Here is a 115,343-nt window from a genome sequence, read left to right on the forward strand (position 1 = left end):
CTGCGCGGCCATCCCGGAAACCCTGATCGAATCCGAACTGTTCGGCCACGAAAAAGGTGCCTTTACCGGTGCCAGCGCCGGGCGTGCCGGTCTGGTGGAAGCCGCCGACGGCGGCACCCTGTTCCTCGATGAAATCGGTGAGTTGCCTCTGGAGGCTCAGGCGCGTCTGCTGCGTGTATTGCAGGAAGGCGAGATTCGCCGGGTCGGCTCGGTGCAATCACAGAAAGTCGATGTGCGCCTGATCGCCGCTACCCACCGCGACCTGAAAACCCTGTCGAAGATCGGCCAGTTCCGTGAAGACCTGTATTACCGTCTGCATGTGATCGCCCTGAAACTCCCCGCACTACGCGAGCGTGGGGCCGACGTGATCGAAATCGCCCGTGCCTTCCTGATCCGCCAGAGCAGCCGCCAGGGTCGCCTCGACCTGAGCTTTGCCAGCGACGCCGAACAGGCCATCCGCCATTACCCTTGGCCGGGTAACGTGCGTGAGCTGGAGAACGCCATCGAGCGCGCGGTGATTCTCTGCGAAGGCAACAGCATCTCGGCCGAGCTGCTGGGCATCGATATCGAGCTGGATGACCTTGAGGACGACTTTACCGGTCTGCCTGCCCAGAGCAACGGCCTGGGGCATGAGCCGAGCGAACCGACCGAAGATCTGTCCCTGGAAGACTACTTTCAGCACTTCGTTCTGGAACACCAGGACCACATGACCGAGACCGAACTGGCCCGCAAACTCGGTATCAGCCGTAAGTGCTTATGGGAACGTCGCCAACGCCTGGGTATTCCACGGCGCAAATCTTCGGGGGCAACCGCAGGCTAGAGCCCTGCGTGTGGGTGACAGATGTGTGCGCCAGAGGTTCCCCAGTCTGTTACCCATCCAACACTTAGTAACAAAAGCCGGGTCTTATGGTAACGAGAACCCGGCTTTTTTATGCCTACCCGCCACCCCATAAACACCCCAAACCATTGTTTTTAAAGGAATTAAAAAAACTGGCACGGGTTCTGCTTTATTGCTGGCACAACAACAATAACAAGCATGACCCTGAATAATAAAAATAAGACACATCGACTCCAGCACAACAAAAACAATAACGCGGAGGCGCAGCTAACTGATTCTTTTGGAACGGAATTGCCTTTGGGGTTCGCCCCAAAACCAGGCTGAGAATAATAAAACTGCCCTAAGGCAGCGCCGGAACTGGTTGGGTCACTGTGTGATCATGGCAGCGTCAGCATCCAAAGCAATCCGTTTGCTCTTAATTCCCGACCTGGGAAGGTTTCCAAAGGTCCTTGACTGGATGGAACGGGCAAATCAACAAAAACAACAAGCCCGCCATAATAATAAAAATAGAGCACGCACCAATTTGGGGGGGAGCTTCGGCTCCCCCAGTAGCTTCCAACTCCCCGCCTGTAACCCTCTCTTGCCTTTTCCTGCAGTAACTCCCGAAATTCCCGACTCAATGCTAGAATCCGCGCCATTCCTGCGGCCGGCATATACTCTGGCCAGTCATTTAGTCAAACAGTGCCTCCCATGCTGAAAAAGCTGTTCAAGTCCTTCCGTACCCCCATTCGTCGTGGCAAACACTCGCACAGCACGCCTGAAGTGCTGAGCCGCAGTCAGCACCCGATCGAGCGCGGTGAAATCAGCCGTTACGCCATCAGCGTGGTCGAACGCCTGCAACAGGCCGGCTACCAGGCCTACCTGGTCGGTGGCTGCGTGCGCGACCTGCTGCTGGATATCGAGCCCAAGGACTTTGACGTCGCGACCAGCGCCACACCCGAGCAGGTGCGCGCCGAGTTCCGTAACGCGCGAGTAATCGGTCGCCGCTTCAAGTTGGTTCATGTGCATTTCGGCCGTGAAATCATCGAAACGGCAACCTTCCGCGCCAACCACCCCGAAGGCGATGAAGAAGAAAACAGCAACCTGTCATCGCGCAACGAAAGCGGACGCATTTTGCGCGACAACGTTTACGGCACCCTCGAAGACGATGCCCAGCGTCGCGATTTCACCATCAATGCGCTGTACTACGACCCCGTCACTGAACGCATTCTCGATTACGCCAATGGCGTGCACGACATTCGCAACCACCTGATCCGTCTGATCGGTGACCCAACCCAGCGCTACCAGGAAGACCCGGTGCGTATGCTGCGGGCCGTGCGCTTCGCCGCCAAGCTGGACTTCGACATCGAGAAACACAGCGCCGCGCCGATCTACAAACTGGCCCCGCTACTCGGCGGAATCCCCGCCGCGCGCCTGTTCGATGAAGTGCTCAAGCTGTTCCTCGCCGGTTACGCGGTGTACACCTACGAACTGCTGGTCGACTACGGTTTGTTCGGCCAGCTGTTCCCGGCCAGTGCCGAAGCGTTGAAGCACAACCCGGACTACACCGATTTACTGATCCGCAATGCCCTGGACAACACCGACCTGCGTATCCATCAGGGCAAGACCGTCACCCCGGCTTTCCTCCTGGCGGCGCTGCTCTGGCCTGCGCTGCCGGCCCGCGTGATCAAGCTACAGGAGCGCGGCATGCCGCCGATCCCGGCCATGCAGGAAGCCGCTCACGAGCTGATCAGCGAACAGTGCCAGCGCATCGCCGTACCTAAGCGCTTTACCATGCCTATCCGTGAAATCTGGGACATGCAAGAGCGCCTGCCACGTCGCAGCGGCAAGCGTGCCGACATGCTCTTGGAAAACCCACGCTTCCGCGCCGGTTACGACTTCCTCCTGCTGCGTGAAAGCGCCGGTGAAGAAACTGGCGGGCTGGGTGACTGGTGGACCCGTTATCAGGACGTTAGTGATAGCGAGCGCCGCAACATGATTCGCGACCTCAGCAGCAAGGACGATGGCCCAGGCGCACCACGCAAGCGCAAACGCAGTAACAGCAAGCGCAAGCGTGGCCCCGCCAGTGATGCTGGCAGCCCTGCTGCAGGTGAGTGATGACGCGCGCTTACATCGGCCTGGGCAGCAATCTGGCGACCCCGCTCCAGCAACTGCGCAGCGCCCTGGCCGCCCTGGCCGCCCTGCCGCAAACGCATCTGATTGCGCAATCTGCCTTCTATGCCAGTGATCCGCTGGGCCCGGCGGATCAGCCGCGCTATGTAAATGCCGTTGCCGCACTGGACACCACACTCAGCCCACTGGCCCTGCTTGATGCGCTGCAGGCTATCGAACTGGAACAGGGCCGTACGCGCAAGGCTGAACGCTGGGGGCCGCGCACGCTCGATCTGGATATCCTGTTGTTCGGTGATCTACAACTCGATGAGCCGCGCCTGATCGTGCCGCATTACCACATGCACGCCCGCGCCTTTGTTCTCTATCCACTGGCCGAGATTGCCCCTGACCTGCAGCTGCCGGATGGTCGCGCGCTGAGCGAGCTGCTGGACGCCTGCCCTTATACGGGCCTGGAACGCCTCAGCGCAGCCGCGCAGACCTGAAACCGATCAACCGCGACTGCCGAGTCATGCCTGCGCCGTTGCACTAACCTCGAAGTCAGGCAGGCACATTGGCGGTAACGCCAGTAACAGGCCGGTAACACCCGCAATTGACTTCGAGCCCCCCCATCAGGACTATAGGCGTCCCGTTGCCCCGCACCGGTGCAATTCGAGGCCAATGCAGGCCAACTTGAAGCAGCACAACTGCTGACTGAACGCCTGAGTGAGGACAGTTTTCATGCCTGATGTAACCCTGACCACCCTGCAAAGCCTCAAGCAGAGCGGCGAGAAAATCGCCATGCTGACCTGCTATGACGCCACGTTCGCCCAAACGGCCTGCCAGGCCGGTGTCGATGTGCTGCTGGTGGGCGATTCCCTCGGCATGGTCTTGCAAGGCCATGACAGCACGCTGCCCGTTACTGTCGCCGACATGGCGTACCACACCGCCAGCGTCAAACGTGGCAACCAGGGCGCGCTGATTCTCGCCGACCTGCCCTTTATGGCCTACGCCACTCTTGAGCAAGCCCTGAACAACAGCGCCGCGCTGATGCAGGCCGGCGCGCACATGGTCAAGCTGGAAGGTGCCGCCTGGCTGGCTGAGCCGATTCACCAATTGGCCGAACGTGGTGTACCGGTCTGCGCCCACCTGGGCTTGACCCCACAGGCAGTGAATATCCTTGGTGGTTATAAAGTGCAGGGCCGCCAGGAAGCCCAGGCCCGGCAGATGCGCGCCGACGCCATGGCCCTGGAACAGGCCGGCGCCGCCATGCTGCTGCTGGAATGCGTGCCCAGCGAACTGGCTGCAGAAATCAGCCAGGCAGTGAAAATCCCGGTGATCGGCATCGGTGCTGGCGTGGCCACCGACGGCCAGGTGCTGGTACTGCACGACATGCTCGGCCTGTCGCTGAGCGGCCGTACGCCGAAGTTCGTGAAGAATTTCATGGCCGGCCAGAGCAGCATCCAGAACGCCATCAGCGCTTATGTCAAAGCGGTCAAAGACCAGAGCTTCCCAGCAGCCGAACACGGATTTTCTGCATGAACACAGTTAAAAGCGTGCGCGAGTTGCGCGCCGCTGTCGCCCAGGCGCGCGCCGAAGGCAAACAGATCGCCTTCGTGCCGACCATGGGCAACTTGCACGCAGGCCACGCTGCACTGGTGGAAAAAGCCGCCCAGCGCGCCGACTTCGTGGTCGCCAGTATCTTCGTCAATCCGTTGCAGTTCGGCCCCAGCGAAGACCTCGACAAATACCCGCGCACCCTGCTCGCGGACCAGGAGAAGCTGGTCGAAGCCGGCTGCCACCTGCTGTTCACCCCGGATGTAGAAGAAATGTACCCCAGCGGTATGGACGGCCAGACCCGCGTCAGCGTGCCCGGTGTGTCCGAAGGCCTGTGCGGCGCCAGTCGTCCTGGGCACTTCGAAGGGGTCGCCACGGTGGTGAGCAAGCTGTTCAACATGGTGCAGCCGGACCTGGCGATTTTTGGCCAGAAGGATTTCCAGCAACTGGCAGTGATCCGCACCCTGGTGCGTGACCTGAATATGCCGATCCAGATTATCGGTGAACCCACCGTACGCGCCGACGACGGCCTGGCACTGTCTTCGCGCAACGGTTACCTGACGGCCGAGCAACGTGCTGCCGCGCCCGTGCTGTACCGCACCCTGCGCGAGATGGCCGCCGCCATCCAGGCAGGCGAACGTGACTACGCCAAGCTGATTCATGCCGCCCAGACACAGCACAGCGCCGTCGGCTTTCGCCCTGACTACCTGGAAGTGCGTGAAGCCAACGGCTTGCGCCCGGCTACAGCCGATGATCAGCACCTGGTGATTCTGCTGGCCGCTTTTATCGGCAGCACCCGGCTGATCGACAACCTGGCATTTGAGCTCGATACTTCCGCCTGAGAACAGGCATTGACTGACCGCTGCACACACCGCCTTGGCAACCTGAGCGGTTTGCAGGGGTCTACTTAAGCAGGCTTGCCAACCGCACCTGCCAGCTACACTCCAGGCCCGGATCACTCCGGGCCTTTTTACATGATTGATTAGCCGCACCCAGGAAAGGAACACGCACCAATGGCTTACTACCAGCAGCCGCATGATGTCACCAACCTGCCCGCCTGGCAGGCACTGCGCGAACATCGCCAGCAGATGAACGACTTCAGCCTGCGCGAGGCCTTCGCCAGTGATCCGCAGCGCTTCTCGCGGTTCTCCCTGAGCGGCTGCGGGCTGCTGCTGGATTACTCGAAAAACCTGGTCAACGACACGACTCTGCAACTTCTGGTGCAACTGGCCGAGCAAAGCCAACTGGGCGAATCCATCCAGGCGCTGTTCAAGGGCGAGCAGGTCAACGCCTCGGAAGGCCGCGCGGCCCTGCACACAGCCTTGCGCAGCCCGATTGGTCGCAGTCTGAAACTCGATGGCGTAGACCTGATTCCCCAGGTGCACCGCGTGCTCAACCAGATGACCGAGTTGGTCAGCCGCATCCACAGCGGCCTGTGGCGCGGCTACAGCGACAAACCGATCACCGAAGTGGTGAACATCGGCATCGGCGGCTCGTTCCTCGGCCCGCAGCTGGTATCCGAGGCGCTGCGCCCCTTTACCCAGCGCGGCGTGCGTTGCCATTACCTGGCCAATATTGACGGCAGTGAATTCCGCGAGTTGACCGCCCGCCTGAATCCGCAGACCACCCTTTTTATCGTCTCGTCGAAATCCTTCGGCACCCTGGAAACCCTGAAGAACGCCCTCGCTGCCCGCGACTGGTACCTGGCCCTGGGCGGCCCGGAAGCCGAACTGCACAAGCACTTTATTGCGGTCACCAGCAACCAGAAAGCCGCCATCGCGTTCGGTATCAAGGCAGAAAACATCTTCCCGATGTGGGACTGGGTCGGCGGGCGTTACTCGCTGTGGTCGGCCATCGGCCTGCCGATCGCCCTGGCCATCGGTATTTCCAACTTTAAGGAACTGCTGGCTGGCGCCTACGCCATGGACCAGCACTTCACCCAGGCGCCGCTGGCGGAAAACATGCCCGTACTGATGGCCCTACTGGGCATCTGGTATGGCAATTTCTGGGGCGCGAAAAGCCAGGCGATTCTGCCCTACGACCACTACCTGCGTAACTTCACCAAGCATTTGCAGCAGCTGGATATGGAATCCAACGGCAAGAGCGTGCGCCAGGACGGCAGCCCCGTGGACTTCAGCACCGGGCCGGTGATCTGGGGCGGCGTGGGCTGTAACGGCCAACACGCGTATCACCAGTTGCTGCACCAGGGCACCGAGCTGATCCCGGCGGACTTTATTGTCCCGGTCAACAGCTTCAGCCCGCTAGCCGACCATCACCAATGGCTGTTCGCCAACTGCCTGTCGCAGAGCCAGGCCTTGATGCACGGCAAGACTCGCGAGGAAGCCGAAGCCGAGTTGCGCGCCAAGGGTCTCGACGAGAGCGAAGTGCAACGCCTGGCACCGCACAAGGTGATCCCCGGTAACCGCCCGAGCAATATCCTCGCGCTGAACCGGGTCGACCCGTTCAACCTCGGCGCGCTGGTGGCGCTGTATGAGCACAAGGTGTTCGTACAGAGCGCCATCTGGGGCATCAACGCCTTCGACCAATGGGGCGTCGAGCTGGGCAAGGAGCTCGGCCAGGGCGTCTACCAGCGCCTCACCGGTCAGCTCGACGAGCCTGCCAGCGATGCCTCGACCCAGGGACTGATCCAGCACTTCCGCGAGCGCCATCGCGGCTAAGCAACACGGCCAAGCGCAGGGCCAGCACTTGAACCAAGCATCCGCTTGGTTCACCCTACGAGCATCGCGGAACACAACAACAAGGACCCGCCATGTTCGAAATCACTCGCCACCCTGTGCCCGATGCTGTGCGCCAGCGCGCCCACCTGGATAACGACGACTACCTGCGTCTGTACCAGCAATCGATCGAGCAACCGGAAACCTTCTGGGCCGAGCAGGCCAAGGCCTTTCTTGACTGGAGCAAACCCTGGACCAGCGTGCAGCAGGGCGACCTGCTCAGCGGTTCAGGCTCGTGGTTCAAGGGCGGGCAACTGAACGTCAGCTACAACTGCATCGACCGTCACCTGGAAAAACGCGGCGAGCAAATTGCACTGATCTGGGAAGGCGACAACCCCAGCGAATCGGCGCACATCACCTACAAGAAGCTGCACCATAACGTCAGCCGCCTGGCCAACGTGCTGAAAAGCCGTGGGGTAAAAAAGGGCGATCGGGTGTGCATCTACATGCCGATGATCCCCGAGGCCACCTACGCCATGCTCGCCTGCACGCGCATCGGCGCGGTGCATTCGGTGGTGTTTGGCGGTTTCTCCCCGGACGCATTGCGTGACCGCATCCTGGATGCCGATTGCCGCACGGTGATCACCGCCGATGAAGGCGTGCGTGGCGGCAAGTACGTGGCGCTCAAGGCCAACGTCGACAAGGCGCTGCAGAGCTGCCCGGCCGTCAGCACAGTGGTGGTGATCGAGCGTACTCAGGGCGAGATCAGCTGGGTCGACGGCCGCGACATCTGGTACCACGAAGCGCTGCGTGAAGCCTCAGGCGACTGCCCACCAGAGCCGATGGATGCCGAAGATCCGCTGTTTATCCTCTACACATCGGGATCGACCGGTAAGCCAAAAGGCGTGCTGCACAGCACCGGTGGCTACTTGCTGATGGCGGCGATGACCCACAAGTACGTATTCGACTACCACGAAGGCGATATCTACTGGTGCACCGCCGACGTCGGCTGGGTCACCGGGCACAGCTATATCGTCTACGGCCCACTGGCCAACGGCGCGACCAGCCTGATCTTCGAAGGCGTACCCAATTATCCCACCGCCTCGCGCTTCTGGCAGGTGATCGACAAACATCAGGTGAACATCTTCTACACCGCGCCCACCGCCCTGCGTGCGCTGATGCGTGAGGGCACTGGCCCGGTCGAATGCACCGAGCGCACCAGCCTGCGCCTGCTCGGCAGCGTCGGCGAGCCGATCAACCCGGAAGCCTGGGAGTGGTATTACAACGTGGTCGGCGAACGCCGCTGCCCGATCGTCGATACTTGGTGGCAGACCGAAACCGGCGCGATCCTGATCACCCCGCTGCCCGGTGCCACCGACCTCAAACCCGGCTCGGCAACCCGGCCGTTTTTCGGCGTGCAGCCGGTGCTGCTGGATGAACAGGGTAAGGAAATCGATGGCCCCGGCTCAGGCGTGCTGGCGATCAAGGACAGCTGGCCGAGTCAGATCCGCAGCGTCTACGGCGACCACCAGCGGATGATCGACACCTATCTGAAGCCCTACCCCGGTTACTACTTCAGCGGCGACGGCGCGCGCCGCGACGAGGACGGTTACTACTGGATCACTGGGCGGGTGGACGATGTGATCAACGTCTCCGGCCACCGCATTGGCACCGCCGAGGTGGAAAGCGCCCTGGTGCTGCACGACGCAGTGGCCGAAGCCGCCGTGGTCGGTTACCCGCACGACCTCAAGGGCCAGGGTATCTACGCCTTCGTCACACCGATGAACGGCGTGGAAATCAACGACGCGCTAAAGAAGGAACTGCTGGCCCTGGTCGGCAAGGAAATCGGCAGTTTCGCCAAGCCCGAACTGATCCAGTGGGCCCCCGGCCTGCCGAAGACCCGTTCGGGCAAGATCATGCGACGTATCCTGCGCAAGATCGCCTGCAACGAGTTGGAAAACATGGGCGACACCTCGACCCTGGCCGACCCGACTGTGGTCGACGGCTTGATCGAACAGCGCCTGAACCGATAACCGCGCCAGGGTATAGGGTGGATCAAGGTGCGTAGCTGACGCTCTGCTCATCCACCAAAAGCCCCGCAATGGAGCGCCACTCGGTGGATCGCTAAAGCGCGATCCACCCTATACCTGCATACGAACAGCCTATTCCATGGAATTTCTGCGCCGCCGTATCGAAAGCCAAGTCCTTAGCCTGAGCGGTATCGCCCTCGGCCAGATCGACTTCGAAAACCCCAAGGGCGACCCTGGCCTGTTCGGCCCGGACTCGGTGAGCTGGCAGGTACATGGCGACTTCACCAGCATGCTGATCGGCGGCATCAGCGCCCTGCTCCTACAAGCCCTGCATCCACTGGCATTGGCCGGCGTGTGGGATCACTCGAACTTTCGTGACGACCTGCTCGGCCGCTTGCGGCGCACCGGGCAGTTTATTTCCGGCACCACCTACGGCGCGCGCGCCGATGCCGACTGGCTGATCGACAAGGTCAAGACCATTCACCTCAAGGTCGTTGGTACCGCCCCGGACGGCCGCGCCTATGCCGCCAGTGACCCAGCACTGCTGACCTGGGTGCATGTGGCCGAGGTGCACAGCTTCCTCCAGGCTCACCTGCGTTACCGCAACCCACAGCTGAGCGAGACGGCCCAGGATCGCTACTACGCGGAAATTGCGCTGATCGCCGAACGTCTGGGCGCGACTCAGGTGCCGCGCTCACGCGCCGAGGTCGCCGCCTACCTGGCAACTGTGCGCCCCGAGTTGCGCTGCGACGAACGCTCGCTGGAGATCCTGCGCATCCTGCTCAACGCGCCGGCACCTAGCACCCTCGCCGCGCCGGCGGCCAAGCTGCTAATGCAGGCCGGCATAGACCTGCTGCCAGCGTGGGCCCAACAGATGCTCGGTCAGCAGATCAGCCCGGCACGCAGCCGGATGATCCACAGCGGCGTACACAGCCTGGCTCCCGTGCTGCGCTGGGCGGTACGCGGCGGCGCTATCCACCGTGCGTGCAAACGTTTGCAGTTGCCCCCGCGCGGCTGACCGGCCAGTTCGCGTGCTGGCCGTGAACAAAGCCGCTGTGCCAACATAGCGACCTTTCGCGGCCCGCCGCGCCTGTCATTTGTGAGGATCGCGTTATGCAAGACGTCGTCATCGTTGCCGCCACCCGCACCGCCATCGGCAGCTTCCAGGGTTCGCTGGCGAATATCCCAGCCCCCGAGCTGGGCGCCGCGGTCATCCGCCGCCTGCTGGAACAAACTGGTCTGGACGGCGCGCAGGTCGATGAAGTGATTCTTGGCCAGGTACTCACCGCAGGCTCCGGGCAGAACCCGGCGCGTCAGGCCGTTATCCTCGCCGGCCTGCCGCATGCCGTGCCGGCACTGACCCTGAACAAGGTCTGCGGTTCGGGCCTGAAAGCCCTGCACCTGGGCGCTCAGGCGATCCGCTGCGGAGACGCCGACGTGATCATCGCCGGCGGTATGGAAAATATGAGTCTGGCCCCTTACGTGATGCCCGGCGCGCGCACCGGCCTGCGCATGGGTCACGGCAAGGTCATCGACACCATGATCAGCGATGGCCTGTGGGATGCCTTCAACGACTACCACATGGGTATCACCGCCGAAAACCTGGTCGACAAGTACGAAATCAGCCGCGAAGCACAGGACGCCTTCGCCGCCGCCTCGCAGCAGAAAGCCGTGGCCGCCATCGAAGCCGGACGCTTTGTCGATGAAATCACCCCGATCCTGATTCCGCAGCGCAAAGGCGACCCAGTGGCCTTCGCCACTGATGAGCAGCCGCGCGCCGGGACTACGGCCGAAAGCCTGGGCAAACTCAAGCCAGCCTTCAAGAAGGACGGCAGCGTCACCGCCGGCAACGCCTCAAGCCTGAATGACGGTGCAGCGGCCGTGCTGCTGATGAGCGCAGACAAAGCCAGGGCCCTCGGTTTGCCGGTACTGGCAAAGATCGCCAGCTACGCCAACGCCGGCGTCGACCCGGCAATCATGGGTATCGGCCCGGTCTCGGCGACCAAACGCTGCCTGGAGAAAGCTGGCTGGCAACTGGCCGACCTCGACCTGATCGAAGCCAACGAAGCCTTCGCCGCCCAGGCCCTTTCGGTGGGCAAAGAGCTGAACTGGGATGCCAGCAAGGTCAACGTCAACGGCGGCGCCATCGCCCTTGGCCATCCGATTGGCGGCTCCGGCTGCCGCGTGCTGGTCACCCTGCTGCACGAGATGATCAAGCGCGACGCCAAGAAAGGCCTCGCCACCCTGTGCATCGGTGGCGGCCAGGGCGTGGCACTGGCGATCGAACGCAACTAAGCCTTAGGGTGGATCACGCTTCATCACTCCACCGCTAGAGTGGAGGTAAACAGAACATCCACCCGACACACTGCATCAAAACAACGCCGGCAAACGCCGGCGTTTTTCTTGGTAAACTGCGCGCCCTCCTTACTCAGAGTCGCCGTGCATGCCCGCTCTCGATCAGGCGCTGCGCGCCGCACTGCATAATCGTCAGAACCTGCTGGCCGAACTGCATCAGCAAGGTACGGACTGCTATCGCCTGTTCCATGGCAGCCAGGAAGGTGCTGGAGGTCTGACCATCGACCGTTACGGCCCACAACTGCTGGTGCAGAGTTTTCACCAGAACCTGAGCCGCGATGAACTGCTGCATCTGGCCGAACAGTGCCAGGCCGGCCTCGGCACCCCGTTGCTGCTGGTGTACAACGACCGCTCCCAGGGCAATTCGCGCATTGATCGCAGCGACCCGGTCTATCAGGCCGAACCGGCTGCACTGGAAGACCTGATTGGCCACGAATGGGGCCTCAACTACCGCGTGCGCGGCCGCCATGCAGGGCAGGACCCGCTGCTGTTCCTCGACCTGCGCAACGCCCGTGGCTGGGTCAAAGCGCACAGCGCCGGTAAATCCGTACTCAACATGTTCGCCTACACCTGCGGCGTTGGCTTGAGCGCAGCGGCCGGTGGGGCCCGCGAAGTCGTAAACCTGGATTTTGCCGAAGGTAATCTGGCGGTCGGCCGCGAGAATGGTGTACTCAACCCTGAGTTACCGGCCATGCAATTTGTCCAGTCGGACTACTTCCCGGCGATTCGCCAATTGGCCGGCCTGCCGATCAATACCCGGCGCGGACAGAAACTGCCGCACTACCCGCGCCTGGAACAACGCCAGTTCGATCTGGTGCTGCTTGACCCGCCCGCCTGGGCCAAGAGCGCTTTCGGCACCGTCGACCTGCTGCGCGATTACCAGAGCTTGCTCAAGCCGGCGATTCTCGCCACCGCCGAAGACGGCGTGCTGATCTGCTGCAACAACCTGGCAAAAGTCGCCCTCAGCGATTGGCGCGAACAGGTGCTGCGCTGTGCGGAAAAACTTGGCCGCCCGGTGCGTGACTGGCAAGTGCTACAGCCCGCCAGCGACTTCCCCTCGCAAGATGGCCAACCGCCGCTGAAAACCCTGATCCTGCAGTTCTAAGCCACCCGCAGCGTTAAGAAAATCCCCACGCAGAGCCTCTGCGGAACTGCGCACGCGTGCCATACTCCAAGGCACTTCTCGTCGGGACAGATGACGTTCATATGCTTAAAGGAATAAAGCGCGCTGCCAGCGCCATTGCCATTGCCGTTGCTCTCTACAGCCTGCTCGGCTTTCTGATTCTGCCCGGTATCGGCCTGCGTATCGCCAATCAGCAACTGGCGCAGTACGCCGCGGTACCGGCGTCCCTACAACGCCTGCAACTCAACCCGTTCAGCCTCGAAGTCAGCCTCTGGGGCCTGCAGATTGGCGAAGCCGAGCAGCAGCAGATCGCTTTTGAACGGCTGTATGCCAACCTGCAACTCGACAGCCTGTGGAGCGGCGTGCTGCATCTGGACGACATCGAGCTGGACAAGCCACACAGCGAAATTCTCTTCAGCCAGGATGGTCAGCTCAACCTGACGCAGTTGTTCAAGCTGCCCGCCAGCCCGCAACCGGCTGTCGAAGAGCCGGCTGGAGAACCCTTTCCGCTGCGGATTGCGCGGATCAAGCTGAGCGGCGGCAACGTGCACTTTCAAGACCAGCGCCCCAGCGAGCCCATAGAGTTTCTCTACGACGACCTCAACCTCGAACTGTTCAACCTCAGCACCCTGCCCGACGACAATGCCGACATGAGCCTGGTAGCCACCGGCCCTACCGGCGGGAGGATCGACTGGACCGGGCGTATCAGCCTGGTGCCGATCAGTTCCAGTGGCAGCCTGAAAGTCACCGACGGCAAGCTGAAAGCCTTCTGGCCCTATGTGCGTGATGCCGTGCCGCTGGTTCTGGAAGATGGCAGCATCAACCTCAGCAGCGATTACAGCCTGAACCTGTCCAAAGGCACCGAATTGCTGCTGAGCAACACCCAGCTCAACCTCAACAGCTTTGCCATCAAGAGCCCGGCAGACCAGCCCCTGCTACGCCTGGCCAGCCTGGATATCAGCGAAACCAGCATCGACCTGGCCAAACAGCAGGTCATCGTCGGCAAGATTCGCAGCCAGCAACTGGAAACCTGGGCCGCCCGCGAAGCCGACGGCCAGCTCGACTGGCAAAAGCTACTGGCCAGCCAGCCCGCCAAGCCAGCTCCAGCTCCAGCTCCAGCTCCAGCTCCAGCTCCAAACGAGGGTGATGCGGGGGCCACTGCAACGGCAGAACCCGAGCCGGTAGCCTCCGAGGCGACAACTGCAGAACAAGCCGTGGCTCCACAAACAGCCAGCGCAGAGCAGCCAGAAGAGCCGAGCAAGCCCTGGCAGGTGATTCTTCGCGACGTGCAACTACGCGATTACCAGGTGCATTTGGCAGACCGCGCCGCCGGACCTGAGGTAAAAATCGACCTGGCACCGCTCAACCTTGACCTGAGCGACTTTGACAGCCTGGGCACTTCGCCCTTCACCCTCAAACTCGATACAGGGGTAAACAAGACCGGGCAGATCAAGGCTACGGGGCAAGTGCAACTGAGCCCCACTACCGCCAAACTGCAAGTCGCCACCCGTGATATCGATCTGCGCCTGGCACAGACCTACCTGAGCCCCTTCGTGCGCCTGGAGCTACGCAGCGGAAGGCTTGGCAGCGACCTGGCGGTTGACCTGAAAAGTGTCGAGCCGCTGGTATTCAGCATTGACGGGCAGGCCCAGATCAATCAGTTGCACACCCTCGACACGCTCAAGGATCGCGACTTCCTCAAGTGGCAGCAGGTGTTGGTGGAAGGCCTCGACTATCAACACGGCAAAGGCTTGGTGATCAACCAGGTCAAGCTACAGCAGCCCTATGTGCGCTTTATCATCAACGAAGATTTGACCACCAACATCAACGACCTGCTGGTACCCCAACCCGCCGGCAACAAACCGGCCAATACCGCGGCTGAAAAGCCACTACCGATCCGCATTGGCGGAATCAGCATCAAGGACGGCTCGGCCAACTTCGCCGACTTCAGCCTGCGCCCCAACTTCGCCACAGCCATCGGTCAACTCAACGGCCAGATCGGCAGCCTGGATAACCAGAGCCCGAAAGCGGCCAGCGTCGACATCCAAGGCAAGGTCGATAAATACGCACCGGTCAGCATCAAGGGCAAACTCACCCCGTTTGATCCGCTGAACAGCCTGGATATCGCCACCAGCTTCAAAAATGTCGAGCTGACCACGCTCACGCCCTACTCCGGCAAGTTCGCCGGTTTCCGTATCCGCAAGGGCCGGCTCAACCTCGACCTGCATTACCAGATCGAGAAAGGCAACCTCAATGCAGAGAACAAGTTGCTGCTGGAAGACCTGCAGTTGGGCGAGAAAGTCGACAGCAAGGATGCCATGGACTTGCCGATCCGCCTGGCCGTGGCCCTGCTCAAAGATACCCAAGGCAATATCGAGATCCAGCTACCGGTACAGGGCAACCTCAACAGCCCGGAATTCAGCGTGATGCCGATTGTCTGGCAAACCCTGCGCAATCTGGTACTGCGTGCGGCGCAGGCGCCGTTCAAGTTTATCGGCGGGCTGGTCAGTGGCGGCAGTGATGTCGACCTCAGCACCGTACGCTTCAGCGCAGGTGGCAGCGCGCTTGACGATAATGCACAAAAGACCCTCGACACCCTGGCCAGCGCCCTGAAAGAGCGTCCCACACTGCGCCTTGAAATCGAGGGCATGAGCGCCCAGAGCAGCGATGGCCCGCCATTGGCGGCCGAACGACTGGAGCGTGAATACCAGAGCACCTGGTACAAGATGCTGCAGCGCCGTGGTGACAAGGTACCCGCTGACCCGAGCGAACTGGTGGTGGATGAGGACGATAAAGCCGTGTTGCTTGAAGGCATCTACCGCGCGCGCCTGAAACAGCAGCCGCCGGCAGAGTGGGCCAACCTGGCCGATGAAGAACGCCACGCGAAGATGCGCGAAGGCGTGCTGCAATCCTGGTCGCAAAGCGGCCTGCTGCAACGTCAGCTGGCTCAGGCGCGTGCCGCCGAGATCAAGAACTATCTGGTTGAACGAGGCGGCCTGACGGCAGAACGTATCTACCTGCTGGATGTCAATATGGCACAAGCCGACGCCGATGGCCGCGTCGCCACCACCCTGCACCTGGGTAGCGAATAAGGTAGACGAAGTTGATGCGTACGCGCTCCGTAATCCCGTTGCTCGCCTTGAGCGCAGCAAGCACATTGACGCAGGCTGAAACGCTGCGCTGCGGCAGCCAGTTGGTCAGCCTCGATGACCGCCGTTTCGAGGTGCTGCAAAAGTGCGGCGAGCCGGCTTTTCGCGATTTGGTGGGCTACTCCCTCGGCCCCAATGAACGGCGCGAATACCAGATCGAGGAATGGGTCTACGGCCCGGATAACGGCATGCTCAGCATCCTTACCTTCGAGGGCACGCGCCTGCGCGCCATCGAACGCCGTCGTAGTCGCTAATACTTGCCACGGAAAGCCCACTGATGAAAAAACTGCTTTGTAGCCTTCTGATATTGTTTCCGCTGGGGGCGCACGCCTCATCCACCCTGCGCTGCGACAGCGGCCTGATAAGCCTGGAGGACTCGACCAGCGTAGTCACCAGTAAATGTGGTGAGCCCATCAGCCGAGAGTTTGTTGGCTACCGTGAAGTGCTTGATGCCTATGGTTTTCGTAACGAAGTGGCAGTCGAAGAATGGGCCTACGGCCCGCGCAACGGCATGTACCAGTTTTTGCGCTTCGAGGGTAATCGCCTGGTCAAGATAGAAAGCAAGCGCGGCAGATAATCCCAATACCCACTAAAAAGCCCCGCTGATAAGCCAGCGGGGCTTTTTTACGCCTGATTACAGCTTATTGCTGAAATCACGCAGCTCATCCTGAGCCTTTTCCTTGGTCCAGCCGTAACGCTCCTGCAGCTTGCCTGCCAGGTATTCGCTATGGCCTTCGGCAACATCCAGGTCATCGTCGGTCAGGTTGCCCCAACGCTCCTTGATGCGGCCATTGATCTGCTTCCACTTGCCTTTGATGATATCGGCATTCATTTCACTGTCCTCGTCGTTGAGTGGCGACCAGACGCTGTTACAGCGTCTGGCACACATCCATGGATTACTGAGCAGTTTCCAGGGCTTCGGCGGCTACGGCCTTCACACCTTTGATCTTTCCGGCTTTGGCGATCGCCAGGTCACGCTCAGCCGAGCTGGCCACAATACCGGACAGTGCCACGACCCCCTGATTGGTCTCGACCTTGATGTCGAGGCCGCTCAGGTTGCTATCGGCCAGAAAGGTCGATTTCACCTTGCTGGTGATCCAGGTATCGGAAACCGCATCTTCGGCCTTATCCATCGTTTCACTGGCAGCCAGCATCAGTGGTTGAGCGCTAGGAACACCTGCGGCCAGAACCGGTCCGGCGAGCAGTACACTCAAGGCGGTGGCGGTCATGGCGGTTACAGCAAAATGCTTGATTGGTGTTTTCATGGGTAAAGCCTCCTGCGTTTACTGAACAATCTGCAAGCCACTACGAGCTGCAGCCTCCCCAGTACTATCGCAAGCGTTGTGCCAACCCGAAAAAAGTAAATTTATCTATAAATATCAATCAGTTATAAATAAATTAAATTAACGTAATTCGTGCAATCTGCATGTTCACCCCGACCACGCAAGGCATATTGCACGACGCCTGTGGCCGCTACAGCAGCATGGTCGCCCGGGGCTTTTTGCAGGCAAAAAAAGAGGGCCCCTGAGGGCCCTCTTTATGCAGCGCAAAGCAACTCAGCGATTAAACGCCCGATGCCTTGGCAGCAGCGACGTCCTTGATGGACAGCTTGATGCGGCCACGGTTGTCCACGTCCAGTACCAGCACTTCCACTTCCTGACCTTCTTTCAGCACGTCGGTGACCTTCTCTACGCGCGCATCGCTCAGCATGGAGATGTGCACCAGACCGTCTTTGCCCGGCAGGATGTTGACGAAGGCACCGAAGTCGACGATGCGCTCGACCTTGCCGACGTAGATCTTGCCGATTTCGGCTTCCGCGGTGATGCCCAGAACGCGCTGACGCGCGGCCTCGGCAGCTTCCTTGGTTTCGCCGAAGATCTTGATCGAACCGTCGTCTTCGATATCGATCGAGGCCTTGGTTTCTTCGCAGATGGCACGGATGGTCGCGCCACCTTTGCCGATCACGTCGCGAATCTTGTCCTGGTCGATCTTCATCGCGATCATGGTCGGGGCATTGGCCGACAGCTCGCTACGCGACTGGGCAATGACCTGGTTCATCTGGCCGAGGATGTTCAGGCGCGCTTCCAGGGCCTGGCCCAGGGCGATTTCCATGATTTCTTCGGTGATGCCCTGGATCTTGATGTCCATCTGCAGTGCGGTCACGCCATTGGCGGTACCGGCAACCTTGAAGTCCATGTCGCCCAGGTGGTCTTCGTCACCGAGGATGTCGGTCAGAACGGCGAACTTCTCACCCTCTTTAACCAAACCCATGGCGATACCCGCCACCGGTGCCTTCATCGGCACACCAGCGTCCATCAGGGCCAGGGAAGCGCCGCAAACGGAAGCCATCGAGGACGAACCGTTGGACTCGGTGATTTCCGAGACAACACGAATGGTGTACGGGAACACGTCGGCGGCCGGCAGCATGGCCTGAACCGAACGACGAGCCAGACGACCGTGGCCGATTTCGCGGCGGCCGGTAGCGCCCATGCGACCACACTCGCCCACCGAGTACGGCGGGAAGTTGTAGTGCAGCATGAAGGGGTCTTTCTTCTCGCCTTCGAGGGTGTCGAGCAGCTGTGCGTCACGGGCGGTGCCGAGGGTGGCAACCACCAGGGCCTGGGTTTCGCCACGGGTGAACAGGGCCGAACCGTGGGTCTTGTCGAGCACGCCGACTTCGATGTTCAGGCCACGTACGGTACGGGTGTCACGGCCATCGATACGCGGTTTGCCGTTAACGATGTTCTCGCGCACGGTGCGGTATTCGATTTCGCCGAAGGCGTCTTTGACTTCACCAGCGGTCGGCTGGCCTTCTTCGCCGGAGAACTTGGCAACGACTTGATCGCGCAGCTCGCCCAGACGGCCATAACGCTCGTGCTTGACGGTGATGGTGTAGGCCTTGGAGATCTCGTCGCCGAATTCGCCACGGATGGCGCTCAGCAGGGCGGTGTTCTCAGGCTTGGCTTTCCAGTCCCAGGTCGGCTTGGCAGCTTCGGCCGCCAGCTCGCTAACAGCCTGGATAACGGCCTGGAATTCGTCGTGGGCGAACAGCACAGCGCCCAGCATCTGGTCTTCGGTCAGTTCTTTGGCTTCCGATTCAACCATCAGCACCGCGTCTTTGGTACCAGCCACGACCATGTCCAGGCTGGAAGCCTTGAGCTGCTCGTAGGTCGGGTTCAGCAGGTAGCCGGTTTCCGGGTGGAAGGCGACGCGCGCAGCACCGATCGGGCCGTTGAACGGGATGCCGGAGATGGCCAAGGCAGCCGAGGTACCGATCATCGCAGCGATGTCCGGATCAGTCTTCTTGCTGGTGGAAACCACGGTGCAGATAACCTGCACTTCGTTCTGGAAACCTTCCGGGAACAGCGGACGGATCGGACGGTCGATCAGGCGCGAGGTCAGGGTTTCTTTTTCGCTTGGGCGCGCTTCACGCTTGAAGAAACCACCGGGGATCTTGCCCGCGGCGTAGGTTTTTTCCTGGTAGTGCACGGACAGCGGGAAAAAGCCTTTGCTTGGGTCGGCAGTTTTTGCGCCGGTGACAGCCACCAGCACGGTGACGTCATCGTCAACGGTGACCAGTACTGCGCCGGAGGCTTGACGGGCGATGCGGCCCGTTTCGAGGGTAACGGTCGATTGACCGAACTGGAACTTCTTGATTACCGGGTTCACGGTGTTTTCCTTCTCTTTGTTGCCCTTGGGGAAAGCATTTCTTGCAGCCGTTGCTCAGCATGTGAACAGACGGGTCTTACAGAATGAGTGGGCGGTTACGGGAATCGGACCCGCTATCGTCCAAAACAGCCAAAGCAGAAAAGCAAAAGCTGGAAGCAGGGTAAACCCCACTTCCAGCTTCGGCAGTCAGCTACGCGTAAGCATTGCTTAGCGACGCAGACCCAGGCGACCGATCAGGGCGCTGTAACGACTAACGTCCTTACCCTTCAGGTAATCCAGCAGTTTACGACGCTGGTTAACCATGCGGATCAGGCCACGACGCGAGTGGTGGTCTTTACCGTTGGCCTTGAAGTGGCCTTGCAGCTTGTTGATGTTGGCGGACAGCAGTGCAACTTGCACTTCCGGGCTACCGGTGTCGCCAGCAGCTTGCTGGTAGTCAGTTACGATTTGGGCTTTTTCTTCAGCGCTGAGTGCCATGGGGCAATCCTCTCAGTTAGGCAACTGCCGAAACAGTCGCAATAGGCCGGGAATCGCTTCCCGTGTTTTTAAAGTGAGGTATGACCGCGCCTATTAACAGCCACCCTCGATACACGCAGACCAGAGCCGAAACCCCTTGCCTGCGCTACGGTCTTGCTGACCGAATCCAGCACTGCAGGCCCGAGGCCCGCAGCAGCAACCCAGGCTAGGCCTTGGTTGAAATCAATCGACGCGGCGCAATACGCCCGTCTTCGCTCACTTCACCGATACCGATAAAGCGACCGTTGTGATCCTGCACCCGAACCATGCCAAACTTCGGCGCTTCCGGGGCGCGTACCGGCTGACCTTGCAGCCAGTAGAACGAACTGTGCTCGGAGAACTGCAGCAACGGCCAATGTTGCAAACCGCTGTCGACCGGTTGCAGGAACTGATCAACCGCTTCGTTGCCACCTTCAGCGTGCACCCGCTCAAGCTCTTCAAGCGTTACGGTACGGCTAAGATCGAAGGGGCCCGCTTTGGTTCTGCGCAGCTCGGCAACGTGTGCACCGCAACCCAACAGGTAACCAATGTCCTCGACCAGGGTGCGAATATAAGTGCCTTTGCTGCAATCAACTGCCAGGCGCGCTTGCTCTGCCTCGCAGTCCAGTAATTCCAGGCGCGCAATAGTAACAGAACGCGGCTCGCGCTCCACTACTTCGCCAGCACGGGCCAGCTTGTAAAGGGGTTGGCCATCACGCTTGAGCGCCGAGTACATCGGCGGTATCTGACTGATTTCACCACGAAATTGCGGCAGCAGCGCTTCGATATCGGCGCGACCAACGGTCACCGCACGACGCTCCAGCACTTCACCTTCGGCATCCGCGGTGGTGGTGGTGACGCCCAATTGCATCAGGGTTTCATAGCCCTTGTCGGCATCCAGCAGGTACTGGGAGAACTTGGTCGCCTCACCGAAGCACAGCGGCAATACGCCGGTGGCCAGCGGATCAAGGCTACCGGTGTGCCCGGCTTTCTCGGCATTCAGCAACCAGCGCACTTTCTGCAACGCGGCGTTGGAACTAAAGCCCTTGGGCTTATCCAGCAGAATGATGCCATCGACGGCACGACGAATACGTTTCACCTGAGCCACGTGCTTACTCCTTGGCCTCGGTGGGTGCATCGTCATGCTGACGGTCTTCGCTGACCGCACGCTCGATCAGTGCCGACAGCTGCGCACCCCGGATGACGCTCTCGTCATAATGGAAACGCAGGTTCGGCACGCTGCGCAGCTTCATCGCCCGGCCCAACTGCATGCGCAGAAAGCCACTGGCATCGTTGAGCACCTTGATGCTCTGCGCCACGCTGTCCACGCCTTCTTGCGGCTCACCACCCATGACGGTGACATACACCTTGGCATGGCTGGAGTCGCGGCTGACTTCCACCGCCGTGACGGTCACCAGACCACCCAGGCGCGGGTCTTTGACTTCCATACGGATCAACTGCGCGAGCTCGCGCTGTATCTGGTCGCCGATGCGCTGGGCCCGGCTAAATTCTTTGGCCATTTCTACTACCTTCACTCGTCACGCTGCCACAAAAAGCAGCGGACCTAAAAGCGGCAAACGCCCGGCCGCGCAAAAGCGGGGCCGGGCGCTGCGTGTTGCGACTCGTACTTACAGGCTGCGAGCCACTTGGACTTTCTCGAACACCTCGATCTTGTCGCCGACCTTGACGTCGTTGTAGCTCTTCACGCCGATACCGCACTCCATGCCGTTACGCACTTCGGCAGCATCGTCCTTGAAGCGACGCAGGGATTCCAGCTCGCCCTCGAAGATCACCACATCGTCACGCAGGACGCGGATCGGACGGTTACGGTAAACCGTACCTTCGACCACCATACAACCGGCAATCGCACCGAACTTCGGCGAACGGAACACGTCACGCACTTCGGCGATACCCAGAATATTCTCGCGAACATCGCTGCCGAGCATACCGGTCAGGGCTTTCTTGACGTCTTCGATGATGTCGTAGATCACGTTGTAGTAACGCATATCCAGACCTTCCTGCTCGACGATCTTGCGCGCGCCAGCATCGGCACGCACGTTGAAGCCGAACAGTACAGCGTTAGAGGCCAGCGCCAGGTTGGCATCGGACTCGGTGATACCACCAACGCCGCCACCGACCACACGCACTTGCACTTCATCGTTACCCAAGCCGCTGAGCGAGCCTTGCAGCGCTTCCAGCGAACCACGGACGTCGGATTTGAGGACGATATTGAGCGTCTTCTTCTCTTCCTGGCCCATGTTCTCGAAGATGTTTTCCAGCTTGCCGGCGTGGGCACGGGCCAGTTTCACTTCGCGGAACTTGCCTTGGCGGAACAGAGCGACTTCACGGGCCTTCTTCTCGTCAGCCAGTACGCTCATGTCGTCGCCGGCATCCGGGGTGCCGTCCAGGCCGAGAATTTCGACCGGGATTGACGGACCCGCTTCTTTGATCGGCTTGCCGTTCTCGTCGAGCATGGCGCGGATACGACCGTAGTTGGAACCGATCAGCACCATGTCGCCTTGACGCAGAGTACCGTCCTGAACCAGTACGGTCGCCACCGGGCCACGGCCCTTGTCGAGGCGCGACTCAACCACCACACCACGCCCCGGAGCCGACGGCGTAGCTTTCAGTTCGAGGATCTCTGCTTGCAGCAGTACGGCTTCGAGCAGCTCGTCGACGCCGGTACCGACTTTCGCCGAAACCGGTACGAACGGCGTATCACCGCCCCACTCTTCCGAGGTCACGCCGTGCACCGACAGCTCGCTACGAATGCGGTCAAGGTCAGCGCCCGGCTTATCGATTTTATTCACCGCAACGACCAGTGGAACGCCAGCTGCCTGGGCATGCTGTACGGCTTCAATGGTCTGCGGCATTACGCCGTCGTCCGCTGCAACCACCAGAATCACGATGTCGGTAGCCTTGGCACCACGGGCACGCATAGCGGTAAACGCGGCGTGGCCCGGGGTGTCGAGGAAGGTCACCATGCCACGCTCGGTTTCTACGTGGTAGGCACCGATGTGCTGGGTGATACCGCCGGCTTCGCCAGCGGCCACCTTGGCGCGACGGATATAGTCGAGCAGCGAGGTTTTACCGTGGTCAACGTGACCCATTACGGTCACAACCGGCGCACGGGCAAAGGTCTCGCCTTCGAACTTCAGCGACTCCGCCAGGGAATCTTCCAGAGCCGTGTCGCTGACCAGAGTAACTTTGTGACCCAGCTCTTCAGCAACCAGTTGGGCAGTTTCCTGATCCAGCACCTGGTTGATGGTCGCAGGGGTCCCCAGCTTGAACATGAACTTGATGATTTCCGCGGCCTTGACCGACATCTGCTGAGCGAGATCGCCCACAGTGATGGTTTCGCCGATCTTCACATCACGCACGATTGGCCCAGTTGGGCTCTGGAAACCGTGCTGGTTACGTTTCTTCAGTTTGGCCTTGCCACGACCACCGCGACGGAAGCCATCGCTTTCCTCGTCAATGGTGCGCGGAGCAACGCGCGGTGCCGGTGCCTTCTCTTTAACCGTCGGACGATGCTGAGTAGTCTTGCGCTCACCACCACGACGATCGGCATCATCATTGCGTGCCTTGTCTGGACGACGTGGCTCGTCTTTCTTGCGTTCTTCGACAACCGGCGCAGCAACCACTGGCAGCTCGACATCCACAACTGGAGCGGCTTCAACAGGCGCTTCAACAGCAGCAGGCGCGGCAGCCGGACGCTGAGCTTCTTCAGCAGTGCGTTGCTTGGCTTCTTCTTCGGCCTTCAGACGCGCCGCTTCGGCAGCCGCACGCTGCTCAGCCAGCTCACGCTGCTTCTCGGCTTCGATCTCTTCAGCGCTGCGCTTGACGAAGGTCTTCTTCTTGCGCACTTCAACACTGATGGTCTTGCTGCCGGCAACCCGCAGGGTGCTGGTGGTCTTGCGCTGCAAGGTAATCTTGCGAGGCTCTTCGACCTTGTCGCCGTGACTGCTCTTGAGATGGGCCAACAGGGCCTGCTTCTCACTGTCGGTCACCGCCTGTTCAGCACTGCTGTGTGGCAAACCCGCCTCACGCATTTGCTGCAACAGTCGTTCAACCGGCGTATTGACCACTTGGGCCAGTTCTTTAACCGTGACTTGCGTCATGCATTCCTCTCCTCAGGCCGCTACTGCTTACTCGAACCAATGGGCTCGAGCGGCCATGATCAACTTGCCGGCTCGCTCAGCGTCGATACCGTCGATGTCGAGCAGGTCATCAATCGACTGCTCGGCCAGGTCTTCGCGGTTAATAACGCCGCGCACTGCCAGTTCATGCGCAAGCGCCTTATCCATACCCTCAAGCGAGAGCAGGTCTTCGGCTGGGTGGGCATCTGCCAGCTTTTCCTCGTTGGCGATGGCTTTGGTCAGCAGGCGATCTTTGGCGCGAGCGCGGAGCTCGTTGACGATATCCTCGTCGAAGCCATCGATGCTGAGCATCTCTTCCATCGGTACGTAGGCAATTTCTTCAAGGCTGGTGAAGCCCTCTTCGACCAACACCTGAGCCAGCTCCTCGTCGACTTCCAGCTCGTCAATAAAGCGCTGCAGGATGTCGCCTGTTTCCGCCTGCTGTTTGGCCTGAATGTCCGCCTCGGTCATGACGTTGAGGGTCCAGCCAGTCAGCTGACTGGCCAGGCGCACGTTCTGACCGCCACGGCCAATGGCCTGAGCAAGGTTGTCTGCGCCAACGGCGATGTCCATAGCATGGGCATCTTCGTCAACAATGATGGCGGCCACTTCGGCCGGGGACATGGCGTTGATCACGAACTGCGCGGGATTGTCGTCCCACAGCACGATGTCGACACGCTCACCGGCCAACTCACCGGATACCGCCTGCACACGCGAACCGCGCATGCCGATACAGGCACCTTGCGGATCAATACGCTTGTCTTTGGAGCGCACGGCCAGCTTGGCGCGCGAACCTGGATCACGGGACGCGCCCATGACCTCGATCAGTTCTTCAGCGATTTCCGGCACTTCGATACGGAACAACTCGATCAGCATTTCCGGCGCAGTACGCGACAGAATCAGCTGCGGGCCACGGTTCTCGGTACGGATTTCCTTGAGCAGCGCGCGCAGACGCACACCAACGCGGAAGGTTTCGCGGGAGATGATGTCTTCGCGAGCCAGCATCGCTTCGGCATTATTGCCCAGGTCGACGATCACGCTGTCGCGAGTGACTTTCTTCACGGTGCCGGAGATGATTTCACCCAGACGCTCGCGATAGGCCTCGACCACCTGAGCACGCTCAGCTTCGCGAACCTTCTGCACAATCACTTGTTTGGCGGTTTGTGCAGCAATGCGGCCGAATTCGATGGATTCGATCTTCTCTTCCAGCACATCGCCGACTTTGGCGTTGGCTTCAACCGCACGCGGCATGTCAGTGGTGACCTGGTGTGCAGGGTCATCAAAGTCACTTTCTTCCACCACCGTCCAGCAGCGGAATGTTTCATAGCTGCCTGTCTGGCGATTGATCACCACACGCAGCTCGACTTCGTCCTCAAAACGCTTTTTGGTAGCAGTGGCCAAAGCCAGCTCCAGCGCTTCAAAAATTACGCCCGCCGGTACGCCCTTTTCATTGGACACCGACTCAACAACCAGCAGTACTTCTTTGCTCATCGTACGCCTCGCCTTTCGCAATCCATTGGATCCGCGCTATCCGCGCCACTTGCGCGGGACCCGCGTCTCAATCAAATCTGGGGATAATATTGGCCTTGTCGATCATTTCGATCGGCAACAGGAACTCGTGGTCATCCACCTGCACTACCACATCCTGCTCTTCCACACCGCGCAGAAGGCCCTGGAAGTTGCGCCGCCCCTCAAAAGGCGAACGCAGCTTGATCTTGACCTGCTCACCGACATGGCTGGCGAACTGTTCAAGGGTGAACAGTGGCCGATCCATACCTGGCGATGACACCTCAAGGGTGTACTCGGCGCTGATCGGATCCTCGACATCGAGCACACCGCTGATCTGCCGACTGACAATTTCACAGTCTTCGATCACCACGCCGTCAGGCTGCTTATCAATATAAATTCGCAGCAGAGAATGCCGCCCTTGTGACAGGAACTCGACACCCCAACATTGGTAGCCAAGAGCCTCGACTACCGGGGCCACCAAGGCCTGCAACTGTTCTAGCTTGCTCGACACCTGAACCCCTCGCGCATGCTGTAAAAATAAAAAATGGGCGAATAGCCCATCATCAAACCGCCCTCTAAAGGCCGGCAAAGCTGTCGCCCAGCTAGCAAAAAGCCCCTTAAAAGGGGCTCCTCTGCAACTCAATGCGGGGGCCGGTTTAACCCAGCCAGCAACGGACTCACATCCGAGGAGCGACTTTACTGCTCAATCCCACATCAAAGCTGGGGCCGGATTATACGACTTAACCCAATCAAGGGTCAATCGAAGCTCCAGCAACAAAAAGGCCCGCATCCAGCGGGCCTTTCTGAAAATTGGTACCGAGGAGGGGACTCGAACCCCTACAGCCTATGGCCACTACCACCTCAAGGTAGCGTGTCTACCAATTCCACCACCTCGGCAAAATGGTTTGTTGCGTAATACGTAATACGTGCTGCTATTTACTGCTGCTCAGGAGCCTGAGGTACGTCTGCCGCTTCATTAGCCGGCTTAGCTGCATCCAGAACAGGTACATCTTCAACAGCTGGCTTAGCCTGTTGTACTTCCAAGACTGCTGGATCAGGCAAACCAACCTGAGCCATACCATCAGCTTTGTCTTTAGCAAAGAACGCTAAGCCCAAGCTAGTCATGAAAAAAGCGGTGGCGAGTATAGCAGTAACTCGACTCAAAAAGGTAGAGGAACCTTGACTACCAAATACAGTAGCGGAAGCACCCGAACCGAAAGACGCACCCGCGTCAGCGCCCTTACCTTGCTGCAGCAAAACCAGCGCAACAACACCAATGGCACCCAGCAGATGAAGAACAACGATAACTGTTTCCAGCATTTTCTCAGCTTCCTGCGGCACGACAGATCGCACCGAACTCATCCGCATTCAGAGAGGCTCCACCTACAAGCCCCCCATCGATATCCGGCATACCGAACAACTCGGCAGCACTGGCGGCCTTGACGCTGCCACCATAAAGAATTCTTACCTTGCCAGCCAGCTCAGCACTTTTCGCCGCCAACTGCGCCCGAATCGCCGCATGAACTTCCTGAGCTTGCTCAGGTGATGCAGTCAATCCAGTGCCTATTGCCCAAACCGGCTCATAAGCAATAACTGCGTCGGCAAATACATCAACACCCAAACTGTCAGTCACTGCAGCCAACTGCGCAGAGACCACATCAAGGGTCTGACCCGCCTTACGCTCAGCCAGGGTTTCCCCCACACAAAGCACCGGCAATAAACCCGCAGACTGCACCGCAGCAAACTTGCGCGTTACAACCTCATTGCTCTCAGCCAGCAACGACCTGCGCTCAGAGTGACCAATCAGCACCAACGAGCAACGCGCATCCGCCAATTGGCTTGCCGCCACCTCACCCGTCAAAGCACCCTGCTGCGCTTCAGTCGCGCAATCCTGCGCACCGACTGCAACAACCTTACCTGCCAGACCATCAACAACCTGGGCTATATGCAGGCAAGAAGGAAAAACCACAACATCCACACCAGCAGGCAAGACCTGCTGGTTGAGACCGTTGATCAGCTCTGCGACGCTGGCGCGGGTACCGTGCATTTTCCAGTTACCAGCAACCATTGGGCGACGCATGCTTTACCTCGTCGGTCAAAGAGGGCGCAGATGTTACCCAACAGCTTACCGACTGGCAAGCCGAATCAAGCACATACATCCGCAACAACTTTAGCCAATTCATCGGCATAGCCGCGAACCAGGCTTTCATCGTCACCTTCAACCATGACACGCACCAAGGGCTCGGTACCCGACTTGCGCAACAAAACACGACCACGCCCCGCCATCTGCTCGGTCACCCGAGCACTGGCCTCCTGCACAGCAGGATGCTCCAGCGGATCGACGCCCCCAGCAAAACGCACGTTAACCAACACCTGCGGGCATTTCTGCATCCCCAGCCGCGCCTCTCCCAGCGTCTGCCCACGACGCTTGAGCGCCATCAGCACCTGCAACGCCGCAATGATCGCATCGCCGGTAGTAGTGTGCTGCAAGCACAACAAGTGCCCCGAGTTCTCACCACCCAATTGCCAATTACGCGCCAACAGCTCAGCGATCACATAGCGGTCACCGACCTTGGCCCGAGCAAACGGAATACCCAGATCAGCCAAGGCCAGCTCGAGCCCCAGATTACTCATCAGCGTGCCAACCACACCGCCTTGCAGCTTGCCGCGCTCCAGCAGATCGCGAGCAATGATGAACAGCAGCTCATCGCCATCCACCAGTGCACCGGAGTGATCAACCATCAACACGCGATCCGCATCGCCATCGAAGGCGATACCCAGATCCGCCTGCTGTGCCAGCACCTCAGCCTGCAGTGCCTCGATGTGCGTAGAGCCACAGTTGTCATTAATGTTCAGGCCGTTTGGCTGTGCTGAGAGCACAGTGACCTGCGCACCCAACTCACGGAAAACACTTGGCGCAACCTTGTAGGCGGCACCATGCGCACAATCCACCACAACCTTCAGCCCTGCAAAGCTGGTGCTGCTTGGCACGCTACTTTTGCAGAATTCTATATAGCGCCCAGCGGCATCATTGATCCGCGACACCTTACCCAACTGCTCGGACTCCACCACACTCATCGGCGTATCAAGCAATTCTTCGATCATCAACTCGATCTCGTCCGGCAGCTTGGTGCCCTGCCCCGAGAAGAACTTGATGCCATTGTCATGGTGTGGATTGTGCGAAGCACTGATAACGATACCGGCCTCGGCATGAAAGGTCCGGGTCAGGTAAGCAATGGCCGGGGTTGGCATCGGCCCCAATAGCATCACATCGGCACCCGCAGCAGACAGACCGGCCTCCAGAGCAGACTCGAACATATAGCCGGAAATGCGCGTGTCCTTGCCAATCAGGATGCGGCACTTGCCCTGTTTGCGGAACGCCATGCCGGCCGCCCAGCCGAGTTTGAGCATGAAATCCGGTGTGATAGGGAAATCGCCCACTCGCCCACGGATGCCGTCGGTACCAAAATATTTTCTCGCCATCCCGCCAATCCCTCTAACTTATTCTGCCGCTTCAACTGCGGCGATCATGCGCACAACATCAACCGTTTCCGCCACATCATGCACGCGCAGGATGTGCGCACCTTTGCTGAGAGCCAGAGCAGCCAACGCCAAGCTGCCATACAAGCGCTCACCAACCTCCTGACCCAGCACCTTGCCAATCATGCTCTTACGCGAAACGCCGACCAACAGAGGCCGACCGAGCGCATGCAGGACATCCATATGTTTGAACAGCGACAGATTGTGCTCCAGGGTTTTCGCAAAGCCAAAACCCGGATCAAGCAGGATCCGCTCAACCGGGATCCCGACCGCCGCGCAGGCACTCATCCGTTCAGCAAGAAAATCACACACCTCAACCAGCACATCGGCATATTGTGGGCTGTCCTGCATAGTGGTCGGTTCGCCACGCATATGCATCAAGCACACGGGCAAACCGCTGTCGAGTGCTGCATCGAGAGCACCATCGCGCTGCAATGAGCGCACATCATTGATCAAGCCAGCTCCCAGCCGCGCAGTTTCCCGCATGACAGCCGGCGTCGAGGTATCCACCGAGATAATCACATCCAGTTCGGCAGCAATGGCCTCAACAATCGGCGCAACCCGCTCCAATTCCTCAACCGGAGAAACTGCGCGCGCGCCCGGGCGGGTAGACTCGCCACCGACATCAATCAGCGTCGCACCAGCCCGCAACATCGCTTCAGAATGACGCAAGGCTGCGTCGCGCTGACCGTAGCGCCCACCATCGGAGAAGGAGTCTGGGGTTACGTTGAGGATGCCCATCACTTGCGGACGGCTTAAATCAAGAAACCGGCTGCCACAGGGCAGCCGGTCAAAGGTAGGCACAACGGACATGGAGAACCTTAATGCTCAGCGGCAGGGCCACCAATGGGCTTTTCCGCAGACTCGGCGATTTCAATAGGGGCAGTCGGCGTGCCGTTATTGTCATCACCACCCTGCCAGCCTTTGGGCTCACGTGGCGCCAGGCCATTCATGATGTCGTCGATCTGCTCAGCATCGATGGTCTCGTACTTCATCAGCGCTTCAGCCATGGCATCAAGCTTGTCGCGATTTTCCACCAGCAATTTTTTCGCAGTGGCGTAGCACTCATCAATGATGCGACGAACTTCCTCATCGATCAGCTTGGCAGTCTCACCGGAAACGTTGCTGGCCTGGCTGCCCATGCTGCGACCGAGGAAAACTTCACCCTCTTCTTCGGCATACATCAGCGGGCCGAGCTTTTCCGACAAGCCCCACTTGGTGACCATGTTCTTGGCCAATTGGGTGGCGCGCATGATGTCGTTGGAGGCACCGGTAGTGACGCCATCGAAGCCCAGGGTCATTTCTTCAGCGATACGACCACCGAACAGCGAGCAGATCTGGCTAGTTAGCGCACGTTTGCTCAGGCTGTAGCGATCTTCCTCCGGCAGGAACATGGTCACACCCAGCGCACGACCGCGCGGGATGATGGAAACCTTGTAGACCGGGTCATGCTCAGGCACCAGGCGACCGACGATGGCGTGACCCGCCTCGTGGAATGCGGTATTGAGCTTCTCCTTATCGGACATGACCATGGTCTTGCGCTCGGCACCCATCATGATCTTGTCTTTGGCCAGCTCGAACTCTTTCATCTCGACCAGGCGTTTGCCGGCACGAGCAGCGAACAACGAAGCCTCGTTGACCAGGTTGGCCAGGTCAGCACCGGAGAAACCAGGTGTACCACGGGCAATTACTGCCGGCGCAACGTCTTCGCCCATAGGCACCTTGCGCATATGGACCTTGAGAATCTGCTCACGACCACGGATATCCGGCAAGCCAACGACCACCTGACGATCAAAGCGACCTGGGCGCAGCAACGCCGGGTCGAGTACGTCAGGACGGTTGGTGGCGGCGATGACGATGATGCCGTCATTCATCTCGAAACCGTCCATCTCTACCAGCAACTGGTTGAGGGTCTGCTCGCGCTCGTCGTGACCGCCGCCCATGCCGGCACCACGATGACGACCGACGGCGTCGATTTCGTCGATAAAGATGATGCAAGGAGCGTGTTTCTTCGCCTGCTCGAACATGTCGCGCACGCGGGATGCACCGACACCGACAAACATTTCAACGAAGTCAGAACCGGAAATAGTGAAGAACGGCACCTTGGCTTCGCCGGCAACCGCCTTGGCCAGCAAGGTTTTACCGGTACCCGGCGAGCCGACCATCAGCACGCCACGCGGAATGCGGCCACCCAGACGTTGGAACTTGCCCGGATCACGCAGGAATTCGACCAGCTCGCTGACTTCTTCCTTGGCCTCGTCGCAACCGGCGACGTCAGCAAAGGTAGTCTTGACCTGATCCTCAGACAGCAAACGCGCCTTGGACTTGCCGAAGCTCATCGGCCCGCCCTTACCGCCAGCGCCGCCCTGCATCTGGCGCATGAAGAACATGAACACCGCGATGATCACCAGAATCGGGAAGCTGGCCACCAGCAGTTGAGTCCAGATGCTCTGCTGCTCAGGCTGTTTGCCAACGATCTCGACGTTGTTGTCCATCAGATCCTTGATCAGGCCGTTGTCCTGAATCGCTGGACGCACAGTCTCGAACGACGAGCCATCGATACGCGTACCGCTGATGGTGAAACCATCCACGGTCACGCGCTTGACGCTGCCGCCCTGGACCTGCTGAATAAATTCCGAGTAGTTGAGTTTGTTCGACTCACTCGGGCTGGAGAAATTGTTCATCACCGTCACCAAGACGGCGGCGATGATCAGCCACAGGACCAGATTCTTTGCCATGTCGTTCAATTAACTACCCTCTGAAGCAGGCCCCGTGCCGAAGCGCACTTCGCATGACGACCAGTTATGTACCGATCTAACTTACTACACAACGCCCACCCCTGGCAGACGCCGTCTGTAACCCTTTATTTGTTCTAGGACCGCAAAGCCCCGGAACAATTCGCCGCCTTAGCAGCAGCCATCAGGCGCCGCGGAAACCACGCGCCAGCAGGTATTGCTCGCGCGAACGATCGCGCGAAGAGAGCGGCTTGCGCATCTGCACCTTGTCGAACATCTGGCGCACCTGTTTGTGGTACTGATCGAAGCCTTCGCCCTGGAAGATCTTGATCAGAAAATCACCACCCGGCCGCAAGACTCGCGCCGACAGATCCAGAGCCAGCTCACACAGGTACATGGCGCGCGGCTGATCCGACTCCCGTACACCACTCATATTGGGGGCCATATCGGAAATCACAAGGTCTACCTGATTATCCCCGATGGCATCGAGGATCTGCGCGAACACCGCATCATCAGTAAAGTCGCCCTGAATGAAGGTGACATCCGGGATGCTGTCCATCTCCAGAATATCTGACGCGATCAACCGCCCTTTGTCACCGATCACCCGACTGGTGACCTGCGACCAACCGCCAGGCGCTGCGCCCAGATCGACTACAGTGATGCCAGGTCTTAGGATGCGGTCCTTTTCCTGGATTTCCAGCAGCTTGTAGCTGGCGCGCGAACGATAGCCGTCCTTCTGCGCCATTTTCACGTAGGGGTCGTTGAAATGCTCTTTCAGCCAACCTTGACTGGTCTTGGAACGGGCCACGCAATACCTCGAACTGTGCAACGCATGAATATCTGGGCGGCCCCGAAGGCGCTCGGGTAAACTAGTCGCCGTTTTTACCAGATTAAATGCAGGAATCAGATTATGCCGCTCACTCAAGAGCAGAAGAAACAATTCAAATCTATCGGCCACCACCTGAAGCCTGTATTGATCGTGGCGGACAACGGTTTGACCGAAGGTGTGCTGGCTGAACTGGAGCGCGCACTGAGCGATCATGAACTGATTAAAGTGCAATTACGCATCATCGAGCGCGAAGATCGCCTGGCCGCCATCAGCGAGCTGTGCAAAGCCGGCAATGCCGAGACCGTTCAGGTGATCGGCAAGATGGCACTGATCTACCGCAAGAACCCCAAGGTGAACAAGAACCTGTCCAACGTGCACCGCCACCAAGGCTGATGCACCTGCATGGCAAGGCGCGCAGCGTCTTGTCATGCCCCTTTCCGGCTAGAGCCTGCGTCGCAACCGATCTGGCACCGGCTGTAGCACCAGCAGCAAACCGCAGAACGCCATCACCAGATAGCTGAACATCAACCACAGTTCAGCCTCTGGCAACAGTTGGCGCACCGCAAAATAGCTACCTGCCATCGCAGCCACAACCAGCAGCAGTTGGCCGCGCATATCCCGCCACAAGCTACTCAACCGTTCGGCACGCAGCAGAACCAGCACCTGCACCGCCACGCAAATGGCACTCAGACCCACCAGCAAAGGGCGCAGGGTGTTACCGATTTCCTCGACCAACAAAGACGCCAGGCCCATCTTGCTGATCGCGGGTAGCAGCAAAAAGTGCAGCAACCACAGGCCGCCGACCCAGAGTACCTGGAGCAGCAGCCAGCTGATTGCGCCGGCATCGCGCGCGCCGGGCTTAGAGATGGCGAACCTCGACAATCTCATACTCAAGCGCGCCGCTGGGGGTCTGCACGACAACCACATCACCTTCGCTCTTGCCGATCAGGGCACGGGCAATGGGTGAACCGACAGAAATCTTGCGCTGTTTGATGTCCGCTTCGTCTTCACCGACGATCTGGTAAACCACGCTTTCATCGGTCTCGCAGTTGGCGATTTCCACGGTAGTGCCGAAAATCACTTTGCCGGTGTGCTCAATGGTGGTGACGTCGATGATCACCGCATTCTGCAGACGACCTTCGATATCACGGATACGCGCCTCGACCATGCCCTGCTGCTCGCGCGCGGCGTGGTATTCGGCGTTTTCCTTTAGGTCACCCAGCTCGCGCGCGGTGCCGATGTCCTGACTGAGCTTGGGACGCACCACCTTGGTCAGGTGCGCCAGCTCTTCTTCCAGGGCGCGCGCGCCCTGGACGGTCATGGGGTATTTGGTCATGCCTTGATTCCTGCATGCAGATCCTGCAGCCGGCGCACGGTCTTCTCGGGACCGAATTTCAGCGCCTCGCAGATCGCCTGCCCCGCCGCGATGGTGGTGGTGCAGTAGATCTTGTGCTGCAGAGCGTTACGACGGATGGAGTAGGAGTCAGCGATGGACTGACGACCTTCGGTGGTGTTGATGATCAGGGTGACTTCGTCATTCTTGATCATGTCGACCACATGCGGACGGCCCTCGGTCACCTTGTTGACGCGACGCACAGGCAAGCCAGCCGCTTCGATCAGCTTGGCAGTGCCGGCGGTGGCGACCACTTCGAAGCCCAGACCGATCAGGTCACGGGCCACGTCCGCCACCAGCGGCTTGTCGTCGTCACGCACACTGATAAAAGCGCAGCCAGAGTTCGGCAGAATCTCGCTGGCACCCAGCTGAGCCTTGGCGAAGGCTTCACCGAAGGTATCGCCAACACCCATCACTTCACCGGTGGACTTCATCTCTGGGCCGAGGATCGGGTCAACGCCTGGGAACTTGGCAAACGGGAACACTGCTTCCTTGACACTGAAGTACGGCGGAATGATTTCCTGAGTGTAGCCGGCATCGGCCAGCGACTTGCCAGCCATGACGCGGGCAGCCACCTTGGCCAGCGAGACGCCGACGCACTTGGAGACGAACGGCACGGTACGCGAGGCGCGCGGGTTCACTTCGATGACGAAGATGTCCTCACCTTGCACGGCCATCTGCACGTTCATCAGACCGACCACACCGAGCTCCAGGGCCATTTTCTTGACCTGGTCACGGATCTCGTCCTGGATGTGCATCGGCAGCGAGTACGGCGGCAGCGAGCACGCCGAGTCACCGGAGTGCACGCCGGCCTGTTCGATGTGCTGCATGATCGCACCGATCACCACGCTTTCGCCGTCACACACCGCATCCACGTCCACTTCAATGGCGCAGTTGAGGAAGTGGTCGAGCAGCACCGGGCTGTCGTTGGACACTTTCACCGCTTCGCGCATGTAACGCTTGAGTTCGTCTTCTTGATAGACGATCTCCATGGCACGGCCGCCCAGAACATAGGATGGGCGCACCACCAGCGGATAACCGATGGTCTTGGAGTGTGCCAGTGCTTCGTCTTCGCTGCGCGCAGTGGCGTTGGCCGGCTGACGCAGACCGAGACGCTGGACCATCTGCTGGAAGCGCTCGCGGTCTTCGGCGCGGTCAATGGCGTCTGGCGAAGTACCAATGATCGGCACACCGGCTTCTTCCAGGGCGCGGCAGATTTTCAATGGAGTCTGGCCACCGTACTGGACGATCACACCTTTCGGCTGCTCGACGCGGACGATTTCCAGCACGTCTTCCAGGGTCACTGGCTCGAAGTACAGGCGATCAGAGGTGTCGTAGTCGGTGGAGACGGTTTCCGGGTTGCAGTTGACCATGATGGTCTCATAGCCGTCTTCACGCATGGCCAGCGCGGCGTGTACGCAGCAGTAGTCAAACTCGATGCCTTGACCGATACGGTTGGGGCCACCGCCGAGGATCATGATCTTGTCGCGGGTCGACGGATTGGCCTCGCACTCTTCCTCGTAGGTCGAATACATATAGGCGGTGTCGGTAGCGAACTCGGCAGCGCAGGTATCGACGCGCTTGTACACCGGTAGCACTTTCAACTTGTGACGGTGGCTGCGCAGGTTCTTCTCGGTCACACCCAGCAGCTTGGCCAGACGGGCATCGGAGAAGCCTTTGCGCTTGAGCTTGTACATGGCATCGCGGTCGATGCTGGACAGGCCGAGGGTCTTGACCCGCTCCTCGTCCTTGATCAGGTCTTCGATCTGTACCAGGAACCATTCGTCGATATTGGTCAGCTGGAAGACCTCCTCGACGGTTTTACCGGCGCGGAAGGCATCCGCCACATACCAGATACGGTCGGCACTAGGCACGGTCAGTTCGCGGCGCAGGGTGCTTTCCGCTTCCGGATCGTTCAGATCGAGCTTCGGATCGAAGCCGGCCACACCAACTTCCAGACCGCGTAGGGCTTTCTGCAGGGACTCCTGGAAGGTACGGCCGATGGCCATGACTTCACCCACAGACTTCATCTGGGTGGTCAGGCGGGCGTCGGCTTTCGGGAATTTCTCGAAGGCGAAACGCGGGATCTTGGTCACGACGTAGTCGATGGCCGGCTCGAACGAAGCCGGAGTGCGACCGCCGGTGATGTCGTTGCTCAGCTCGTCGAGGGTGTAACCGACAGCCAGCTTGGCGGCGATCTTGGCGATCGGGAAGCCGGTAGCCTTAGAAGCCAGCGCCGAGGAACGCGACACGCGCGGGTTCATCTCGATAACGACCATGCGGCCAGTGTTCGGGCAAATACCGAACTGCACGTTGGAGCCGCCGGTTTCCACGCCGATCTCGCGCAGCACCGCCAGGGAGGCGTTACGCAGGATCTGGTATTCCTTGTCGGTCAGGGTCTGAGCCGGCGCCACGGTGATCGAGTCACCGGTGTGCACGCCCATCGGGTCAAAGTTCTCGATGGCGCAGACGATGATGCAGTTGTCCTTCTTATCGCGGACCACCTCCATCTCGTATTCCTTCCAGCCGATCAGCGATTCGTCGATCAGCAGCTCGCTGGTCGGCGACAGATCCAGGCCGCGGGCGCAGATTTCTTCGAACTCTTCACGGTTGTAGGCGATGCCGCCGCCGGTGCCGCCCATGGTGAAGGACGGACGGATAATGCAGGGGAAGCCCACTTTTTCCAGTACGCCGTAAGCTTCTTCCATGTTGTGGGCGATGCCGGAAACCGGGCAGGCCAGACCGATGTCTTTCATCGCCTTGTCGAAACGCGAGCGGTCTTCGGCCTTGTCGATGGTGTCGGCGTTGGCACCGATCATCTCGACGCCGAATTTCTCCAGGATGCCGTGCTTTTCCAGGTCCAGGGCGCAGTTCAGCGCAGTCTGGCCGCCCATGGTCGGCAGCAGCGCGTCCGGGCGCTCCTTCTCGATGATCTTGGCCACAGTGGACCACTTGATCGGCTCGATGTAAGTGGCGTCCGCCATGGCCGGGTCGGTCATGATGGTGGCGGGGTTGGAGTTGACCAGGATGACGCGGTAACCCTCTTCTTTCAGCGCTTTACACGCCTGGGCACCGGAATAGTCGAACTCGCAGGCCTGGCCGATAACGATCGGGCCAGCGCCGAGGATCAGGATACTTTTAATGTCTGTACGTTTTGGCATGGTTCTTACTCGAATCCTTGGGTCAGTCGGCGTGGCTTAGCGGCGCTTGGCCATGGCTTCGATGAAGCGGTCGAACAGCGGAGCCACGTCGTGCGGGCCCGGGCTCGCCTCGGGGTGACCCTGGAAGCTGAAGGCGTCCTTGTCGGTGCGCTCGATACCCTGCAGGGTGCCGTCGAACAGCGACTTGTGGGTGGCACGCAGGTTGGCCGGCAGGCTCGGCTCGTCCACGGCGAAACCGTGGTTCTGGCTGGTGATCATCACCACACCGGTCTTCAGGTCCTGTACCGGGTGGTTGGCACCGTGGTGACCAGTGCCCATTTTCACGGTTTTGGCGCCGGAGGCCAGGGCCAGCAGTTGATGACCGAGGCAGATACCGAATACCGGAATCTCGGTCTGCAGCACGTCCTTGATTGCCTGGATGGCGTAATCGCAAGGCTCGGGGTCGCCAGGGCCGTTGGAAAGGAACACGCCGTCCGGGTTCAACGCCAGTACTTCGGCAGCCGGAGTCTGCGCCGGCACCACAGTCAGGCGACAACCGCGTTCGACCAGCATGCGCAGGATGTTGACCTTGACGCCGTAGTCATAGGCGACTACGTGGTACTTGAGCTCGCTGGCCGGGATTTCTGGATGGCTGTCGTCTTTCAGGTTCCATACGCTGGAGCGCCACTCGTAGCGCTCGGTGCAGCTGACCACCTTGGCCAGATCCATGCCCTTCAGGCCAGGGAAGCTGCGCGCCAGTTCCAGGGCTTTTTCCTCGGTGGCGTCATCGCCCACCAGGATGCAGCCGTTCTGCGAGCCCTTTTCACGCAGGATGCGGGTCAGACGGCGGGTATCAATCCCGGCGATGGCCACGGTGCCGTTTTCTTTCAGGTACTCATCCAGCGGCTGTTTGTTGCGCCAGTTGCTGGAGATCAGTGGCAGGTCACGGATGATCAGGCCGGCGGCCCACACGCGATTGGACTCGGCATCTTCCGGCGTGGTGCCGGTGTTGCCGATATGCGGGTAGGTCAGGGTAACGATCTGCTGGGCATAGGAAGGATCGGTAAGGATTTCCTGATAGCCGGTCATGGCGGTGTTAAAAACCACCTCTCCAATAGTCTGGCCATCGGCACCGATGGCCTCGCCGCGAAAAATACTGCCATCAGCAAGAGCCAAAATGGCAGGTTTAAGGGCTGGCTTACTCAAGAAAACCTCCGAAAATCAAAACGTGAAGCAAACGCAGATTGTAAAAAAGCGGGATGACGTATCGACCGTCATCCCGCTTCTTTATCTGATTCATTCTGCGCAACTTTAGTGGACACACTAAAGCAGAAAGCTTACAGGAAAGTCCTTTTTCGGTCCACCGCCAGTTGCAGGCAAGACGCAGTTAACTGCGTCCCTGCGACAGCATGCCTCAGTTCAGACCGAGAACATCCTGCATGTCGTACAGCCCCGGCTGGCGACTCTGCAGCCACAGCGCCGCACGCACAGCGCCTTTAGCGAAGGTCATACGGCTCGACGCCTTGTGGGTGATTTCCACGCGCTCACCATCGGCGGCGAACAGCACGGTGTGGTCGCCCACCACATCACCGGCACGCACCGTGGCGAAGCCGATGGTTTCACGCTCACGCGCACCGGTCTGACCTTCCCGACCATAGACCGCGACTTTCTGCAGATCGCGGCCCAGGGCATTAGCCACTACCTCACCCATACGCAGGGCAGTGCCGGACGGTGCATCGACCTTGTGCCGATGGTGGGCTTCGATGATTTCGATATCCACGTCATCACCCAGCACCCGTGCTGCGGTATCGAGCAACTTCAGGCACAGGTTGACGCCAACACTGAAGTTGGCAGCAAACACGATCGGAATTTGCTTACCGACCTCAGCCAACAACTGCTTTTCTTCCGGGGAAAAACCGGTGGTGCCGATCACCATGGATTTACCGGCCTGACGGCAGATTTCCAGGTTCTTCAGGGTGACCGATGGGTGAGTGAAATCGATCAGCACATCGAACTGATCGAGCACCGCGTTCAAATCACCCGCCAGATTGACGCCAATCTTGCCCTGCGCCACCAGCTCACCGACATCTGCACCAACCAGACTGCTATCGGCACGGTCAATCGCCGCACTCAGGCGTGCGCCATCGACCAGCTGCACAGCCTCAATCAGGGTTTTGCCCATGCGCCCGGCGGCGCCCATCACAGCAATACGTTGCATAACCATCCGCTCCAAGCTGTCGCCACAGACTGCAGCCGCCGTTTAGCGAGCGCGCAGCCTGTCAGCGGGATTTACAGGTCGCCAAAGAAGCGCTTAACGCCCTCGAACCAGCCATTGGCTTTCGGCGAGTGCGAGCTGTCGCCTTCCAGGGTCTTGCGGAACTCATCAAGCAGTTCGCGCTGACGACGATCCAGGTTGACCGGGGTCTCCACTGCCACCTTGCACATCAAATCGCCGGCACCACCACCACGCACCGGCGCCACGCCCTTGCCGCGCAGGCGGAACATCTTGCCGGTCTGCGTGCCTTCCGGGATTTTCAGCTTGACCCGGCCGTCGAGGGTCGGCACTTCCAGCTCGCCGCCCAGCGCCGCATCGGCAAAGCTGATCGGCACTTCGCAATACAAGTGCTTGCCGTCACGCTGGAAAATCGCGTGCTCGCGCACATTCACCACCACGTACAGGTCGCCTGACGGGCCACCCATGGCACCCGCCTCACCTTCGCCGGACAGACGAATGCGATCACCGGTATCGACGCCCGCTGGCACCTTAACCGACAGGGTCTTGTGCTCTTCCACTCGGCCATGACCGTGGCAGGAACCGCACGGGTCAGTGATCATCTTGCCGCTGCCGTGGCAACGCGGACAGGTCTGCTGCACCGAGAAGAAGCCCTGCTGCATGCGCACCTGGCCAATGCCACCACAGGTGGTACAGGTCACTGGCGTAGTACCCTTCTTCGCCCCCGACCCATCGCACGGTTTGCAGTTGACCAGGGTCGGTACGCGAATGGTCACCGTAGTGCCACGCACTGCTTCTTCCAGGTCCAGCTCCAAGGTGTAACGCAGGTCACTGCCACGCTGCGCACCGCCGCGCTGACCACCACGACCGCCGCCACCACCAAAGAAGTCGCTGAACACATCGCCAAAAATATCGGAGAAGTTCGCCCCACCGAAACCCGCGCCACCGCCACCGCCGCCCATCTGCGGATCGACACCGGCATGGCCGTACTGGTCATAGGCCGAGCGTTTGGCAGCATCGGAGAGCACTTCGTAAGCCTCGTTGGCTTCCTTGAACTTCTCTTCCGAGGCTTTATCGTCGGGATTGCGGTCCGGGTGGTACTTCATGGCCAGGCGGCGGTAAGCCTTTTTCAGCTCCGCTTCGCTGGCACCGCGCTCGACACCGAGCACCTCGTAATAGTCACGTTTAGCCATAAGTCTTCAACACCTTCAAATCGTCTACTCCAGACACGCCAACGCGGGAGCAAGCTCCCGCGCGGCGGATCATGCCGAGTGTGACGTGCGCCACGCCCGGCCAGAGCGGCATAAGCTTGCGCTTACTTGTTGTCTTTGACCTCTTCGAACTCAGCGTCGACCACGTCGTCCGCTGCGTCCTTGGCTTGTTCACCACCGGCCGACTGGGCACCCGGCTGTGGCTGCTCGGCATACATTTTTTGCGCCAGCGGTGCAGTCACTTCGGACAGCGCCGTCATCTTGGCTTCGATCTCGGCCTTGTCGTCGCCCTTGATCGCCACTTCCAGTGCGCTCAGTGCGGTTTCGATAGCCGCTTTCTCGTCAGCCGTAGCCTTGTCGCCCGCTTCGGTGATCATCTTGCGGGTGGCATGCACCAGTTGATCGCCCTGGTTACGCGCACCGGCCAGTTCCTCGAACTTGCGGTCTTCCTCAGCATTGGCCTCGGCGTCACGCACCATTTGCTGGATCTCTTCCTCGGACAGACCGGAGTTGGCCTTGATCACGATGGACTGCGACTTACCAGTGGCCTTGTCTTTCGCGCTGACGTGCAGGATACCGTTGGCGTCGATGTCGAAGGTCACTTCGATCTGCGGCACACCGCGCGGCGCTGGCGGAATCTCGGCCAGGTCGAATTTGCCCAGCGACTTGTTACCGCTGGCCTGCTTACGCTCACCTTGCAGCACGTGAATGGTCACCGCGCCCTGGTTGTCGTCAGCAGTGGAGAACACCTGCGACTTTTTGGTCGGGATGGTGGTGTTCTTTTCGATCAGCGCAGTCATCACGCCGCCCATGGTTTCGATACCCAGAGTCAGCGGGCTGACGTCCAGCAGCAGTACGTCCTTGACGTCACCAGCCAGTACCGCGCCCTGAATGGCTGCACCCATGGCTACGGCTTCGTCGGGGTTGACGTCCTTGCGGGCTTCTTTGCCGAAGAAGTCAGCCACGGTTTTCTGCACCAGCGGCATACGGGTCTGACCACCGACCAGAATCACGTCGTTGATCGAACCCACGTCGATGCCGGCATCTTTCAGTGCGATGCGGCAAGGCTCGATGGTGCGCTGCACCAGGTCCTCAACCAGGGCTTCCAGCTTGGCGCGGGAAATCTTCACATTGAGGTGCTTCGGCCCGCTCGCGTCTGCAGTGATGTACGGTAGGTTGACGTCGGTCGACTGACTGGAAGACAGCTCGATCTTGGCCTTCTCAGCAGCTTCTTTCAGGCGCTGCATGGCCAGCGGGTCACCCTTGAGGTTCATGCCGCTTTCTTTCTTGAACTCGTCAACGAGGTAGTCGATCAGACGAATGTCAAAGTCTTCACCGCCAAGGAAAGTGTCACCGTTGGTGGCCAACACCTCGAATTGGTGCTCGCCATCGACTTCAGCGATTTCGATCACCGACACGTCGAAGGTACCGCCACCCAGGTCATAGACGATCACGGTGTGGTCGCCCTTGGCCTTGTCCATACCGTAGGCCAGCGCGGCGGCGGTCGGTTCGTTGATGATGCGCTTGACGTCCAGACCGGCAATACGACCGGCATCCTTGGTGGCCTGGCGCTGGCTGTCGTTGAAGTAAGCCGGAACAGTGATCACAGCCTCAGTAACCGCCTCACCGAGGTAGTCTTCGGCGGTCTTCTTCATCTTCTTCAGCACTTCGGCGCTGATTTGCGGCGGTGCCATTTTCTGGCCGTTAACCTCAACCCAGGCGTCACCGTTGTCCGCCTTGGCGATCTTGTACGGCACCATCTGGATGTCTTTCTGCACGACATCCTCTTCAAAACGACGACCGATCAGACGCTTTACCGCGTACAGGGTGTTGTGCGGGTTGGTCACTGCCTGGCGCTTGGCCGACTGACCGACCAGGATTTCGCCATCATTGGCGTAAGCGATGATCGACGGCGTGGTGCGTGCGCCTTCGGCGTTCTCGATAACCTTGACGGTGCCGTTTTCCAGAATAGAGACGCAGGAGTTGGTGGTCCCCAGGTCGATACCAATAATTTTGCCCATATTCACTCTCCCGAAACTTTGATAATTCCGTCGCTGTAACTGATCAGCGGCGGTAGCACTAAAACGCTTGACTGTTTAATGGGGGCTGCTTGACGAATTTCAAGCCTGCTCATCAATCGATGGCGGCGCTTCGGCCGGCGCCTTGCTGACCACCACCATGGCGGGGCGCAGCAGGCGACCGTTAAGCAGATAGCCCTTCTGGAACACCTTGAGCACGCTGTTGGGCTCAACATGGGTGCTTTCCTGCAACGCCATGGCCTGGTGATGCTCAGGGTTGAACGGCGCACCGTGCGGATCAATCGCCTCCAGCTGGAAACGCTTGAGGGTGTCGTGGAACAGCTTGAGCGTCAGTTCCATGCCTTCACGCACCGCCTTGATCGCCTCATCGTCCGGATTCGACAGCTCAAGACCACGTTCCAGGCTGTCCACCACCGGCAGCAGGTCGTTGGCAAATTTTTCCAGGGCGAACTTGTGCGCCTTCTCGACATCCTGCTCGGCGCGGCGGCGCACGTTCTGCAGATCGGCAGCCATGCGCAGCGACTGATCCTGCGCAGTGGCCAGTTGCTCTTCCAGCGCTTGCACGCGGGCAACCAGGTCATCGCCCGCAGCCGCGTCGGCAGCTTTTTGTACGTCGGGGTTCTGCGTATCCAGGGTCTGTTCGTCAGCCATGCGTCTCTCCTCTTGAAATTCGACGCGAGCCTCAACTCACGTGTCTGACCGCTATATGGGGCCAAAAAATGTGGTTTCAAGGACCGCGGATGGATTGTCAGCCCACAAAAAAACACTGTATAAATAACCAGACATGAACTTGGGAGGCCCTCACCATGCTGGTGCACCTGTCCGTACACAACTACGCCATCGTTGAACACCTTGATCTAGAGCTGGACACCGGCATGAGCGTGATCAGCGGCGAGACCGGTGCAGGCAAATCGATCATGCTCGACGCCCTCGGCCTGACCCTGGGTGATCGCGCTGACAGTGGCGTGGTACGACCCGGCGCGGACAAGGCCGACATCCTCGCCAGCTTTGACCTGGCCGATATCCCCGAAGCCCGGGCCTGGCTGGCCGAACGCGATCTGGACAATGACGGCCCCTGCATCCTGCGCCGAGTGATCACCGCCGAAGGCCGCTCGCGCGGCTATATCAATGGCGCCCCCTGCCCACAAGGTGACCTCAAAGCCCTGGGCGAACTGCTGATCGACATCCACAGCCAGCATGAACACCAGTCGCTGCTCAAGGCCGACACCCACCGCCGTCTGCTCGACGAGTACGCTGGCAGCCAGGAGCTGGCGCGCCAGGTGCAACTCGCCGCGCAGCGCTGGAAGCAGACGCGCAACGAACTGGAGCGCGTTTCCAATATCGGCGACGAACAGCGTGCCCGTCACCAACTACTCAGCTATCAGTTGGAAGAACTCGACAACTTGGCCCTGGGCGAAGACGAACTTGAGCAGCTAGAACAAGAACACAAGAACCTGACCAACGCCGAAAGCCTACTCAGCGCCTGCCGCCTGGTGATCGAACAATGCAGCGAGAATGATGCGGGCAACGTGCTGTCCGCCCTGACCAGCAGCCTGAATCGCCTCGGCGCATTCAAGGGCCAGCCAGGCGCCCTGAGCGAAGCCAGCAACCTGCTGGCCAGCGCACAAATCCAGATCGAAGAAGCGGTTGGTGAGCTCAATCGTTTCCTCGACCACTTCGAGGCTGACCCGGAACGCCTGCAACAGATGGAAGAACGCCTGGACGCGATCTACACCCTGGCGCGCAAACACCGCATTCAACCCAGCGAACTGAGCGCGATGCAGCAGCAGCTGTTCGAAGAACTGGAGAGCCTGAATGCCGATGACCAGGCCGCCGAACGCCTGAGCGAAGAATTGGCCGCTTTTGAACGACACTACCAGGAAAAAGCCGCCGAACTGAGCGCGTTGCGCCATAGCGCTGCCAGCCAGCTGGCCAGCGCAGTCGAACAAGAAATGCAGACCCTCGGCATGCCCGGCGGACGCTTCACCATCAAGCTGACGACCAACACCAGCAGTGAGCCGCAGCCTAATGGTCTTGAGCAGCTGGAATTTCTGGTCAGCGCCAACCCCGGCCAACCGCTGAAAGCCCTGGCCAAAGTAGCCTCAGGCGGTGAACTGTCACGCATCAGCCTGGCGATTCAGGTGATCACCGCACAAACCTCGCGGGTGCCCACACTGGTTTTCGACGAAGTCGATGTGGGTATCGGCGGCCCCACCGCTGAAGTGGTCGGGCAACTGCTGCGCCGCCTCGGTGAACGCGGTCAGGTGCTGACGGTTACCCACTTGCCGCAGGTTGCCGCACAAGGCCATCAGCACCTATTCGTGCACAAGGTACGTGACAGCGATGCCACCCGTACCGCGGTCAGCAAGCTAACTCCCGCCGAACGCGTCGAGGAAATCGCACGCATGCTCGGCGGCGTTGATCTCACCGAAGAGTCCCTGGCCCACGCGCGACAAATGGTCAGCAGCGCCCAAGCCTGATCAATCCGCCACAATGCAAAAAGGCGACCCGAGGGTCGCCTTTTTCATAGCAGTCGCAATCAGCTTTTCTTGCGTACGTACAGCACCAGATTGTGATCGACCAGCTCAAAACCGTGCTCTTTGACGATTTCTTTCTGACGTCTCTCGATCTCGGGATCAAAGAACTCGATCACCTCACCCGAGTCGACGCATACCATATGGTCGTGGTGCCCGCTGTCAGCCAGTTCAAATACTGCGTGACCGCCATCGAAGTTGTGGCGCACCACCAGACCCGCGGCTTCGAACTGAGTCAGTACACGGTAAACAGTGGCCAGGCCAACATCGTCGCCCGCCTCCATCAGGGATTTGTAAACGTCTTCTGCACTCATATGGCGCTGACCGGCCGAGTCGAGCATTTGCAGAATCTTGACCCGTGGCAGGGTCACTTTCAGGCCAGCCTTGCGTAGTTCGCTATTTTCAACCATGGTCTGCTTTCTCGCGGAAGCGGCTTCGCAGCTTCCCTTATTGCGGGTATGATCCGGGTTTATGTTGCCCAGCCAAGATAGTGGAAGTCACCCTCCGATGCAAAAAACCAAGCTCCTGCTGACCAGCCTCACCCTCACGGGGCTACTCGCACTCGCCGGTTGTTCATTCCCCGGGGTTTATAAAATCGACATTCAACAGGGCAATGTCGTGACGCAGGACATGATAGACCAGTTGCGCCCAGGAATGACCCGCAAACAAGTGCGGTTTATCATGGGTAACCCACTGCTGACTGACACCTTCCACGCCAATCGTTGGGACTATCTCTACAGCATCCAGCCCGGCGGCGGTCAACGTCTGCAAGAGCGCGTCAGCGTCAACTTCAACGCCGACGACCAACTGGTAGGCCTATCCGGTGACTTTATGCCGGGCGTCAGCCGTGATCAGGCGATTCTCGGTGAAGACAGCGGCGTCACCACTCCACAGACGACCCAACAGCCAAAAGCCGAAGAGAAGCCAGCACCTGGCTCACTGCTTGAGCAGATTCAACGCGAAGTGGACGATGTAAAAGTGGTTCCAGTGCCTGTACCAGAACCCCTGGAAAGCACACCGCAGTAATATTCGCTCATATAAAAAGCCCGGACGTGTCCGGGCTTTTTCGTTTCAGGGTGACCTGTTCAGCACTCAGTTTCCGCCGCCCTCAGCTCTGGCTTGTGCCGCTTTGGCTGCGCGCTGTTTGCGCACCTCTTTTGGATCAGCGATCAGCGGTCGGTAGATTTCCACCCGCTCACCGTCTTCCAGCATCCGCTCATCCGGCTTGCTGACGACTTTGCCAAAGATGCCAAGCGGGCTGTTCTGCACATCCACATCCAGTTCGGGGAAATGCGCTTGCATACCGGACTGCAAGGCGGCCTGACGCACCGTGGTACCGTGCGGCAGGCTCAGGCGCAGCAGTTTCTGCTTGTCAGCCAGGGCATAAACCACTTCAACCACAATGTTCGGCTTATCCATAGAGTTGCTTGGCCCGTTGGCAGAAGGCATCCACCAGCGTATTGGTGGCCTGATTGAACAAAGGCCCCAGCGTCGCCCGCACCAGCGGCCCGGCGTAGTCGAACGTCAGATCCAGACTGATCTTGCAGGCCTTGTCACCCAGCGCCTTGAACTCCCACTGGCCATATAGCTGGGTAAACGGCCCTTCGACCAGGTTCAGCTTGATCAACTCCCCTGGCACTAGGGTATTGGCTGTGACGAAGCGCTGACTCAAACCGCCCTTGGCCACCGCCAGGCTGGCGCGCATATGGGTTGCGCTGACATCCAGCACTTCACTGGCCGAACACCAGGGGAGGAACTGCGGGTAGCTGGCCACGTCATTGACCAGATCAAACAACGCCTGGGCCGGATAAGGCAGCAGCGCCGAACGCTGAATATGGGTACTCATAACGCAATCACTTCACTTAACCGTCTGCAGGCCATTGGCACTGCCATGGAAACCGCCACCCGAAAGGCACGGCCATACGAATCAGCCACTGACCAGGCACTTGATACGCTGCGTCATCAGCGCGGCAATTATACCCAGCAATGCAACGCAGAACCGTTTTCGCTGTAACAGCGGCCGTGTTGCCGTATCGCACACATAGCGCCCGCGTCAGTGACTCCCTATAATGCGCGCCCTATGGCTAAACAAAAGAAACATCCGCAAGGCACCATCGCGCAAAACAAGAAGGCGATGCACGACTACTTCGTCGAATCCAGGTTCGAGGCCGGCTTGGTTCTGTCCGGCTGGGAAGTGAAAAGTCTGCGCGCCGGCAAGGCTCAGCTGGTCGACAGCTACGTGCTGCTCAAGGACGGCGAAGCCTGGCTGATGGGTTGCCACATCACGCCCCTGAAAACCGCCAGCACCCACGTGATTGCGGACCCAACCCGCACCCGTAAGCTGCTGCTGAACAAGCGCGAGCTGGATAAGCTGTTCGGCTCCGTACAGCAGAAAGGCTACACCTGCGTGGCCACGTCGCTGTACTGGAAGGCACACCTGATCAAGTGCGAAATCGCCCTGGCCAAGGGCAAGAAGGATTTCGACAAGCGCCATACCGAGAAAGAGCGCGACGCCGACCGCGAAGTGCAGCGCGCCATGCGCAGCAAAGGCAAAGACGAGTAAGCCCACCGATTAAACGAAAAGCCCCGCAAACGCGGGGCTTTTTCGTGGCAGGCAGCAGGCCTAGCGCAACTCGCTGAAAGCCAGTTTCACTCCAAGCCCTACCAGCACTGCGCCCATCAGGCGATCAAACCAGTGGCCCAGCCTTGCAAAACCGGCACGCACCCGCTGATGGCTAAACAGCTGGGCGACCATGCAGAACCACAGCGCCGTCGCTACCGCGAGGTAGATGCCATAGCCTGCTTGCACCGGCAACGGCGTATGCGGATTGATCACCACAGTAAACAGCGACAGGAAGAACAGCGTGGCTTTGGGGTTCAGGCCGTTGGTTACAAACCCCGCGACAAACGCCGCACGCGGTGAGCGCCCCGCTACCTCCAGACTCAACGCTGCCTCACTGGGCGCCGCCGGCTTGGCACGCAATGCACGAATGCCGATATACAGCAGATAGCCTGCCGCCAGCCATTTCAGCGCATTGAACAGCACAATCGACTGCGACACGATCAGGCCAATCCCCAGCAGTGAATACGCCACATGGATAAAGATGCCGCAGCCCACGCCGATCGCACTGAAAACCCCGGCCCGCCGACCATGGGTCACGCTCTCGCGCACCACAATCGCGAAGTCCGGGCCTGGGCTGGCCACCGCCAACAAGTGAATCAGGGCCACAGCTAAAAACTCGGTCCAGTACATAAGGCGGCTCCGCGACGTCGAAATGATTCTGCTAGGCTCGCCACCTTACTCCCCGCCAAAACCCGCAGGATAGATACAGCTGATGAGTAACAGTCACCACGCGGTCTTTCTCGACCACCGCTCGCTCGACCTGGGCGACCTTGATTTATCCAGCCTCAGCGCCTGTTTTAGCGACTTGCAGCTGTACCCGCACAGCAATGCAAGCCAAACCATCGAACGCCTGCAGGGCGCACAGGTGGCGATCAGCAACAAGGTGCCGCTGGAGGCCAAGGTGTTCGCTGCCTGCCCAGAACTAAAGCTGGTGCTGGTGGCGGCCACCGGCACCAACCCGATTGATCTGGCGGCTGCCCGCGCCCATGGCGTCAGTGTGTGCAATTGCCAGGGTTATGGCACGCCCTCGGTGGCGCAACACACGCTGATGCTGCTATTGGCCCTGGCCACCCGCCTACCCGATTACCAACGGGACGTGCGCGCCGGCCATTGGCAACAGGCGCAGCAGTTCTGTCTGCTCGATCATCCAATCATCGAGCTGCACGGTAAAACCCTCGGCCTGCTCGGCCACGGCGAACTGGGTGGCGCGGTCGCAAAACTAGCCGAGGCCTTTGGCATGCGGGTATTGCTCGGTCAACTACCCGGCCGCCCTGCACGTGCCGACCGCCTGCCACTGGATGAACTGCTGCCTCAGGTCGATGCACTGACCCTGCATTGCCCGCTGAACAACGACACCCTGAATATGATCGACGCCCGCGAACTCAACCTGATGAAGCCCACGGCCTTTCTGATCAACACCGCGCGCGGCGGCCTGATCAACGAACAGGCCCTGGCTGACGCACTGCGTGCAGGCCACCTGGGCGGTGCGGCAACCGATGTACTGACCCAGGAGCCGCCGAAAGACGGCAACGTCCTGCTCGCGAACGACATTCCACGCCTGATCATTACCCCGCACAGCGCCTGGGGCAGCCGTGAGGCGCGGCAACGCATCGTCGGCCAACTGAGTGAAAATGCTCTGGCCTTCTTCAACGGCACGCCCATGCGCGTTGTCGGCTAAGCTACGCGACTTTTTTCAAGGAGCGCTTATGGACCCGCGAAGTGAAGTACTGCTGCGTCAGGCCGAACTGTTCAACGGCCCGCTGCTGCTTGCCGGTTTACCGGCCGATGACCTGCTCAGCCACTTCCCTGACGCCCACGGCTGGAGTTGGCACGCCGGCGAGCATGCGCTGCTCGCCGCACGCTTCACACAGCGCTGCCACCTTGGTACCCAGCCTGCAGAGCGCGAGTTCCACAGCGCTGTACTGTTCCTGCCGAAATCCCGCGAACTGACGGAGTACCTGCTCAATGCCCTGGCTGCGCGCCTGAATGGCCGCGAACTGTTTCTAGTCGGCGAAAAACGTGCGGGTATTGAACGCGCGGCCAAACAGCTGGCAGCATTCGGCCAGGCGCGTAAGCTCGACAGCGCACGCCACTGCCAACTTTGGCAGGTACGCGTTGAGCACGCCCCCGCCGCGCCGAATCTGCACAGCCTGGCCCAACGCTATGAGCTGCAACTGGCCGACGGCCCACTCAGCGTGCTCAGCCTGCCCGGCGTATTCAGCCACGGCCGTCTGGATGTCGGCAGCGCCCTGCTCCTCGAACACCTCGATGGCTTACCCAGCGGGCATATTCTGGATTTCGGTTGCGGCGCGGGTGTACTCGGTGCGGCGCTGAAACGCCGCTACCCGGATAGCCAGATCACCCTGTTGGATGTCGATGCCTTCGCCGTCGAGAGCAGCCGTCTGACCCTGGCCGCTAACGGCCTTGAGGCCGAGGTCATCAGTGGCGACGGTATCGACGCAGCGCCCACTGGACTGAGCGCCATCCTCAGCAACCCGCCGTTTCACCAGGGCGTGCACACCCATTACCAGGCCACCGAGCACCTGCTGCGCCAAGCGGCCCGGCACTTGGCCAAGCAAGGTGAGTTACGCCTGGTTGCCAACAGTTTTCTTAAATACCCACCGCTGATCGAACAGCACCTGGGTACCTGCCACACGCTGATCGACGCCAAGGGCTTTCGCATCTACCGCGCCAACAAAAGCTAAACGGCGCTTGCCCTATTGCCGATGCGCGGGCAGAATGCGCGCGTCCTAGGGGAGTAGTCTCCCGCGAGCGCCAGCTCGCCCGGCACGCGTCAACACACTTGCTCCGCAGAGCATGGCGCGTGCGACCCAAGGCCCATTCTGATGAGGCCTGCGGTTTGACAAGACCTATGACACGCACACCTTACCCGGGGCGGGGAGGCTGTACGTGTCATAGCGATCATGTTGACCCGCCCCTGTAGGAAGCCTGATGCTCGAATCCCTGTTTGTCCCAACCTTTATCGTTGCCCTCGCCGAAATTGGCGACAAGACCCAACTGCTGGCCTTGCTGCTGGCTGCGCGCTTTCGCAAACCCTGGCCAATCATCTGGGGCATCGTCGTCGCGACCCTGGCCAACCACTTTGCCGCCGGTGCGATCGGTAACTGGGTTGCCAGCTTCTTCTCCCCTGCCACCTTGAGCTGGATCCTCGCCGCCAGCTTTGTCGCCGTGGCCCTGTGGACCCTGATTCCCGACAAACTGGATGACGACGAAAGCTCCAGCTTCAAGCGCTATGGCCCATTCCTGACCACGCTGATTGCCTTCTTCCTGGCGGAAATGGGCGACAAAACCCAGGTGGCCACGGTGATGCTCGCCGCGCAGTACCCGCACTTCATTTTGGTGGTCATCGGCACCACGCTGGGCATGCTGATCGCCAACGTACCCGTGGTACTGGCGGGTAACTTTGCTGCCGAACGCTTGCCACTGACCCTGATTCGCCGCCTGGCTGCCTGCGCCTTTGCAGCATTGGCGCTGTACGCGGGGTATCAGGCGCTGAAATTCAGCGGCTTTATTTGACATCGATTTGACGCCAGGTCACTGGCGTTTCGGCCAATACTCCGGCTTCCAGACGGCTGTAAAGTGCGCAACATCCTGCCCACTCAGCCGTCAGGGAGACATGCATGTCACTGGATGATCGGAAAAAACTGGTTCGCCACCATATCGAACTGTCGTGGAACAAGGGCCGCACTGCGCTCGCCGAGCACATGCACAGCCCGGACTTTCTCTACAAAAGCTCATTTATCGGCCGACCACTGTCCAGCGCTGCCTTTGCCCAGATGGTGCAGGACATCCGCCATGCTATGCCTGACCTGCAAGTGGTGGTCGAGGAGTGCATCGCCGAGGGCGATAAAGTGGTGACCTGGAGCACCCTGATCGGCACCATCCAGAAACCCGCCTTGGGCTATCCGCCGAGTGACAAAGTGCTGAGCATTTCCGCAATGGCGTTCTGGACGCTAACACCGAGCAACGAGATCAAGGAAATCTGCACCATGTTCGACATGGAGAGTTTCCGCGCGCAACTCGGCCTGGCCACCCAACCCTTTGCCGCCAAGGCATTGCCCTAGCGCGCAAATGGCACACAAGAAAAAGCCCCCAGACGGGGGCTTTTTGCTGAGTGCGCCTTAACGCGCCTGCTCATACAGCGGCATGACCTTGGGAATCGCCGCCTGCAACGCCGCGATCCGGCTGCTGGAGGATGGGTGCGTGCTCATGAACTCCGGCGGCGCGCCTTCACTGGCGGCGGCCATCTTCTGCCACAGGCTGACGGCGGCATTGGGGTTGTAACCACCGCGGGCGGCCAGTTCCAGACCAATCAGATCGGCCTCGTTTTCATTGCCACGGCTGTTCGGCAGGGTCATGCCGTACTGCACCGCCGCATCCGCCAGAGCCATGGTATCGGCACCCAGACCGAGCAAGGCACCAGCGCCCTGTTTGGTCAGTTCGATACCGTAAGCCTTGGACATCGCCTCACGGCCGTGCTCGCGCAGCGCGTGAGCCATTTCGTGGCCCATGATCGCGGCGATCTCGTCATCGGTCAGTTTCAGCTTTTCGATGATCCCGCTGTAGAAAATGATCTTGCCGCCTGGACCACAGTTGGCGTTCAGCTCGGGGCTCTTGATCAGGTTGACCTCCCACTGCCACTGCGCCGAATCCGGGCGGAACAACGGAGCCTGCTTGATCAGACGGTCGGCAATGGTGCGCAGGCGCTTGGCATTATTACTGGTCTTATCCAGCGCGCCCTGACCCGATGCTTCGCTCAGCGTCTGCTGATAGGACTGCGCATACATCTGGTTGACCTCTTGGGTCGACAGCATGCTGAACATGTACTGCTTGCGCTCGACGCCCACGGCACCGCCACTGGTGGTATTCACAGCCTGGCATCCTGCCAGCAGCAAGGCCGCGACCAACGCGGGTAATGGCAACAACTGTTTCATGCTGAATCTCCTGGTGAACAAGGCTCGTATGCTAGGCCGCCCCTCCCGGCCGGGCAACCACCGAACTTGCAGAATGAGCAGAGGCCATCTTTTATCAGCACAAGGTGATTAAGGATTTCAGCCAAACCTGCCGATAGCCTGGGATAGGCACATACCTCTTGCCGGAGTACCCATGAAGCTCAAGTCCATCCAGTTTTCCGTTGCCGCACTGGCCGGCGCGAGCGTCCTCGCCGTGGTCGTCGCGCTGGTGCTGTACGCCCTGTTTGCCAGCAACCGAAGCCAGGTACTGGTGCAGGAACGCACCCAGGGCTTGCTTGAACAAGTAATTGAACAACGCCTGACGGCCCTGGCCCAAGCGCAGGTATTGGAGATCCAGCGCGAGTTGGAGTCCCCCCTGCAGATCACCGCCGACCTGGCACGGGTCAATGCCTTGCTGGGCATGCAGGACAGCAATGGCAGCCCCCTGCTGTCCGCCAGCCGGGAAGAGCTGGCCAATCTGGTACACGAAACCACCGCGCAGAACCCCAAACTGCTGGGCAGTTACATCGGCTGGGAGCCAAATGCCTTCGACGGCAACGACGATGTCTACGCCGGTCCCAAGGACAATGGCTACGACGGTACCGGACGCTTCATTCCCTGGTGGTTCCGCAATGCCGACGGTAGCCTGGGAATTGATTCGCTCGGCTCTCTGGAAAGTGAAACCCTGCTGCCCACTGGGGTACGCGAAGGCGAATATTACCTCTGCCCGAAAGAACGCAAACGCCCCTGCGTGATCGATCCCGCGCCCTATGACGTCGGCGGCAAGATGATCATGCTCGCCTCCTTCACCTCGCCCATTCTGGTCAACGGCGAATTCCGTGGCATTGCCGGGGCTGACCTGGCGGTGAACTTCATTCAGGAACTGCTGCTCAAGGCCAACAACCAGCTGTACGACGGCGCTGGCGAAATGGCCCTGATCGCCAACAACGGCCGCCTGGTGGCTTCGACCCAGGCCCCGGACAAACTCGGCAAGCCGGCTACCGAACTGCTCGATGCCAATGAAATGGCTAACCTGCAAGCCCTAAAGGCCGGTCAGGCCACCTACAACATCGACGAGCAGGACGACCCCGCTAAGAACCACATCGAACTGTTCCTCAGCTTCAACATCGGCAACACCGATGCGCGCTGGGTGCTGATGCTGTCGCTGCCCGTCACGACCGTCATGGCCGACCTGCACAGCATGCAGGCCGACCTGCGCGCACAGGGCGAGGCAGACACCTTTGGCATGGCTCTGGTCGGTCTGCTGATTGCAGTGATTGGTCTGCTGGTGGTGTGGTTTGTCGGCTACGGCATCGCCCGTCCGTTGAAACAGATGGTGGCAATGCTCGATGACATCGCCCAGGGCGAAGGCGACCTGACCCGCCGCCTGAGCACCGACCGCGCGGACGAACTGGGTTTGATCGCCCTCGGCTTCAACACCTTCCTGAGCAAGCTGCAGGCCATGATCAGCCAGGTGGTCACCTCGGTACAGAAGGTCAGCGACTCCTCAGAGCACACCGCCGATATCGCCATCCGCACCAACCAGGGCGTGCAGAAGCAGATGGCGGAGATCGAACTAGTCGCCACTGCCGTGCATGAAATGACCGCCACCGCCCAAGATGTGGCGCGCAATGCCACCCATGCCGCCGAGGCCGCCAACCACGCGGACCGTGCTGCCAACCAGGGCAAGCAGACGGTGCAGCATACCGCCGATGCGATCGCTGCCCTGGCCCAGGAAATCGGCCGGGCCGTGACCGTGGTGCAGACGCTGGCCAAGGACAGCGAAAACATCAACGCCATTCTGGTGGCCATCCGCGGCATTGCCGAACAGACCAACCTGCTCGCCCTCAACGCCGCCATCGAAGCCGCCCGCGCTGGCGAGCAAGGCCGTGGCTTTGCCGTGGTGGCCGACGAGGTACGCAACCTGGCGCAGAAAACCCAGCAAGCCACCGAAGAAATCCAGACCATGATCCAGCAGCTGCAACAGGGCACCCGCGATGTGGTCAAGGTGATGGAGGACAGCCAGAGCAAGACCGAGGTCAGCGTGCAGCAGGCCAGCCAGGCCGCCGCCGCGCTGGAGTCGATCACCCAAGCGGTCTCGGTGATCAACGACATGAACACGCAGATCGCCAGCGCCGCCGAGGAGCAAAGTGCCGTAGCCGAAGACATCAACCGCAACGTCACCAATATCGGCCAGGTGGCCAATGAAGTGGCCGGCGGTGCTGATGAAGCCAGCCAGGCGAGTGCCGAACTGACCAAACTGGCCGAGCAGCAGCGTCGCCTGATCAACCAGTTCAAGGTCTGATCCTGGCGGCAAGAAAAAGGGCAGGCTGCGCGGCAGCCTGCCCTTTTTCCATCGCCCAGTTCAATTCAGGCCTGCGTCAGGCACTCCGGCGCATCCAGTTTGGGATCGTTGACCAGATTAGCCAGCACCCGCTCGCGTAACTGTGGCTGCGGGCTGCCTAGCAACGCCTGCAAGTCTGTTGGTGAGGTATCCGAGTCCAGCCAGGCAGCTTGCGCCGCCTCGCTGAGAATCAACGGCCGACGCTGGCTGGCCGCCGCCTGAGTCACCACCGCCACACTGAGGTAGACATGTCCCTCAACCGGATACGCCTCCCACAACGCAGCAAAGTGCAGCAACGGCACCCCGTCACCGCTTAGCCAATACGGCCGCTTGCGCGCCGCCCCTCGCCACTCGTAAAACCCATTGGCCGGCAACAGGCCACGACGCAGACGAAACGCCTCACGAAACATCGGCTGCTCGGCCAGGGTTTCAGCCCGCGCCTGGGCTGGAGTCTTGGTCAGATCCGTCAACCAAGGCGGCGTCAGCCCCCAGCGCGCGCGCGCCAACTGGCGCTCACCCTCGACAGTGCGCAGCAGCAGCACCTGGCTATTGGGCGAGATACTCCAATGTGGCAACTGGTCAGTGGGAAAACCGGGAGTAGCCGCAAAGGCAGGCGTCCAGCGAAACAGGGCAAAGCGTCCACACATGGGCAACTCGATGGCAAAGACAAAAAGGCAGTGAATTCAGCGGGCAGGCCTCAGCAGAGCAGCGTGCCCTGGATACTTTCGGGCTCATCGCCAGGTAGCGGCAGCGCAGCATTGTACGCGGCGATCAGCTGTTGTGCGCTGCGCGCCTGTGCGTCCTCCACCATCAGCCCAAGCAGGCCGCACGCCGGCAACTCTCCCACCGCGCCGGCCAGATGCTGCCCTGTCAGATAGGCATCGATCCCTTCGCTGGCCAGCATGCCCAGCAGCAACTCGCCCTCCATCAGGTCCTGCGGCTCATAAATGCGCTGCATCAATCATTCTCCCCGCGCACATCCAGGTTCCAGTCCTCGCCGTCGGTCTGCAGCGAAAACACAATGGGCCGGCAGCACACCGGACAATCCTCGATGTACTGCTGATCACCCGCAGACAGATCAAGCAACGCCTCCACCTGCTCGCCGCAATAAGGGCACTGATAGTCCTGGCTTTCCAGCATCGCAGTCTCCTTGTGACTTGGGCGTATAATCGCCGGTCTATAGCTGGCCCTGCAGTCGCGCCACAGCCTTGGCTGAACCCGCGAGCCCAGCAGTGAGTACTTCAACAGCCAACCACCACAAGAGAGCATGATGGGCGAATTCGATGCCATCCGACCTTACGCCGACGCCGAAGTCCCTGCCGTTCTGGCGCGACTGCTGGCGGACGATGCGTTTCTCGACATCCTCACCCAGTTCCGCTTCCCGCGCCTGGCGGCACCCTTGGGTTGGCTGCTTAAACCACTTATAGCCTATCGCCTGCGTCTTGAGTTCCGTGACGTGGCGTCGGTGGCGCAATTGCAGACGCGCATCGAGAGTTATGTCGACCGCACCATCGAGCGGGCCACGGATGGGGTGACTTACTCCGGCATCGAACACCTGCAAGCGGGCCAGGCCTACCTGTTTCTCGCCAACCACCGCGACATCGTCATGGACCCGGCCTTCGTCAACTACGCCGTGTACCACGCGGGCCTGCCAACGCCGCGCATCGCCATCGGCGACAACCTGCTGCAGAAGCCTTTCGTCAGCGACCTGATGCGCCTGAACAAAAGCTTTATCGTGCACCGTTCAATCAGCGGCCGGCGCGAGAAGCTGACGGCTTACCAACTGTTGTCGGCCTATATCAATCATTCGATCCGCCATGATGGCGAATCAATCTGGATCGCCCAGGCTGAAGGCCGCGCCAAGGATGGTGATGACCGCACCGATTCAGCGATCCTCAAGATGTTCCACATGAGCCGCAAGGACGAAGCCTTCGCCGATGTGATCAACGCGCTGCGCCTGACGCCGGTGTCGATCAGCTACGAATACGATCCTTGTGATCAGGCCAAGGCCCGCGAGTTGTTTATCCGTGCCAGCAGCGGCAGCTACACCAAGGCCGCTGGCGAAGACGACCAGAGCATCGCGCTCGGCATTACCGGCTACAAAGGCCGTGTGCATGTGCACTTCGCCGCGCCGGTCAGTCAGGGCCTGGACGACAGCAAACTGCTGGCCGTCGAAATGGACCGGCAGATTCTCAGTGGTTATCGGTTATTCCCCGTGCATTACCTGGCCTACGCCATGTGGGCCGAACGCGACCCGGCGCTGGCGGTGCCGAGTGCTGCGGAACTGTTCCCTGCCGAGGAGCTGCGTGCGGCTCAAACCGAGTGGCAGCGCCGCCTGGACAACTGCCCGCTTGAGCAGCAGCCCTACCTGATCCTGCAATACGCCAACCCGGTGCGTAACCAGTATCGGATCAAGGCAGGCCTGCCGCTCTGAGCTGACTACCCCGCATAAAAAACGGCAGCCACTGGCTGCCGTTTTTTATGACCTGCCGTGCACTTACAAGCGGGTACTGGCCCAGGACAGGCACAACGCCGCCACCAGACAAACCGCCGCAAAGCGGTAGAAGAAGCGGTTCAGGCGCTCTGTAGGCTCATCTAGGGCATAGGCCTGCTGCGTCATTTCATTCAGCTGATTGCCCGCCAGCAGACGCGCCACCGCACGCTGCTCACGCAGGCGCGTAGCCAGCAGCAACCAGCTTCCCGCCAGGGCGACAAACAGCGCCAAACCATTCAGCCACAAGCCAGGCTGCGCCTCGATCAGCCACCAGAGTGTTTGCACAGACATTCTCGATCTCAAGGTTCTTTGAGGGCATGCCAGCTGCGCCGCACACCCCGCACTACGCCCACACAAGCGGCGGGCAGCCAGATACGGCGGCGGAGTCTACAGAAGGATGCAGCGCTCGCGGATCGATTCCGACGAAGCGAAGCCGCTATGACCAGACGGTCTAAACACTGTCATCTGCATGCTCTATGGTCTAACACGAGTTCCCGCACTGCACCCGCAAACCGGGGCCAGACCCGAGCAATCATGGAGGAAAACCGCATGCTGCATGCCCATCCGCAAGACCGCGACTACCTGATCGATTCACTGGACGATGTAGACGCTGTAATCGATGGCCTGTCTTTCAACGTGCAGGACGACCACTGGCTGGTGTATTGCGCCATGGGCGGCCATGAGCATTACGCCCTACCCGATGTCGATACGCGCACCGGCATGAGCCTGCCGGAGTTCTACAGCGAAGCGGCCTGAAACCAGGAACGGCACAACCCAGATACGAAAAAGCCCGGAACAGTCCGGGCTTTTTCATCAAACTCAATCGACTTTACTGGGCGAGCATCTGGCCGATGGTCGGGTCCTTGAAGGCACGGGTCAGGGCGTCGCTCAACACGTCGCTAACCAGTTTGGTGTTGGTTGCCTGGTTCGGTGCCATGCCAAAACGCTGATTCAGCGACGCGCCATAACGACCGCTGTAACGGCGGCTGCTGTTCTGCACATCAACCCGGAAGGTCGCGGTCATGTCGGCCTCGGTCACGTACAGACCTTCTTTCGGTGACTGATATTTCAGATCAGCCAGGGTCAAAGTCAGCTGCGGTGCGTTGTAGGCGTTGGCACTTGGGGTGAAGCCAAGCAGGCGAACAGCGGCTTCTGCCTGTGCTTGTAACTTGGGCAGGATGTCCTGGCCGGTCACACTGATGGCGCTGGTTTCCGGGTACAGACCGCCACGGGTGCCCAGCACCGGGGACGGACGCCCATCTGCCACACGCACCACCACAGGCTGACCCTGGCCAACCGCCGTCAACGGACTATTGAGTTTGGGTTGCGGGCTGAGTTGTTGCGGGCTGTGGGCGCAACCCACCAGAGTAAGGCTGGCAACAGCCACCAGACCAAACAGCAGACGATGCAGCATGCTCAACTCTCCATACAGTAAGGGGCAGAAGTGACGCGCAGTATAACCAGCGCGCCAGGTGCCTGACAGTCATGCGTACTAGGACGCATAACCTGCTATTAACCCGGCAATCAAATACACCAAATCATGCCGCGTAGGCGATACGTGGATGCCGGAAATAAGAACGGATTCTTTGGGGGTGTAATTGCAATCGTCTCATGACCGAGCGAACACGCCCTTCCAGTTCGTCCTGATTACGCGCTGGCAAGCCCGTACGGACCTGATGTTTCAAATCACAATTCAAATACTCGTCAGGATTCAACTCCGGGGCGTATGCCGGCAAGAAGAACAGTTCGATTTGCTCTTTGCGGTCGGCGACCCAGGCGCTCACCTTTTTGCTGTGGTGTACGCGCAGGTTGTCGAGAATCAAGAACACTTTGCGGCCCTGCGCATCGCGAATCAGGCGACCCAGGAAGCGAATCAGCACTGGGGCTGTCAGCGTTTCCCGATACAGCATGAAGCGCAGTTTGCCCCGATTGGTCACAGTGGAAATCATGTTGGTGGAAAAGCGACTGCCGCTGACCTGGCGCACTGGCGTTTCGCCAATAGGGGCGTAGCTGCGGCCAGCCTGGCTGTCACTGCGCATACCGGTTTCGTCGCCCCACTGAATCTCACCATTCTCGGCCTTGGCCCGCTGTGCGATGCGTGGATATTCATTATCCAGCCAGCGCTGAACCACTTCAGGTTTCTGCTGATAAGCCCGATGCAGTGGTCGCTGCGGGGTGTAGCCCCAACGCTTGAGGTATTCACCAACCGTTCGAACCGGCATGAGAAAACCACAGCGCTGGCGGATCAGTTCTCGCACGGCATCACGCGTCCAGAGTGCAAAGCCGAGCTTGAGTTGGTCGGGCATCTTATCGGTCATCAAGGTGCGCACCAGCACTTCCTGGCTGGGGCTCAAACTGCGGCGATCACCCTGGCGCACACCGCGCTGGCCGCCGGCAATGGCAGCCTTTTCGCCTTTGTGTTCTGCGACCTGCGCCCAGTGAGCGATGGTGCGGGGGTGAACACCAACCGCTTCGCCAATAGCCTTGTAGGTGTAACCCTGCTCACGCATGCGCAGGGCCGTGGCGCGCTTTTCACGCTGTTCTTGGGGGCTGAGTTTGCGGGCATCTGTTTTCATGGAGACAGATTATCCGATATGCCCTATTTATTTGCCAGGTTAATAACAGGTTCCCGTAACGTCCCTGTCATGCAGTTCGGGCATAAGACTTTAGTCTTCCTCGCAGCTGGATCATTGCCATGTTTTCGCTACGCAACCTGCTTGCTCCACGCCGTCCGATGCGCTCGTTTGCCCTGCTCGACGCTCGAGGCATCTGCCGCGCCCTGCGCCAGTCAGCCCAGACACCACAAGGCTTTGGCTGGATCGAAGTGCAACACAGCTGCCTGAATTGGCTCAATCGACCGCTGCCTGCCGGGGCGCGAGTCGCCCAGGTCACGCCCTGCCTGCCCCTGCAACAAACGCTGGCGGCCTGACCGGCGGAAGAAGAAAAGTCACACCAGGCGATCAATTTTCCTGCTTTGCCCTTATAATCGCGCCCCGACTATAAGGACGCCTCCTGTTCGGGCCTTGCCGTATCGCTGATGCTTGATGCACCAGCTCTGCCCCAGAGAGTCGCCCACTTCGCGCTGCCTCCGGCTGCTGCTTACTCCCACGTAAAGCACCTGCATCCCTGCATGGCTGCTCTATGTCGTTGAGAAGCGCGCCCAGCAGACGTGTTTTGAGGTTCACGACTCCAAAAGAGCGTGAAAAGAACGGTTTGGAAAACTTCACAAGAGTGTGGCGAAAATGAACGATCTCGCGGTTGGCATCTGCATCCAGAAGCCTGCTTCCCTCAACCCTAAGCGTCTCGGCGACTGCTGATCGGCTGTGTTCACACAAGCTAACTAACGTCTTTTGAGTGCTGGTTTGCGGAGAAGTGGTAATGGCGCAGAACGATTACGAAACAGTGGATGTGGTGCTGGTGGGTGCCGGCATCATGAGTGCGACCTTGGCCGTGCTGCTGAAAGAACTCGACCCGGCGATCAAGCTGGAAGTGCTCGAGATGATGGAAGCCGGGGCGGTTGAAAGCTCCAACCCCTGGAACAACGCAGGCACCGGCCACGCTGGCCTGTGCGAGCTGAACTACACGCCGGAATCGGCGGACGGTTCGATCGACATCAAGAAGTCGGTGACCATCAATACCCAGTTCGAAGAGTCCAAGCAGTTCTGGGCCTACCTGGTCGAGAAAGGCCGCTTCGGTTCACCCAAATCGTTTATCAACCCGGTGCCTCACCTGAGCTTCGTGCGCGGCCAAAAAGGTATTGATTACCTGAGGAAGCGCTTCAACGCGCTGACCGCACACCATGCCTTTGCAGACATGGAATACACCGAAGACCGCGCCACGCTGGCCGAGTGGATGCCTCTGATGATGCCGGGGCGCGATGCGCACGAGCCGATCGCCGCGACCCGCGTCATGGCTGGTACCGACGTCAACTTCGGCAACCTGACCAAGAGCCTGCTCGCGCACCTCGGCCAACAGGCCGACGCCAAGGTTACCTGCAAGCAGAAAGTGGTTGGCCTCAAGCGCAGCGGCCAAGGCTGGCTGGTCAGCGTCAAGGACCTGCAGAGCGGCAACAGCCGTGAAATCCAGGCCAAGTTCGTCTTCCTCGGCGCCGGTGGCGCGGCGCTGCCGCTGCTGCAGATGTCCGGCATTCCGGAAGGCAAAGGCTTTGGCGGCTTCCCGGTCAGCGGCCAGTGGCTGCGCTGCGACAACCCAGAGGTGGTCAAGCAGCACCAGGCCAAGGTTTACAGTCAGGCAGCCGTGGGCTCGCCGCCCATGTCCGTGCCGCACCTGGATACCCGCGTGGTAGACGGCAAGACCTCGCTGCTGTTCGGCCCATACGCCGGCTTCACCACCAAGTTCCTCAAGCGCGGTTCGTTCCTTGACCTGCCGCTGTCGATCCGCTTCAACAACATCGGCCCGATGCTGGCAGTGGCGCGCGACAACTTCGACCTGACCCGCTACCTGGTCAAGGAAGTGCTGCAATCCGAAGCCCAGCGCCTGGAAACCCTGCGCGGTTTCTATCCGCTGGCCAAGGCTGAGGACTGGAGGCTGGAAATCGCCGGTCAACGCGTGCAGATCATCAAGAAAGACGCGAAAAACGGTGGCATCCTGCAGTTCGGTACCGAACTGGTGGCGGCCCAGGACGGCTCGATTGCTGCCCTGCTGGGTGCCTCGCCAGGCGCCTCGGTGACCGTGTCGATCATGCTCGACCTGATCCAGCGCTGCTTCGGTGAACAGCTCAAGACTGAGCAGTGGAGCCGCAAACTGAACGAAATCTTCCCGGCCCAAGGCGCTGTTCTGGCCAAGGATGCCGAGCGTTACCGCGAAGTGCAGTCGCGCTCCGATGCGCTGTTGCAGCTGGAGGAAACCGTCAGCGCCTAATCCGCCTGGCCATAAAAAAACCGCCTCTCAGGGCGGTTTTTTTATGGCCGATCAATGGTGGCGGGCTTAGGCCGACGCCGCCATCGGCCGGAAGCTGAAGTAATGGCGCAGCGCATCGACCATCTCCACATAGTCCGCTGGCGGTGCCACCAGGGCGAACCCCGAGTCGAAGCAGCCCGGCGTTACATCCTCACGGCACCACTGACAGGTGGCGGAAAAATCGATGTAATGCGGCGCATCGTGCGCGGGAATCTTCAGGCGCATGTCAAAGCGCGCGCCCACCAGCAGGGGCAGCTGGCTGATCAGCATCAGACCGTCCAAGGAGACGTTACCGATATAGCCCATGGGCTTATCGGTGATGCGATTGAACACCTTCAGGTAGTAGGGCAACTGATGGCGTTCGATGCTGCGCTGGATATGCTTGGGCATAGTGGCAAATCGCTATAGATGGCCATTGAGTATGGCCCCACTACTGTGCTTAAACCAGTTTCAGGAACAGCGTTCAGACACTCGGTTCTGCAGTTGCTGACGAGCGGTATCGACCTGCTCGTCGCTGTAAAAGCTGCGCTGGCCATCCGCTTCGGTACGGTAATAGCTGCGCCCTTCGGGGATCGAGGCCAGTTGTCTGCGTAGCTCGCGACACTCCTCGGCACGTTTGGCCTGGTTTTCCGCAGCCACCGCCGAAGCCTGCGCCTGCTCCTCGCGGCGCGCGTCATAGAAACGATTAGTGCGTTCTTCGCGCTCGCGGGTCAGTTGGTCACGCTCGACCACCTGCGGCTTGACCTCGACCTTCTCGGCCCCAGCTGCCGCTGGACGCTGGCCGAAATGCACCTGGCCATTGGCATCGGTCCAGCGATAGATTTCCGCAGCCGCCAACCCCGGCAATAACAACAGGCACAACAAAACGCGCATGGATTCCCTCCCGTAAAACCTCAGCTTACTGCCGAGTAGAGCCTTTTATGGCCTGTGACGACCAGCGGTTAGGGCTTGACCGGGGTGACCTTGACCGCCGCATCGACACCCTCATGCCCCAGTTGACGCAGGGTATCCATGCGCGCGCGGGCACGGTAAGCGTACTCGCTGGCCGGGTAATGGGTGGCAATGAACTGATAGGTCTGCATGGCATCGACGAACAGCGCCTGGCGCTCCAGACACTGACCGCGCAGCAGCGAGATTTCCGGCTGCATATAGCTGCGCGAGCGACTGCTGCGCTCTGCCCTGGACAGCGAAAGGATCGCCTCCTCACATTCGCCACGGTCATAAGCCTCGTAGGCATTGTTCAAATGCCTGTCCAGACTGTGCCGGCTACACCCTGCCACGCTCAGCGTCAGCAGTAAAAAAATAAGTACTCGCATAAGCCTCTCCTCCGATGAGCAGTGTATCGACTGCTGGGGAAAATTCTGCAGCAACATATCCTCTGATGGGTAATGCCGCCAGCCACTTGGCCGCCGCCCACACGCCTGACTAGACTGGCGCGCAACGGCCATTGCGCCCAGGAGCTGTCATGTCGTCTTTCTCTCGCCTGCTAGTGCTGCTGTGTACCGCTTTGTTGAGCGCCTGCTCACCCACCACACCGCTGTTTATCGCGCAGATCACCACCAACGAAGTGGTCGAATACAAAACCCTGAAAAACAACCGCATGCTCGCCGCCATCGAGGATGAAGGCGACCTGCTGACCTACAGTGCCCAGGCCATCCGCGATGCAAAAAGCGAGCAGGCCGAACAGCTGTACCTCACCGGCTACCGCGACGAGAAGCTCAGCGACGAAGTGCGCGCCATCTCGCTGTACCAGATCGGCCTGCTGTATATGAACCGCTTCAACGAACAACGTGACGACAACAAAGCGCTCAACTACTTCTACCAGGTACTCAACCAGTTCCCTGCCAGCCGCGCCGTCGAACGGGCCGAGGCGCGTATCGTGATGATCCGCGAGCGTGCAGACGAGCCAGTACACAAGACTTCACGCGAACTGCTCGCGCACTGGAAGCCTAATCAGCAACTCGACCTGTACAAGCCCAGCCTCGACACGGACATGACCCTGCTGTCGCGCCGTGCCGTGCTGAAAAACCGCGTCGGCGAAGCCGAAGAGCTGTACCTGTTGGCCTTGAGCGACCCCGGCATCCCCGCTGACATCAAGGAAAAGGCCCTGTACCAGCTCGGCCTGATGTACCTGGCTCCGGATAACCCACAAGCCAACCGTGACAAGGCCATCACCTACCTGCGCCGCCTGCTGGTGCAATACCCGGCCAGCGACCTGAACAACAAGGCCGCCCGTCACCTGGATCAGGCGCTCAACCGCGGCTAGCGCCTGGCAAGGTAGTGCAAAGGAACAATGACTACAGGGTTGCGGCATAGTAGCCTCGCGCTCAGCTGCCACTCAGGAGTCTGTGCATGACCTTCCGCCGCACCAAAATCGTCGCCACCCTCGGCCCATCCAGTAACAGCCCCGCCGTACTCGAACAACTGATTATCGCCGGCCTGGATGTCGCCCGCCTGAACTTCTCCCATGGCTCGCCCGACGAGCACAAGGCTCGCGCCAAGCTGGTGCGCGAACTGGCCGCCAAGCACGGCCGCCACGTGGCCCTGCTCGGCGACCTGCAAGGCCCGAAAATCCGTATCGCCAAATTTGCCGACAAGCGCATTGAGCTGCAGGTCGGTGATCGCTTCACCTTCTCCACCAGCCACCCGCTGACTGCCGGCAGCCAGACCATCGTCGGCATCGACTACCCGGATCTGGTCAAGGACTGCGGTGTCGGTGACGAGCTGCTGCTCGACGACGGTCGTGTGGTCATGCGCGTGGTGGAAGCCACCGCTGATGCGCTGCACTGCGAGGTGCTGATCGGCGGCCCGCTGTCTGACCACAAGGGCATCAATCGCCGTGGCGGTGGCCTGACCGCGCCAGCCCTGACCGAGAAGGACAAGGCCGACATCAAACTGGCGGCCGAAATGGAGCTGGATTACCTGGCGGTGTCCTTCCCGCGTGATGCCGCAGACATGGAATATGCGCGCCAACTGCGCGATGAAGCCGGCGGCACTGCCTGGCTGGTCGCTAAGATCGAACGCGCCGAAGCAGTGGCTGACGACGAAACCCTCGATGGCCTAATCCGCGCCAGCGACGCGGTGATGGTCGCTCGTGGCGACCTGGGTGTGGAGATCGGCGATGCCGAGCTGGTGGGCATCCAGAAGAAAATCATTCTGCACGCGCGCCGCCACAACAAGGCGGTGATCACCGCGACACAGATGATGGAGTCGATGATCCAGAATCCGATGCCGACCCGCGCGGAAGTCTCCGACGTGGCCAACGCCGTGCTCGACTACACCGATGCGGTGATGCTCTCGGCGGAAAGCGCTGCCGGCGCCTACCCGCTGGAAGCGGTGCAAGCCATGGCGCGCATCTGCCTGGGCGCGGAAAAGCACCCAACCAGCAAGAAGTCCAGTCACCGCATGGGCACGGAGTTCGAGCGCTGCGACGAAAGCATCGCCCTGGCGGCCATGTACACGGCCAACCACTTCCCCGGGGTGAAAGCCATCATCGCGCTGACCGAGAGTGGCTACACACCGCTGATCATGTCGCGCATCCGTTCTTCGGTACCCATCTTTGCCTTTTCTCCACACCGCGAAACCCAGGCTCGTGCGGCCATGTTCCGTGGCGTCTACACCGTGCCGTTCGACGCGGCGGCACTGCAACCGGGCGAAGTCAGCCAGGCGGCAGTGGACGAACTGCTCAAGCGCGGCGTAGTGCAGGCCGGTGACTGGGTGATACTGACCAAGGGCGACAGCTATCACACCATTGGCGGCACCAACACCATGAAGCTGCTGCATGTCGGTGAAGCACTCGTGTAACTGCTGCGCTGCAACGCAAAAGGCCGCTCAATCGAGCGGCCTTTTTTGTTTGCTTCAAGGCATCAGGCAAACTTGCTGAAGTCCGGTGTACGCCGCTGCATAAAGGCCGTCAGCGCCTCGATGGCTTCCGGCGAACGCAGGCGCTGGCCGAACAATGCGCCCTCTTCCTCGATCACTCGGCGCAGTTGCTCGCGATCCGGCGCGCGCATCAGACGTTTGCTATCGGCCACTGCCGCTGGAGCCAACTGTTGAAAGCGCATCGCCATTTCACGGGCCTTGGCCAGAGTTGCCTCACCGCTCTCCAACGCCTGATTAGCGATGCCCCAGGTTGCGGCCTGCTCACCGGTAAAGCTCTGCCCAAGCAGCAACAATTCGGCAGCGCGGGCATGACCGAGCAAGCGCGGCAGGATCAGGCTGGAGCCGTACTCGGGACACAGGCCCAGGTTGACGAAAGGCATCTTTAGCGTGGCATCGCGGCCAACGTAGACCAGATCGCAATGCAGCAGCATGGTCGTGCCAATGCCCACGGCAGGGCCGTTAACCGCAGCCACTACCGGTTTGCTGAACTCGAACAGCGCTTGCATAAACTGGAACACTTCGCTGTTCAGCCCGGTGGGCGGTGCCTGGATAAAGTCGGCGACATCGTTGCCGCTGGTAAAGCAGCTGTCGCCGCCAGTAATCAGCACGGCGCGCACGCTTTTATCCTGATCGGCCTGCACCAGCACTTCGGCCATGCCGCTGTACATGGCGCGGGTCAGGGCATTTTTCTTGTCGGGACGGTGCATGCGCAGGGTCAGCAGGCCTTGTTCACGCTCAACCAGCAGGTGCTCGCTCATCATCATTCCTCACGGCAGGCCACCCGCGAGCTGAAAACCTGAACGGCTAGCGCGCGTGGGGCAAAAAGACGTCAGCAAAAACCTGGCTACGCGGTACACCCGCCAGATACAGGCGGCGCGCAAAGGTTTCGACGCTGTCGGGGTGGCCGCAGAGTAAGGCGAGGGTTTGCCGCGAAACAAGGCGTAGTTCGGCCAAAGCAGCCGGCAACTCGGCCGCGCAAACCAGCTCGACCTGCAGCTGCGGATGGCGGGCCGCCAACACCCGCAGCGGCTCGGCCAGGTAATGCGCAGCGGCATCATGGGCCAGGTGAATAAGCCGGATAGCACCCTGGTGTTCCTGGCGCAGTGCCTCGCGCAAAACGCCATACAGCGGCGCCAGCCCGGTGCCGGCGGCCAACAGCCAGAGCGGACGGGTCTGCCAATCCGGGTCGTAATGCAGGGCACCGCCGCGCAGCTCGCCCAGACGCAGGCTATCACCCGCCTGGAAGGCCCGCGCCGCCGTGGCAAAGGCACCGCCCTGACGACAATCGATGTGCAATTCCAGCCAGGGGTCTTCGCCAGGCAGGCTGGCCAGCGAATAGGGTCGGGCAATACCGCTCTCGGTCCACAGTTGCAGGTGCTGGCCGGCGCTGTAGCGCAGCGGCCGCTGTGGGGTCAGGCGCAGGCGCAGCACATGCGCACTCAGCCAATCGCAGCTGTGAATCAGCGCGGGCGCAGCATCACGCTGCGGATCGAACACGTCGACCTGTACATCGCTCATCACCTGGCATTGGCAAGCCAGTCGCCAACCCTGATGACGTTGCGCGGCATCCAGGGCCTCGGGCTTGGCATCGTGCAGTTCGCCGGCCACACAGCGCACCAGGCAGGCATGGCAACTGCCGGCGCGGCAGCTGTAAGGCACGGCGATGCCAGCCGTCAGCAGGCTATCGAGCAGATTGGTGGCGATCGCAACGTCAAGGCAGTGCTCAGCGACCCGCAACTCAGGCATCCACGTCCTCCCAGGTCGCGGCACAGCGATTACGGCCGTTGCGCTTAGCCTGGTACAGCGCCTGGTCGGCACGTTGCAGGGCGTCATCGAGGTCATCATGCATGGTCAGCAGGGTCATGCCGATGGACACGCTCAGGCTCTCCACCTTCACGCCCAGCGGTTCGGCGCGGCTAAAGGCTTCGCGCAGGCGCTCGCAGCAGGCGGTGAACTGATCGGCTTCGGTATTGGGTAACAACAGCACAAATTCCTCACCGCCATAACGGGCCACCACGTCGCCATCACGCAGACAGGCGCGGGCCACGGCGGCAAAGGTTTGCAGTACACGGTCGCCAGCAGCATGGCCGTGCACATCATTGATGCGTTTGAAATGGTCCAAGTCGAGCAACGCCAGGCCATGCTGGCGGTCGTGGCGCAGGTTGTCCAGCTCGCGGCTGGCCAGGCGCAGGAAGTGTCGACGGTTGCACAGGCCGGTCAACTCATCGGTGGCCGCCAGGTCTTCCAGCTGACGCATCATGCCGCGCAGGGTGTCCTGGTGCGCTTGCAGAGCAAAACGCCGTTGGCGCATGCGCTGCCGCATGGCTTGAGCGTAACTGGCAAACAGGCACAACCAGATCAGCACGCCGGCCAGCACACACACCTGCATCAACGCCACACGCGGGGCACTCAGCTGGAAGGTGTAGGCCTCATAGAGGTTCAGCCCGGCAAAACCGAAGAAGGCGAACAGCGCGCAGCGGGCAAACACCCGGGGCGGCAGCTGAAATACCCCGAACAGCAGAATCAGCATGTACAGCACCAGCATGCTGCCACGGCCTTCATTGAACAGCGCCAGCAGCACTGTCAGCCAGGACAGCGCCACCAGCACCTGCGCTTCGGTAAGGCTGGGGTCGGCAAAACGCAGGTTGGCGCGCGAGAGGAACAGCCCGAGAAATGCCAGTTGGCTGATGGCCGCCAGCACAGTCAGGCTCACGGCAGTGAATGGCGTGGCATGAAACAGCCCAGCCAATACCCCAATCCAGCACAGCAGCCCGGTCAGCCCATAGGTAGCCGCTGCCATGCCGAAACGCTTCAGCAGCAGACTTTGCAGCGTTCGCTGGGCACCCTTTGGGCTGCTTAGACTCATGGGGAAATGGGCTCCATCCCATGCTGGCATCTAGCCGCCACTGTACCCCTGTGATCACAAAATGCCTAGGCCGTGCCCGCGTCATTTAGTCGGCTCGGGAAAACGATCAGCGACCATGGTCGAGGCCCGTACAGGTGTCCGCCTGGCGGCGTGCGCGGTATACTGCTGCGCCTTTTTATCTTGTCCTTTGGCCTTGCCCTTTGACCTTGATAGCCCTGCGCCGGGCCGTGCCCTTGCGCTCTTCGAAGTTCCTGCCCTACTCCTAGCCCTACAAAAAGGAGCGCCAAGCATGACCGTGATCAAGCAAGACGACCTGATTCAGAGCGTCGCCGACGCCCTGCAGTTCATCTCCTATTACCACCCCGTGGATTTCATCCAGGCCATGCATGAGGCCTACCTGAAGGAAGAATCCCCGGCCGCGCGCGACTCCATGGCGCAGATCCTGATCAACTCGCGCATGTGTGCCACCGGCCATCGCCCGATCTGCCAGGACACCGGCATCGTCACCGTGTTTATCCGCGTCGGCATGGACGTACGCTGGGACGGCGCGACCATGAGCGTCGACGACATGATCAACGAAGGCGTACGCCGCGCCTACAACCTGCCGGAAAACGTCCTGCGCGCCTCGATCCTGGCCGACCCGGCCGGTGCGCGTAAAAATACCAAGGACAACACCCCGGCGGTCATCCACTACTCCATCGTCCCTGGCGGCAAGGTGGAAGTGGACGTCGCGGCCAAAGGTGGCGGCTCCGAAAACAAGTCGAAGATGGCCATGCTCAACCCGTCCGACTCGATCGTCGATTGGGTACTCAAGACTGTCCCGGAAATGGGCGCCGGCTGGTGCCCGCCAGGCATGCTCGGCATCGGCATCGGCGGCACCGCCGAGAAGGCCGCAGTAATGGCCAAGGAAGTGTTGATGGAGTCCATCGACATCCATGAGCTGAAAGCCCGTGGCCCGCAGAACAAGATCGAGGAAATGCGCCTCGAACTGTTCGAAAAAGTTAACCAGCTGGGCATCGGCGCCCAGGGCCTGGGCGGCCTGACCACCGTGCTCGACGTGAAGATCATGGACTACCCGACCCACGCCGCCTCGCTGCCGGTGTGCATGATCCCCAACTGCGCCGCCACTCGTCACGCCCACTTCGTGCTGGACGGCTCCGGCCCAGCCGAACTGGAAGCACCGGACCTGGACGCTTACCCGGAAATCGTCTGGGAAGCGGGCCCAAGCGCGCGCCGCGTCAACCTCGACACCATCACCCCGGAAGAGGTGCAGAGCTGGCAGCCGGGCGAAACCGTGCTGCTCAACGGCAAGATGCTTACCGGCCGCGACGCCGCGCACAAGCGCATGGTCGACATGCTGAACAAGGGCGAAGAGCTGCCGGTGGACCTCAAAGGCCGCTTTATCTACTACGTCGGCCCGGTCGATCCGGTCGGTGACGAAGTGGTAGGCCCGGCGGGCCCGACCACAGCGACGCGGATGGACAAGTTCACCCGCCAGATCCTCGAAAGCACTGGCCTGCTGGGCATGATCGGCAAGTCCGAGCGCGGCCCGATTGCCATCGACGCGATCAAGGACAACAAGGCCGTGTACCTGATGGCTGTCGGTGGTGCGGCTTACCTGGTGGCCCAGGCGATCAAGAAGTCCAAGGTACTGGCCTTCGCCGAACTGGGTATGGAAGCCATTTACGAGTTCGACGTGAAGGACATGCCGGTTACCGTGGCGGTCGACACCAAGGGCGAGTCCGTGCACATCACCGGCCCAGCGATCTGGAACAAGAAGATCCACGACAGCCTGGCCGTCGAGATCAAGTAAGCCTTGCAGCAAAAAACAACAAACCCGGCCATGTGCCGGGTTTGTTGTTCAAGGGGAGCGGTTAATGGGCCTTGCTCGCCGCCTCAGCCGGTGGCGAGAAGCGCGACAGAATGTGCGCCTTCATCCCGCGGGCCAGCTCTTCTTCATCAAAGAACACCTGTCCCAGACCGTCTTTGCGGAACATCTCCACCGCATCCGGGCTGTGGGTACGGATCACCACGTCGATATCCGGGTTCAACGCCCGCGCCGTTTCCACCATGCGCTGCACGTTCATCGGATCCGGGGTGGCGATGACCAGCATCGCCGCATCGGCGATATGTGCCTGGATCAGCGTACCGGGCTCGGCCGAGTCCCCCGTTACAGCCACCAAACCCTGCCCACGAATCTGTTCAACGCGCTCACGGTTCTGCTCAACCACCACGAAGGGAATATTGCGCTCGGCCAGGCTGCGGGTAATCCGCCGCCCAACCCGGCCATACCCCACCACCACGACCTGCCCTTTGAGGTACTTGTGCTCGGTACTCATCGGCAGCACGGCCAATGGGTCCTCGCGGTGCTCAAGTTTGCGCGCCAGGGCCGAGCGATGCAGCGCCAGCTCCTTGAGCGGCTTGATCAGGGCAAACAGCGCCGGGTTCAGGGCAATCGAAATCAGCGCACCGGCCAGCACCAGGCTCATGCCCTCCTGCGGCAACAAGCCCAGCGTCATGCCCAGTCCGGCCAGGATGAAGGAGAACTCACCGATCTGCGCCAGGCTCGCTGCCACGGTCAGCGCCGTATTCAACGGGTAACGGAAGGCCAGCACCAACGCGGCAGCCGCCAGGGTCTTGCCGATCACGATGATGCCGACCACTGCCAGCACATGCAGCGGCTCCTTGATCAGCACCAGTGGGTCGAACAGCATACCAACCGAGACGAAGAACAGCACCGCAAAGGCATCCCGCAGCGGCAGTGACTCTTCCGCCGCACGGTGGCTGAGGTCGGACTCGCGCATCACCATACCGGCAAAAAATGCACCCAGAGCAAAGGACACCTGGAACAGCGCGGCCGCGCCATAGGCAATACCAATCGCCGCCGCCACCACCGACAGAGTGAACAGCTCACGCGAACCGGTCTTGGCCACATGCATCAGCATCCAGGGCAGGATACGTCGCCCGCCCACCAGCATCACCATGATAAACACCGCCACCAGCAGCAGGGTCTTGCCGAGGGTGTACCACAGCGGATCGCTGCCCATCTCGGCGACAGGCGTCCCCCCCAGCACACCGGCCAAAGGCGGCAGCAAAACCAGCACCAGCACGGTCACCAGGTCCTCGACCACCAGCCAGCCAACGGCGATGCGCCCGTTCATGGACTCAAGAATGCCGCGTGACTCCAGCGCCTTGAGCAGCACCACGGTACTGGCACACGACAGTGACAGGCCAAACACCAGCCCGGCACCAAAACTCCAGCCCCACCAATGCGCCACTGCCATGCCAAGCACTGTGGCAAGGCCCATCTGCACCACCGCTCCAGGCAAAGCGATCTTCTTTACCGACAACAGATCGTCGAGGGAGAAGTGCAGACCCACGCCGAACATCAGCAGCATCACGCCGATTTCTGAAAGCTGCGCGGCCAGCTGAATGTCCGCGACAAACCCAGGGGTTGCCGGCCCTAGCAGAATGCCCGCACAGAGATAACCGATCAGCGCCGGCAGTTTTATCTTCTCGGCAATAAAACCGAAGATCAGCGCCAGACCAAAACCACCTGCCAAGGTGGTGATCAAGGAGATGTTGTGTTCCATTCAGAATCCTCTGCAATGGGTGATTGGGGTGGTTTGCCAGCCCTGCACATGGCAAACACAAGCACCTCAACGGGACGCAGACGCTCCCCACAATGGCGCACGCAAACGGCAGGCGAACTGCCAGACCATCCATGGCCTCGGTGCTGTTTATCGCTGGCAGGGCAAACAGCACAGATAATCGCTATTAATGCTTTTAGTGAATAATAAAAATATCCTTTAGATCAATAAAAAATTAGCCGCACGACCACTGCCATGACGAATGGCAATACGTTCTACCGCTATAACGCACAAATTATCTGCATGAATCGCTCCCCTATTGCTGGCCACTCATCCCTATCCGCGATTGCGCAGTGAACTCCCCGCACGTCGTCCGGGTCTGTCTGCTGTCGGCCACTGAGGGTGGATCTGCTGGCCATTTGCCCAGCAGGCCACTGCATTGCAGCGCCCCAGATCGCTCATCTGCCCGCAGCAATGTGCCTGTCCGACCTTTAATCGCACCTGCCCGCAGGGTTTCATTCAATTGCCATATGAAGACAGCCCATGTCCCTATCCCGTCACCTCCCCTCATGTACTCGCCCGCTGCATAACCTCGCCCTGAGCGTTTGCCTGCTCGGCAGCTTGAGTGCACACGCAGAAGAGCCCGCCAGCAGTGCACGCTGGGTCAGCGACAACCTGAACACCTATGTACGCAGCGGCCCAACCGACGGCTACCGGATCGTCGGCACCCTGGTTTCCGGGCAGAAAGTTACCCTGCTGCAAACCTCCGGCGATTACAGCCAGGTGCGTGGTGAAAACGGCAACGCCGTATGGATTGCCAACCGCGACCTGCAGCAAGTACCCGGTCAAGCCGAGCGCCTACCGCAGCTGGAACAGCAAGTGGCGCAACTGAGCAGCGAACTGGAAGGCATCAACGACACCTGGAAAACCCGCGTGCAAGGCATGCAGGAAACCCTCGACTCACGCAAAAGCCTGATCGACGAACTGCAAACCGCGCGCTCGGCGCTGGACAGCGAGCTGAGCCGAGCCAACTCCGAATTACGTGAACTGCAAGCGCAGCTCGGCGAGGAAAACCAGCAAGTGCTGATGCGCTATATGGCCTACGGCGGCAGCATTGCCGGTGCAGGGCTACTTGCCGGGCTGATTCTGCCGACCATGCTGCGGGTAAGGCGCAAGCGCAATGATCAGTGGGTCTAGTGTCTCGGCTCTGAGACACGCACAGACAGGGCCATACGCCAATGTTTGCAATGGCTATAGCGACCTGTAGTGATAGACCTCGCCCCTACAACCTTTGACGTTTACGCTGCTGTTTCACCTTGTACATCTCGCGGTCTGCCAGCATGACAGCCTCGTCCGCAGTCATGCTGCCCGGCAGCACCGCCGCCACCCCAACACTCGCGCCGGGATAGTCGATATGGCCAAGCCCATTACCCAACTCATATCGACCTACCGTCGCTTGGGTCAGGCGATCCTGCATGAGATGGGCAGCAGTTTGCATATCACTCGCCAGGTCGAGATGTTTGGCTGGCGTGCTCACCGCAATCACGATGAACTCATCGCCACCGACGCGCCCGATGGTGTCGCTGCTTCGGAGGCGCTGCTGCAGTTGGGTGGCTACGCCACGGAGAAACTCATCCCCTGCCTGGTGGCCATAGGTATCGTTGATGAGTTTGAAACCATCCAGGTCAATGACCCCAACGAGCACGTACGAATGTTCGCGCAGGGCCTGGACTAACAAGCGAGCGACATCGTTGAGGATGGCACGGCGGTTGGCCAAACCCGTCAGGGAATCTGTCAGCGCCAGAGTGGCCAACTCGGCATTGGCAACCTGCAGCTGCTCAACCAGCACTTCACGCTCAAGGGAGTAGCTCAGCAGCCCAGAGAGCAGCATCAGCAATGGCTCAACATCCGGCGCACGGGCCACCTGATCCGAACTCGCGGCACAGACGGTGCCCAGTACCCGGCCATCCACGGATCTGATTGGCGCACTCACATAGGTTCTGATGCCCAGAGCGACGGCGGCCTCCGAGTCGCCCCAGCATTCAGCAACGTTGTCCGAGTACATACGGTTTTCGTCCAGTGCCCGCTTGCACAGCGTATCGGCCCACGGCACGACCAACCCTTCGGGAATCAACATGCCGCCCACGTTACGGGCGAACTCGACCCGCTGGACACCTTCCTCGGTATCAATGGTCGTCAAATAGGTCGATTCCATTCCGGTGACCTGACTGAGCAAGGCCAGCAAGGGGCGCGTGAGTTGCTCCAGCGTTCGCGCTTTGGGGATGGTTTCAGACAGCAGGGAAAGTATTTGATCCATGTGGATACGCCGGCAGCTAGGAGGGCAACTCGATTGTCGACCAATCGGCGGTTTACTGAACAGTGTTGGACTTCACCAAACTAAAAAGACCCGCAGCAGAAACTCATTGCAGATTCACAGTTATCTAGTCATCGCGCGTCAGCACTTCCAGCAACTCAATCTCAAAAATCAAATTGGAATGCGGCTTGATATGCGCACCGAACTGACGTTCGCCATAGCCCAGGTGCGACGGAACAAAGAGTTTGCGTTTGCCACCGACTTTCATGCCCATCAGGCCCTGGTCCCAGCCCTTGATCACCCGGCCGGTGCCGATCACGCACTGGAAGGCCTTACCGCGATCATAGGATGAGTCGAACTTGCGGCCATCTTCGAGGAATCCGTTGTACTGGGTGGTGATCAGCGCACCTTTGACCACTTCCTTGCCGTCACCCAGTTGAATATCTTCAATCACCAGTTCATTGCTCATTACTCACCTCGTCTATTCGCCAGGCCTGCTTATGGCCGGGTTTGCAGAAAATCACTCGCCAGTCGGCTCCAGCACCGCCAGCAGCTCGGATAGCCGCGCTTCCAGTTGCGCCAACTCGCTGGCGGCAATCGGCGCCAGCAGGCGCGCTTCATTGGCGACATGCGCGGTTACCGCGCGGTCGATCAGTTCCAGGCCGGCCGGAGTCAGTTGCACCAGCAGGCTGCGCGCGTCGCTGGGGTTGGCCTGGCGGCTGACCCAACCTGCGGCTTCAAGCTGCTGCAACTGCCGGGTCATGGTGCCGGAGGTGACCATCAGGGTCGAGAACAGTGTGGTCGGTGCCAGGCGGTAAGGCTCGCCGGAGCGACGCAAGGTGGCCAACACGTCAAACTCCCAGGCGGTCAGGCCAAAGCTGCTGAACAGTTTGTCCAGCTCACGCCGCAACAATGCCGCACAGCGCCCGAGCCGGCCGATCACGCCCATCGGGCTGACATCCAGATCCGGCCGCTCGCGGTGCCACTGCTGAAGAATTGCATCGACCGCATCCATCTGTCGCTGAATTGCCATTGGCTTACCTCTGGAAATTTATCTTGAACTCAAGACAAGTCGCTATTAGCCTCGCATTTTATCTTGAATGCGAGACAAATGCATGGACCACTCAACATCGCGTAGCTCCTGGCTGGATGTGTTGATCACGGCTTTAGCGCCGGCCATCTGGGGCTCGACCTATATCGTCACCACCGAGATTCTGCCACCCGATCGGCCGTTTACCGCCGCGCTACTGCGCGCCCTGCCTGCCGGTCTGCTGCTGGTGCTGTACAGCCGCTACCTGCCCCGGCCTAGCGAATGGCCGCGTTTGCTGGTGCTGGCGGCGCTGAATATCGGCTTCTTCCAGGCGTTGCTGTTTGTCGCGGCGTACCGTTTGCCGGGTGGCTTGGCGGCGGTGGTCGGGGCGATTCAGCCGCTGCTGGTGATGGGCCTGGTGTGGTCGATGGATGGTCAAAGGCCGGCGTCTGTGGCGGTTGCTGCCAGTGTGATCGGGATTGCCGGCATGGCTGCCCTACTGCTGGCACCTGGAGCGAGTTGGGACCTAATCGGCATTGCCGCCGCCTTTATCGGCACTGCCTGCATGGCGAGCGGCACCTACCTGACGCGGCGCTGGCGACCGACTGTGCCGCTGCTGGCCTTTACCGGTTGGCAACTGCTGATTGGCGGTTTGTTCCTGCTGCCGGTGGCCTGGCTGATTGACCCGCCGCTGCCGCCGCTAAGCCTTATGCAGTGGCTGGGCTATGCCTACCTGTCGTTGTTTGGCGCATTGCTGGCTTATGTGCTGTGGTTTCGCGGCATCGCTCGCCTCGCGCCGGTGGCGGTGTCGTCATTGGGGCTGCTCAGCCCGCTGGTGGCAGTGACTCTTGGCTGGGCATTGCTCGGCCAGAGCATCACCGGCGTGGCGCTGCTGGGCTTGGTTGCGGTGCTGGGCAGCATTCTGGCGGTGCAATGGGCCGCAGCGGCCAAGCCGGCAGTTGTCGCGCCCCATGTTAAAGTCGCGCCCTGATACGGCCAAAGCGACAACTAGCAACCATGCAAACCCCGGCATTTACTGGCGAACTGGAAGACTGGAATACCCTGAACAGCAGCATCGGTTTTTCCGAGTTGCTGATCGGCAATGGCGCGAGCTTGGCGGTATGGCGCAAGTTTGCCTACTTCTCGCTGTTCGACGAGGCGCAGACCACGCGCAATCGCCCACTCAGCCCGACCGAACTCAGCGTGTTCCGCGCCCTGGATACCAGCAATTTCGAGCAGGTGCTCAGCGCGCTGAAGAACAGCATCCGGGTCAATGCCGCGCTGACCATCAACTCCTCGTCGCCGCGCCATCGCTATTTCGCCATCAAGGAAGCGCTGATCCACGCCGTGCGCGCGGTGCATATTCCCTGGAGCCAAATGCAGGCCACCAGTCTGGCGCAGATAAACAGTGCGCTTAGCCAGTACCAGACGGTGTATTCCGGCAATTACGACCTGCTCAACTACTGGGCCGTGATGCAGGCGCCGGACGCGTTTGAAGACATGTTCAGAGGTGCGGATTCAACCTTCGACCCAGGCAACAGCCAGCGCCAAGGCCATGCTACGCGCATGCTCTATCTGCACGGCGGCATGCATCTGGTAAAGAACATCGACGGCAGCACGCGCATTCTCAATTCATCGGAAAGCACCTTGCTGGCCAGTTTCGCCATCAACCAGCTGGGCGATATTCCGCTGTTCGTCAATGAAGGCAGCAGCGCGGACAAGCTCAAGGCCATCCGCAGTTCTGACTACTTGTCGTTCTGCTACAGCCAGCTGGCGCAGCCCAAGGACAGCCTGTGTATCTTCGGCCACAGCCTGGCGGCGCAGGATCAGCACCTGACCCAGGCACTGCAACAGGCCGGAGTGAAAACCCTGGCCATCTCGATCTATCCGCATAACCCGCTGTTTGTCGCCCAGCAGAAGCAGCACTACGCCAGCCTGTTCGCAGAACAGCAGGTGGAGCTGCGCTTTTTCGATGCGCTCAGCCACCCGCTGGGTGACCCTGCACTGCGCATCCCTACTGGCGTTTAAGCCTGGATCGAACGCACCAGACTTAACTCGGCCGGCGCACGGCGCTGGCTGAGGTAACGGGTGCAGCTGACGCGCAGGAACGAGGCGAAATTCACCACCTCACCGCGGTAGTCCATCACCTCGTCATACAGCTTGGTGATCAGCTGATTGGTGGTCATGCCATCGACTTCGGCAATTTCGCGCAGGATGTCCCAGAACTGGTTTTCCAGGCGCAGGGTGGTGACCACGCCACGGATGCGCAGCGAGCGGGCACGGGACTCGTAGAGAATCGGATCGGCTTTGACATACAGCTCGCACATGGCGGCTCACCTCCCTAAATGCGGGGCCTGACTGGCCCCGGCAGTTTAGAACCTGTTTACGATCTGCTGCGCGTCGGCGCTACTGCGTTAAAAACAAGCTCGGAATGCTCATTTACCACTCGTAAACTCCGCTTCCTCGCTTGTTTTTGCCTTGTATCGCTCTAGCTCGCAAGATCGTAAACAGGCTCTTACAGCGTGATCTGTGTACCGAGCAGACCGAGGAATGCGGCCAACCAGTTGGGGTGCGCTGGCCAGGCCGGCGCGGTGACCAGATTGCCCTGCACATGGGCCTGGTCCACGGCGATATCGATATAGCGCCCGCCAGCCAGGGTGACTTCCGGGCCACAGGCCGGGTAGGCACTGCATTCACGGCCTTGAAGCACGCCAGCAGCGGCCAGCAGTTGCGCGCCATGGCAAACCGCCGCAATCGGCTTGCCGGCCTTGTCGAAGGCCTGCACCAGCGCCAGCACCTGAGCGTTCAGGCGCAGGTACTCCGGGGCACGACCACCGGGGATCAACAAGGCGTCGTAATTTTCAGCCTTGACCTGAGCGAAGTCGAAGTTGAGGGCGAAGTTGTGCCCCGGCTTTTCGCTGTAGGTCTGCTCGCCTTCAAAATCGTGGATGGCGGTGCGCACGCTCTGTCCGGCGGTCTTGTCCGGGCACACGGCGTGCACCTGGTGACCGACCATCAGCAGTGCCTGAAACGGCACCATCACTTCGTAGTCTTCGACGTAGTCGCCGACCAGCATGAGAATCTTCTTAGCTGCCATGTGCCTGCTCCCTTCAATGAATTGAGAAGCACAGAGTGTTATCCCGATCAGCCGGCAACGGGTAATAACCCGGTACTACAACGCTCGCGACCGCGAGCAAGCCAACGCTGCGTAGGGTGTGCCGTGCCCATCAATGCAGGCGACTGGTGCGCGCCGCGCACCCTACAACGGCAGGCTAGCGTGCCCTCAGCTACACCAGCACTTCCTCATCACGTAGCAGCACATAGGTACAACCGCTGTCATCTTCCAGGTAGTCGTGCACATAGAACATCACGACTTCACCCAGGCCGGGCTGGGCGGCCACGTAATCACCGATGTCCACGGTGAAATGGCCTTTGGAACCCGGCTTGGCTTCGCACTCGATGCGCGCATTGACGAACAGCTCCGGCGCGCTGTCGCCGAAATAATCTTCACGCTCTGCAGCATCCCAATCGGCCGGGGCTTCGAACGGGCCGCAGAACAGCACCTTGGCATCACCCAGATCCACTTCCTCGGCTTCCGGGTCCTGGTCATCGGCGCGATACACCGTGCAGTCCTGCGCGTCAGGGTTTTCCAGAATGGCCAGACGGGCCGCCAGTTGTTGCTCAGTATCCATAGGGGGCATAGCTATCTCCGAGCGTTTTGGCGATTAAGAGCAGGGCAAATCCAGCCGGCAGTCCATCTACCGGCAAGGCCTAGCAGGCTATGGGCTGTTGCGCTTGCAGTGCAAGCGATGAAATGCCCGCAGCCACCTTACGCAGAATATTTTGCGACTTAATTTGGCGTTAAGCCTGCAGGCAGACACTCACTCCCAAGTTCACAGACGAGGTTCCGTTTATGGAGCTGCCTTGGGTGTATCAAAACACTGCACTTGCACAGATCGGCCGCGAGCAACCGCTCAGCCTGTACCTGGCCAATCACGAAAGTCCACGCCGAGCGGGGATTGAAGCCTTTATCGGCGAGCGCTTCGCCGCTCAGCATCAAGCGCGGATCCGCCATTTCATGCCCTGTCTGCTCAGTTTGGAAGATCGCGACAGGCAACTGCTCGGCGCGGTAGGCCTGCGCGGTGCTGCCAGTGGCCCGCTGTTTCTTGAACGTTACCTGCAGCAACCGGCAGAACAGGTGATTGCCGCCCGGCAGGTGGCCAATGCACCACAGCGGGCACAACTGGTCGAGGTCGGCAACCTGGCAGCGGGCAGCCCAGGCGCTGCGCGTTTGCTGATCGTCGCCCTGACCGATCTGCTGGTGGCACTGGGTTATCGCTGGGTGACCTTTACCGGCACCCTGGCTCTGCTCAACAGCTTCCAGCGCCTGGGCCTGACGCCCGTACCGCTGGGCCCGGCCAATCCGGATTGCGTGGGGGATGAACTGGCGGACTGGGGCAGCTACTACGCCAACCAACCACAGGTGATGGCCGGCGACATCTACGCCGGTCACCAACGCCTGCTGCAACTGGGTGCTTACCCGCGCCTGGCTCACCACGCTTTCTATGCACTGGAGGACATGCCTGATGTGGCCTGCCGCTGAATCATTGTTCAACCGCCTGGCCGAACTCGGCGATACCAGCGCCCTGCGTGAAGGCCCGTGGCAACTGAGCTACACCCAGTTGCTGCATGAGGTCGAGCAGCGCAGTGCACTGCTGCTGGAGCGTGGCGCGCGGCGCGTTGCCCTGGCGCTGGACAATGGCATCGACTGGGTGCTCTGGGACCTGGCCACCCTGCATGCCGGGCTGGTTTGCGTGCCGCTGCCGGGCTTCTTCTCCAGCGGCCAGCAGGCCCATGTGCTCGACAGTGCCAGCATCGACTGCCTGATCGGCCCGAACACTGCACTGTTCAGCGCACTGGGTTTCAACCCTAGCGCGGCCGGCATGCTGCAACGCCCACGAGCGCAGGTCAGCACGCTGCCAGTCGGTACCTGCAAGATCACCTACACCTCCGGCACCACCGGGCAACCCAAAGGCGTATGCCTGGATATCGCCACACAACTGGCGGTGGCTCGCAGTCTGGTGCAGGCCAGCGCCAGCTGCGCGGTCGAACGCCACCTGTGCGTCCTGCCGCTGGCCACCCTGCTGGAGAATATCGCCGGGGTTTATGCGCCCTTGTTGGCCGGGGCGCGGATCGAGCTGATGCCGATGGCGCAGGTCGGCCTACTCGGGGCCAGCCAGTTCGACCTGCCGCGATTTCTCGGCGCCCTGGCCCAGGCGCAACCCAATAGCCTGATCCTCCTGCCGCAGTTGCTGCTGGCGCTGGTCAGTGCGGCCGAGCGCGGCCTGCCGGTGCCGAGCTGCCTGCGCTTTATCGCCGTCGGCGGTGGCCGCGTCGCCAGCCAGTTGCTGCAACGCGCCGACGCTCTGGGGCTGCCGGTATTCGAAGGCTACGGCTTGTCCGAGTGCGCCTCGGTGGTGTGCCTGAACACCCCGAAAAACCGCCGCATCGGCACCGTCGGCCAGCCATTGCCGCACCTGCAGGTACGCCTGGGCACAGACGGCGAGGTGCTGGTCAAAGGCCCACGCCTGCTCGGCTACCTGGGCGAACCATGCCCTGATGCAGAGTGGCTGGGCACCGGTGACCTGGGGCATTTCGATGGGCCGTTTCTGGTGCTGCACGGGCGCAAGAAACACCAGTTCATCACCTCCTTTGGCCGCAACGTCAACCCGGAATGGGTCGAGGCCGAGCTGGTGCAGCAACTGCCGATTGCCCAGGCCTGGCTATACGGCGAGGCCTTGCCGGGCAACGTCGCCGTGCTGGTGCCGCGCTACCCGAATACCAGCGACAGCCAACTGGCTGAAGCCGTGGCCAGCGCCAACCAGGCCTTGCCCGACTACGCCCGCGTGCACCACTGGCTGCGCGCCACAGCCCCTTTCAGCACCAGCAACGAGCTGGCCACCAGCAATGGCCGCCTGCGCCGCGCTGCCCTGCTTAACCACTACCAGCACGCCATCGAACAGTTGATGGCGCAGCAAACCTGCTACGGAGATGCGTGATGAACTTCTATGAATCCCTGCTTGAACAAACCAGCGCTGAACGCAACTACCTGCTCAGCGCGCCGATCATTGCCCAAGCCATGGCCGGCACCGTCAGCCTGAACAGCTACGTGGCCTTTCTTACCGAGGCCTACCACCACGTCAAACACACCGTGCCATTGCTGATGGCCTGCGGCGCACGTTTGCCAGAGCGGCTGGAGTGGCTGCGCGAAGCCATCGGCGAATACATCGAGGAAGAAACGGGCCACCAGGAATGGGTGCTCAATGACATTGCCGTGTGTGGTGCCGATAAAGAAGCGGTGCGCCACGGCACGCCCAAACTGCCCACCGAACTGATGGTCAGCTACGTCTACGACCGCATCGCGCGGCATAACCCGGTGAGTTTCTTTGGCATGGTCAATGTGCTGGAAGGCACCAGCATTGCCCTGGCCACCCAGGTGGCCGGGGTGATCCAGGACAAGCTGCAACTGCCGAACAAGGCGTTCAGCTACCTCAGCTCCCACGGCAGCCTGGATCTGGAGCACATCGAGTTTTTCAAAAAACTGATGAATCAGCTCGACAACGACGACGACAAAGCCGCCGTGGTGCACACCGCCAAGGTGGTCTACCGCCTGTATGGCGATATGTTCCGCAGCTTGCCGCTGAGCGCCTGAGGACTAGCGATGAACATTCCTGAATGCCGCGCCGTGATCACCGGGGCCAGTGGTGGGATTGGCCAAGCACTGGTCGCCGAACTGCTGTGCGACGGTGCCCACCTGCTGCTGGTTGGCCGCCAGCCCGAACCCCTGCAAGCGCTGACCGAAGCCCATGCCGGCAAAGTCACGCTGGTGACTGCGGACATCCGCGAACGCAGCGGGCGTGAAGCCGTGGTCGCCGCCGCGCAACGCTTTGGCGGCATCAACACGCTGATCAATGCTGCGGGGGTCAATCACTTCGGCCTGCTGGAGCAGCATGATGAAACCGCCATCGCCGAGCTGATCGAACTCAACGTAACCGCCACCTTGCAGCTGACTCACCGCCTGCTGCCGCTGCTGCGGCAACAGGGCCGAGCCCTGGTGGTCAACCTGGGGTCGACGTTCGGCTCCATCGGCTACCCCGGTTTCAGCGCGTATTGCGCCAGCAAATTCGCCCTGCGCGGGTTCTCCGAAGCCCTGCGCCGTGAGCTGGCCGACACCCAGGTCAAGGTTCTCTACTTCGCCCCGCGCGCCACCCAGACCAGCATGAACGCCGCCAATGTGGTGGCCATGAATGACGAGCTCAAGGTGGCCATGGACGACCCGCACAGCGTCGCCCTGCAACTGCTGGCCGCCATTCGCCGCGAGGAGGAAGAGCGCTACCTGGGCTGGCCGGAACAACTCTTCGTACGCCTCAACAGCCTGCTGCCGCGCCTGGTTGATCAGGCCCTGCGCAAACAACTGCCGATCATCCAGCGCTTTGCCCGAAGCAAACCCTAAGAGGACACCCCGATGAAGCTGCTCCGTAATGCCGCCTGCGCCCTGCTCTGCCTCACCAGCCTGCCCAGCTTTGCCCTCAGCGAACAGGGCCAGACCCAGCTGCAAAACCTGCAAGACCGCTGGGCCGAGATCAACTACCAGTTGCCCAAGGAACAACGCGAGAACGCTTTCGCCAGTCTCAGCAAGCAAGCGCAACAAGCCGTCGCCGCCGAGCCGAACGCCGCCGAGTTGCAGATCTGGAACGGCATCATCCTCAGCACTTACGCCGGCGCCAAGGGCGGCCTGGGCGCGCTGGGCCTGGTCAAAGAGGCCAAGGCCAGTCTGGAACAGGGCCTGGCGCTCGACCCCAAGGCGCTGTCCGGCTCCGCCTACACCAGCCTCGGCAGCCTGTACTACCAGGTGCCCGGCTGGCCGGTGGGCTTTGGTGATGACGAAAAGGCCGAGGTCATGCTCAAGCAGGCCCTGGCCATCAACCCAGATGGCATCGACCCCAACTACTTCTATGGCGACTACCTGGCCCGCGCCAAACGCTTCGCAGAAGCCAAGGCAGCGCTGGAGAAAGCCCTGCAAGCGCCCCCACGGCCCAACCGGCAGTCGGCGGACGTCGGCCGCAAGCAGGAAATTCAGGTCTTGCTGAACAAGGTCAACGCCGAGTTGCAGTGATAGGCTGTTGCGTGACGCCTGCTCTGCCAGTACGGCACGGCAGGCGCACCTGAAGGTTCAAATAGACAAACCGGGAATGTCTACATGCGAATTCTATTGGTCGAAGATGACAAGGCCCTCGGCGAGGGCATCCGTACGGCGCTCAAGCCCGAGGGTTACATCGTCGACTGGGTGCAGGATGGCAGCAGTGCGCTGCATGCCCTGACCAGCGAAAGTTTCGAGCTGGCGATCCTCGACCTCGGCCTGCCGCGCATGGATGGCCTGCAAGTGCTCAAACACCTGCGCGCAGCCGCCAACCCGGTGCCGGTGCTGGTACTGACCGCCCGCGACTCGACCAGTGACCGCATCGCCGGGCTGGATGCCGGTGCCGACGATTACCTGGTCAAACCCTTCGATGTCGCCGAACTCAAGGCACGCCTGCGCGCCCTGCTACGGCGCAGCTTCAACCGCCCACAACCGGCGCTGGAATACCGTGGCATCAGCCTCGACCCGGTCAGCCAGGCCGTCAGTTACCAGGGCCAGGCGGTCAATCTGCCGCGCAAGGAATTCCTTCTGCTGCACGAGTTACTCGCCCAACCGGGCCGGGTGATGACCCGCGACAAGTTGCAACAGGCCCTCTACGGCTGGGACGAAGAGCTGGAGAGCAACGCCCTGGAAGTGCACGTGCACCACCTGCGAAAAAAATTCTTTCCCGAGCTGATCCGCACTGTGCGCGGCGTCGGCTACCTGGTGGATAAATAACATGCCGAAGTTGTTGCGCTCGATTCGCGCGCGTTTGCTGGTATTGCTGCTGTCACTGTTGAGCGTCACCCTGGGGCTGATCAGCCACAAGATCTACAGCGATGCCAGCCATGAAGTGGAAGAGCTGTTCGACGCCCAACTGGCGCAGACTTCCCGGGTGCTGATGGGCCTGGTCCGTCATGAGCTGTCCGCCGACTCGCGCCGCGACTTGCAAGCGGCGCTGGATGAAGCCCTGCTGCTGAAGAACAGCCCGCGCAGCCTCGACGGTCTGCTGGGGCACAGCTACGAGAGCAAGCTGGCCTTCCAGATGCTCAATGACAACGGTGAGCTGGTGTTCCAGTCCGCCAGCGCGCCCAAGGGCCTGCTGATGGAGATGATCGCCCAGCTCGGCCTCAGCCTGCCGGCCGGCGAGCAACCGTTAAACGAGCGCCTCAACCGTCTGGCCAAATACCTCAGTGGTTATCACACCCTCAAGCTGGGTGAGCACCGCTGGCGGGTATTTGTGCTGCACGACAACGTCGACCATCACTGGGTGCTTGTGGGCGAACGCGAAGATGTACGCGGCGAGCTGTCCGGCAAGATTGCCCGACGCAGCCTGCAACCGCTGCTGATCGGTCTGCCACTGCTGGCCCTGCTGCTCTGGCTGGCGGTGGGGTTTGGTTTGCAGCCCCTGCAACGGATGGCCGAGTCGATCCGCGGCCGCGCGCCGGACAACCTTGCCCCGCTGATTTTCGGCCCGTTGCCGCAGGAGCTGGAGCCCATGGGCGCCTCGCTCAACCGCCTGCTGATGCAGGTCAACCAGCTGCTGGATCAGGAAAAGCGCTTTATCGCCGATGCCGCCCACGAGCTGCGCACGCCGCTGGCGGTGCTGCGCATCCACGCCCAGAACGCCCTGGAAGCACCTGACCCGCAAGACCGCAACGATGCCCTGCGCCAGCTCGGCACAGGCGTCGAACGCGCCACCCGGGTAGTGGCGCAACTGCTGACCCTGGCGCGCCTGGACCCCAATGTGGTGCAACTAGCGATGGGCGAACTGGACCTGCTCGGCTATGTGCGCAACGAGCTGGCAGAACTGATCCCGCTGGCCCTGGCGCGTCATCAGGAACTCGATCTGGATGCCCTGGAGCCGGCGGATTATCAGCTGATCGCCGATGGCCCGAGCCTCGGCACCTTGCTGCAAAATCTGATCAGCAATGCCGTGCAATACACCCCGGACGGCGGCCGTATCCGGGTGCAGCTGGACGCCCAGGCGGACGCCATCATCCTGCGCGTGCAGGATAGCGGCCCTGGCGTGGCCGAAGCGCAGCGGGAAAAACTCTTCGAACGCTTCTATCGCCTCGGCGCGGGCCAGGGCGCAGGCTTAGGCCTGTCCATCGTGCGCCGGGTGGTGGAGCTGCACCGTGGCAGCATCAGCCTTGGTGACTCACCGCTGGGTGGTTTGGAGGTCGCAGTACGTCTGCCCAGACGCTAACGCGTGCTACCGCGGCGTTGTGCCCGCTCTTCACGGCGGGCCTGCTGCTGCACTTCGGCCAACACCTCTTGCACATAATCGATATGCCGGTTGGACAGCGCGCGGGCGTCCTCGGCGCGACCTTCGATAATCGCCTGGTACAGGTTGCGGTGCTGCTCGATCAACATATCTCGGGTTTCATCACGCTGGGCGTACATGCCGCCGATATTGGTCACCACGTTGCGCTTGAGCAGGTCGAACAGCCCGCGAATGGTGTGCAGCAGCACGGCGTTATGGCTGGCCTCGGCAATCGCCAGGTGGAAGTTGGCATCGGCAGTACCCTCTTCGGCGCGGGTGACCTTGCCATTGAGGCTGTAGCAATCCTGCAGCGCGGCAAAGGCGTCGGTCAGGCGCTGGCGATCCAACTCGGTGGCGCGCTGCGCGGCATAAAAAGCGCAGGAACCTTCCAGGGTGTGGCGAAACTCCAGCAGGTCGCGCTGCGCGTCAGAATTGCTTTCCAGCAGACGCAACAGCGGGTCGCTGAAGGTCGAGCCCAGGCTGTCAGCCACATAGTTGCCGCCACCATGCCGGCTGACCAGCAGGCCCTTGGCTGCCAGTTTCTGGATCGCCTCACGCAGCGACGGCCGTGAGACACCAAACTGCTCGGCCAACACCCGCTCCGCCGGCAGGCGCTCACCAGCCTTGAGCGTGCCTTCGAGGATCATGGTTTCCAGTTGACTGACGATATCGTCCGACAAACGGCGCTGCTGTACCTGACCAAACCCCATAACCCAATCGACTCCGTTAACCCGCGTTGAGAACGCACCAGACCGGCGTTACAGCCTCCAGCCCTGGCAGCCTAACCAGTGGCGCAATGCCTAACAAGCGGCTGCCGCACTCGGCCGTACAACAAAAGTCGTAGGCGGACAAATTGACGCACACGCGCTTTAGCTTCTATTCTGCCCCACAGCACAGGGTAATTGGTATTACCAATTTACAAAACAGATGCAACCTCACTGCATACTGTTCGACCCGCGCTCCCAACCAACAACAATTAGTGGGTCCTCACCATGCAAACATGGCAACAGCTCTACACACCGCTCGGCAGCCTGGGTCTGTCCGCGCTGGCCGCTCTGATTCCGATTGTGTTTTTCTTCCTGGCCCTCGCCGTGTTCCGCATGAAAGGCCATGTGGCGGGCGCGATCACCCTGGCACTGTCGCTGGTGGTGGCCATCGCCGCCTTCGGCATGCCTGCCAGCATGGCGTTCGCCTCGGCAGGATACGGTTTTGCTTATGGTCTCTGGCCGATTGCCTGGATCATCGTGGCGGCGGTATTCCTCTACAAGCTCACGGTTAAAAGCGGCCAGTTCGAGGTGATTCGCAGCTCGGTGCTGTCGATCACCGACGACCAGCGCTTGCAGGTGCTGCTGATCGGCTTTTCCTTCGGCGCGTTTCTCGAAGGGGCCGCCGGTTTCGGCGCGCCGGTGGCGATTACCGCCGCTCTGCTGGTTGGCCTGGGTTTCAACCCGCTGTATGCAGCCGGCCTGTGCCTGATTGCCAACACCGCCCCCGTGGCCTTCGGCGCGCTGGGCATTCCGATCATCGTCGCGGGTCAGGTAACCGGCATCGATGCCTTCAAGATCGGCGCGATGACCGGCCGCCAACTGCCCATCCTGTCGATCATCGTGCCGTTCTGGCTGGTGGCGATGATGGACGGCTGGCGCGGCATCAAAGAAACCTGGCCGGCCGCCCTGGTCGCCGGCGTGAGCTTTGCCATCACCCAGTATTTCACCTCCAACTACATCGGCCCGGAACTGCCGGATATCACCTCAGCGCTGGTCAGCCTGATCTGCCTGACCCTGTTCCTCAAGGTCTGGAGCCCAAGCCGCGCCGCCGAACCGGAAGTGGTTGGTGTATCGGCAGGTGGCGCAGCAATCGTCGGCGGCTTCGGCATCAAACGCAGCAGCGCCCCATCGCCGTACAGCTTCGCCCAGATCGTCAAAGCCTGGTCGCCGTTCCTGATCCTCACCGTGCTGGTCACCATCTGGACACTGAAACCCTTCAAGGCCATGTTCGCCGCTGGCGGCGCGATGTACAGCACGGTGTTCAACTTCGCCATCCCGTTCCTTGACCAACTGGTGATCAAGACCACGCCGATTGTCACCAGCGCCACAGCCATGCCGGCGGTGTTCAAGCTGGACCCGATTTCGGCCACCGGCACGGCGATCTTCTTCTCCGCGCTGATCTCCATGCTGGTACTGAAGATCAATGGCAAAACTGGTCTGACCACATTCAAGGAAACCCTGATCGAGCTGAAATGGCCGATCCTGTCGATCGGCATGGTGCTGGCCTTCGCCTTCGTCACCAACTACTCGGGCATGTCCAGCACCCTGGCCCTGGTGCTGGCTGGCACCGGCGTGCTGTTCCCGTTCTTCTCGCCGTTCCTCGGCTGGCTGGGGGTGTTCCTCACCGGTTCGGACACCTCGTCCAATGCCCTGTTCAGCTCACTGCAAGCCACCACCGCACACCAGATCGGAGTCAATGACACCTTGCTGGTGGCGGCCAACACCAGCGGCGGCGTAACCGGCAAGATGATCTCGCCACAGTCGATTGCCGTGGCCTGCGCGGCCACTGGCATGGTCGGCAAGGAATCCGATCTGTTCCGCTTTACGCTCAAACACAGCCTGATCTTCGCCACTTTCGTTGGCCTGATCACCCTGGCCCAGGCCTACTGGCTGACCGGCATGCTGGTGCACTAAAGCGCTACTGCCGGGCTGCGAGGCCCGGCACTTTTATTACGGGAACCTGCCGCCATGATCATTTCTGCCTCCACCGACTACCGCGCCGCCGCGCAACGCCGGCTGCCGCCGTTTCTGTTCCACTACATCGACGGCGGTGCCTATGCCGAGCACACGCTAAAGCGCAATGTCAGCGACCTGGCGGACATTGCCCTGCGCCAGCGCGTGCTGCGCAATATGTCGGAACTGAGCCTGGAAACCCGTCTGTTCAATGAGACCCTGAGCATGCCGGTGGCCCTGGCCCCGGTCGGCCTGACCGGCATGTACGCCCGCCGGGGTGAAGTGCAGGCCGCCAAGGCAGCTGCCGCCAAGGGCATTCCCTTTACCCTGTCCACCGTGTCGGTGTGCCCGATTGAAGAAGTCGCGCCGGCCATCGACCGGCCGATGTGGTTTCAGCTGTATGTGCTGAAAGACCGTGGCTTTATGAAAAACGCGCTGGAGCGTGCCAAGGCCGCCGGCGTCACCACCCTGGTGTTTACTGTCGATATGCCGGTGCCCGGCGCGCGTTACCGCGATGCCCACTCCGGCATGAGCGGCCCGAATGCGCCCGTGCGGCGCATGTTGCAGGCCATGACGCACCCACGCTGGGCCTGGGATGTCGGCCTGCTGGGCAAGCCCCACGACCTGGGCAATATCTCCGCCTACCGCGGCAATCCGACAGGATTAGCCGACTATATCGGCTGGCTGGGCAACAACTTCGACCCCTCGATCAGCTGGAAAGACCTGGAATGGATTCGCGAATTCTGGGACGGCCCGATGGTCATCAAGGGCATCCTCGACCCACAGGACGCCAAAGATGCCGTGAGCTTCGGCGCTGACGGCATCGTTGTCTCCAACCACGGTGGACGTCAGCTCGATGGCGTGATGTCCAGCGCCCGCGCCCTGCCGGCGATTGCCGATGCGGTGAAGGGTGAGCTGGCGATTCTCGCCGACTCGGGCATCCGCACAGGTCTGGATGTGGTGCGCATGATCGCCCTCGGCGCAGACACAGTGATGCTCGGCCGCGCCTTTATCTACGCCCTGGCCGCCGCCGGTGGCGCGGGGGTGAGCAACCTCCTGGAACTGATCGAGAAGGAAATGCGCGTGGCCATGGTGCTGACCGGGGCCAAATCGATCAGCGAGATCACCGCCGATTCACTGGTGCGCGAATTGCGCCACGCCGCGTCCTGACTTCCGGAGCCTGAATGAGCCTGCCTGCCGCTTTTCTCACCGCCGTCGAGCGCCTGATCCCTGCCGAGCGGCGCTTCGACGACCCACTGTCGACTCTGGCCTTTGGCACCGACGCCAGCTTCTACCGGCTGATCCCCAAGCTGGTGGTGCGCGTCGAGGCGGAGCTGGAAGTGGTTGATCTGCTCAAGCTGGCCGGTGTCCATCAGGTGCCCGTGACCTTCCGCGCCGCCGGCACCAGCCTCTCCGGCCAGGCCCTCAGCGATTCGCTGCTGATCGTGCTGGGTGATAACTGGAACGGCCGTGAAATCCGTGGTCAGGGCAACCAGATCCGTCTGCAACCTGGCGTTATCGGTGCACAGGCCAATGCCGTGCTCGCACCTTTCCAGCGCAAGATCGGCCCCGACCCGGCGTCGATCAACGCCTGCAAGATCGGCGGCATCGTCGCCAACAACGCCAGCGGCATGTGCTGCGGTACGGCGCAGAACAGCTACCACACCCTGGCTGGCATCCGCCTGGTGCTGGCCGATGGCACGGTACTGGACACTGAAGACCCACTTAGCGTCACGCGCTTTTTCGCCACCCACGCCGACCTGCTGGCGCAACTGAACGAGCTGGGCAAACAGACCCGCGCCAACAGCGCGCTGGCCGCGAAAATTCGCCACAAATACCGCCTGAAAAACACCACTGGCCTGTCGCTTAACGCCCTGGTGGATTTCGACCAGCCGCTGGATATTCTCAGCCACCTGCTGGTCGGCTCCGAAGGCACGCTGGGCTTTATCAGCGCGGTGACCTACAACACCGTGCCCGACCACCCACACAAGGCCAGCGCCCTGCTGGTGTTCCCCGATGTGGAGAGCTGCTGCCGCGCGGTGACGGTGCTCAAGCAGCAGCCAGTGTCCGCCGTGGAATTGCTCGACCGCCGCAGCCTGCGCTCGGTGCAGGACAAGCCCGGCATGCCGGAGTGGGTCAAGGCGTTGTCCGACAGCGCCTGCGCCCTACTGATCGAATCACGCGCCGCCAGCCAGAGCCTGCTGCACGAGCAACTGCAACTGATCATGGCCTCTATCGCTGACTTCCCGCTGGAAAAGCAGGTGGATTTCAGTGAGGACCCGGCCGTTTACAACCTGCTGTGGAAGATCCGCAAGGACACCTTCCCCGCCGTTGGCGCGGTGCGTCAGACCGGCACCACGGTGATTATCGAGGACGTGACCTTTCCCATCGAACAGCTGGCCGAAGGCGTCAACCGCCTGCTCGCGCTGTTCGATAAACACGGTTACGACGAAGCGATCATTTTCGGCCACGCCCTGGAGGGCAACCTGCATTTCGTCTTTACCCAGGGCTTTGATAGCGCGGCAGAAAAAGCCCGCTACGAAGCCTTTATGCAGGACGTGGCGCACCTGGTGGCCGTGGAGTTCGGCGGCTCGCTCAAGGCCGAGCACGGCACCGGGCGCAATATGGCGCCCTTTGTCGAACTGGAATGGGGCCATGACGCCTACCAGCTGATGTGGCAGATCAAGCGCCTGCTCGACCCCCAGGGCATTCTTAACCCGGATGTGATCCTGTCGGATGACCCGCAGATCCATCTGAAAAACCTCAAGCCGCTGCCGGCCGCCAACGAGATCGTCGACAAGTGCATCGAGTGCGGCTTCTGCGAGCCGGTGTGTCCGTCCAAGGGGCTGACCCTGAGCCCGCGCCAGCGCATCGTGATCTGGCGTGATATCCGGGCGAAAAAACGCGCTGGCATCGACACCTTTGAGCTGGAAGCGGCCTATCAGTACCAGGGCATCGACACTTGCGCGGCTACCGGTTTATGCGCCCAACGCTGCCCGGTGGGCATCAATACCGGCGATCTGGTGCGCCAGCTGCGCGCACGCGATGCCAATAGTCTGCGCAGCGCCGACTGGCTGGCCAATAACTTTCGCCACGTCATGCAGGGCGCGCGGGTGATGCTGCATGTGGCTAACGGCGCACGCCGCGTCTTGGGCGCACCGTTACTCACGCGCACATCGGCGGCGCTGAGCAAGGCCAGCCAGGGCCGCCTGCCGCAGTGGACGCCAGCGATGCCGCAAGCGGTGCAACGCCTGCAATTACCGGCAGTGGTTGAGGATACCCGGCCCAGAGTGGTCTATCTGGCCGCCTGCGTATCCCGCGCCATGGGTCCGGCAGCCGGCGATAGCGAGCAGATGTCGCTGCTCGACAAGACCCGCGCGCTGCTGGAGAAAGGCGGCTTTCAGGTGGTGTTCCCAGATGAGCTGGACAGCCTCTGCTGCGGCCAGCCGTTTGCCTCCAAAGGCTATGTCGAACAGGCCGAACGCAAGAAGCAGGAGCTGATCGACGCACTACTCAAGGCCAGCCGCGGCGGTCTCGATCCGATCTACTGCGACACCAGCCCTTGCACCCTGCGGTTAATGCAGGACGGCCTGGACGCACGCTTGCAACTGCATGACCCGGTGAAATTTATCCGCGAGCAGCTGCTCGACCGTCTGCACATCACCCCGCAGGACAAGCCGGTGGCGGTGCATGTCACCTGCAGCACCCAGCACCTGGGCGAGGCGCAGGGGCTGATCGATATCGTGCGGCGCTGCACCTCGGAAGTGGTGATTCCCGAAGGCATTCACTGCTGCGGCTTTGCCGGCGACAAAGGCTTTACCACGCCGGAGCTGAACAGCCACGCCCTGCGCAGCCTGAAATCCGCCGTGCAGTACTGCGAGGAAGGCATCAGCACCAGCCGAACCTGCGAAATCGGCCTGAGCCAGCACGGCGGTATCGACTATCACGGGCTGGTCTATCTGCTGGATCGGGTCAGCCACGCCAAGCATTGAGTGACCAACGGCCCGGTCGCCGAGTGAGGGCTTTCTATACTGAAAGTCCTACCCACAACGCCGGAGCCACACCATGCGCCGCCTTGCCACGTTCCTTGCAACCGCACTCCTCAGCACCTCGCTATGGGCCATGCACTGCCCGGCGGATATGGCCAAGATCGATGGCCTGCTGAAAACCGACCCACCGAGCGATGCCGCGGTGCTCGCGCAAGTGCAAAAGCTGCGCGCCGAAGGCGAAGCCCTGCACAAGGCCGGTAACCACGGCCAGTCGGTCAAGGTGCTGGCTGAGGCCCTGCAACTGCTTGAAGCCAGCGAGTAATGTGCGCGGCTGGAGCGGCTACACGCCTTCGGCTGAACGGCTGAAGGCGTGGTTTAAAGCGCCTGCCCCAGCAGGCTCAGCGCCACACGGCGCACCTGCGCCAGGTCGATCGGCTTGGCCAGGCAGGCCTGTGCACCACGGCGGCGCGCCTCACTGAACACCTCTTCATCGGCGGCCGCGCTGATCACCAGCACCGGCACAGCCTGCAACCGTGGGTTCTGGCGCATAGCATCGAGTACGCGCAAACCATCGCCATCAGGCAGATCCAGATCCAGCAGCAGCAAGGTCGGCGTGCAGCGTTCCAACTCGGCCAAAGCGCGCTGGATCGAACCGGCACCACGCACCTCGGCAAATTCGCGCAGCGCCTCCTGCACCACCTTCAGACAAGCTGGGTGATCTTCCACGCAGAGCACTTCAGCCAGCTGTTTAGGCGGCGCTGCGAGCGGCTCGGCATCCGGCGTACTGGTAGCACTCGGTGCGGCCGCACCCGGCAGATCAACCCAGAAACGGCTGCCCGTGCCAAGTGCGCTACTAAAGCCCATTTCCCCGGCCATCAGACTGGCCAGCTCCCGACACAGCACCAGGCCAATCCCGGTACCCGGAATGCTGGAGTTTTCCCGGCCCAGGCGCTGAAACGGCTGGAACAACCCCGCCTGCTGCTCAAGGCTGAGACCCGCGCCGTTATCTTCGACCCACAGCCGCACGCAGTCCGAACGCACTTCGTAGCCCAGCCGGATCAACCCCTGCGGGCTGTTGTACTTGATCGCGTTGGACAGCAGGTTGAGCAGCACCTGGCGTACCCTGCGTGGGTCCGCCTGCACATACAGCCCCGCATCCGGCTCGGCCAGTACCTGCAACTGCAATTGCCGCTGCTGCACATCCGGCAGCACCAGCTCAGCGCAACCGTGCAGCAGCGCACCGACTTCCACCGGTTGCAGCTTGAGCTGCTGGCGGCGGCTTTCGATGCTCGACAGATCAAGAATGTCGTCGACCAGTGACGTCAGGTGACGGCTGGCATTGACGATCTCGCGGGCGTAATCGGCTTCCTGCTTGGCATCGGGCTTGTCCTGGGCCTCCAGTTCAATCAGCTGGCCAAAGCCATAAATCGCATTCAGCGGCGTGCGCAGCTCATGACTCATGCTTGAGAGGAAACGACTCTTGGCCTGACTGGCAGCCTGGGCCTCCAGGCTGGCGCGGCGCAGTTCCTCCTGCACCTGCTTGAGGCGGGTGATGTCGACATGGGTGCCGGCCACGCGCAACGCGCGCCCTTCGGCATCACGCTCCAACACCTTGCCGCGGCTGAGCAGCCAGACATAGTCACCCTGCACATCGGCGTAGCGGTACTCGGCCTCGAACCGGTCCTCACCACTGCTGGCAAACAGCTGGCGCAAGTGACGAATACGCTCCAGATCATTGGGGTGAACACGCTGGTTGAATTCGCTGAACGTCATGCACGGCTGCGTCAGCCCGAAGCGTTTGAGGAAACGCTCGCTGAGGCTGATGCTCATGCTGTGCGCTTCAACCTCCCAGAGGCTTTCGGTGGTGCTTTCCAGCACCAGCTGGAGAATCCGCTGCGCCTCGACTCGCTGCACTTCGCTGGCCTGCAACTGCTCACCGGTCTGCTGCACGGCCGTGGCCATACTCATCAGCTCATCAATCTGGCTGTTCGGTGTTGCTGGCTGGTAGTTGCCCTGGCCCAGCTCGCGCATCATCCCGACGATGCCATCAATTGGCCGTACCAGCTGCTCGCTCAGCTGTCGCGAACGCAGCCACATCAGGGCGAAAAACAGCAGGTAGAACAGCGCCAGACCGAGGATCAGCAGATAACCGATGTGCAGGTAACGCTCGGCCAGGCGATTGGTCTCACTGAAAATATTGGCTTCATCCACCACCAGCAGCAGTTGCCAGCCAGTCTGCGGAATCTCGCTCCAGGCAATCAGCTGCTTACGACCACCGAGCATGACCTCCTGCACATTGCCCTGCCCAGCCGCCATGGCCTCCAGCAGCGGTTGCATCTCGGCACGCTTGCCCAGGTTGAAGTCCTCAGGCTTGAGCACCTCACGACGCACGGCCTCGGCATAGGAATATTCGGTCAGCTCACGCAGACCGAAATCCTCTTCACCCGCATGAGGCAGAGCCATGATGTTGTGATCGCGACTGACCAGCATGGCGTAACCATGCCAGGGCACATCCAGCTCACCGATCTCGCCGAGCATCTGCCCCACGGTGATATCAAGGCCGACCACCCCTTCGAGGAAGTCACCGCGATACACCGGCGCCACCGCCGACATCATCCAGCCCATGCCGGCAGGGTCGAGGTAAACATCGGTCCAGGCCACCTTGCGCTCAGGGTTGTGCTTGGCGTCGGCCAGATAATAGAAGTTGTAATCCGGTATCACCATGTCATGGGGATACTGCTCAGGCGTCATGAAAAACGGGTAGATGCGGTTATAGCTGTCCCAACTGTTGAAATAGGCTGCCGCCACCCGTGGGTTGGCCGCCTGGATCGAACGCATCAACGGATCGAGCTGCGACAGACGCAGCGCCTTGGCGTGATCCTGCTTTGCCACAGGCGTACTGTTGGCATAAAAGGACGCTGCACGACCATCGTCGCTACGGGTATAGAACACCCCGTTATCCGTCAGCGCATGACGCTGGCGCTCCAGCTCATCAGGCTGGAAGCGCTGATTGAGCAAGGCATTCAGCGCCGCATCACGGAAAATCTGCACCTGCGCTTCCACCGAACGCAAACGTCCGTCGATCACCTGGCCTTCACGCTTCACTGCGGCCGACAGGTCTTCCAACGCGCTTTCCTGCAAATGCTCGATCTGTGCATCGCGAATGGCGGCGTTGCTCAGCAGATACACCGTGATCAACACCGACTCGACCAGAATCAGCGGGATCAGGGCGCTCTGCACAAACGCGCGCCAGATCCATTGACGCAGGGGATAACGCGGTGCACGCGGCATACGGCAATCTCATTCAGAACAGTCGGTTATGCAGGTGGCAATCATAGCCGGCAACGCCCCAGAGCGTCCGCAGACAAATGCCAGGTCGACGCTGTGGAACCTTTGGCGTAAACTCGCGTCCTAGCAACAGCTACACCAGTTTTGGGGTCGATTAGGATTCGACGCCGGTAGCGAAGCTCGAGGTGCATGCCGACTTGGTAACAGAAGTCGTAAATCCACTGTTGCAACTTTCTATAGTTGCCAATGACGAAAACTACGAGGGCTACGCTCTCGCTGCGTAAGCGGCGCGACTAGTCCTTCTGGTAGCTTCGGCTCCAGCGATCACTAGGGGATGCCTGTAAACCTGAAGTGATTGTCATGCAGAACAGGATCGCCGCGTAGTACGTTGTGGACGAAGTGGCTAAAACTTACACAACTCGTCCAAAGCACCCTGCCCGTCGGGCGGCTGCGGATTAACTCAATAGACACGGCTAAGCATGTAGTACCGACAGTGGAGAACTGGCGGACGGGGGTTCAAATCCCCCCGGCTCCACCATTACAACATCTAAAGACGTCCAAGGACGTCTTTTTTTGTGTTTGAAGTCCAGCAAATACGGGGCTTCCAGCGCTTATAGCGTCCCAAGACATCCAACAGCATCCGTGCATTTCTGTATTCCTAATGGTATTCCAGGCATACAGGTGCTAATTTCAGGAATACAGAATCTTGTCCTGGAGTACCAATGGGCGCTAAAAGCACTCGTCTATCTGAAGCCAAAATTAAAGCTGCCAAGCCCAGAGAGAAGGATTACGTCCTGAGCGATGGCGGCGGCCTACAATTGCGAGTGAGAATCATTGGCTCAAGGCTATGGAATTTTAATTACCACCACCCCATAACCAAGAAGCGCATCAACATGGGGCTTGGCATTTACCCTGAACTCTCTCTGGCACAAGCCAGAAAAATGACGATTGAAGCGAGAGAGCTGCTTGCCTTGGGAATAGACCCGAAAGAAAATCGGGAAGCGTTGGGGCGAGCCAAGAAAGCTGAAACCGAGCACACATTCCAGAACGTAGCGACGGCCTGGTATGAGCTTAAAAAAGACTCAGTGACGCCTGCTTATGCCGAGGACATTTGGCGCTCGCTGACGCTGCACGTATTCCCTGATATGGGTGCCACGCCAATCTCCGCCATCAGCGCGCCACAAGTCATCAACCTGCTTCGGCCACTCGAAACCAAAGGCAGCCTTGAAACCGTTAAACGGCTATCGCAGCGGCTCAACGAGATCATGACCTACGGAGTCAACTCGGGACTGATTCACGCAAATCCACTCAGTGGGATTCGCTCCGTCTTTAAAAAACCGAAAAAGAAGAACATGGCGGCACTTGCGCCCGATGAGCTAAAAGAGCTCATGGTCGCAATTGCCAATGCCAGTATAAAAAGAACGACGCGCTGCCTTATCGAATGGCAACTCAACACCATGACCCGGCCAGCAGAGGCAGCCACCACACGCTGGGCCGATATTGACTTCGAAAAGCGTATCTGGACGATTCCTGCAGAGCGCATGAAGAAACGGCGCATACATATCGTGCCGCTCACGGAACAAGCACTAGCGCTTTTGGATGCAATCAAACCCTACAGCGGGCATCGGGAGTATGTGTTTCCTGCAGACCGGAATCCTCGAACCCACTGCAACAGCCAGACCGCCAACATGGCGCTGAAGAGAATGGGCTTCGAGGGCCGCCTGGTCAGCCATGGCATGCGCTCAATGGCCAGCACGATCCTCAACGAACACGGCTGGGATCCTGAGCTGATTGAGGTGGCGCTTGCCCACGTCGACAAGGACGAAGTGCGTAGCGCCTACAACCGGGCAGACTACATCGAGCGTAGACGCCCAATGATGGCTTGGTGGAGCGAGCATATTCAGGACGCAGCAACTGGAAATTTGTCAGTGTCAGCCATCAAGGAAAATCGAGACAGAAAAGTCGTTTCGATACGCTGATCAAGGGGCTGCGCCCGGCCAACTGGAGATGTCCACTAGCGACCGACTGAATATCCTTCGCTCCAAACTTTGCAATGCCCCGGTTACTCATCGGCTATGAATCCTCGCTCACGCCATACGACCTGGACATAGTCAGAGAATTTGTAGTCCTCCCCCAGCGTGAGGTTGTCTGCATGGTCAGAGACAATGACCTGCGGCATCACTCCCGTTGCCTTTTCGGTCTCCGAGCAGAATTTGGCCAATTGGGTAAACATGTTGCTGACGGCACTTATGTCAGCGTCATATTTCTCTACCCGTTTCGCCTGCTCAGCTAGCGCCTTGCCATCGAAGCGCTCGGCATCATCTAGAGACGCTGGGAAGTAGACCTGGGTAGGCTGATCCAGAAACAGGATGGGCGGGATCTTGCACTCCTGATCAGAGCGGGCGGCAAACTGGTAATGCAGCGCCATAAAAAGCGCCAGGTGGGAATACAGCCAGTTGGCCCCACTACCCATTGAGCGCAAATAAACGCGAGTGTTGGGGTCAAGTTGGTGCCACAAATCGAAGGTCTTCAGATCGAACCTGAGGGCCGACGGTAGGTAAGTCGCTTCGAAGTCAAACCGATTCGCGAGCTCACACATCTTGGCATTGATGTCATTACTCAACGTTTCCAGCTTGGACCCGACGTCATACTCAGCAATCTGTGCCGCCAGCCGATCAACGCTGGACTTCAACTGTTTCTCCAGCTCAGCCAACTCTGATTCAGGTTTTTCGAGCTGTTCCTGGATCGCTAGTTCTAGCTTGAGCTTTGTCTTGATCGCCTGTTCGTCAATTGATTTTGACGTCTTGAGCTTCGTGATCTCTTCATCGAGTGGCTGGAGATCAGCCTGGATGCGCTTCAGGGTCTCATTGATCTCGCTTAGCTCACCTTCGATCGTGCGTCGCTCCTCGGCGAAGCTTTCGCGCGCATAGGTAGATAGTTTCAGCTCCCCATTCAGCCAGTCTATAGCGCTGGCCAGTTTGTTCGCCTCGATCGCCGGAACGTAGGTTGACGCCTCACATAAAGGGCAGTGGGCTTCGGAGAGATCGGTTGAGACAGGGATCGCCTCCCGGGACATCTCCACGCCAAACTGCACCGCCGAATCCATCGAACCGATTACCTGACGCAGAAGTCCATTTGTAGTGCGTTTATTAAGAAGTTGCACCGCTCGCTCTTCGAGCAGTTTGCTCCGACGCTCCTCGATCGCGTTGGACAACACGTCAATCTTTATCGAGCGCTCTGAAATGGCTCTGAGGAGCGGTTTGGGCTTTGCGTAGATATCTTCGGCTGTGGCATCCACCAAAGGAGCTCCCGCCAGTCCTTGGAATTCGGCCAGAAGCTGCTTGTATTTGGCTATGGTCATTTCCCTTCGCTTGGCTTGCTTAGGGATCTGTGTTTGGATTTTTTTTAGCTCGTATTTGGCAAGCTCAAGCTGCTTGGCTAGATCGAAATACTCTTCGTTCACCAATCCCATAAGAATTTTGAAGTGATCGATGGCTTGGTCACGTTTTTCCTTTTGCTCGAAGCGGTAGAAAATTGCGTGTTTGTTCGCAACAAGATTTTGATGCTGGAGCATGAATGACGGGAAGCTGCGCACAGACGGAGTAGCTGATTTTGGACGGCCCGTTAGCTTCAGGAATGGGTCTTCGTCGACGTTTTCCAGCGTCACTGCAAAATGGCGCCCCACACTTTTCCTGAAATCGCGCAATGGCATGTAGTGCCTGGGATCGAAGAACGCCTTTGGCTGTGCGATACCCTTTAGCAGAGCATCGTGATCGCTGCCGGTTACATCCAAAAGAAAACATTGATCGGATTTGGCGGCACGGGCCGTTACGAGCATGTAGGCCGGGAACTGGAAGACAATGAAAAACGTTTTCGCGCGCTTGGTGATCTTGCCGACCGGGATAGTATCCTCGGTACTCCCAAGGCAGTAATCGAAGATTTCGAGGATCGCGCTCTTTCCTGTGGAAGATTTGCCAGTGATGATGTTTAGACCTGGCCGAAACGGCACGTAGTGCAGTTTGTCTTGGGTATCTACAACCCCAATGTACTTCAAATAGCACTTCATAGAGATTTAAATCCCAACGTCCTGTAAATGGATACGACGTCTGCATCTACGAAAAGGGCGGCCAGCTTGCGGCCCGCCTCCAGATAGACGCTGTTCGCGTTGCTTGCCTGCACATCTCTGGTCGATCTTACGGAGAGGTCTGGTGCCACTTCAATGCCGTGCTCGGCGGTCAGCACTAGTATTGACGCATGGGTGAGGGATTTGAGCTCTTGAGCACGCGAGGTGAGCCCCACAAGTCTGCGCTGGTCCTGACATAAAGTGTGAATCGCCCCGGATTTCCTAGACACTTTCCAGGCTCAGTAAATGTCGCTTCTCAAACTCTACCGGTGACAGCTGGTTGTTGAAACCATGTCGGCGTTTTGGGTTGTAAAACATCTCGATGTAGTCGAACACATCAGCGCGAGCATCCTGCCTAGTGCTATAGATCTTTCGCCTGACCCGCTCCCGTTTCAGCAGCTGGAAAAAGCTTTCCGCTACCGCATTGTCATGGCAGTTGCCACGTCGGCTCATGCTGCCAAGCAAGTTGTTGGCTTTCAGGAAACTCTGCCAGTCGCCGCTGCTGAACTGGCTACCCTGATCTGAGTGAATCATTACTTCCAGCTTGGGCTTACGCCGCCAAACCGCCATCAGCAATGCATCAATAGCCAGGTCGCTGGTCATCTGCGGCTTCATTGACCAGCCAATTACCTGCCGCGAAAACAGGTCGAGCACCACCGCCAAATACAACCAGCCCTCATAGGTGCGGATGTAGGTTATGTCCGTAACCCAGACCTTGTTGGGTTCGGTGACATTGAATCGACGCTCAAGATGATTCGGAGAGGCCACTGGAGGCTTACCACCATAACGGCCCGGTCGACGCCGATACCCTGTCTGCGAGCGCAGTCCTTCCTGGCGCATTAATCGAGCAACGCGATGCCTGCCGCACTGTTCTCCCAGCTCACGCAGGTCGTCATGGATTTTGCGGTAACCATAGACGCCACCGCTTTCTAACCAGGAGTGCTTGATCAAACCCAGCAGACGCTGATCATCCTTAGCTCGTGCCGACTTCGGCTCAGACAGCCAGGCGTAGTAACCGCTGGCATGTACTTTCAGGGTCAGGCACAGACGGCGAACCGAATAGTCTGCGGATAGCTGACTGATGAAGGCGTACTTCAGCCGCACTCCTTGGCAAAGTACGCGGCGGCCTTTTTTAGGATGTCTCGCTCTTCGGTCACGCGCTTGAGTTCAGCACGCAGGCGACGTAACTCAGCGTGTTGATCGTCTTCTTGTGCCCGCTGCTTTTGGGGCTTGCTGTAGCGCTTCACCCAGGCATACAGACTGTGTGTCGACATGCCCAAGCGAGCAGCTACCTCAGCCACCGGCAGACCCCGTTCGGTCACCTGCTTGACTGCTTCGATTTTGAATTCTTCGGGATAACGCGGGTTACTCATGGCACCTCCTAATGGGCCGCATTATGAGGCCTGGAGGTGTCTACGAAACTAGGGGCGATTCACTAGCCCCTTCATTCATAACAGAAGGGCAACATCATCAGCCGGAGATGATGCGATGAAGGATCAATGAGGGCCGCCGTCAGTGCGGCCTTTTTGCATCTAGGGCTTTCGCAAGCCAGTGCTGCGATACACCTGTCAAGTCGCATACGCTAGTTGCGACACATCCTGAGTATCTCAACCGGGGAATGCGATACCTAGCGCCTGTCGCATGCGTTAGCTGCGATACCTCCACCATGTCGCAACAGCGGCTGCGACACTCATGGAGTATCGCAAGACACCGGTGCGACATACCAAGGCTGTCGCAAACTCACACCGCGATACGCTTGCTGTGCCGTAAGCGGCATCAAGACTGCCTGCTTGGGCACCCAAAACGGCCAATACAGACACGCATACTGCCACTTTGGGCAAGAAGAGCGTCCGAACTGGCACTGCTTTTATCGGTTATATTTCGATATTAAAACCATACAAATCAATAATTTATCTAAATTTTCTGTAACCGACTGGCTACCATTAGTCCAGCATTAGACAGTCGCGAATATCGATCATCGTCGGCATAGTCGCCTTTTCAGCACGGCGTGCCGGGCTGGCTACGCTTTGACAACAAACATCAGGGAGGGGCGTACTTGAAGCAGCCGTCCAGGCGATTCTTCAAGTACGCCCCCTCCCCCCATACTTGAAGCCTTCAAGTATGGGGCAGTTGGGCGTTTTGGGCGTTTGTGAGGTCAGCGAAACGAATGTGAAGCGAAACCGAGCAAAAAGCACAAAATGACTAACTGCCTTCGCGAAGCGGCTGCCTTTGTTGTCAAAAAGCAGCTTTTCATTCGCCGCAGGGGGATGGCTGGCTGGTAATTCGATGCTCTGCATGGCTTATTTTAGGGTGGCACTCCTTAAGACACGGAATAACCCAAAACACATGCCACTATCCTCTCCTCCCAGGTCTGACGCGTTGCTATGCCAGAAACACGATCAAGCAACTGCTGCACAGGGATAGGATCAGCCAGCAGGCTTTTCTGAATATCCCGCAGCCTTGTGATTGCTGCTTTGTGACCACCTCGATCCAGATAACGTGACCATGCCGGCCTAACAAGGTCGAGCCAAGCATCAGCCAACTGCCCCCAGTCGGGGCAGTCACTCCGTCCATTAGGGCTCAGAATATCCATCAGCATCTTGATTTGATCGGCCTGCTCGGAAGTCTGAACCCAGCCAGGCTGTTTAACCCAGCCCGATATAACTGCTGCCATTTGTTCCAGCGCGCGCTGTTTTTTGCGCGGCAGCAGTAACCGCTCCATCTCGCTCAATCTTCCCAGTAAGCGGTCAAGCTCACGGCCAGCAGCATGACTTGGCTGTAGGTCCTGCACCTCGTCAAGCAGTCGCTCTCGGAGTGCTGCGACTACATCTCGAAGATTGATCAATGGTTCATCATGATCATCTGAGAGGAACACCCACCTCGGAGCCTGATTGGCTTCACCTGCCAAACAAACGAATAACCAGGGACGATGCGCCCGCACCAGGCTCACACGCGAGAGAACTGCAGTTGGGTCAGCTTTCGCCTGTTGGTAGTCATCAAGACTGACAAGCGCCGCATGCCCTTCAACAAGTCCCCGAACGGGTGAAAAGGCATCTTCAATGCCATCCCAGGGCTCGGCAGAGCGGGCCTGCATTTCGAATTGGAAATCCTCAGGTCTCACAACCCGACTGGCCGCCTCTTCGCGCAACATCTCTTGCGGCAGTTGCAGGTTACCTCCCAGCAGCGACTCCACCTCTTCAATGCGGGCAACAAACTTCTCGTCAGCTTTTAGCGCAAAAGCCGGCGCATCCAATGGCCACCAACACTCGATAGTGTCGTGAGGGCTGTCCATGCGGTCGATTCGGCCTACGCGCTGCTCGGCATAACGCACCACGCTGGGCATATCCAGATGCACCATGCTGGAGGCACGCTGCAAGTTCACACCCTCGGACATAGCGTCACTGCAAAGAGCAATAACACGCCCCCCACCTTTCAGCGGGTCCAAGCGTTTTTGCAGCTGCTCGTTCTGCGTTTTATTACCCCCTACCCCAAGCAGCACATCAATTTTCTCGGCTTTCGCATCGGCACTGATCAGGTGCTGCAGGAAGCGCAATGTCAGCGGGAAATGGTCGAAGGCAATCACTTGATCATGGCGACCAGCCAACTCCACTAACAGGCTGCACTTTCGCCGTTCGCGGGTATCAGTGATTCGCTCAAGTAGCCGAAGGATCATCCGGTAGATACCGATTTCAGCCTCACACGCCTCTTGGTGCGCTTTAGGGTCCATCAGCCATTCAGGCAGATCGATACCCAACTGATTTTCAGGCACGCGCCCTTTCAGACTATTAATGCGCTGCAGCATATTGCCGCTGTCCTGATCAGCCTTGCTGCTGCCCAACCCTTCCAGCCCCATGTGCTCAAGAGCATCGGTCTCACCAAGGATGTGCCGGAAAAGCGCCAAGCGAGATGATCGTAAACTCGACATGACATGGTGTCGCGCCAAGGAACCCGCAGAATGCAAACGCATCCTCAGGTAGGTCTCAGGCGAATAACCTTGACTGATAAGGCTGACAGGCAGGTACAAGGCTTTTTCAAAGTGCCCAACACCTTTGAGGTTTCTGGCCAGCACTGATATCTGCTCAGCTAGGCGGATATCCTCAGCAGGCTCATGTAACGAGTAGCTGCAGGCAGCATGAACCGGGTAACGGCAAACGCGTCCGGCAGGCGTTCGGTAGGCATCGGGTTCCTGATCAACCATGACATTGAGCTGGGCCTTGGTTCGACGCACCGTAAAGCTTGCGACCGCTAGCTGCAGCTTTCGCAACTCTTCGGGATGAGCATCACGCACATTGCCCTTGGCCCGATTTAAGCGCTCGAAAATTGCCAGCACGGCATCATCGAAGTTATCCGCTCCCAGAATATCAACCAGGCGCAGGAGGTCAGACGCCGAGCGATTGATTGGCGTTGCGGTGAACAGCACTGTTTGATCAGCAAGGTTATGCAGCAGTTGCCGGGTACGGTTCGAATTCTGATTGAGGAAGTTGTGCGCCTCATCCACCGCCAGGGTTTGCGCCCTGGCAAGCAACTGGCCAACCATCGAATCCTCATCGGGTTTGAGGCGGCTCAAAGAGCCGTGGGAAATGACCTCTAGTGATAACTGGCAATGGGTACGTTCACGGTCCCAATTAGGCGTAACCAAGGGCGGGCAGACCATGGTCATCAATCCTTTATGCCCGCGCGACATCGACCAAATCCGGTCATACATGGCCCGCAGCAGGTGCACGCCCATTCGCGTTTTACCTGAGCCAGTCGCGTCAGCTACCAGCACACCGCCGACTGTTTCCAAGAGATAAAGCGCTTGGCCGATTCCCTTGCGCTGAGAAGGCCAAAGACGCACACCCTCATGACTACTCAGTGACTGCAGGTAACGATCTGCCCACTCGCCTTCAAGCAGTTCAACACAGGCACGAGCCAGTGCCTCTCGCCAACTCACGAAACGCAGCAGTTTTTCCAACAGCTCAATCAAATCCTGATTGGCGTCTACCCCCTGAGCCCAGAAGCTTTCAGCCAGTTGCCATACCTCACGAAAGCGTCGCCCTTCTTGCGACTCGGTAAAGCGAACATTCGCCTCGTGCTGGTAGTGCAACCCTGGCTCAGTGAAATTGCTGGATCCGAGTGTCACCGCAGAGTGAGTGCAATAGAGCTTGGCGTGCACACGCGGCCCAGGGCCTGGATAGCGCACCCGCACATGGCCCTGGCGAATCAGCTCAATGCAATGAATCAGCTGCCCGCTCAAGCGAAGCGATATACCTCGCTTAATCCAGTAGCGCTTCACCTCGTGGTCAAAGTCATGGCGGACCAGAGAAAACTCCTGACGCCGACTAGGAGACGGCTCCGAGCCCAGCATCAACCGCAACGGCCCAGACTTATCGCCACGCTGACTGATCAGCACCAGCAGCTGATCAAGAGCGCTGTAACCGGTGATGACTAAAACCTCTGACTGCTCACATAGATCAGCCAGCAGCGTGTCGTAGACTTTTCGGCCACGCGCATTGAGCGGCATGCGTGATGCTGCAGGCAGATCACCGCTGGCCTGAGGGGCTTGGTCAAACAGCGATCCCTGCATGTTCTCCATCGCTACATCCACGCCTCACACAGCGTCTCTGCCTGCGCCAGCACCAGCTGGGCCGCCTCTTCCTGCTGGTCGGGTGGGTATTTGTATTTACGCAGAATGCGCTTAACCATCAGCCGAAGTTTGGCGCGTACGCTGTCGCGGCTGCTCCAATCTACGCTGACGTTCTGGCGCAGGCTGTCGGTCAGCTCGTGGGCAATCTTGGCGAGGGTTTCGTCGCCCAGCTCACGCACCGAGGCTTCGTTATTGGCCAGGGCATCGTAGAAGGCCAATTCGTCATCATTCAGGCCCAGTTCATCACCGCGCTTGCTGGCGGCGGCGAACTTCTTGGCCATCTCGATCAGTTCTTCGATGACCTGGGCCGTTTCGATAGAGCGGTTCTGGTAGCGCTTGATCACACTGTCGAGCAACTCAGAAAACTTCTTTTCCTGGGCCAGGTTGCTGGCGAACTTGCTCTTGATCTCGCCTTCCAGCAACCGTTCCAGCAGCTCAACCGCTAGGTTCTTCTCCGGCAGGTTGCGCACTTCGGCGAGGAAGTCATCATCCAGCAGGCCAATATTGGGTTTATCCAAACCCACCGCAGCGAACACATCCACCACCTCACCCGAGACCACGGCATTGCCGATGATCTGACGGATGGCCAGTTCGCGTTCTTCGTCGGTTTTCTTTTTGGCGCTGATTTCGCGCTTGGTCAGCATCACTTTGATGGCCTGGAAAAAGGCCACTTCCTCACGCACCGCCTTGGCTTCATCCAGTGTGCAGCACAGGGTGAACGCCTTACTCATGGCCAGGGCATTATCAGCAAAGCGCTTTTTGCCGTCCTTCTCACCCAGAACGTGGTTGGCCGCTCCCGCCAGCAGCTTGTGCCCGCCGCGCAGGTAATCGCTGTAATCAAAGCCATGCAGCAGGCTGCGCAGCACATCGAGCTTTTCCTCCAGCACGGAGTAAGCCTCATGGGCATCGACAGTGGGCCGCCCACGGCCCTTGCTAGCGGTGTACTCCTTGAGTGCCGCCTTAAGCTCGTTGGCGATGCCGATGTAATCGACCACCAAGCCGCCCTGCTTGTCCTTGAACACCCGGTTTACCCGGGCGATGGCCTGCATCAGGTTGTGGCCCTTCATGGGCTTATCGACATACAAGGTATGCACGCAGGGTGCATCGAAGCCGGTGAGCCACATATCGCGGACTATCACTAACTGCAGCGGATCTTTTGGGTCTTTGAAGCGCTTCTCCAGGCGTTTCTTCACTTGGTTGGGGTAGATATGCGGGCGCAGCAAAGCTTTGTCCGAAGCGCTGCCGGTCATCACGATCTTGATCGCACCCCTCTCTGGGTCTTCGTCATGCCATTCGGGGCGTAACGCGATGATCTCGTTATAGAGGTGCACGCAGATCTCGCGGCTCATGGCAACCACCATGGCTTTACCGCTTTGTGCCTGGTTACGCTCCTCGAAGTGCGCGACTAAATCCGCCGCCACGCTCTTGATCCGAGGCTCAGCCCCTACCACTTTCTCCAGCGCCGCCCAGCGAGATTTCAGGCGTGACTGCTGATCTTCCTCCTCATCCTCGGCCAGCTCATCGACCTCTTCGTCGATATGCGCCAACTCCGCATCCTTGAGCGACAACTTGGCTAGCCGCGACTCGTAGTAGATGGCCACGGTCGCGCCATCTTCCTTGGCCTGTTGCATGTCGTAGACGTGGATGTAGTCACCGAACACCGCACGGGTATCGCGGTCTTCGCTGGAAACGGGCGTGCCGGTAAACGCCACAAAGGTGGCATTGGGCAAGGCATCGCGCAGGTGCTGGGCATAACCGACCTGGTAGCGCGCACTGGCCTCAGCCGCCTGCAGGCCGGGCGCTTTAAGCGATGCACTGAAACCGTACTGCGTGCGGTGCGCCTCATCGGCCACCACCACGATATTCGAGCGTTCCGACAGTACCGGGAAGGTGTCTTCATCCTCGCCCGGCATAAACTTCTGGATGGTGGCGAATACGATGCCGCCGCTGGGGCGGTTGGACAGCTTCTCGCGCAAATCGCCGCGCGTCGTCACCTGCACCGGCTGCTCACGCAATAAATCTTGCGACAGCGAGAACACGCCGAACAGCTGACCATCCAGGTCATTACGGTCGGTGATCACAACGATGGTCGGGTTCTCCATCGCCGCTTCCTGCATCACCCGAGCAGCGAAGCAGGTCATGGTGATGCTCTTGCCCGAACCCTGCGTGTGCCAGACCACACCGCCCTTATGCGTACCGCCTGGGCGTGAGGCACTAACCACCTGTTGGATGGCTGCACGTACGGCATGGAACTGGTGATAGCCGGCAATCTTTTTCACCAACCGACCGTCATCCTCAAACAGTACGAAGTAACGCAGGTAATCAAGCAACATGGCGGGCTGCAACACGCCACGCACCAGCGTCTCCAGCTCATTGAACTCACCCAGCGGATCAACCGTAACGCCATCAATGGTGCGCCAACGGGCGAAACGCTCAATGTCTGCAGACAGCGAGCCCATACGAGCCTCACTGCCATCAGCAATCACCAGAATTTCGTTGTACTGAAAGACGTCCGGAATCTGCTCTTTGTAGGTCTGGATCTGATCGAACGCCTTAACCAAATCGGCATTCACATCCGCCGGGTTCTTCAGCTCCAGCAGCACCAGCGGCAGGCCGTTGACGAACAAAATGATGTCCGGGCGGCGCGTGTGCTTAGGTCCCTGAATACTGAACTGGTTGATCGCCAGCCACTCATTGCCGCGCACATCAGCCCAGTCGATCAAGCGCACAAAATCGCCACGGGTTTCGCCGTCTTTCTGGTACTGCACAGGCACACCGCTAACCAGCAGGCGATGGAACAAACGGTTGGCCGACAACTGAATCGGCAGCCCCAAATCCAAAACCTGCTTGAGTGCATCCTCACGTGCCGCCAAGGGCACAGACGGGTTTAGACGCGCAATGGCACGACGCAAACGCTCAACCAGCAGCACCTGGCGATAGTTCTCCCGCTCAGGGCTATCACCTTCATGGGCGATAGTCGGCCCATAGAGGTGGGTGTAACCAACCTCCGCCAGCCAGCTGAGGGTTTCTTGTTCCAGTTGATCTTCAGTCATTCGTATCGGCCTTACCTGGCAATGCCATCATCCCGAAATACGGCGGTACTGCTGTACCGGGCTTCTGGGCGACGCGGGGTCGGTCATTTCGATCAAACCAGCCTGCAGAGCCGGCTTGAGGTAGTTCTTGGTAAACGTTGGGCGGTACGACAAGTCCAAGCGCAGCATTAGCTCACTGGACCTAAGCGCAACGCCTGGCGGCAGGGACACCAACAAGCGCGCTACTTGCTCGCTTATATCGGCAACCAGGGCGAACATTGCAGCGGTAAAGGTCAGCGGTGGCTGGTAGTCGCTCATTTACTCATCAGCTTGCTAGTTCCTACGCAGTAATCATCCAAACACTCGATCATTGCTTTTTGGTGCTCAAATGCAATCGTATCGTTCCACTTATCACCTTGGTAAATCAGGTCCATTTTTAGCGAGTCGATTTTTTTCTTATTGTTATTGTGAAATCTTTGACGCTTTTCGTTGTAAGGCAAATTGCCGTACTCGGAATTCACGCTACGCGAGACGAGGGCCAAATTACCGAAGCAGTCGAGCGACTTCTCCACACGATTGTCGTCACTGTCTTTAGGCGTTTGGGGCGAAATATGCTCAACCGAATTTTTCGCCGTAAGGCGAAATTTCTTCCAGCCTTCAGTTTCGCGCTTAGCTTGAAACCAGAGAACGAATTCAAGCTTGTAAAACCAGTAATGGGCAAAGTTCACACCATCTGACTGCGCCAACGCTGCCCTATGATTCAGCTCCCTACGCAGCCACGGCTGCTCCATAAAGGCACGTGTCCGAGCGACAAGAGAATCAGAGGCAACTGATCCCAGCAAGTGATTATCCAGGTGACGCAGGTAATCAAAATACAGCCCGCGATTGTCTTGGTCGGGCATATCAGTGCTGCGATGGATGAACAACAGAAGGGGCGTTAGCCAGTACTGCGTGGTAATTTCCTGGGAGTGATACAGCATGCTCTGCAGAAGCGAGAACGGACGATGCGCATCGGTTTCTCTTGACCTGTTCATATAGCGCTTCCCGCTCTTCCCACTACTCGTGCTCACACTTAGCGCGCTGATAAGGTGCACTTCATCCTCACCTTGATCGACCCACTTGATGATGTGCTCATCAAAAATCACTCTGACTCGCCAGAGCAGATCAATAAACGATTTTACGTTCTCCGCACGCTCAGGCGCGTCATTGAAAAAATGCGATTCAAATAACGCCAAAAGCTCCCGATCCAACAGCCGTGGCAAATCCGGTAAATTCTTTTCCAGCAGCCAAATACGCAGCGTATGTTGCAGCAGTAATGGGAAGCCAAAAATACTCCTCACCCAGCTAGGTGGGACATCCTCATCCGAAGCGTCACCATCCGCTGAGTCAAGGTTATCTGCTGGCCGCAGGATCTCCTCAAGCGCCAAAGCATGATGATCGCCTTGCTGCTGCAGCTTGCTGTGCAGGAGGCGGCGCACGCTGGAGGCTTTTGCCAAATCCCCGAGCTCGTACAGTGCACAAACCTCATTGGCTGGAATACCGGAAATGCCACTGAGGCTACGCTCAATAAAACTGTCCATATCCGCACAGGCTTCCCACAGCACGGCATACGGGAGGCGCTCATCCTCTGTCAGAGCATCCAGCATCCGAGCCTTAAGGATTTCGTGATGTTGTAACTGCACCCCACGGTTATTGATGACTTCAAACAGCTTATTGAGATCGGTCTCCCGCGGCACGGTGGTAATAACGAACTTCACCTGACGGAAAACAAACGCTGTCAGTCCTTTTAAATAGGCATCTCGATCAGTCATCCCAGCAGGGAGTTCACGCTTGGCGAAGATGGACTGCATCAGCCTTAACGCGATGCGCATGCGCTGGGTAGATTCGACATCATCATCGCCTGCACCCGCTCGTTTAAAAGCCAACCCTTGCATAAAGCTGTTCACCGCAGGACGAATAGCAAAGCCTAAACGCGGCTCGGTGTGCTCCCCGCTAGTAACGGTAAGAAATGGCTCCAGCGATTGCTGCCAGGCACTGCACAACAGCCATAACGTAGTGAATCGCTGCTGCCCGTCGATCAAGTCAAAGTGTCGCCCCACCCCATCTTCCTGCTCGACCAGTAGAGTGCCACCTAGAAAGAACAAATCGTTTTTCTGCTCATAGGCGTTCAACAGATCGTTGAGCAGCGTAAGCACTTGATCTTCACCCCAAACGTAAAGCCGCTGGTAGATCGGGATGTTGAAATGCCAATTCGGACTTTCGGCCACGATTTGAGCAAGGCTGTAGAGCTTTGATTCAATTTTCATGCAGCACTGCCTGTAAGCTTGACCGAAATCCATCCTGCCTTAGCCTTCAGCGAGCTCGCCACCTCGCAACCGTAGTAACTCAATACGGCCTGCTTGTAGATGCCTTGCACGCCCTTGCCCTTTTCAAGAGCATCAACATCCTTGCTGCTGTAAATTTCCTGTTTTTGATGGTGGCGCTGCAGGTAATCGATAACTTGCTTAGGCCGATAAGCACCGGCAATAACATCTAGTAGGTTGAGTACATCATCCTTGAAGAAATTCTGCGCAGCCTCATACCGCACTTGCTGCTTACTCAGTCGAATGGCCCCAAGTGCATGCTCTAACCACAGGGAAAACTCCCACAGTTGTTCTGCCCCGAATTGATCGACATACATCAACGTTGCCAGCAGGAATACTTCACGCAAGAATAGCGAATTGGCCATTAGCAGCGCGCTGTAAACCTCGCGAAAACGTAAAACGTCATTCGACTCAGTTGCATCATTCAACAACCAATGCAGCAGCCCAGCGTACTTGTCTGCGTACAGAAAAAAACCAATACCCTTGTCGATGGGTTGCCGTATAGCAAAAGGCAGATCTTCCGCCTTCGGGCTAAGTGAGATGCGGTTGCTGTGAATCTCGCTATGGCCATCACTGGTCATCGTCAGGGCAGTGCCCAGACGATTGTGACGCGCACGGTAGAGTGGAATGGTGTCGTCATCGCCCTCGGTGGCCCAAGTTTGCTTCTGAAACTCCTCCATCAATGCATCGTGCCCGCCATACAGCACGCGACGTCCTGTCCAATAACGAGCTCGCCAAAGAAATTTACTAAATAGGCTGGCGGCAAACTCCTGCTCGTGCGACATGAGCGCCTTACCCTCCTGAATACGCTCCCAGCGTTGGGCGCACTGGGTTTGCAGCGCCTCTTTGCGTGCCGTAGTTGCCCCATTCACCGCACGCAGGTGATATGCCTTGAGCAGATCGGTTGCATGCAATGGCACGCCCCGATTGTTCTGCGTGTCGAAAAAGGTAAAAGCCAGGTCGACCCGATCCACACGGATCACCGTAAACACCACATGCGCAAAAAGACTCCCAGCCAGGCCTTTGCCATGCTCAGTAAAGATCTTCGCCGCGGCCCGAATACGGCGTGCCGACTGCGGTGAATAGGTCAGCGCGCAATTACCAGGCAGCTCGTTTAACAGGAACTGATACAACACACACAAGGCCGTCAGACGTTGCTGACCATCGATGATGAAGCGCTTCTTTTTAACCTCATTCCGATGCAATAACACGGTGCCCATGTAATAGGGCAGCGACTGATCTTCTGCCTGCTGATAAGCGAGCAAGTCGTCGATCAACTGCTTAACCTTTTCGTCACTCCAGACAAACCCCCGCTGATAGGTGTCCACCGCCAGCGCGAACTCCCCCCCATTGAATAAATGGGTAAAGCTCTGCACTGATACATCAACCGGCTCGCCAGAAGACGGTGAAGCCGCAACAGGTGAATACTGCGCTGTTGTCGAAATGCTCATTCCTTTACTTCCCATTCCCTGGTCGACAGTTCACCGGTCTGATGAAAGCGCCGCACGCGACCAAGGTATTCGGCAAAGTCTGGGTTTTCTGCGGTGAGCCGATTGCACATATCCCAATCGATCTGCGCACGCTCACGTGCCGGGATCAGAATCTGGCTCTCAGTCGGGTTTTCTACATCCAGTTGCAGCAGACCGATGCCATGAGCGGCTGCCAGCATCCGCAGCTCTTTTAGCGTGCCGTCGCCCTCGACGGTAGCGGCCACCAGATAGCCAAAGTGTGCCCACGAAGAATTGGATACCGCTTGGAAGAAACTTTTGCGGGCATTGGAGCGGTTGAGCAACAGCTTCACTTCAAACGACCACAGGCGTGCACGGCGCTCACCCAATACGCTAACGCACTCACGCAGCTCACGAGTCCAATCGGCGGTCAAGTTTTCCAGACCCACCAGATCCGGGTGCAACCATTCGTTGCCACCACTGCCGGCGCTGTTGGATGAACGTTTCTCGTCGATACGCATGGCATGCACACATGGCTCGTCGCTCAACAAATAAGCGGCCAACAGCGGATAAAGCGCATGTTCACTGAGCTTCGAGGGCTTGGCATGCCCAACGCAGATAGAGCTAATACCTTCGGCAGCCACCACTTCAGCCTCGGCATCCAGCTCCGACCAGTAATAGCGGCGCGGTCGACCTTCAGTGGTTTTCAGCTTCGGGTGTTTCTGCTGCCAGCGTGGTCGTGAGCCGGAAATCTCCGCCACCAGTTGCTGCACCAAATCGGCGTCGGTTTGAATGTAACTGGCACTGGCGGCCTTCTTCTGTGCACATTCAACGGGAAACTGTTGGAACACCCATTGCGCCAGCTCCCGAGCGGTGTGCTGTGAATCCGGTTGGGTTTTTAGATGCTCGATGACGCGTTGTTGAAGATTAAGGGCCATATCAGCTCATCATCCATGCTTTATCGAAAAGAACTCGTTTGAGGTCCATCGAGAATCGATTCATTACGCAGCGCAACGCCAACCGAACTAGTCTCTGGCCATCGAAAGTCTCATTCATCCCTGCACCCTCAATGCATCTCCAAATTCAGCCGCAGTGATATCAGCAGCACCATGCAACATGTCCTGAGCCAAATCCCTACGCTTTTCCAGCAACTCGTTCAGCGTTGCTTCAAACGTTTGGATCCCCGAGTCAGTAACCGTTGGGTAATACACATACACATCCTTTTCCTGGCCAATTCGGTAGGCGCGGTCTGTCGCCTGGTCTTCTTTGGCCGGGTTCCAGCAACGGGTGAAATGGATCACGTGGTTAGCCGCTTGCACGTTCACACCAAAGCCGACTGCCACAGTGGAAAGGATGATCACCGAGAAGCCCGGTTGCTCCTGAAACTGATCAATCAGCTTTTGCCGACTTTGCGCACTCTTGCTGCTAGTGCTGGTATCACCATTGATAACCGTGGCCTTAAAGCCAAAACGCTCGTGGATGGCATGCTGCACTTCACGCTGGATGTCAAGTAGCTCACTAAACACAATGACCTTGTCGCCGTTGCCCGCACGCTTGATTCCCTCAAGCGTTTTCAGCAGCCACTGCAGCTTGGGCGAGTGATCACGCAGGCGCTGATCGGGCTGCACACTGTAGGGATGTGCGCAGACCAGCTTGAGCTTGTGTAGCAGGCCCAGCATGCCGCTTTCTCGCTGCTCTAACTGCTCCTGCAGCTGCTGTCTCTGGGTGTACTCAGCTACCTCAGACAAGTACAGATCACGCTGCAAGGTATGCATCGACAGAGTCCGGCATCCCTCATCAATCAGTTTGGCCGGCAGGTCCTTCGCCACATCCTGCTTAACACGCCTCAACGTTTGCGGCTCAATCAATTTACGCAGCCGCTCTAAAGCTACGGTATCGCGCTCTAAACCTGCCTCAATGGGTCGTTGATAGTCACGACCAAACTGATTCAACCCGCCCAGGAATCCTGGCTGGATAAAATCAAATAGACAC

General features: G+C 59.7%; 102 protein-coding genes, 1 tRNA gene, 1 other RNA gene, 2 pseudogenes and 1 riboswitch (2 of these 107 cut by a window edge). Of the genes and pseudogenes, 46 read left to right on the top strand and 60 right to left on the bottom strand.

Annotation, left to right across the window (positions count from 1 at the left end):
• From ACSQ17_RS04625 to ACSQ17_RS04685, 13 genes are all read left to right on the top strand, one after another.
• A protein-coding gene (locus ACSQ17_RS04625) for a sigma-54-dependent transcriptional regulator (protein ID WP_436067771.1) crosses the window boundary here: on the top strand, window positions 1-820 show its 3' portion. Its footprint begins 608 nt before the window's first position; 820 of the gene's 1,428 nt are visible here — the last part of the coding sequence; the start codon falls outside the window, past its left edge; the stop codon is at window positions 818-820.
• A 708-nt stretch (window positions 821-1,528) separates the two neighbouring features.
• The gene (locus ACSQ17_RS04630) at window positions 1,529-2,935 is read left to right on the top strand and encodes a polynucleotide adenylyltransferase PcnB (protein WP_436067772.1); all 1,407 of its coding nucleotides are present in this window, start codon (window positions 1,529-1,531) and stop codon (window positions 2,933-2,935) included.
• Window positions 2,935-3,432: a 2-amino-4-hydroxy-6-hydroxymethyldihydropteridine diphosphokinase gene (gene folK / locus ACSQ17_RS04635; RefSeq protein ID WP_436067773.1), complete on the top strand. Its 498-nt coding sequence runs from the start codon at window positions 2,935-2,937 to the stop codon at window positions 3,430-3,432. The genes ACSQ17_RS04630 and folK overlap by 1 nt, the downstream gene beginning before the upstream one ends.
• Before the next feature lie 235 nt (window positions 3,433-3,667).
• Window positions 3,668-4,468 carry a 3-methyl-2-oxobutanoate hydroxymethyltransferase gene (gene panB, locus ACSQ17_RS04640; RefSeq protein WP_436067774.1) on the top strand — a complete coding sequence of 267 codons (801 nt, stop codon included), beginning with the start codon at window positions 3,668-3,670 and terminating at the stop codon, window positions 4,466-4,468.
• Complete coding sequence (panC, locus tag ACSQ17_RS04645; RefSeq protein WP_436067775.1) at window positions 4,465-5,325, top strand: pantoate--beta-alanine ligase; 861 nt, start codon at window positions 4,465-4,467, stop codon at window positions 5,323-5,325. The genes panB and panC overlap by 4 nt, the downstream gene beginning before the upstream one ends.
• Window positions 5,326-5,496: 171 nt before the next feature.
• Complete coding sequence (pgi, locus tag ACSQ17_RS04650) at window positions 5,497-7,161, top strand: glucose-6-phosphate isomerase (protein WP_436067776.1); 1,665 nt, start codon at window positions 5,497-5,499, stop codon at window positions 7,159-7,161.
• A gap of 92 nt (window positions 7,162-7,253) precedes the next feature.
• On the top strand, window positions 7,254-9,191 hold the full coding sequence (gene acs, locus ACSQ17_RS04655) for an acetate--CoA ligase (RefSeq protein WP_436067777.1): 1,938 nt from the start codon (window positions 7,254-7,256) through the stop codon (window positions 9,189-9,191).
• Window positions 9,192-9,327: 136 nt separating this feature from the next.
• Complete coding sequence (locus ACSQ17_RS04660; protein ID WP_436067778.1) at window positions 9,328-10,206, top strand: oxygenase MpaB family protein; 879 nt, start codon at window positions 9,328-9,330, stop codon at window positions 10,204-10,206.
• A gap of 95 nt (window positions 10,207-10,301) precedes the next feature.
• Window positions 10,302-11,483, top strand: a complete 1,182-nt coding sequence (locus tag ACSQ17_RS04665; RefSeq protein WP_436067779.1) for an acetyl-CoA C-acetyltransferase — start codon at window positions 10,302-10,304, stop codon at window positions 11,481-11,483.
• Window positions 11,484-11,631: 148 nt separating this feature from the next.
• Window positions 11,632-12,648: a class I SAM-dependent rRNA methyltransferase gene (locus ACSQ17_RS04670; RefSeq protein WP_436067780.1), complete on the top strand. Its 1,017-nt coding sequence runs from the start codon at window positions 11,632-11,634 to the stop codon at window positions 12,646-12,648.
• A 101-nt stretch (window positions 12,649-12,749) separates the two neighbouring features.
• Window positions 12,750-15,758 carry a DUF748 domain-containing protein gene (locus ACSQ17_RS04675; protein WP_436067781.1) on the top strand — a complete coding sequence of 1,003 codons (3,009 nt, stop codon included), beginning with the start codon at window positions 12,750-12,752 and terminating at the stop codon, window positions 15,756-15,758.
• A gap of 14 nt (window positions 15,759-15,772) precedes the next feature.
• Window positions 15,773-16,069, top strand: coding sequence for a DUF2845 domain-containing protein (locus ACSQ17_RS04680; RefSeq protein ID WP_436067782.1), 297 nt, complete (start codon window positions 15,773-15,775; stop codon window positions 16,067-16,069).
• 23 nt (window positions 16,070-16,092) lie between these two features.
• Window positions 16,093-16,392, top strand: a complete 300-nt coding sequence (locus ACSQ17_RS04685) for a DUF2845 domain-containing protein (RefSeq protein ID WP_233686455.1) — start codon at window positions 16,093-16,095, stop codon at window positions 16,390-16,392.
• 57 nt (window positions 16,393-16,449) lie between these two features.
• On the opposite strand, the gene ACSQ17_RS04690 is transcribed toward ACSQ17_RS04685, so the two are convergent.
• From ACSQ17_RS04690 to rlmE, 16 genes are all read right to left on the bottom strand, one after another.
• Window positions 16,450-16,647: a CsbD family protein gene (locus tag ACSQ17_RS04690; RefSeq protein WP_392540561.1), complete on the bottom strand. Its 198-nt coding sequence runs from the start codon at window positions 16,645-16,647 to the stop codon at window positions 16,450-16,452.
• A gap of 64 nt (window positions 16,648-16,711) precedes the next feature.
• A complete protein-coding gene (locus ACSQ17_RS04695; RefSeq protein WP_436067783.1) occupies window positions 16,712-17,080 on the bottom strand; it encodes a BON domain-containing protein in 369 nt (122 codons plus the stop codon).
• A gap of 298 nt (window positions 17,081-17,378) precedes the next feature.
• Window positions 17,379-19,484, bottom strand: a complete 2,106-nt coding sequence (gene pnp, locus ACSQ17_RS04700) for a polyribonucleotide nucleotidyltransferase (protein ID WP_436067784.1) — start codon at window positions 19,482-19,484, stop codon at window positions 17,379-17,381.
• Window positions 19,485-19,691: 207 nt separating this feature from the next.
• On the bottom strand, window positions 19,692-19,961 hold the full coding sequence (gene rpsO, locus ACSQ17_RS04705) for a 30S ribosomal protein S15 (RefSeq protein ID WP_436067785.1): 270 nt from the start codon (window positions 19,959-19,961) through the stop codon (window positions 19,692-19,694).
• A gap of 205 nt (window positions 19,962-20,166) precedes the next feature.
• Complete coding sequence (truB, locus tag ACSQ17_RS04710) at window positions 20,167-21,087, bottom strand: tRNA pseudouridine(55) synthase TruB (RefSeq protein WP_436067786.1); 921 nt, start codon at window positions 21,085-21,087, stop codon at window positions 20,167-20,169.
• 4 nt (window positions 21,088-21,091) lie between these two features.
• Window positions 21,092-21,499, bottom strand: coding sequence for a 30S ribosome-binding factor RbfA (rbfA, locus tag ACSQ17_RS04715; RefSeq protein ID WP_436067787.1), 408 nt, complete (start codon window positions 21,497-21,499; stop codon window positions 21,092-21,094).
• Window positions 21,500-21,607: 108 nt separating this feature from the next.
• The gene (gene infB / locus ACSQ17_RS04720; protein WP_436067788.1) at window positions 21,608-24,100 is read right to left on the bottom strand and encodes a translation initiation factor IF-2; all 2,493 of its coding nucleotides are present in this window, start codon (window positions 24,098-24,100) and stop codon (window positions 21,608-21,610) included.
• A 27-nt stretch (window positions 24,101-24,127) separates the two neighbouring features.
• Window positions 24,128-25,609, bottom strand: a complete 1,482-nt coding sequence (gene nusA / locus ACSQ17_RS04725) for a transcription termination factor NusA (protein WP_436067789.1) — start codon at window positions 25,607-25,609, stop codon at window positions 24,128-24,130.
• A gap of 67 nt (window positions 25,610-25,676) precedes the next feature.
• Window positions 25,677-26,138, bottom strand: coding sequence for a ribosome maturation factor RimP (gene rimP, locus ACSQ17_RS04730; protein ID WP_436067790.1), 462 nt, complete (start codon window positions 26,136-26,138; stop codon window positions 25,677-25,679).
• A gap of 300 nt (window positions 26,139-26,438) precedes the next feature.
• Window positions 26,439-26,524: transfer RNA gene (locus tag ACSQ17_RS04735), tRNA-Leu, on the bottom strand.
• 39 nt (window positions 26,525-26,563) lie between these two features.
• A complete protein-coding gene (secG, locus tag ACSQ17_RS04740; protein WP_233686446.1) occupies window positions 26,564-26,947 on the bottom strand; it encodes a preprotein translocase subunit SecG in 384 nt (127 codons plus the stop codon).
• A 4-nt stretch (window positions 26,948-26,951) separates the two neighbouring features.
• Window positions 26,952-27,707, bottom strand: coding sequence for a triose-phosphate isomerase (gene tpiA / locus ACSQ17_RS04745; protein ID WP_436067791.1), 756 nt, complete (start codon window positions 27,705-27,707; stop codon window positions 26,952-26,954).
• Between the two features lie 65 nt (window positions 27,708-27,772).
• Entirely contained in the window at window positions 27,773-29,110 is a 1,338-nt protein-coding gene (gene glmM, locus ACSQ17_RS04750) for a phosphoglucosamine mutase (RefSeq protein WP_436067792.1), read from the bottom strand.
• A gap of 18 nt (window positions 29,111-29,128) precedes the next feature.
• The gene (gene folP / locus ACSQ17_RS04755; RefSeq protein ID WP_436067793.1) at window positions 29,129-29,980 is read right to left on the bottom strand and encodes a dihydropteroate synthase; all 852 of its coding nucleotides are present in this window, start codon (window positions 29,978-29,980) and stop codon (window positions 29,129-29,131) included.
• 8 nt (window positions 29,981-29,988) lie between these two features.
• Window positions 29,989-31,905: an ATP-dependent zinc metalloprotease FtsH gene (gene ftsH, locus ACSQ17_RS04760; protein ID WP_436067794.1), complete on the bottom strand. Its 1,917-nt coding sequence runs from the start codon at window positions 31,903-31,905 to the stop codon at window positions 29,989-29,991.
• A 181-nt stretch (window positions 31,906-32,086) separates the two neighbouring features.
• Window positions 32,087-32,710: a 23S rRNA (uridine(2552)-2'-O)-methyltransferase RlmE gene (gene rlmE, locus ACSQ17_RS04765; protein ID WP_436067795.1), complete on the bottom strand. Its 624-nt coding sequence runs from the start codon at window positions 32,708-32,710 to the stop codon at window positions 32,087-32,089.
• Window positions 32,711-32,812: 102 nt separating this feature from the next.
• Between rlmE and yhbY the strand changes: the two genes are divergently transcribed.
• The gene (gene yhbY, locus ACSQ17_RS04770) at window positions 32,813-33,124 is read left to right on the top strand and encodes a ribosome assembly RNA-binding protein YhbY (RefSeq protein ID WP_108489543.1); all 312 of its coding nucleotides are present in this window, start codon (window positions 32,813-32,815) and stop codon (window positions 33,122-33,124) included.
• Window positions 33,125-33,172: 48 nt separating this feature from the next.
• On the opposite strand, the gene ACSQ17_RS04775 is transcribed toward yhbY, so the two are convergent.
• The 8 genes and pseudogenes from ACSQ17_RS04775 to grpE all read right to left on the bottom strand — a co-directional run.
• A complete protein-coding gene (locus ACSQ17_RS04775; RefSeq protein ID WP_436067796.1) occupies window positions 33,173-33,619 on the bottom strand; it encodes a DUF4149 domain-containing protein in 447 nt (148 codons plus the stop codon).
• A complete protein-coding gene (gene greA / locus ACSQ17_RS04780; RefSeq protein ID WP_233686438.1) occupies window positions 33,591-34,067 on the bottom strand; it encodes a transcription elongation factor GreA in 477 nt (158 codons plus the stop codon). The genes ACSQ17_RS04775 and greA overlap by 29 nt, the downstream gene beginning before the upstream one ends.
• Entirely contained in the window at window positions 34,064-37,285 is a 3,222-nt protein-coding gene (carB, locus tag ACSQ17_RS04785) for a carbamoyl-phosphate synthase large subunit (protein ID WP_436067797.1), read from the bottom strand. Before carB ends, greA begins: the two co-directional genes overlap by 4 nt.
• Before the next feature lie 36 nt (window positions 37,286-37,321).
• Window positions 37,322-38,470 carry a glutamine-hydrolyzing carbamoyl-phosphate synthase small subunit gene (gene carA / locus ACSQ17_RS04790; protein WP_436067798.1) on the bottom strand — a complete coding sequence of 383 codons (1,149 nt, stop codon included), beginning with the start codon at window positions 38,468-38,470 and terminating at the stop codon, window positions 37,322-37,324.
• A 208-nt stretch (window positions 38,471-38,678) separates the two neighbouring features.
• Window positions 38,679-39,482, bottom strand: coding sequence for a 4-hydroxy-tetrahydrodipicolinate reductase (gene dapB, locus ACSQ17_RS04795; protein ID WP_436067799.1), 804 nt, complete (start codon window positions 39,480-39,482; stop codon window positions 38,679-38,681).
• Between the two features lie 71 nt (window positions 39,483-39,553).
• A complete protein-coding gene (dnaJ, locus tag ACSQ17_RS04800; protein WP_436067800.1) occupies window positions 39,554-40,690 on the bottom strand; it encodes a molecular chaperone DnaJ in 1,137 nt (378 codons plus the stop codon).
• A 122-nt stretch (window positions 40,691-40,812) separates the two neighbouring features.
• The gene (dnaK, locus tag ACSQ17_RS04805; protein WP_436067801.1) at window positions 40,813-42,729 is read right to left on the bottom strand and encodes a molecular chaperone DnaK; all 1,917 of its coding nucleotides are present in this window, start codon (window positions 42,727-42,729) and stop codon (window positions 40,813-40,815) included.
• A 99-nt stretch (window positions 42,730-42,828) separates the two neighbouring features.
• Window positions 42,829-43,401, bottom strand: a pseudogene (gene grpE, locus ACSQ17_RS04810) (nucleotide exchange factor GrpE); the annotation flags it as partial.
• Window positions 43,402-43,553: 152 nt separating this feature from the next.
• Between grpE and recN the strand changes: the two are divergent.
• On the top strand, window positions 43,554-45,227 hold the full coding sequence (gene recN / locus ACSQ17_RS04815) for a DNA repair protein RecN (RefSeq protein ID WP_436067802.1): 1,674 nt from the start codon (window positions 43,554-43,556) through the stop codon (window positions 45,225-45,227).
• 59 nt (window positions 45,228-45,286) lie between these two features.
• Here the strand turns inward: recN and fur are convergent, their stop codons facing one another.
• Window positions 45,287-45,691: a ferric iron uptake transcriptional regulator gene (gene fur / locus ACSQ17_RS04820; protein WP_233686430.1), complete on the bottom strand. Its 405-nt coding sequence runs from the start codon at window positions 45,689-45,691 to the stop codon at window positions 45,287-45,289.
• Window positions 45,692-45,788: 97 nt separating this feature from the next.
• On the opposite strand from fur, the gene ACSQ17_RS04825 reads away from it, so the two are divergent.
• On the top strand, window positions 45,789-46,307 hold the full coding sequence (locus ACSQ17_RS04825; RefSeq protein ID WP_233686429.1) for an outer membrane protein assembly factor BamE: 519 nt from the start codon (window positions 45,789-45,791) through the stop codon (window positions 46,305-46,307).
• A gap of 66 nt (window positions 46,308-46,373) precedes the next feature.
• Here the strand turns inward: ACSQ17_RS04825 and ACSQ17_RS04830 are convergent, their stop codons facing one another.
• Entirely contained in the window at window positions 46,374-46,700 is a 327-nt protein-coding gene (locus ACSQ17_RS04830; protein WP_436067803.1) for an RnfH family protein, read from the bottom strand.
• Window positions 46,693-47,127 (bottom strand): type II toxin-antitoxin system RatA family toxin, encoded by a 435-nt coding sequence (locus ACSQ17_RS04835; RefSeq protein ID WP_436067804.1) that lies wholly within the window; start codon window positions 47,125-47,127, stop codon window positions 46,693-46,695. Before ACSQ17_RS04835 ends, ACSQ17_RS04830 begins: the two co-directional genes overlap by 8 nt.
• A 234-nt stretch (window positions 47,128-47,361) precedes the next feature.
• On the opposite strand from ACSQ17_RS04835, the gene smpB reads away from it, so the two are divergent.
• Complete coding sequence (smpB, locus tag ACSQ17_RS04840) at window positions 47,362-47,844, top strand: SsrA-binding protein SmpB (protein WP_436067805.1); 483 nt, start codon at window positions 47,362-47,364, stop codon at window positions 47,842-47,844.
• A gap of 60 nt (window positions 47,845-47,904) precedes the next feature.
• Here smpB and ACSQ17_RS04845 read toward each other — a convergent pair whose 3' ends face one another.
• Window positions 47,905-48,534 (bottom strand): LysE family transporter, encoded by a 630-nt coding sequence (locus ACSQ17_RS04845; protein WP_436067806.1) that lies wholly within the window; start codon window positions 48,532-48,534, stop codon window positions 47,905-47,907.
• 82 nt (window positions 48,535-48,616) lie between these two features.
• Between ACSQ17_RS04845 and ACSQ17_RS04850 the strand changes: the two genes are divergently transcribed.
• From ACSQ17_RS04850 to ACSQ17_RS04865, 4 genes are all read left to right on the top strand, one after another.
• Entirely contained in the window at window positions 48,617-49,582 is a 966-nt protein-coding gene (locus tag ACSQ17_RS04850) for a 2-hydroxyacid dehydrogenase (protein ID WP_436067807.1), read from the top strand.
• Window positions 49,583-49,610: 28 nt separating this feature from the next.
• Entirely contained in the window at window positions 49,611-50,609 is a 999-nt protein-coding gene (locus ACSQ17_RS04855) for a methyltransferase (protein WP_436067808.1), read from the top strand.
• 36 nt (window positions 50,610-50,645) lie between these two features.
• Window positions 50,646-50,833, top strand: a riboswitch (yybP-ykoY riboswitch).
• A gap of 23 nt (window positions 50,834-50,856) precedes the next feature.
• Window positions 50,857-51,441 (top strand): TMEM165/GDT1 family protein, encoded by a 585-nt coding sequence (locus tag ACSQ17_RS04860; protein WP_436067809.1) that lies wholly within the window; start codon window positions 50,857-50,859, stop codon window positions 51,439-51,441.
• 104 nt (window positions 51,442-51,545) lie between these two features.
• On the top strand, window positions 51,546-51,989 hold the full coding sequence (locus ACSQ17_RS04865) for an ester cyclase (protein WP_422910125.1): 444 nt from the start codon (window positions 51,546-51,548) through the stop codon (window positions 51,987-51,989).
• Window positions 51,990-52,046: 57 nt separating this feature from the next.
• Here ACSQ17_RS04865 and ACSQ17_RS04870 read toward each other — a convergent pair whose 3' ends face one another.
• Window positions 52,047-52,859 (bottom strand): M48 family metallopeptidase, encoded by an 813-nt coding sequence (locus ACSQ17_RS04870; protein ID WP_436067810.1) that lies wholly within the window; start codon window positions 52,857-52,859, stop codon window positions 52,047-52,049.
• Between the two features lie 1,264 nt (window positions 52,860-54,123).
• Here ACSQ17_RS04870 and ACSQ17_RS04875 point away from each other — a divergent pair.
• Together ACSQ17_RS04875 and ACSQ17_RS04880 are read left to right on the top strand one after the other, a co-directional pair.
• Window positions 54,124-54,327 (top strand): annotated as a pseudogene (locus ACSQ17_RS04875) (HAMP domain-containing protein); the annotation flags it as partial.
• A 111-nt stretch (window positions 54,328-54,438) separates the two neighbouring features.
• On the top strand, window positions 54,439-55,182 hold the full coding sequence (locus ACSQ17_RS04880; RefSeq protein ID WP_436070430.1) for a methyl-accepting chemotaxis protein: 744 nt from the start codon (window positions 54,439-54,441) through the stop codon (window positions 55,180-55,182).
• A gap of 65 nt (window positions 55,183-55,247) precedes the next feature.
• On the opposite strand, the gene ACSQ17_RS04885 is transcribed toward ACSQ17_RS04880, so the two are convergent.
• Genes ACSQ17_RS04885 through ACSQ17_RS04895 form a run of 3 tightly spaced genes read right to left on the bottom strand, consistent with a single transcriptional unit; the run spans window position 55,248 to window position 56,361 of the window.
• Entirely contained in the window at window positions 55,248-55,868 is a 621-nt protein-coding gene (locus tag ACSQ17_RS04885; protein ID WP_436067811.1) for an SOS response-associated peptidase, read from the bottom strand.
• Window positions 55,869-55,918: 50 nt separating this feature from the next.
• Window positions 55,919-56,179: a putative signal transducing protein gene (locus ACSQ17_RS04890; protein ID WP_436067812.1), complete on the bottom strand. Its 261-nt coding sequence runs from the start codon at window positions 56,177-56,179 to the stop codon at window positions 55,919-55,921.
• Window positions 56,179-56,361: a CPXCG motif-containing cysteine-rich protein gene (locus tag ACSQ17_RS04895; protein WP_436067813.1), complete on the bottom strand. Its 183-nt coding sequence runs from the start codon at window positions 56,359-56,361 to the stop codon at window positions 56,179-56,181. The genes ACSQ17_RS04890 and ACSQ17_RS04895 overlap by 1 nt, the downstream gene beginning before the upstream one ends.
• 127 nt (window positions 56,362-56,488) lie before the next feature.
• Between ACSQ17_RS04895 and ACSQ17_RS04900 the strand changes: the two genes are divergently transcribed.
• The gene (locus ACSQ17_RS04900) at window positions 56,489-57,655 is read left to right on the top strand and encodes a 1-acyl-sn-glycerol-3-phosphate acyltransferase (RefSeq protein WP_436067814.1); all 1,167 of its coding nucleotides are present in this window, start codon (window positions 56,489-56,491) and stop codon (window positions 57,653-57,655) included.
• A gap of 63 nt (window positions 57,656-57,718) precedes the next feature.
• Here the strand turns inward: ACSQ17_RS04900 and ACSQ17_RS04905 are convergent, their stop codons facing one another.
• Window positions 57,719-58,006 (bottom strand): hypothetical protein, encoded by a 288-nt coding sequence (locus ACSQ17_RS04905; RefSeq protein WP_436067815.1) that lies wholly within the window; start codon window positions 58,004-58,006, stop codon window positions 57,719-57,721.
• 258 nt (window positions 58,007-58,264) lie between these two features.
• Here ACSQ17_RS04905 and ACSQ17_RS04910 point away from each other — a divergent pair, with 258 nt between their 5' ends.
• Window positions 58,265-58,471 carry a hypothetical protein gene (locus ACSQ17_RS04910; protein ID WP_233686510.1) on the top strand — a complete coding sequence of 69 codons (207 nt, stop codon included), beginning with the start codon at window positions 58,265-58,267 and terminating at the stop codon, window positions 58,469-58,471.
• A 73-nt stretch (window positions 58,472-58,544) separates the two neighbouring features.
• Here ACSQ17_RS04910 and ACSQ17_RS04915 read toward each other — a convergent pair whose 3' ends face one another.
• Together ACSQ17_RS04915 and ACSQ17_RS04920 are read right to left on the bottom strand one after the other, a co-directional pair.
• A complete protein-coding gene (locus ACSQ17_RS04915) occupies window positions 58,545-59,129 on the bottom strand; it encodes a YajG family lipoprotein (protein WP_233686511.1) in 585 nt (194 codons plus the stop codon).
• A 124-nt stretch (window positions 59,130-59,253) separates the two neighbouring features.
• Window positions 59,254-60,291: an IS630 family transposase gene (locus ACSQ17_RS04920; protein WP_126624845.1), complete on the bottom strand. Its 1,038-nt coding sequence runs from the start codon at window positions 60,289-60,291 to the stop codon at window positions 59,254-59,256.
• 119 nt (window positions 60,292-60,410) lie between these two features.
• Between ACSQ17_RS04920 and ACSQ17_RS04925 the strand changes: the two genes are divergently transcribed.
• Together ACSQ17_RS04925 and mqo are read left to right on the top strand one after the other, a co-directional pair.
• Window positions 60,411-60,644: a hypothetical protein gene (locus ACSQ17_RS04925; RefSeq protein WP_436067816.1), complete on the top strand. Its 234-nt coding sequence runs from the start codon at window positions 60,411-60,413 to the stop codon at window positions 60,642-60,644.
• 449 nt (window positions 60,645-61,093) lie between these two features.
• A complete protein-coding gene (mqo, locus tag ACSQ17_RS04930; protein ID WP_436067817.1) occupies window positions 61,094-62,596 on the top strand; it encodes a malate dehydrogenase (quinone) in 1,503 nt (500 codons plus the stop codon).
• Window positions 62,597-62,662: 66 nt separating this feature from the next.
• Here mqo and ACSQ17_RS04935 read toward each other — a convergent pair whose 3' ends face one another.
• From ACSQ17_RS04935 to ACSQ17_RS04945, 3 genes are all read right to left on the bottom strand, one after another.
• The gene (locus ACSQ17_RS04935) at window positions 62,663-63,025 is read right to left on the bottom strand and encodes a PilZ domain-containing protein (RefSeq protein ID WP_436067818.1); all 363 of its coding nucleotides are present in this window, start codon (window positions 63,023-63,025) and stop codon (window positions 62,663-62,665) included.
• Window positions 63,026-63,085: 60 nt separating this feature from the next.
• Window positions 63,086-63,508 carry a DUF4124 domain-containing protein gene (locus tag ACSQ17_RS04940; protein ID WP_436067819.1) on the bottom strand — a complete coding sequence of 141 codons (423 nt, stop codon included), beginning with the start codon at window positions 63,506-63,508 and terminating at the stop codon, window positions 63,086-63,088.
• 68 nt (window positions 63,509-63,576) lie between these two features.
• Window positions 63,577-63,951 carry a tetratricopeptide repeat protein gene (locus ACSQ17_RS04945; protein ID WP_436067820.1) on the bottom strand — a complete coding sequence of 125 codons (375 nt, stop codon included), beginning with the start codon at window positions 63,949-63,951 and terminating at the stop codon, window positions 63,577-63,579.
• Between the two features lie 149 nt (window positions 63,952-64,100).
• Here ACSQ17_RS04945 and ACSQ17_RS04950 point away from each other — a divergent pair, with 149 nt between their 5' ends.
• Window positions 64,101-64,901 carry a tetratricopeptide repeat protein gene (locus ACSQ17_RS04950; protein ID WP_436067821.1) on the top strand — a complete coding sequence of 267 codons (801 nt, stop codon included), beginning with the start codon at window positions 64,101-64,103 and terminating at the stop codon, window positions 64,899-64,901.
• An 86-nt stretch (window positions 64,902-64,987) separates the two neighbouring features.
• Complete coding sequence (gene pyk, locus ACSQ17_RS04955; RefSeq protein ID WP_233686518.1) at window positions 64,988-66,439, top strand: pyruvate kinase; 1,452 nt, start codon at window positions 64,988-64,990, stop codon at window positions 66,437-66,439.
• Window positions 66,440-66,501: 62 nt separating this feature from the next.
• On the opposite strand, the gene ACSQ17_RS04960 is transcribed toward pyk, so the two are convergent.
• From ACSQ17_RS04960 to ACSQ17_RS04970, 3 genes are read right to left on the bottom strand one after another with little or no spacing between them, the layout of a single operon-like run.
• Window positions 66,502-67,275 carry an enoyl-CoA hydratase gene (locus tag ACSQ17_RS04960; protein WP_233686519.1) on the bottom strand — a complete coding sequence of 258 codons (774 nt, stop codon included), beginning with the start codon at window positions 67,273-67,275 and terminating at the stop codon, window positions 66,502-66,504.
• Window positions 67,276-67,321: 46 nt separating this feature from the next.
• Window positions 67,322-68,263, bottom strand: a complete 942-nt coding sequence (locus ACSQ17_RS04965; protein WP_436067822.1) for an iron-sulfur-binding ferredoxin reductase — start codon at window positions 68,261-68,263, stop codon at window positions 67,322-67,324.
• Entirely contained in the window at window positions 68,256-69,383 is a 1,128-nt protein-coding gene (locus ACSQ17_RS04970) for a diguanylate cyclase domain-containing protein (protein ID WP_436067823.1), read from the bottom strand. Before ACSQ17_RS04970 ends, ACSQ17_RS04965 begins: the two co-directional genes overlap by 8 nt.
• Before the next feature lie 289 nt (window positions 69,384-69,672).
• Between ACSQ17_RS04970 and ACSQ17_RS04975 the strand changes: the two genes are divergently transcribed.
• On the top strand, window positions 69,673-71,196 hold the full coding sequence (locus tag ACSQ17_RS04975) for a fumarate hydratase (protein ID WP_436067824.1): 1,524 nt from the start codon (window positions 69,673-69,675) through the stop codon (window positions 71,194-71,196).
• Window positions 71,197-71,257: 61 nt separating this feature from the next.
• Here ACSQ17_RS04975 and ybaL read toward each other — a convergent pair whose 3' ends face one another.
• On the bottom strand, window positions 71,258-72,976 hold the full coding sequence (gene ybaL / locus ACSQ17_RS04980) for a YbaL family putative K(+) efflux transporter (RefSeq protein ID WP_436067825.1): 1,719 nt from the start codon (window positions 72,974-72,976) through the stop codon (window positions 71,258-71,260).
• 540 nt (window positions 72,977-73,516) lie between these two features.
• Between ybaL and ACSQ17_RS04985 the strand changes: the two genes are divergently transcribed.
• On the top strand, window positions 73,517-74,170 hold the full coding sequence (locus tag ACSQ17_RS04985) for a TIGR04211 family SH3 domain-containing protein (protein WP_436067826.1): 654 nt from the start codon (window positions 73,517-73,519) through the stop codon (window positions 74,168-74,170).
• A gap of 85 nt (window positions 74,171-74,255) precedes the next feature.
• Here ACSQ17_RS04985 and ACSQ17_RS04990 read toward each other — a convergent pair whose 3' ends face one another.
• From ACSQ17_RS04990 to ACSQ17_RS05000, 3 genes are all read right to left on the bottom strand, one after another.
• Window positions 74,256-75,290, bottom strand: a complete 1,035-nt coding sequence (locus tag ACSQ17_RS04990) for a sensor domain-containing diguanylate cyclase (protein WP_436067827.1) — start codon at window positions 75,288-75,290, stop codon at window positions 74,256-74,258.
• 124 nt (window positions 75,291-75,414) lie between these two features.
• Window positions 75,415-75,756, bottom strand: a complete 342-nt coding sequence (locus ACSQ17_RS04995; protein ID WP_090255266.1) for an FKBP-type peptidyl-prolyl cis-trans isomerase — start codon at window positions 75,754-75,756, stop codon at window positions 75,415-75,417.
• A gap of 51 nt (window positions 75,757-75,807) precedes the next feature.
• The gene (locus tag ACSQ17_RS05000) at window positions 75,808-76,320 is read right to left on the bottom strand and encodes a MarR family winged helix-turn-helix transcriptional regulator (protein ID WP_090255268.1); all 513 of its coding nucleotides are present in this window, start codon (window positions 76,318-76,320) and stop codon (window positions 75,808-75,810) included.
• Window positions 76,321-76,402: 82 nt separating this feature from the next.
• Between ACSQ17_RS05000 and ACSQ17_RS05005 the strand changes: the two genes are divergently transcribed.
• Together ACSQ17_RS05005 and ACSQ17_RS05010 are read left to right on the top strand one after the other, a co-directional pair.
• On the top strand, window positions 76,403-77,308 hold the full coding sequence (locus ACSQ17_RS05005; protein WP_436067828.1) for an EamA family transporter: 906 nt from the start codon (window positions 76,403-76,405) through the stop codon (window positions 77,306-77,308).
• 26 nt (window positions 77,309-77,334) lie between these two features.
• Window positions 77,335-78,345: a DUF4917 family protein gene (locus ACSQ17_RS05010; protein ID WP_436067829.1), complete on the top strand. Its 1,011-nt coding sequence runs from the start codon at window positions 77,335-77,337 to the stop codon at window positions 78,343-78,345.
• Here ACSQ17_RS05010 and ACSQ17_RS05015 read toward each other — a convergent pair.
• From ACSQ17_RS05015 to ACSQ17_RS05025, 3 genes are all read right to left on the bottom strand, one after another.
• On the bottom strand, window positions 78,342-78,644 hold the full coding sequence (locus tag ACSQ17_RS05015; RefSeq protein ID WP_436067830.1) for a ribbon-helix-helix domain-containing protein: 303 nt from the start codon (window positions 78,642-78,644) through the stop codon (window positions 78,342-78,344). The two genes, ACSQ17_RS05010 and ACSQ17_RS05015, sit on opposite strands and share 4 nt — an antisense overlap.
• Window positions 78,645-78,832: 188 nt before the next feature.
• Entirely contained in the window at window positions 78,833-79,414 is a 582-nt protein-coding gene (locus ACSQ17_RS05020) for a DJ-1/PfpI family protein (protein WP_436067831.1), read from the bottom strand.
• Between the two features lie 190 nt (window positions 79,415-79,604).
• Complete coding sequence (locus ACSQ17_RS05025; RefSeq protein ID WP_436067832.1) at window positions 79,605-80,018, bottom strand: hypothetical protein; 414 nt, start codon at window positions 80,016-80,018, stop codon at window positions 79,605-79,607.
• Window positions 80,019-80,230: 212 nt separating this feature from the next.
• On the opposite strand from ACSQ17_RS05025, the gene ACSQ17_RS05030 reads away from it, so the two are divergent.
• The 7 genes from ACSQ17_RS05030 to ACSQ17_RS05060 all read left to right on the top strand — a co-directional run bounded on the left by ACSQ17_RS05030 (window position 80,231) and on the right by ACSQ17_RS05060 (window position 86,705).
• Entirely contained in the window at window positions 80,231-80,920 is a 690-nt protein-coding gene (locus ACSQ17_RS05030; RefSeq protein ID WP_436067833.1) for a thermostable hemolysin, read from the top strand.
• On the top strand, window positions 80,904-82,376 hold the full coding sequence (locus ACSQ17_RS05035; RefSeq protein WP_436067834.1) for an AMP-binding protein: 1,473 nt from the start codon (window positions 80,904-80,906) through the stop codon (window positions 82,374-82,376). Before ACSQ17_RS05030 ends, ACSQ17_RS05035 begins: the two co-directional genes overlap by 17 nt.
• Entirely contained in the window at window positions 82,376-83,029 is a 654-nt protein-coding gene (locus tag ACSQ17_RS05040) for a TenA family transcriptional regulator (protein ID WP_233686534.1), read from the top strand. Before ACSQ17_RS05035 ends, ACSQ17_RS05040 begins: the two co-directional genes overlap by 1 nt.
• 9 nt (window positions 83,030-83,038) lie before the next feature.
• Window positions 83,039-83,830 carry an SDR family oxidoreductase gene (locus ACSQ17_RS05045; RefSeq protein WP_436067835.1) on the top strand — a complete coding sequence of 264 codons (792 nt, stop codon included), beginning with the start codon at window positions 83,039-83,041 and terminating at the stop codon, window positions 83,828-83,830.
• 12 nt (window positions 83,831-83,842) lie between these two features.
• Window positions 83,843-84,493, top strand: coding sequence for a tetratricopeptide repeat protein (locus ACSQ17_RS05050; protein WP_436067836.1), 651 nt, complete (start codon window positions 83,843-83,845; stop codon window positions 84,491-84,493).
• An 84-nt stretch (window positions 84,494-84,577) separates the two neighbouring features.
• On the top strand, window positions 84,578-85,234 hold the full coding sequence (locus tag ACSQ17_RS05055; RefSeq protein WP_436067837.1) for a response regulator: 657 nt from the start codon (window positions 84,578-84,580) through the stop codon (window positions 85,232-85,234).
• A gap of 1 nt (window position 85,235) precedes the next feature.
• Entirely contained in the window at window positions 85,236-86,705 is a 1,470-nt protein-coding gene (locus tag ACSQ17_RS05060) for an ATP-binding protein (protein WP_436067838.1), read from the top strand.
• Here ACSQ17_RS05060 and ACSQ17_RS05065 read toward each other — a convergent pair.
• A complete protein-coding gene (locus ACSQ17_RS05065; protein WP_436067839.1) occupies window positions 86,702-87,472 on the bottom strand; it encodes an FCD domain-containing protein in 771 nt (256 codons plus the stop codon). The two genes, ACSQ17_RS05060 and ACSQ17_RS05065, sit on opposite strands and share 4 nt — an antisense overlap.
• Before the next feature lie 282 nt (window positions 87,473-87,754).
• Here ACSQ17_RS05065 and ACSQ17_RS05070 point away from each other — a divergent pair, with 282 nt between their 5' ends.
• The 4 genes from ACSQ17_RS05070 (at window position 87,755) to ACSQ17_RS05085 (ending at window position 93,793) form a co-directional block, all read left to right on the top strand.
• Window positions 87,755-89,443 (top strand): lactate permease LctP family transporter, encoded by a 1,689-nt coding sequence (locus ACSQ17_RS05070; RefSeq protein WP_436067840.1) that lies wholly within the window; start codon window positions 87,755-87,757, stop codon window positions 89,441-89,443.
• A 54-nt stretch (window positions 89,444-89,497) separates the two neighbouring features.
• Window positions 89,498-90,652, top strand: coding sequence for an FMN-dependent L-lactate dehydrogenase LldD (gene lldD, locus ACSQ17_RS05075; RefSeq protein WP_436067841.1), 1,155 nt, complete (start codon window positions 89,498-89,500; stop codon window positions 90,650-90,652).
• A gap of 14 nt (window positions 90,653-90,666) precedes the next feature.
• Window positions 90,667-93,474: an FAD-binding and (Fe-S)-binding domain-containing protein gene (locus ACSQ17_RS05080; protein ID WP_436067842.1), complete on the top strand. Its 2,808-nt coding sequence runs from the start codon at window positions 90,667-90,669 to the stop codon at window positions 93,472-93,474.
• 73 nt (window positions 93,475-93,547) lie between these two features.
• Window positions 93,548-93,793 (top strand): hypothetical protein, encoded by a 246-nt coding sequence (locus ACSQ17_RS05085; RefSeq protein ID WP_436067843.1) that lies wholly within the window; start codon window positions 93,548-93,550, stop codon window positions 93,791-93,793.
• Window positions 93,794-93,846: 53 nt separating this feature from the next.
• Here the strand turns inward: ACSQ17_RS05085 and ACSQ17_RS05090 are convergent, their stop codons facing one another.
• Window positions 93,847-96,762 (bottom strand): ATP-binding protein, encoded by a 2,916-nt coding sequence (locus ACSQ17_RS05090; RefSeq protein WP_436067844.1) that lies wholly within the window; start codon window positions 96,760-96,762, stop codon window positions 93,847-93,849.
• A gap of 143 nt (window positions 96,763-96,905) precedes the next feature.
• Between ACSQ17_RS05090 and ssrA the strand changes: the two genes are divergently transcribed.
• Together ssrA and ACSQ17_RS05100 are read left to right on the top strand one after the other, a co-directional pair.
• Window positions 96,906-97,297, top strand: a transfer-messenger RNA (tmRNA) gene (gene ssrA / locus ACSQ17_RS05095).
• A 184-nt stretch (window positions 97,298-97,481) separates the two neighbouring features.
• Window positions 97,482-98,738, top strand: coding sequence for an integrase domain-containing protein (locus ACSQ17_RS05100; protein WP_436067845.1), 1,257 nt, complete (start codon window positions 97,482-97,484; stop codon window positions 98,736-98,738).
• Window positions 98,739-98,821: 83 nt separating this feature from the next.
• Here the strand turns inward: ACSQ17_RS05100 and ACSQ17_RS05105 are convergent, their stop codons facing one another.
• From ACSQ17_RS05105 to zorD, 10 genes are all read right to left on the bottom strand, one after another.
• Window positions 98,822-100,825 (bottom strand): DUF3732 domain-containing protein, encoded by a 2,004-nt coding sequence (locus ACSQ17_RS05105; RefSeq protein WP_436067846.1) that lies wholly within the window; start codon window positions 100,823-100,825, stop codon window positions 98,822-98,824.
• Entirely contained in the window at window positions 100,822-101,112 is a 291-nt protein-coding gene (locus ACSQ17_RS05110; RefSeq protein ID WP_436067847.1) for a three component ABC system middle component, read from the bottom strand. Before ACSQ17_RS05110 ends, ACSQ17_RS05105 begins: the two co-directional genes overlap by 4 nt.
• A protein-coding gene (locus ACSQ17_RS05115) for an IS3 family transposase (RefSeq protein WP_436067717.1) occupies window positions 101,105-102,255 on the bottom strand; the annotation gives its coding sequence in 2 pieces (ribosomal slippage) (window positions 101,105-102,012 and window positions 102,012-102,255; 1,152 coding nt in all). Before ACSQ17_RS05115 ends, ACSQ17_RS05110 begins: the two co-directional genes overlap by 8 nt.
• Window positions 102,256-103,202: 947 nt before the next feature.
• Complete coding sequence (locus ACSQ17_RS05120) at window positions 103,203-106,457, bottom strand: SNF2-related protein (RefSeq protein ID WP_436067848.1); 3,255 nt, start codon at window positions 106,455-106,457, stop codon at window positions 103,203-103,205.
• Between the two features lie 2 nt (window positions 106,458-106,459).
• Window positions 106,460-109,561, bottom strand: coding sequence for a type I restriction endonuclease subunit R (locus tag ACSQ17_RS05125; protein ID WP_436067849.1), 3,102 nt, complete (start codon window positions 109,559-109,561; stop codon window positions 106,460-106,462).
• 27 nt (window positions 109,562-109,588) lie between these two features.
• Entirely contained in the window at window positions 109,589-109,858 is a 270-nt protein-coding gene (locus tag ACSQ17_RS05130; protein WP_436067850.1) for a Fic family protein, read from the bottom strand.
• The gene (locus tag ACSQ17_RS05135) at window positions 109,855-111,846 is read right to left on the bottom strand and encodes a DUF262 domain-containing protein (protein WP_436067851.1); all 1,992 of its coding nucleotides are present in this window, start codon (window positions 111,844-111,846) and stop codon (window positions 109,855-109,857) included. The genes ACSQ17_RS05130 and ACSQ17_RS05135 overlap by 4 nt, the downstream gene beginning before the upstream one ends.
• A complete protein-coding gene (locus ACSQ17_RS05140; protein ID WP_436067852.1) occupies window positions 111,843-113,354 on the bottom strand; it encodes a DUF262 domain-containing protein in 1,512 nt (503 codons plus the stop codon). The genes ACSQ17_RS05135 and ACSQ17_RS05140 overlap by 4 nt, the downstream gene beginning before the upstream one ends.
• Window positions 113,351-114,289, bottom strand: coding sequence for a COG2958 family protein (locus tag ACSQ17_RS05145; RefSeq protein ID WP_436067853.1), 939 nt, complete (start codon window positions 114,287-114,289; stop codon window positions 113,351-113,353). Before ACSQ17_RS05145 ends, ACSQ17_RS05140 begins: the two co-directional genes overlap by 4 nt.
• A gap of 114 nt (window positions 114,290-114,403) precedes the next feature.
• Window positions 114,404-115,343, bottom strand: the 3' portion of a protein-coding gene (gene zorD / locus ACSQ17_RS05150) for a type I Zorya anti-phage system protein ZorD (protein ID WP_436067854.1). The gene runs 2,309 nt beyond the window's last position; 940 of the gene's 3,249 nt are visible here — the last part of the coding sequence; its start codon lies beyond the right edge, outside the window; it ends in the stop codon at window positions 114,404-114,406.

This window comes from Pseudomonas sp. LjRoot71 (assembly GCF_964253255.1).
GTDB lineage: Bacteria > Pseudomonadota > Gammaproteobacteria > Pseudomonadales > Pseudomonadaceae > Aquipseudomonas.

Bases quoted from the DNA above. Each gene is read 5' to 3' on its own strand.
- ACSQ17_RS04860 (WP_436067809.1), top strand. From the start codon at position 50,857: ATGCTCGAATCCCTGTTTGTCCCAACCTTTATCGTTGCCCTCGCCGAA.
- ACSQ17_RS04905 (WP_436067815.1), bottom strand. From the start codon at position 58,006: ATGTCTGTGCAAACACTCTGGTGGCTGATCGAGGCGCAGCCTGGCTTG.
- ACSQ17_RS05045 (WP_436067835.1), top strand. From the start codon at position 83,039: ATGAACATTCCTGAATGCCGCGCCGTGATCACCGGGGCCAGTGGTGGG.
- secG (WP_233686446.1), bottom strand. From the start codon at position 26,947: ATGCTGGAAACAGTTATCGTTGTTCTTCATCTGCTGGGTGCCATTGGT.
- ACSQ17_RS05005 (WP_436067828.1), top strand. From the start codon at position 76,403: ATGGACCACTCAACATCGCGTAGCTCCTGGCTGGATGTGTTGATCACG.
- ACSQ17_RS04675 (WP_436067781.1), top strand. From the start codon at position 12,750: ATGCTTAAAGGAATAAAGCGCGCTGCCAGCGCCATTGCCATTGCCGTT.
- ACSQ17_RS04910 (WP_233686510.1), top strand. From the start codon at position 58,265: ATGCTGCATGCCCATCCGCAAGACCGCGACTACCTGATCGATTCACTG.
- acs (WP_436067777.1), top strand. From the start codon at position 7,254: ATGTTCGAAATCACTCGCCACCCTGTGCCCGATGCTGTGCGCCAGCGC.
- ACSQ17_RS04925 (WP_436067816.1), top strand. From the start codon at position 60,411: ATGTTTTCGCTACGCAACCTGCTTGCTCCACGCCGTCCGATGCGCTCG.
- panB (WP_436067774.1), top strand. From the start codon at position 3,668: ATGCCTGATGTAACCCTGACCACCCTGCAAAGCCTCAAGCAGAGCGGC.
- ACSQ17_RS04850 (WP_436067807.1), top strand. From the start codon at position 48,617: ATGAGTAACAGTCACCACGCGGTCTTTCTCGACCACCGCTCGCTCGAC.
- recN (WP_436067802.1), top strand. From the start codon at position 43,554: ATGCTGGTGCACCTGTCCGTACACAACTACGCCATCGTTGAACACCTT.
- ACSQ17_RS05035 (WP_436067834.1), top strand. From the start codon at position 80,904: ATGTGGCCTGCCGCTGAATCATTGTTCAACCGCCTGGCCGAACTCGGC.
- yhbY (WP_108489543.1), top strand. From the start codon at position 32,813: ATGCCGCTCACTCAAGAGCAGAAGAAACAATTCAAATCTATCGGCCAC.
- greA (WP_233686438.1), bottom strand. From the start codon at position 34,067: ATGACCAAATACCCCATGACCGTCCAGGGCGCGCGCGCCCTGGAAGAA.
- ACSQ17_RS04670 (WP_436067780.1), top strand. From the start codon at position 11,632: ATGCCCGCTCTCGATCAGGCGCTGCGCGCCGCACTGCATAATCGTCAG.
- ACSQ17_RS05000 (WP_090255268.1), bottom strand. From the start codon at position 76,320: ATGGCAATTCAGCGACAGATGGATGCGGTCGATGCAATTCTTCAGCAG.
- ACSQ17_RS05135 (WP_436067851.1), bottom strand. From the start codon at position 111,846: ATGAAAATTGAATCAAAGCTCTACAGCCTTGCTCAAATCGTGGCCGAA.
- ACSQ17_RS05085 (WP_436067843.1), top strand. From the start codon at position 93,548: ATGCGCCGCCTTGCCACGTTCCTTGCAACCGCACTCCTCAGCACCTCG.
- ACSQ17_RS05125 (WP_436067849.1), bottom strand. From the start codon at position 109,561: ATGACTGAAGATCAACTGGAACAAGAAACCCTCAGCTGGCTGGCGGAG.
- nusA (WP_436067789.1), bottom strand. From the start codon at position 25,609: ATGAGCAAAGAAGTACTGCTGGTTGTTGAGTCGGTGTCCAATGAAAAG.
- dapB (WP_436067799.1), bottom strand. From the start codon at position 39,482: ATGCAACGTATTGCTGTGATGGGCGCCGCCGGGCGCATGGGCAAAACC.
- ACSQ17_RS04890 (WP_436067812.1), bottom strand. From the start codon at position 56,179: ATGCAGCGCATTTATGAGCCGCAGGACCTGATGGAGGGCGAGTTGCTG.
- ACSQ17_RS04865 (WP_422910125.1), top strand. From the start codon at position 51,546: ATGTCACTGGATGATCGGAAAAAACTGGTTCGCCACCATATCGAACTG.
- panC (WP_436067775.1), top strand. From the start codon at position 4,465: ATGAACACAGTTAAAAGCGTGCGCGAGTTGCGCGCCGCTGTCGCCCAG.
- carB (WP_436067797.1), bottom strand. From the start codon at position 37,285: ATGCCAAAACGTACAGACATTAAAAGTATCCTGATCCTCGGCGCTGGC.
- ACSQ17_RS04940 (WP_436067819.1), bottom strand. From the start codon at position 63,508: ATGCGCGTTTTGTTGTGCCTGTTGTTATTGCCGGGGTTGGCGGCTGCG.
- pgi (WP_436067776.1), top strand. From the start codon at position 5,497: ATGGCTTACTACCAGCAGCCGCATGATGTCACCAACCTGCCCGCCTGG.
- ACSQ17_RS05090 (WP_436067844.1), bottom strand. From the start codon at position 96,762: ATGCCGCGTGCACCGCGTTATCCCCTGCGTCAATGGATCTGGCGCGCG.
- ACSQ17_RS04775 (WP_436067796.1), bottom strand. From the start codon at position 33,619: ATGAGATTGTCGAGGTTCGCCATCTCTAAGCCCGGCGCGCGCGATGCC.
- ACSQ17_RS05145 (WP_436067853.1), bottom strand. From the start codon at position 114,289: ATGGCCCTTAATCTTCAACAACGCGTCATCGAGCATCTAAAAACCCAA.
- ACSQ17_RS04880 (WP_436070430.1), top strand. From the start codon at position 54,439: ATGGCGGAGATCGAACTAGTCGCCACTGCCGTGCATGAAATGACCGCC.
- ACSQ17_RS04950 (WP_436067821.1), top strand. From the start codon at position 64,101: ATGTCGTCTTTCTCTCGCCTGCTAGTGCTGCTGTGTACCGCTTTGTTG.
- ACSQ17_RS05020 (WP_436067831.1), bottom strand. From the start codon at position 79,414: ATGGCAGCTAAGAAGATTCTCATGCTGGTCGGCGACTACGTCGAAGAC.
- ACSQ17_RS05105 (WP_436067846.1), bottom strand. From the start codon at position 100,825: ATGAAGTGCTATTTGAAGTACATTGGGGTTGTAGATACCCAAGACAAA.
- ACSQ17_RS04985 (WP_436067826.1), top strand. From the start codon at position 73,517: ATGTCCCTATCCCGTCACCTCCCCTCATGTACTCGCCCGCTGCATAAC.
- ACSQ17_RS04900 (WP_436067814.1), top strand. From the start codon at position 56,489: ATGATGGGCGAATTCGATGCCATCCGACCTTACGCCGACGCCGAAGTC.
- glmM (WP_436067792.1), bottom strand. From the start codon at position 29,110: ATGGCGAGAAAATATTTTGGTACCGACGGCATCCGTGGGCGAGTGGGC.
- ACSQ17_RS04960 (WP_233686519.1), bottom strand. From the start codon at position 67,275: ATGAGCGAGCACCTGCTGGTTGAGCGTGAACAAGGCCTGCTGACCCTG.
- pyk (WP_233686518.1), top strand. From the start codon at position 64,988: ATGACCTTCCGCCGCACCAAAATCGTCGCCACCCTCGGCCCATCCAGT.
- ACSQ17_RS05120 (WP_436067848.1), bottom strand. From the start codon at position 106,457: ATGGAGAACATGCAGGGATCGCTGTTTGACCAAGCCCCTCAGGCCAGC.
- ACSQ17_RS04685 (WP_233686455.1), top strand. From the start codon at position 16,093: ATGAAAAAACTGCTTTGTAGCCTTCTGATATTGTTTCCGCTGGGGGCG.
- rbfA (WP_436067787.1), bottom strand. From the start codon at position 21,499: ATGGCCAAAGAATTTAGCCGGGCCCAGCGCATCGGCGACCAGATACAG.
- ACSQ17_RS05015 (WP_436067830.1), bottom strand. From the start codon at position 78,644: ATGTGCGAGCTGTATGTCAAAGCCGATCCGATTCTCTACGAGTCCCGT.
- ACSQ17_RS04975 (WP_436067824.1), top strand. From the start codon at position 69,673: ATGACCGTGATCAAGCAAGACGACCTGATTCAGAGCGTCGCCGACGCC.
- ACSQ17_RS04695 (WP_436067783.1), bottom strand. From the start codon at position 17,080: ATGAAAACACCAATCAAGCATTTTGCTGTAACCGCCATGACCGCCACC.
- ACSQ17_RS04830 (WP_436067803.1), bottom strand. From the start codon at position 46,700: ATGGATAAGCCGAACATTGTGGTTGAAGTGGTTTATGCCCTGGCTGAC.
- dnaJ (WP_436067800.1), bottom strand. From the start codon at position 40,690: ATGGCTAAACGTGACTATTACGAGGTGCTCGGTGTCGAGCGCGGTGCC.
- ACSQ17_RS04870 (WP_436067810.1), bottom strand. From the start codon at position 52,859: ATGAAACAGTTGTTGCCATTACCCGCGTTGGTCGCGGCCTTGCTGCTG.
- mqo (WP_436067817.1), top strand. From the start codon at position 61,094: ATGGCGCAGAACGATTACGAAACAGTGGATGTGGTGCTGGTGGGTGCC.
- ACSQ17_RS04920 (WP_126624845.1), bottom strand. From the start codon at position 60,291: ATGAAAACAGATGCCCGCAAACTCAGCCCCCAAGAACAGCGTGAAAAG.
- ACSQ17_RS05065 (WP_436067839.1), bottom strand. From the start codon at position 87,472: ATGGGGTTTGGTCAGGTACAGCAGCGCCGTTTGTCGGACGATATCGTC.
- fur (WP_233686430.1), bottom strand. From the start codon at position 45,691: ATGGTTGAAAATAGCGAACTACGCAAGGCTGGCCTGAAAGTGACCCTG.
- ACSQ17_RS05025 (WP_436067832.1), bottom strand. From the start codon at position 80,018: ATGCCCCCTATGGATACTGAGCAACAACTGGCGGCCCGTCTGGCCATT.
- ACSQ17_RS05130 (WP_436067850.1), bottom strand. From the start codon at position 109,858: ATGAGCGACTACCAGCCACCGCTGACCTTTACCGCTGCAATGTTCGCC.
- ACSQ17_RS04660 (WP_436067778.1), top strand. From the start codon at position 9,328: ATGGAATTTCTGCGCCGCCGTATCGAAAGCCAAGTCCTTAGCCTGAGC.
- ACSQ17_RS04915 (WP_233686511.1), bottom strand. From the start codon at position 59,129: ATGCTGCATCGTCTGCTGTTTGGTCTGGTGGCTGTTGCCAGCCTTACT.
- ybaL (WP_436067825.1), bottom strand. From the start codon at position 72,976: ATGGAACACAACATCTCCTTGATCACCACCTTGGCAGGTGGTTTTGGT.
- ACSQ17_RS05030 (WP_436067833.1), top strand. From the start codon at position 80,231: ATGGAGCTGCCTTGGGTGTATCAAAACACTGCACTTGCACAGATCGGC.
- ACSQ17_RS04855 (WP_436067808.1), top strand. From the start codon at position 49,611: ATGGACCCGCGAAGTGAAGTACTGCTGCGTCAGGCCGAACTGTTCAAC.
- ACSQ17_RS04990 (WP_436067827.1), bottom strand. From the start codon at position 75,290: ATGGATCAAATACTTTCCCTGCTGTCTGAAACCATCCCCAAAGCGCGA.
- ACSQ17_RS04935 (WP_436067818.1), bottom strand. From the start codon at position 63,025: ATGCCCAAGCATATCCAGCGCAGCATCGAACGCCATCAGTTGCCCTAC.
- ACSQ17_RS04630 (WP_436067772.1), top strand. From the start codon at position 1,529: ATGCTGAAAAAGCTGTTCAAGTCCTTCCGTACCCCCATTCGTCGTGGC.
- ACSQ17_RS05070 (WP_436067840.1), top strand. From the start codon at position 87,755: ATGCAAACATGGCAACAGCTCTACACACCGCTCGGCAGCCTGGGTCTG.
- ACSQ17_RS04965 (WP_436067822.1), bottom strand. From the start codon at position 68,263: ATGCCTGAGTTGCGGGTCGCTGAGCACTGCCTTGACGTTGCGATCGCC.
- ACSQ17_RS04680 (WP_436067782.1), top strand. From the start codon at position 15,773: ATGCGTACGCGCTCCGTAATCCCGTTGCTCGCCTTGAGCGCAGCAAGC.
- smpB (WP_436067805.1), top strand. From the start codon at position 47,362: ATGGCTAAACAAAAGAAACATCCGCAAGGCACCATCGCGCAAAACAAG.
- ACSQ17_RS05140 (WP_436067852.1), bottom strand. From the start codon at position 113,354: ATGAGCATTTCGACAACAGCGCAGTATTCACCTGTTGCGGCTTCACCG.
- ACSQ17_RS05060 (WP_436067838.1), top strand. From the start codon at position 85,236: ATGCCGAAGTTGTTGCGCTCGATTCGCGCGCGTTTGCTGGTATTGCTG.
- dnaK (WP_436067801.1), bottom strand. From the start codon at position 42,729: ATGGGCAAAATTATTGGTATCGACCTGGGGACCACCAACTCCTGCGTC.
- infB (WP_436067788.1), bottom strand. From the start codon at position 24,100: ATGACGCAAGTCACGGTTAAAGAACTGGCCCAAGTGGTCAATACGCCG.
- ACSQ17_RS05040 (WP_233686534.1), top strand. From the start codon at position 82,376: ATGAACTTCTATGAATCCCTGCTTGAACAAACCAGCGCTGAACGCAAC.
- folK (WP_436067773.1), top strand. From the start codon at position 2,935: ATGACGCGCGCTTACATCGGCCTGGGCAGCAATCTGGCGACCCCGCTC.
- ACSQ17_RS05055 (WP_436067837.1), top strand. From the start codon at position 84,578: ATGCGAATTCTATTGGTCGAAGATGACAAGGCCCTCGGCGAGGGCATC.
- rpsO (WP_436067785.1), bottom strand. From the start codon at position 19,961: ATGGCACTCAGCGCTGAAGAAAAAGCCCAAATCGTAACTGACTACCAG.
- ACSQ17_RS04945 (WP_436067820.1), bottom strand. From the start codon at position 63,951: ATGCGAGTACTTATTTTTTTACTGCTGACGCTGAGCGTGGCAGGGTGT.
- ACSQ17_RS05050 (WP_436067836.1), top strand. From the start codon at position 83,843: ATGAAGCTGCTCCGTAATGCCGCCTGCGCCCTGCTCTGCCTCACCAGC.
- ftsH (WP_436067794.1), bottom strand. From the start codon at position 31,905: ATGGCAAAGAATCTGGTCCTGTGGCTGATCATCGCCGCCGTCTTGGTG.
- ACSQ17_RS04970 (WP_436067823.1), bottom strand. From the start codon at position 69,383: ATGAGTCTAAGCAGCCCAAAGGGTGCCCAGCGAACGCTGCAAAGTCTG.
- lldD (WP_436067841.1), top strand. From the start codon at position 89,498: ATGATCATTTCTGCCTCCACCGACTACCGCGCCGCCGCGCAACGCCGG.
- folP (WP_436067793.1), bottom strand. From the start codon at position 29,980: ATGTCCGTTGTGCCTACCTTTGACCGGCTGCCCTGTGGCAGCCGGTTT.
- ACSQ17_RS05010 (WP_436067829.1), top strand. From the start codon at position 77,335: ATGCAAACCCCGGCATTTACTGGCGAACTGGAAGACTGGAATACCCTG.
- ACSQ17_RS04665 (WP_436067779.1), top strand. From the start codon at position 10,302: ATGCAAGACGTCGTCATCGTTGCCGCCACCCGCACCGCCATCGGCAGC.
- ACSQ17_RS04885 (WP_436067811.1), bottom strand. From the start codon at position 55,868: ATGTGTGGACGCTTTGCCCTGTTTCGCTGGACGCCTGCCTTTGCGGCT.
- ACSQ17_RS04895 (WP_436067813.1), bottom strand. From the start codon at position 56,361: ATGCTGGAAAGCCAGGACTATCAGTGCCCTTATTGCGGCGAGCAGGTG.
- ACSQ17_RS04835 (WP_436067804.1), bottom strand. From the start codon at position 47,127: ATGAGTACCCATATTCAGCGTTCGGCGCTGCTGCCTTATCCGGCCCAG.
- ACSQ17_RS05080 (WP_436067842.1), top strand. From the start codon at position 90,667: ATGAGCCTGCCTGCCGCTTTTCTCACCGCCGTCGAGCGCCTGATCCCT.
- ACSQ17_RS05100 (WP_436067845.1), top strand. From the start codon at position 97,482: ATGGGCGCTAAAAGCACTCGTCTATCTGAAGCCAAAATTAAAGCTGCC.
- ACSQ17_RS04845 (WP_436067806.1), bottom strand. From the start codon at position 48,534: ATGTACTGGACCGAGTTTTTAGCTGTGGCCCTGATTCACTTGTTGGCG.
- tpiA (WP_436067791.1), bottom strand. From the start codon at position 27,707: ATGCGTCGCCCAATGGTTGCTGGTAACTGGAAAATGCACGGTACCCGC.
- ACSQ17_RS04995 (WP_090255266.1), bottom strand. From the start codon at position 75,756: ATGAGCAATGAACTGGTGATTGAAGATATTCAACTGGGTGACGGCAAG.
- ACSQ17_RS04825 (WP_233686429.1), top strand. From the start codon at position 45,789: ATGCAAAAAACCAAGCTCCTGCTGACCAGCCTCACCCTCACGGGGCTA.
- ACSQ17_RS04690 (WP_392540561.1), bottom strand. From the start codon at position 16,647: ATGAATGCCGATATCATCAAAGGCAAGTGGAAGCAGATCAATGGCCGC.